Consider the following 115,343-nt stretch of genomic DNA (forward strand, 5'->3'; position numbering starts at 1 on the left):
ATGTTTGAGGACCATTACAGCATCATCACCAAGATGCTCGGATTATAACATTCATTACATAACAGCCCCCCAAAAGTAGTGCGTCCAACCTTTGGGGTGCTGTTGATTATTGCTGGTTTGAGGGCATCAATCAAATCGCCTTTGTACGCTCAATCAGCCACGCTTTTGCATCGCCATGCACACGATCAATGATCTCATCACAAACCTTTTTATGATAGTGATTAAGCCACTCTTTTTCTTGGGCGGTCAATAGCTCTGGTAAAATCAGACGAGTATCAAACGGACATAAAGTCAGGTCCTCAAACTTGGCAAATTCACCAAACTCAGTACGATGTGCTGGTACGGTTGCCACCAAATTTTCAAGACGAATACCCCACTTCCCTTCACGATATAGTCCCGGTTCGTTGCTGGTAATCATACCAATTTGCATGGTGCGTTCTGGTGTCGCAGGTGCATGATAAGAGATGACCTGAGGACCCTCATGAACATTTAAAAAATATCCCACACCATGGCCTGTACCGTGGCCATAATCAAGACCTTGTTGCCACAATTGATTGCGTGCCAGCACATCAAGATGAGCAGATGAAATGCCCACAGGATAAACAGCCATCGCAAGGGCGATGTGCGCCTTTAACACATAGGTTACATCTTGTTTTTGTTCATCACTGATCTTACCCACGCTTGTCATGCGAGTGATGTCGGTCGTGCCATTATAATACTGTGCACCTGAGTCAATCAGCAACAAGCCATCACCTTTTAGCGCCATGCAAGTTTCTGGCTCGGCTTTATAATGGACAATCGCCCCATTACTACAAAAACCCACAATTGAATCAAAACTGGCTGATACATGATTTGGCTGACGACTACGCGCATCATTTAGCATGGCATCAATATCCACTTCATTTAAAGACTCGCCTGACGCCACACGCTTTTCAAAGTCACTAAAAAATTCACAAAGTGCTGCACCATCTTGACGCATGGCTTCACGCACATGATCAAGCTCCCTGTCAGTTTTTATCGCTTTTAAAACAGTGCTAGGATTCATCGCACGCAATATCTTGACATCATTCGGCACTTCTTTGATGGTTTTGACTGCAACTTTGGCAGGGTCAATCAGTAGCGTCCCTGAAACATTCGCCAGACCATCTATGACATCAGCATACTCTGCCACAACAATATTGGCAGATTGCAAAGAAGCCTTTGCATCAGCATTTAGCTTGGCAGTACCTACAAACAAAGTTGCTTTGTCTGCACTGATGAGCAAATGCCCCAAAAACACAGGATTAAAAGGTACATCAGAGCCACGCAGATTGGTTAGCCATGCAATGTCATCAAGGCTAGACACTAAATGAAAATCCGCACCAAGCTCACGCATTTTGCTACGCACCTTGGTCAGTTTATCCACCGACAAACCATCAACAAACTCCTCAGCATGAGGATAAATTGGTGCAGTAGGCAAGCTAGGGCGGTCTTGCCATATCTCAGCAAGCAAATCAATGTCGGTAACAAGCTTGATATTTTTGTCTTTAAAAGCCTCTGTCAGGCTGTCGGATTCCGCTACTGACAACACCGCACCATCAATAGCAACTTTTGCATCATTCGGCAAATGTTCTGCCAAAAATTTAGCAAAAGTCGGACGACCTTGTTGCATTTTTTGTAGCTCAATACCCACACCTTCAAGCTGAATCGGTGCTTGCACCCAGTAACGGCTGTCCGTCCACAATCCTGCAAAATCCTGACTGATGACCAGCGTACCGACCGAACCTGTAAAACCAGAAACCCAGCTTCTTCCCTCCCAATGCACTGGCAAGTACTCCGACATATGTGGGTCAGCAGATGGAATGATAACAGCATCAACATCATGTGATTGCATGAGTGTGCGAATTTTGGCAACGCGTTCACGGCGGATTTGAACTGAATTTGACATACGATTCCTTTTTGACTTTGGTATTTAATTGGTGGATAAGGCGTTTGCATCACAAAACGCCATTTTATCACAATCATCACCTTTTCCCAACATCAGTTACACCCAGCAATCTAAAATTACTCATACTTACTATAATCATGGCAAAATATAATACTTTTATTTTTCCAATTTAGCTCTTTATCGCTCTTTTGTAAAGACAACAGCACATCGCAATAACGATAAAAATGACCAAATAAAAAAAGGGGCAAATCCTGCTAACCACAGCAATTTGACCCCATCAAAGTAAACCTAATTTTTAGGTTAATTTAGGTTTGTAATGCTGGTTGTTTTTTTCAACATCACTTTTCAACACCACTTAGCATCTTGGTGATTGGCTTTGATAACACCAACAAAAGTACACCAGATACCACCAAGAATATTGCCAATGTCAAAAACAGCTTTGGCAAATCAACGATGGTCTCGGCCGACACATAACCAGCAGAAATAGAACCAATCAGGCCGCCCAATGAGACCGAGGTATACCACAGACCCATCATTACCCCTTGCATTCCTTTGGGAGCAAGTTGAGTCATACTACTCATGCCCACAGGTGAAATGAACAACTCAGCCAATGTCAAAAAGAACATTGATGATATCAGCCACGCCATTGAGACACCTGCACTACCACTCACAATAAGCTGACTTGCACCAATCATAATCGCAAAAGCCACTGCGGCAATCAGCATACCGAGCGCAAACTTCGTCATGCTATTTGGATTTTTGTGATGCTTGCCAAGCTTAATCCAAACCATGCTCACCACAGGAGCAAACAGAATGATAAAAATCGGATTTAACGACTGAAACCATACCGTTGGAATGCTAAAATCACCCAAATGACGATCAGTATAACGCTCAGCAAACAGATTAAATGACGCAGGTTGTTGTTCAAAACTTGACCAAAATAAAGACGCACCGATGATTAAAAAAAAGCACACCAACAGGCGTATCTTATCCGCCTTATCAAAACGCGAGCTCAAAAAAGCCCACCCAAAAAATAAGAACAACGCCCCGATAATCAGATAGGTCAGCATATCACGAAGCATGACCACATTAATGCTGATGACATCTGTTATGATAAAAACCACCAAAGTGCACAATATCAAAAACAGTGTAAAAACCGCTTTGCCCACATGATTAACCTTGCGTACAGGTTTCTCCCAGCTTACCGTCATGCCTTTGCTATTGGCGTATTGAGCAAGCTGTTTTTTGGCAACAAAGCGATATATCAACAACGCAACAAGCATGCCCACACCACCGATGGTAAACCCTGTATGCCATTGCCCTTTTTCAGCAAAAAAGCCTGTCACCAAAGGGGCAATCATCGCACCAATGTTAATTGCCATATAAAATACAGTAAAACCAGAATCACGACGCTCATCATCTTGTGCATACAATGAGCCAACCATGACCGCAATACAAGTTTTAAATAAGCCTGTACCAAGCACCAGCAAAACCAAACCAATAAAAAACATCGTCATGCCAAGCATGGGAAAGGCAGACATACCAATGGCCAAATGCCCCAGTGCCATGATGATGCAACCCCACCACAATGAACGCTCCTGACCCAGCCAATTATCAGCCAACCAACCGCCAGCCAATGGCACAAGATAAAGCATACCACTAAACAGACCATAAATCGCCGCTGCCGTCTCATCATTAAAGCCAAAACCACCAGGGGCGATGGCAGTTGTCATGAAGAGCAATAATAGCGGACGAATGCCATAATAAGAAAAACGCTCCCACATTTCTACAAAGAATAATCCTTGTAGTGGTTTTGGGTGGCCCAAAAAATCTTTATCCAGTTGTTGAAAATCAGAATTTGACATCTTAACTCTTTTTTGTTTGTTTTAAGTATGATTTTTTGGTTAAAAACCAATTAATCGCATTATTTATTTTTGGTAGCAATTCATACAATAAAAACAACCTTGCCGTACAACAAGGTTGTTTTAGGTATTGATGAATGATAAAACATCATTAAAAACTTATTTTTTTTCGTCAATTTTAGCTTCGGTTTGTGCTTGTGCTTTTTGCTCAGCTGTTTCTGATACAGGTGCTGGATTTGTTGTTTCAGCAGGGGCAGTTTCAGCAGCTGGTTTATCTTCGGTAGCTGTTGCTTGTGTTGGTGCTTGGGTGTTTTCACCTGTTTGCTCAAGTTTTTCTTGAGCCTCCGCTACCGCAACACCGCTCGCCTGCGTATCCGCCGCTGGCATTGCTTCGGTTGTAGGGGCAGACTCCGCTACTGATGCTGCTGGCTGATGCTCTCCTGCTGGACGCAGCCATGCAAAAATAGCAATACCTGCAATCATCACAAGTAAAAGAACGATGCCAACTAGTGCCGATAGCGTTTCTTTGGTTGGGTTGTTATTTGATGCATCATGTGCCATAAATCACCTGTCGTAACGATGGTTGGTTGTTAAGTTAAAATAAATTTACTCTATTATATACCAAATTTTACTTTTTTGTACAATTCCTTTGACATATCAAGGAATTATTGTGCAAAAAAGCAATCAGCTTCATCAATGATTACTGATTATCTTTTGATGAAATTTTTGGTAGACATCAATCACGCACGCCTTTAGCTGTGTAGTATTTTTGGTTAAGACTGGTAGCAGATTGGCTATTTTTGGCCATAAAACTTAGGATAATAAGCAGTGCACTTAGCCCCAAAATAGGATAGCTACCAAACCGCACAAAAGGTGTTACACCAACCACCATTGGTACCTCGCCACGCAAAATGGTGCGTTTAAACTGTGGTGCCTGACTTTCGATTTGTCCTTTGTGATTGATGATGGCTGTAATGCCTGTGTTGGTCGCTCGAATGAAATAGCGTCCTGTTTCAAGACTACGCATTTGCACCATTTGTAGGTGCTGCCAAGGCCCTGCTGTCGTACCAAACCATGCATCGTTAGAAATTGTCAGCAGTACCTCGGCATTTTTGGCATTGAGGCGTGTCGTGTCTGGATAGGCCACTTCATAGCAGATGGCTGCACCCATGTTTTTATCCTTGACAGTCAGTGGCGATTGGGTGTTATCACCCGCACTGATGTTCACCGTCCCTTGCATATTGGCAAGGTCTGGCAAAATATTTAACAGCCCCGCAAAAGGCACATATTCCCCAAAGGGCACAAGGCGTTGTTTTTTATAAAGACCAACACCAGTATTGTCAATGGCAACAACACTATTATAGATCGATGGATAAGCATCTTTGGTCTCATCATATCCATCAAAATCACGATACATCAGCCCTGTTACCCAAGCTGAATCATGTTGTATGGCAGTGCTGGCGATATGATTGATAAAAGGTCTGGCCTCATTTTGAGACATTGGAATCGCTGCCTCTGGCCATATGACGACATCACGACCCCACTCGTTTTTGGATAAATTTTCATAAATTTCCAATGTATGTGTGCGATATTGGGTCAGCCATTTTAAGTCTTGAGGAATGTTGCCCTGCACAAGAGAAACGGACAATTTATCATTCTTAATTTTGACCCAGTCAGCTTGACCGACTAAAAAACTTGCCAATAACGCCAAAACTGACAGAACAAAAAAAGCCAATTTTTGGCGGAACAACTCCACTACCGATGCTGCAAAAAATACCGCCACAAAACTGATACCAAACACCCCAAAAATAGGTGCAAGCCCATTTATCCAAGACTGCTCAGTAAATACATAACCAACAAAAAGCCAAGGAAAGCCAGAAAATACCCAAGTTTTAAGCCACTCTTGAATCACCCAAAGCGATGCAAAAGCAAGAGGTTGTCGGCCGACAAAGCGTACAAAAACCCATGCAAACACCGCATGAAATAGCCCCATCACCATCGCCATCATGCCAATCATGATGACCGCCAACCAAGACGAAATGGCACCATATTCATGAATCGAATGATACAGCCAAAAGGCACCAACCGCCCAAGTACCAAAACCATAAGCCTGCCCAATCCAAAAAGCCCTGCACGCACCATCTTCATTGATGAGCAGTGCATATAAAGCCATGACAGAAAATATCGCCACAGGCCATAAATGATAGGGGGCAAGTGCCAAACTAAACACCCCACCAGCAAGCAATGCCAATAGCATTGCCACACCCACAGGCAAGCCAATGGCACGCTTTTGTCTGATGGTTGATTTGGCTTTGTTGGTTGGAATGACTGGGTGGTAAATGGACTTTGTTGTCATAAAAATTTTCTTATGGTGATTTAAAAGAGGCTTTAACAGTGCTTAAAATGATACGCAAAGAAACACAAAGCAAGGTTTGTGTTTTTTAAAGTTGAACAACTGGCTTTTGACAACCTTAAAAAAAACACCAAATCCATGCCTTGCAAACTTTTTTGGTTTTTTTTGGTGATTAATTTACATTCTTCCCAAAATATTGCCACCAATAATGGTGATGAACTCTTGTGCAAGTAATAATCCAAAAATCGCCGCAATCGGAGACAAGTCAAGCATACCAAGATTAGGTATGATACGGCGAAACGGTGCAATGATCGGCTCGGATAACTGCATGATGAGATATGCCACAGGGTGTGAGACATTCATCAACATCACAACCCAGCTTGCAATCACCGACCCAATGATGATGTAGCGTAGCATCGCTAAAAATTTAATGATGGCCTGAAGCGTCCCCACAAAAAACAGCGTTATTGCGTCTATTGATTCTTTTAAAATAAAAACATTTGCTGTCATATTGACCCAATACAACAATAACATCAACACAATCGCCGCTGTGCTGATATGACGCTCCGAGCCAACATTAGGAAAGATACCAGAGAACACATCAACCACGCCTGTCATACGCTTGGTAGCTTGCATATAAGGGCTTTTTGCATCCACTTGGGCAAATTCAAACATAAACCGTAAAAATAACACCACCAATGCAAAATTAATCACAGCATTAGCAAGAATAAAAAGAGGTGTATTCATAAATACCAAACCATTACTCAAATCCAAATTTTAATCAAACCGCCAACAAGTCAGCCTTGGCTTAATATGCCACCAAGCTCACGACTGCGATAAGCACAAGCGTCCATGCCATCTTGAATGGCTCCTGCCAAGCCTTTTTCATCAAAAGCCGCCAATGCTGCAGCGGTCGTACCGCCTTTTGAGGTTACCTGCGCACGCAAAGTTGCTGGCTCAGCGTTTTTTGCCAGCTCGCCTGCGCCGATAAGGCTTTGAATGGCCAGAGCCTTAGCACTGTCTTTATCCAGCCCCATTTGTATCGCTTTTTCAATCATATTTTCTAAAATATAGAAAAAATATGCAGGTGCAGAGCCTGCAACTGCTGTTACTGCGTGCATGAGATTTTCATCATCAAGCCATACAACAAGGCCAGAGGCACTCATGATGGCATTCACGATGACCTTGTCATCATCATTCAGATGATGGGCAAACAGCCCTGTCGCCCCAAGTCCTATGGCTGATGGTAAATTTGGCATACTACGGACAATTTTTGTGTAGCCATTGAGCATATTTTGTAAAGCCTCAACCGATAGCCCTGCTGCCACAGACAGCACAAGCTGAGTGGATAGATGCGGTGCAATCGTCTGACACACCTCTTTCATCACTTGTGGCTTGACCGACAGCACCACCACATCAGCATCAGCAACAACAGTCCATGCCTCATCTGGGCCAATCGCTTGCACACCCTTGGCTATGAAAGATTGACGCTTAGGCTCATTACGGTCGGATACGCAAATTTCAAAATCAAGCCCTGTGGCATGTTTAACTTTCAACAGCCCATCAATGATGGCATTAGCCATATTACCACCGCCAATAAAGACGATTTTTTTGTGATTCATGACATTATTCAAATTATTCATAGCATTCCTTAATGACCACCACTCATCAATATATCATATCGGTTAATACATCAGCGATTCACGCACCATTGTACACCATCTACACCCATCAAGCAAAGTAAGCACCCTTTATCATGACATCTTTATTGTCAAGTCGCCATGCACACCCGACTGTAAGCAACAAAACTGGCCTATCCTCACAACAAACAAGCCATAAATTATCCCTTAGCCATACAGGGATACCAAGTGTCTGCATAAGCTTTTTACCGTGTAGATGTTTATGAAAAAATGGCACAACCATTTGTCGTGTTACGCTTTTTATGGTGATAAATCGCCCTATCAAGTCATCAGGAATCTGCCAATGTATCATACAATTTTTGCAATTTTTTAGGGTAAAAATACCACCACAGCCCCCAAAATCAATCGCATCATCTCCTTGATTCTCCGCCAGTAGACAGTCCCAAGCATCATCACGATAACGGTAGATATACTTGCCATATCGACCAATGACATAACCGTTTTCCCCTTGCCAAAACAGCTGTGTCTGATGGTCATTGCTTGTGCGATGAACAAGATGCAACACATCTTGAACCAGCCTATGACTTGGCGGTAACGGCTCATCTTGTGTCAGCCACGCATGAATCAGGGCAGATTGCAACAAGTGTGGGACAGTTGTCAATTTATCAATATCCAACACCTCACAAAATGGAGGCTGTGAAAATGTAGCACTCACCACCCAAGCCATTTTTTCACCAACAACCCAATCCACAATCTGGGCAGACTGTGCTAAAAGCTCGCCAGTTCTTGCAATATTTTGTATCGCTTTTGGGTTAATTTGCTTTAAAGTCGGCATGACATGATTGCGAAGTCTGCCACGCACATACTTATCATCAAGATTGGTCAGATCGTCCACATAAGGCAAATGATGCTGTCTGGCAAATTGGCTAATCTCATCACGAGTGATGGTCAGCATGGGGCGAAAAAGCCGTATTGTCTTGTCTTTGCAACATTTTTGTTGCCAAACTTTGATTGCTGATAAACCCTGCACACCCGCCCCATTAATAAGACGCATCAGCATGGTTTCGGCTTGGTCGTTCGCATGGTGAGCAACCAACAGTACATCGCCATCATTCATCACATTCATGAAGGCATCATAACGAGCAATTCTAGCAGCGGTCTCGCTATTTTTTTGTAAACTGACAGGCAATATCTGGCAGATAAAACCTTGTTCGCCTGCCCAATTTTGCACCAACTTAGCCCAATCATCATTGACGCTTTGCCAACCATGATGCACATGAAGCAAGGTTGGTAACATTGGTAATTTGCCTTGTTCATAGAGCAATTTGCACGCCCACGCCAAGGCAAGCGAATCTCGCCCACCACTACACGCCAAAAACAGCTGACCGCCTGCCAAGTTTTTTTGATGAATTTTTAGAATTTGCGATAATTGATCAAGCATGAATCAAACTGACAATAAAATGAAAAGTGAAACAATAAATGGCAAGACTGACAATAAAAAAGCTAGAATATCATCATTCTAACTTTTTTAAGCATTTTTTTGTGAAGTTTTTTTTAAATCAAACCAACAACAATCACAGCGAAACCGTTGAGTTGAACGACATCAAACGCTGATAACGCTGTTCTAGCAGCTCGTCAGTTGGTAGTTGCTTAAGTTCATCAAGCTGACGAGCCAGTGTGGCTTTTAGCGTGTCCATGACCAATTTAGGTTCTTGGTGTGCACCCAAACCCTCTTGAATGACCTCATCAATCAACCCAAGCTGATACAAATTATTGGCGTTTAGTTTTAATGCCTCAGACGCATCAGGTGCTTTTTCAGCGGTTTTCCACAAAATAGATGCACAGCCCTCAGGGGAAATGACCGAATAAATACTGTTTTCAAGCATATTGACTCTGTCTGCCACACCAATAGCAAGTGCACCACCTGAACCGCCCTCGCCAATAACGGTGGCAATGACAGGTGTTTTAAGGCTACTAAATACCGCAATTGACTTAGCAATCGCTTCTGCCTGACCTCGCTCTTCAGCACCCACGCCAGGATACGCACCTTGTGTATCAATAAAAGTAAACACAGGCAGGCCAAAACGCTCAGCAAGCTGTACTAGGCGGATAATTTTGCGATAGCCTTCTGGGTGTGCCATACCAAAATTATGGGCGATACGCTCACGAGTTGAACGGCCACGATGCTGACCAACCACCAACACAGGCTCACCATCAAAACGAGCCAAACCACCGATAATCGCTCTGTCGTCTGCAAAGGCTCGATCACCATGTAGCTCATCGAACTCAGTAAACATCTCCGACACATAATCTAAAAATAATGGTCGCTTGGCATGGCGAGCAAGCTGAACACTTTCCCAAACTGTACTCATCTTTTTATCCTAAATGAACAAATGTAAACTTAGTTAGTGTAGCATATTTTTTGATATTTGCTAATTATTTTGTCATTTTTTTAAATGGCCAATGTCAAATTCACTGCTTTTTAGATGCCACCTAGGCCACTTCAAGCACCACACCCCATTTGGCAAACTGTACCACATCAGCATTTAGCTGCGTGCCGATCAGCTCTGCGTGCAAGCCCTCACCCACCGAAACTTGCCAATGGTCTTTTTTTACAATTTTAAGCGAAATTGGCGCTGCTTTGGTGGTACGGCTTTGATTAGCTTGCACCGCCAAACGCAAAATTAAGCAAAGATAGAGCAATTTGCGACCACCTAAATTCTCCACAGTCTCAAGTGCATCTGCCTTTAATTTGCGTCTATGGTGCAAGGCAATTTGTGCCATCATCGCCTGCCCCGCCTGAGAAAATCCTGCAATGTCAGAAAATTCTAGCAAATAAGCACTGTGCTTTTGATAATTACTGTGTCCAATCGCAAGCCCAATTTCATGCAGATTTGCCGCCCGTCTCAATAAATCACGGTCTTCATCATCAAAATCCAACTTGTCTTTACTGCTTTCAAACAGCCTTGCACAAGTTGTCATTACCCGATTTGCCTGCTTGATATTGACCGAATATCGCTCTGCCATCGCTGCAATGCTACGGTCTCGCACATCTTCATCACCAGACCGACCCAACATATCATACATCACCCCCTCACGCAATGCTCCATCAGAATAGCCAAGCTGTTTGATGCCAAGCGTCTGCATGATGGCATATAACTCTGCCACACCCGCAGGAAAAACCGCTTGTCGGTGTGCCTTTACACCTTCAAAGTTAATCTTATTGACTTTACCAATCTTGATGAGCTGGTGTTTTAATTTCATCATGCCTTCAATGGTGATAAACTCATCTGCCAAACCCAGCTCTTGTAGCACAAGCAGTGTTGCCTTGGCCGTACCACTTGATGCAATGACATTGTCCCAGCCAACTCTTTTATAGCGTTTTGCAATAGATAATAGCTCGGTTTCAGTGGTTTTCATGGCATTATCAAAAGCAGTTTCGGTAATCTTGCCATCGGCAAAAAATTTTTTGGTGAATGACACACAGCCCATCTGCAAACTTTCCATTTCAAGTGGCTCAAAACCCTGACCAATGATGAACTCGGTTGAACCACCACCGATATCAATCACCAAACGCTTATCAGTACTGGCGTTTGAGTGCGACACACCCAGATAAATCAAACGAGCTTCCTCACGCCCTGCAATGACCTCAATGGGGCGTGGCAACAACCGATTAGCACGCCTGATGAATTCTTGTGCATTCACCGCCTTACGCAAGGCATTGGTCGCCACAATGCGTAGTAGACTTGGATTGACCTCGGTTACATGCTGAGCAAAACGATGCAGACAATTAAGTCCTCGTTGCATTGCTTCACCAGACAGAACATTATTTTCATCAAGCCCTGCGGCCAACTGAACCTTCTCAGAAATCGATGCCACCTTACGCACTTCACCATGATCAAGGCGTGCGATGGCAAGATGAAAGCTATTTGAACCCAAATCAATCGAGCCGATCAGCTCTTCTCGACCAACCAAAGCCTCCGCCTCGGTGATGGATTTGGCGATTTGCTCATGACGCATGGTGGTATCAATTTGCACAGTTTTCATAAGTTTTCCTAAATTTTTATTTCAATACAAGTACATTTGGCAAGCAGTCAATAAAACAACAACATTGTGCTTTTTTGTGTTTTGTGCAACATACAATCAAACCATCAGTATTGACAATTTGACATTTTTTTGACGATCAAATTTTATCAAACCTTTTACCTTTTTCTCATCTCATTTAAGCAACAAAAAACCCACATTTTTCTGGAAATAAGTTTGCCATATCAGATGGCACATCGGCGATGAATTTAGTTGGCAGATTAGCATCGCCATGAGTAAACACCAATTGCCAAGCGTGCAAACACAGACGAGGTACAGCAGGAGCATCTTGGGTCAAGTATTTATCATCGCCCAATAGTGCATGACCGATACTTGCCATATGCACACGAATCTGATGAGTCCGTCCTGTCAGTGGCGACGCTTGCACCAAACTAACCGCCTGCCCATCAATCTCAAAGCGTGCCAAAATTTGAATGCGAGTCTGGCTGGGTTTGCCATCTTTATCCACTTTGACACGACGTTCTGAGCTTGGCAAAGTGTATTTTAACAACGGCTTATCAATGATTTGCGTATCTGCTTTAACATGGCCTGCCGCCAAACACAGATAACTTTTTTGAATACTTTTTTCACGAAAATTTTCTTGCAAGCTTTTTAAGGTGCTGCGTTTTTTAGCAATGAGCAACAGCCCTGAGGTGTCTTTATCAATGCGGTGAATGAGTTCAAGATATTTTTTGCCAGTTGCCACACGCATCGCTTCAATGACCCCAAAACTTTCGCCAGATCCACCATGCACCGCCATGCCACTTGGCTTATTAAGCACAATCAAACCCTCATCTTCAAAAATGATACGATTTAACAATGAGTTGGCAAAACCCTCGCTGATCACAGGCTCCTCACGCACCGACAGACGCACAGGCGCAACACGCACCACATCTCCTACTGCCAAACGATCGTGAGGCTTGCAGCGTTTTTTATTGATACGAATTTCATCATCTCGAATGAGTTTATAAAGGTGCGAACGAGGCAATCCTTTAAGCCTTGCCAGCAAAAAATTATCAATACGCTGACCATCTTGGTTAGATGTTACCGTGATAAAATTAACCCGACTAAAATCACTGATGACATCATCAGCACTTTGAATTTTTTGGACCAATTTTGATGGTGATTTGCGTACACTTTGCATTTTATTGGTCGTATTTTTGGTGAATTGGCGTTTTTTTTGCATAATTTTAGTAAAAATTGTTAAAAATAGAAAATTTTTGGTAGGAAAATGACTGAAATTTTGGTATAGTTTAGCATGTTGCACGCAAAAAGGCGAAATTCTCAATCAAAAACGCCTTTTTACCAAATCTTTAAATCAATTTTATGAAATATCGGTCACAGATGGCTTGATTTTATAACTGCACAGAGCAGCGTATCGGTCTGACACACCGCATTGATTTATATGGCAACCCAACAAATTTTTTGGCAGTAAATGCCACAACATCCGTTTGAGATACACAAAAAGATTATCAATATGAATGTAAGAATTTTGCCAAGTTTTAAGCTGATTTGCAAAGTTCTACACAATGAAATTTTTATTAATTTTTGTGGTTAATTTTGGCTCATTGGCACAAGACAAACTCTGCCTTTGAAAGAAGACAAGCCCAAAATACCACTTGCAACCTTGGTGCAGGCAATGGTTGTGGCTGTGTTGTGCAATCAACACAGCTAAGCATATTAAGAATTTTTTTATACCACCTGTTGCTATGTGAGGGTGGTTAAATTTGACAAATAAAATGAGTCAATGGTTGACCAGCTTATCTTGTGAGTCATTCATAAGATAGATACACCATCTTTATAATAATCTTTTAATCACCTAAGAAATGTCAAATCCAAAAAAACATTTCTTAGGCCATCATCAAACGGTGTTGCCAAACTTTACTTGGAAAATCCAAGTCAATTTTAGTTAAGGAACACCATGAAACGCATTCTTATCAACGCCACACACAACGAAGAAGTTCGTGTTGCACTGTGCAAAGACAATCACCTATACGACTTTGACCTAGAAAATCGCACTCGTGAACAAAAAAAAGCCAACATTTACAAAGGCCATATCACTCGTGTTGAGCCATCGCTAGAAGCGGCTTTTGTTGAATATGGCTCAGTACGACAAGGCTTTTTGCCCTTGCGTGAAATCGCTCCAGAATACTTGCATGGTAATGCACGAGAAGATAACATTAGACAGCTTTTAAAAGAAGGCGATGAAGTTATTGTACAAGTTGAAAAAGAAGAAAGAGGCAACAAGGGTGCGGCATTATCAACTTATATCTCACTGGCTGGTCGCTATCTTGTCTTAATGCCAAATAACGCCAAAGCTGGCGGTATTAGCCGTCAAATATCTGGCAAAGTCCGTGAAGAGATGAAGCAAATCATCGCAAGCCTATCCATTCCAAAAGGCATGAGCGTCATTGTACGCACAGCAGGTCTTGGTAAAGGCTTTGAGGATTTGCAAAACGATTTGAACCATCTGTTAGACATTTGGACATCTATCCTAGATCAAAACAAAAAGCGTCCCAGCCCATGTTTGGTACATCAAGAAGCTGGCGTGGTAACTCGTGCGGTGCGTGACTATCTGCGTGATGACATTAGCGAAGTGTGGATTGACAGCGAAAACGCCTATAACGAAGCGGCGAATTTTATCGCTGCGGTCATGCCAACTCAGCTTGATAAATTACGCAAATACACCGAATATGAGCCAATGTTTGCACGCTTTGGCATTGAACGCCAGATTGAAACAGCCTATCAAAGAGAGGTACGCTTACCGTCTGGTGGCTCTATTGTGATTGACCAAACTGAGGCAATGGTCGCCATTGACATCAACTCATCAAGATCTACCAAGGGCTCTGATGTCTCTGAAACTGCCTACCACACCAATCTAGAAGCGGCTGACGAAATTGCACGACAGCTACGCCTAAGAGACATGGGAGGGTTGATTGTCATTGATTTTATTGATATGGCAGATGCTCGCCATCAAAAAGATGTGGAGAAACGCCTCATTGAAGCAACTCGCCACGACCGTGCTCGTGTGCAGTTTGCCGAAATTTCTAAATTTGGTTTGATGGAGATGAGTCGTCAGCGTCTGCGTCCTTCATTAGAAGAATCCACAGGCTATATCTGCCCTCGTTGTCATGGCAATGGCATGATTCGTGATTTACGCTCGCTTTCTTTATCCATCATGCGTCAAATTGAACAAATTGCCCTAAAAGAACGCATGGGCGAGATCCAAGCTGAGGTACCAACTGAAATCGCTGCATTCTTACTGAATGAAAAACGCGAAAGTCTTGTGTATTTAGAGCAAGACAGTGGCACACGCATCACCGTCTTGCCACACGCCCACTTAGAGAGCCCAAATTTCAGCCTGCACTTCAACCCAGATGGCTTTGCACCATCAAGCTATGAACGCATCGCTCACGCCGAAGAAGAAGAAATGGGCGACCGTGGTTATGATACCAACTGGCACACCGAAAATGAGCAGGTTGAAAATACAAGCAAAGACACGCCAAATCGCTGGCAAAAAGCCAATACCGCCAACGAAAAGCGTGAAAAAGCCATTGAAAAACAAGCGGTCGCAGAAGTCAAAGCTGAGCCACAAGTTGCTGCTTGGTTATCCAATTTATTTGCACCAAAGCCACAGGCACAGCTTGCAGGCAGTCTGAACAACTCAAATGCAGCCGCCGCCATTGAATCCATCATCAATGCAGGCGGTGTCAGCCTTGGTGCAAGTGGCACAGCAAACCTTGTCCTACACACAAACAACACAAAAGACAGCAGTAACAATGAAGGCAGCGATCGTAGCGGCAATGACAATCGCCCAGCAAGAACAGCCAACACTAAGGCCGAGCGAAACGCTCGTGAAGACAACCAAGAACGACGCAATAAGAAAAAAGTAAAAAAAGAAGTTGTTATTGAAGAAGCAAAAGAAAAGGCAGACAAAAAACCAAAAAAAGAAGAATCAAGCCATCCTAAACGCGAATCAGGCTCTCGCCGTGATTCTCGTGGTGAGATTTTGCGTGGTGAGACACTGAGCATTGACAACATCAGACCCAACCATAAAGCTGATGAAAGAGCCAAGCAAGCCCATAAAGAATCATCGGTTACAAACACGCCAAACGAAGTTGTGGTGAATGTTACACCGATGATTAAGGAAGAAAAGACAGGCGAAACCATACACATTTCGCTAGATGGTAGCAAGCCTGATGTCGTCAAGGCAGACAAACCCAACAAAACAATCAACGCACAATCAGATCTGACTACACCTGATGCAAAAATCCAAACTACTGATGAAGTGATTAATGCTGCTGACACGCTTAGCATCACGCCAGCACATAATCAAGACAATACCACTCCTACTGTTGCGGAGGTCAGCGCATCCGTTATAGCCACTGACAATGCCCAGCAGGCAGAGATGGGCAAGATGGAGGAGCAATTTGCAGACCAAGCTAGCAACCAGACCATCGCACCCAATTCACGCCTGATTGAACTGGCTCGTCAAATGAATAAAGCAGTCAATGACCCTAGAGTCGTCATTGCCAATGAAAGTAAACCAAATGCTGTCTTTGGTACAGCTGGCGAATTCATTGAGCGTGTACTTGGCACGGATAAAGGTGATGATTTTGTGCAAAATTTCATCAATGCTTGCACCAAAAATCAGGTCTCTGTTGCTGAATTTAATTTTTCTAATTATGGGTATGCACCATTGGCCACTACATACCTAGCAGCATTTGACAAAAAAACCAGCGTCGCATCACGCATCAGTGCTCCGCAAGGCAAAACCAAAGCCCCAGCATTACGCATTACTCGCCGAGCCACCAACGACCCACGAGGTCAGCACCCAGACTTTGTTGAGGCAGGCAATGAGTCAGATGCAACAGTGAACACAACCAAACAAAACACAAATCAGGACGAAACATTGCCCAAAAAGACGGTGGGTTTATCGGTTGGTTTGGCAGTTGATGAATCAAAAGTTGATACCAGCGAATCTGCTTCTTCAACCAAGCAGATGGACGCCACATCTGATGAACAAGCACAGGTAGCAGACAACAGCAACGACGCCAAACAGAGCAAAGCTGATGAGGCAAACACGGCAAAATCCAAAGAAAAGCCAGAAGAAACCCTCATTGAGCAAATCAAAGATGGTTTGGAGTCTGCCATTGATGCTCTTGGCGACACCATTGGCGACTTATTCAATGAGACTAATGAGACCGACAAAGCAACCAAAGCAAATGAAACTGATGAAGTCTCTACCACCGACCAAAAGGCGTTAAGCAAGGCACCTGCTGATGTAGCCGACTCATCAGTAACGCCAGATGCCAGTAGCTCTGAAGACAACAAAAAGTCTAAAAAGCGTACCAACAGTTATAAGGACATGATTGAAAATGTCGCAGGTCAGCTACTGCCCCAAGTAGGCATTTTAAACCTAGCACAACCAAAACCTGCCAAGACACGCATCAAAAAGACTGCAAGCAAAAGCGGTAATAAGCCAAAGTCTGAAGTGCGTAAGGCGGGTGAAAAAATCTCAAAAAGCAAATTAAAAAAAGACCCCAATGAAAGCGACACCAACAAATAGTCTGGCTTAACAAATACAAAGCATTTGTTATTTTAATGCCTATTTTTCAAATGACTTTATAAAAAAATGTCTGATTTAATACAAAAAACCCAAGCCATATTGGTCTTGGGTTTTTTGTATTTTTTGGTAGATAATCACGCTTCGGTGACTGGAATTTTACCAATTTTAGCTTGCCAAATTTTTGGTGCAGTGGCATGTACCGACACACCATTACTGTCAACCGCCACGGTAACTGGCATATCCTTCACCTCAAATTCATAAATCGCCTCCATGCCAAGCTCAGCAAATGCGACCACTTTGGCCTCTTTGATTGCCTTAGAGACCAAATAAGCTGAACCACCCACTGCCATCAGATAGACCGCCTTATTATCAGCAATGGCTTCGCACGCCACTTTACCACGCTCAGACTTACCAATCATGCCAAGCAGACCTGTTTGTTCTAGCATTTGCCGAGTAAATTTGTCCATACGAGTGGCGGTAGTTGGGCCTGCTGGACCGACCACTTCATCACGCACAGGATCCACAGGGCCGACATAGTAGATCAGCTTATTGGTAAAGTCAACAGGCAACTTTTCACCATTATTTAACATATCTATCATTTTTTTGTGAGCGGCATCTCGTCCTGTATAGATTTTACCGTTTAAAAGCAATACATCGCCTGTTCTCCAAGTTGCCACCTCATCTTTGGTTAGGTTATTGACATCAACCCTCTTGCCATTTTCAGGATTATAAGTAATGTCAGGATATACCGATAAATCAGGTGGTGTTAAAACAGCTGCTCCACTGCCATCTAGTTCAAAATGAATGTGGCGAGTGGCTGCACAGTTGGGAATCATTGCCACAGGCTTAGAGGCCGCATGAGTTGGGTAGTCCAAGATTTTAACATCTAGCACAGTTGTTAATCCACCCAAACCCTGTGCACCAATACCCAATGCGTTCACTTTTTCAAAAATCTCTAAACGCAATTTTTCAGTGGTTGATAAATCCGCACCCTCTTCTGCTTTTTGTTTTAGCTTATGAATATCAATATGACTCATCAGGCTTTCTTTGGCCAAAAGTGTGGCTTTTTCTGGCGTACCTCCGATGCCAATACCAAGAATGCCTGGTGGACACCAGCCCGCACCCATTGTTGGCACAGTTTTAACCACCCAATCCACAATGTCATCAGATGGATTGAGCATGGAAAGTTTAGATTTATTCTCACTACCGCCCCCTTTAGCGGCACAGGTTACATCTACGGTATCGCCTGCAACCACTTCCATGTGAATCACCGCTGGGGTATTGTCCTTAGTATTTACTCGTCTACCAGCAGGGTCAGCAAGAACACTGGCACGCAAGGTGTTATCAGGGTGATTATAAGCACGGCGAACACCTTCATTGACCATCTCAGTGACACTCATGGTAGCATCCCATTTAACATTCATGCCAATTTTTAGGAACACGGTGGCAATGCCTGTATCTTGGCAAATAGGGCGATGTCCTTCGGCACACATACGACTATTAACCAAAATCTGGGTCATGGCATCTTTGGCAGCGGGATTTTCCTCACGCTCTAAGGCATCAACAAGTGCAGTGATGTAATCGGTAGGGTGATAATAGCTGATATATTGGAAGGCATCGGCAATAGAGGCAATAAAGTCTTCTTGTTTGATGACGGTCATGATTATTCCTTTTGGCTGGTTGTAAACAATCCAACCTATTCAAAACAATACCTTCAAACTTACTTGCCGCACTACCTGTACAATTTCGTTCGTTTGTCTTGTTTTAAATTGGCTAAATTGGCAACTGGCTGATAAATTAATACAAAAAAGCTCTGTCATTGTAGCATAAAATGACAGAGCTTTAAAACATTTAACCACGCTCAAATCAGCTCAAAACCTATAAAATCTGCCTAAGTGCATCAAGCAAACGCTGATTTTGTGCATTTGTGCCTACCGTAATTCGTAAATAATCCTGAATGCGTCGTGCGTCCCAATGCCTCACGATGATGCCCCGCTCACGCAATTTTTCAAAAACATCTTTAGCAGAAAGCATGGCATGATTTGGCTTGACAAATAAGAAATTTGCCGATGATGGCAACACATCAAAACCAAGATTTTGCAAAGACTTGGCTAATTTTTCACGCAGTTTAATCACCGCTTGGCGTTTTTCTTCAAAATACTCATCATCTAAAATACTGGCCATCGCCCCTGCCTGTGCCACTTTATCCAAAGGATAGCTATTAAAGCTATTTTTATAGGTTGATAATGCGGCAATCAAATTGGCATTGGCAAATGCCGCACCCACACGCAAACCTGCCAATGAACGAGATTTTGAAAAAGTCTGTGTTACCACAATGTTGTCAAACTCACCAATCAAGCTGACCGCCGAGGCACTGCCAACATCGTCAGCATAGTCAATATACGCCTCATCAATAACAATAACAGCATTAGGATGTTCATCAGCAAGCTTACGAATACCATCAATTGGCAATAACACACCCGTTGGGGCATTTGGATTTGGCAAAATCACACCGCCACACGGAATGCGATAATCATCAGGATCAATGCTAAAATCATCTTTTAGGGCGATGGTCTGCACATTCACATCAAAGGTCTGTGCGTAAACAGGATAAAATCCATAACTGACATCAGGCATCAGTAGCGGACGCTCTTTGACAAAAAAACAAGCAAAAATAAACGCCAATACTTCATCAGAGCCATTCCCCACAAAGACCTGTTCACGACTTAGCCCGTGATAATCTGCCAAAACCTGACAAAGCTCGTCTGACTCAGACTGAGGATACAGTCTGAGTGCATGGCCATCGTCAGCAAGCACCGATTGCATGGCCAAGATTGCCTTTGGGCTTGGCGGAAATGGGTTTTCGTTGGTGTTTAATTTACACAAGTTATCCATTTTTGGCTGTTCGCCTGCCACATAAGGGGTTAGCCTGCGGACCTTACCACTCCAAAGCCTTGTGTCAATACTCATATTTTATCCTAATTTGACTGTCTTATTTAATAAGTATTTGATTGATGTTATTGTAAATCCACCACATCATGACGATAGCGTGCCGACAAGGCATGTGCATTTAGGTCTTCTTGCACCGCCAATATGTCTGCAGTTTTTGCTAGTGGCTTTGAGCCATCTGCCGTACAATAAATGATCGATGTTTTTTTGGTGAAATCATACACGCCAAGTGGTGAGCTAAATCGTGCTGTGCCTGATGTTGGTAAAACATGATTTGACCCTGCACAGTAGTCGCCAATGGCTTCTGGTGTATGGCGACCTAAAAAAATCGCCCCTGCATGACGAATAAGCCTCTCAACTTCCTGTGGCTTATCCAATGACAACTCCAAATGCTCTGGGGCAACTTGGTTAATCACCGCCACCCCTTCATCTCGGTCTTTGACCAAGATTAACGCCCCACGAGCAGACAAAGCTTGCCGTGCAATGTCGGCTTTTGGCAATCTTTTCAACGCTTTATCCAACGCATTTTTGACATCATTGAGCTGTTTGGCACAAGTGGTAACAAAAATCGCCTGTGCCACCGTATCATGCTCGGCTTGACTCAATAAATCCATCGCCAGCCAATCAGCATCATCGTTTTTTTCCCCCTCAGCATAGACCAACACCTCTGATGGGCCTGCAATCATATCAATACCTACCTGACCAAAAACAGCTCGCTTAGCAGCGGCGACAAATTTATTGCCTGGGCCTGTAATTTTATCTACTTTGTCAATACGCTTTGTGCCGTACGCCAATGCTGCCACCGCCTGAGCACCACCAATTGTAATGACATTATCCACGCCCGCCAAGTATGCCGCCGCCAAGACAAGCGGATTTAGCCTGCCATTTGGTGCAGGAACGACCATCGTAATTACGCCCACGCCTGCAACTTTGGCTGGAATGGCATTCATCAATACACTAGAAGGATAGCTTGCCAAACCACCTGGTACATAAATGCCTACACGATCAAGAGGTGTCACTTTTTGCCCCAATGTATTCCCCAAAGCATCAGCGAATAAAAACCCTGCTTCTTTTTGATGTTCATGAAAATCAAAAATACGCTGGGCGGAAAATTCTAGGGCAGTTTTAATCTCATCTGTCAAACCATCAAAAGCCGATTTTAGCTCATCAAAGCTGATAAATAATTCATCAATACTGTCAGCTGGATGTGCATCAAAGCGTTTGGTCAATTCAAATACCGCCTCATCACCTTGGGTACGCACCTGAGCGATGATGTCATCAACTGTCTTAATCAATGCTTGATCAGTGATGGTTTCAAAAGCAAGCAACTTAGATAATTTTTCTTTAAAATCAATATCTTGACTATTTAATATGGCTAAATTTGGCATGATTTACCCCAAGATTAAGTATGGTTATTTTGGACAGCGTTTTGCAAAATATCCAAAATTGGTTGTAGCTGGCCAAACTTTCGCTTGTAGCTGACAGGGTTGGCAATCAGTCGTGATGAAACATGGCAAATCTCATCAAGTGGTTCAAGACCATTGGCACGCAAAGTATTGCCAGTATCCACCACATCAACAATCAAATCGCCCAAGCCCACCAGTGGTGCAAGCTCCATTGAGCCATACAGCTTGATGATATCCACCTGCTCACCTTTGCTGGCAAAGTATTCTCTGGCAACATTGGTGTATTTGGTGGCAATTCGCAAACGGCGAGACGGTAAGACAGCCCCTTTAATGCCTGCGGTCATCAAGCGACATTTGGCAATATTTAGATCAATAAGCTCATAGACATTGGCATCATATTCCATCAGCACATCTTTGCCAGATACGCCAATATCTGCCGCTCCATGCTCAACATAGGTTGGCACATCAGAAGCACGCAACAATAAAAATCGCACATTAGGATCATTACTTTCAAAGATCAGTTTGCGTGATTTATCCATATCATCTATCGGATGAATGCCAGCCTCCCGAAATAAAGGTAGGGTTTCGTCCAAAATCCGCCCTTTGGACAGGGCAATGGTTAAACCGTTAAAATCTGTCATCATCTCATCTTTTTCAAATTTTAAACTTATTAAATTTTATCTTATCAAAATAAGACGCACCGCCAACAGGCAGTGCGTTCAAATCAACCCTTGATGCGTTCAATATTCACACCAAGTGCTTTTAATTTATTTTCCACATCATCATAGCCCCTATCAATGTGATAGATGCGATCAATGATACTCTCACCCTCGGCACACGCTGCCGCCATGACAAGCGACATAGATGCACGCAGGTCTGTCGCCATCACAGGTGCAGGGGTAAATGTCTCTACACCTGTGATAATGGCGGTATGCCCATCAATACGAATATTTGCCCCCATGCGATTAAGCTCTGGCACATGCATGAAACGATTTTCAAAAATACTTTCAATCACTGTACTTGTGCCTTTTGCCAAACAACACACCGCCATCAATTGAGCTTGCATGTCGGTTGGAAATCCAGGGTGAACTTGTGTGCGAATATCCACCGCCTTTGGGCGACCTTTCATCACTGCACGAATCCAGTCATCGCCTGTGGTGATGCTCGCACCCATCGCCTCAAATTTTTTCAAGACAGGGTGTAAAAATTCTGCTGATGTATTTTTAGTTAATACATCACCCTCACTCATCAAAGCACCTGCCAAATATGAGCCAGTCTCAATACGATCAGCAATCACGCCATACTCACAACCATGCAGACTCGCCACACCTTCGATAATCATCGTAGGCGTACCGATGCCACTGATTTTTGCACCCATGGCGACCAGCATATTTGCCAAATCAACCACTTCAGGCTCACAAGCACAGTTTTCTAGGCGGGTCGTACCTTTGGCAAGTGATGCTGCCATGATGACATTTTCTGTACCGCCGACCGTTACCATATCAAAAGCAAAGTTACAGCCAATCAAGCGTCCACCAGCAGGTGCCCTGGCTTTGACATAACCATTTTCCACAACAATGCTTGCACCCAATGCCTCAAAAGCCTTTAAATGCTGGTCCACAGGGCGAGAGCCAATAGAGCACCCGCCAGGCAACGACACCTCTGCCTCACCAAAGCGAGCAAGTAGCGGTCCTAACACCAAAATAGAAGCACGCATGGTGCGTACCAACTCATAAGGGGCATAATAGCTGGTAACAGAGCGTGCATCTGCAATGACGGTATTGCCTTGTTTTTTGATACTAACGCCAGTGCCTGCAATGAGCTTGATAAGCGTTTCGGTGTCTTTTAGGGTTGGCACATTATGCAGGACGGTTTCATCATTTGGCAAAAGCATCGCAGCAAGCAATGGCAATGCTGCATTTTTTGAGCCAGAGATAGTAACCTCGCCAGCAATGCGACTTTTGCCAATGATTTTAAATTTATCCATGATAAATCCTATTTTATTTATCTGTCAGCTATTGATCTATCAGCCTTGTTTGGTTTGATATTCAGCAGGTGTCAAGGCATGAATGGTCAAAGCGTGCATTTCTCCACTTTGAATGCGTGGATTGACGATGGCATAAACGCTCTGCTGGCGTTGCACAAGGCGTTTGCCATGAAAGCATTCATCAACAATTAACACCTCAAATTTATTACCTTGATTTACCGCTTGAATTTCAGCATCTGGGAAATGTGGGCGTAGCAATTTAATCAAATCATCAGCATTCATGGTTTTTTCCAAGTATTTAAAAATTAAAAAAGCAGTTTATTATAGCAAAAGTTGTACTTTTTATACCCAGATTTATGGCATTTTTGTTAAAATTTTTCATGCCCAAGCAACTTTGAGCAATAGATCAAGCAATATTGGTCAAAAAGCTGGGGTGCTTGACGCATTTTTAAAAATAATTTGCGATTAGGTTTTAACAACTGCCATCAACGGATATGAGTTAAGGCGTGCTTGTGCCTTGATATAGTTGCACATAATCACTGGTCGCCTTGCCTTTGGGTGCATAGACAGGAGCACTGTTGGTTGGGGCATTAGTACTTGCATTTGGAATATAGATTTCTTGCAAGGCATACGAAGTCGTCTGCTTATTATCACCATGGGTTGCACCGTTTGGTGCATTTTTTACAGCATTTACAGTAACAGCACTGGCTGATGTATTGGCATTGGTCATACCGACATCAGCTGTACTAGGGCTTATCATGCCAGTGTTTGGCACATTGTCATTACCGACCAAAGTTGTCAAAGTAACCGCCGATGCCATGCCTGCGGTTTGTTGCACTGCTTGTAATATGTAATCTTGCTGCATGGCTGTCATATAGCCCATAATGTACGCTGTGCGATCACGAACAATAATTTTATATTGCGACGCCTTGATGCCATGATTGGTAATAAGGCGTGCGTTAATCTTAGATTTTAGATAGCTTTCATGCACCGTATGACTTTGGCTTTTTGGCGTATCAGTAACAGTTAAGTAGTTGTACACCACTGCCACATCTCTCATTGATTTTAGCATGGCTTCAATATCGGCCTTGACGGCTTGACTTGGCACTTCGCCTGTTACCAAAACTTCACGGCGAAAGCTATCTAATGCAATACGCACCGTACTTTCACTCACCCCATTGATGTGTAATAGATTCTTGCGAGCAGTAAATTCAATACTTTCATCAATAATACGCTCAGGCAAGCTACGACCCAACTCATAGGAACCAAAATTTTGATTGGCATCACCACTTATGGTCAGCGTACTACACCCTGTCAGTGCCATCATCGCACCAAACACAGTAATAGATATTAACTTTTTCATAACTTCCACCTTTTTTAAGCTTCTTTTTTTTAGGTTTTTAGTTCAAACTTTTTGGTTGTCAGTTTTTTGGTCCAAAATGACTGGCAAGCCACTTTATCATTCCACCAAAAACGCCGCTTTTAGCCAGTAACTCATGCTGTTTTGTCCATTTTTTCCATACTCATCAAAGGCAATGACATCAAAACGACAGTCATGCTTGATAAACTCTACATGGTTTTGTAAAAAATGATTCGCAGCTGCGATGATTTTGCTTTGCTTAGCAGGGGTGATACTCTCAATTGCACTGGCAAATTGATGATACTGACCATGCCTCCTAACACGCACCTCAATAAATACAAGCGTTTTTACCAACCTTCCAAGTCGGTTGGTCTTGCATTCCTCAGCAATGATATCAATCTCGCCCAATCTTGGCACATTGTAATTACGCATAATGATGGCCAGTCCGCCATCTTGCACCATTTGGCAAGCACGGTTCTCATAGGCATTGCCAACACGCTTTGCACTCTGGTGCATTTAGCGTTCACGCACAACAACGCTTTTGGCAAGTTTATCATGCCAGCTTTGTTTTTTCTTATCAAACGCCGCCCAAATATAGCCCAAGCCAAACACCAAAGACGATAAAATATAGCCAAAATATCGAACAAGTGATTGCCCAACAGTCAGATAATTACCCGTTTTATCATCTAACACTTTTAGACCAAAAAGCATTTTGCCAGGCGTTGCCCCTTTTTTTAACCAAAACCAAATGGTCATCACAATTGGTAAAACCCAAGTAACCAGCACATTAACAACACCAAAAGAATGCTCATCACTAGAAAAATAGGCATCACCATAAGTCAGATACAAAATTGGTAAAACAACAAGCAAAAACAGCACGCCGTCCACAAGATGTGCGGCAAAACGCACCCAAAAACCTGCGTATTCATACACAATATTATTGCGTGCAGGGTGGTCAACATGATAAAAATCGTTATTCATGACTCATACCTTACAAAAAAAATTTGGCCCTTAGCATAGCAAAGTTTTTAAATTTACGCCATTTTTTTGCATCAATAAACAAGATTTTTTTGTGATTTTTCTTTAAAATAGACAAAAAATTAACACGAGATTATCATGAAACTAAGAATTTTGAGCATCGGACATAAGATGCCTGCATGGGTGCAGTCTGGCATAGATGAGTATTTTAAACGCATTCAACCAATGATAAGTACCGAGATCATAGAACTTACACCTGCCAAACGCACCAAAAACCCATCGCCTGCCGACATTGAAAAATACAAACAGCAAGAAGGACAGGCCATCTTGAATGCTCGCCACCCAAAAGAACAACTCTGGGTGCTAGAAATCAAAGGAAAAATGCTGTGTACCGAGCACTTGGCAGACAAATTGAGCATGGCAATGACCGATGGTGCAGATATCGCTCTTGTCATTGGTGGTGCTGATGGGGTATCAACAGAAGTGTTGGCAGCTGCAAATTTTAAATGGTCGTTGTCCAATTTGACTTTGCCACATCCTCTTGTGCGTGTGATTTTGGTTGAACAGCTTTACCGAGCAATGAGTATCATCAACAACCACCCTTATCATCGTGGCGGTTGATTTGAACCAAAATAAAGGCTGTGTTGTGCTAACAGCACCCAAACACACCAAAAAATAATTCTCAATCAACTTTGGATAAATCCAGCTTGGCATCTAAACGATACACCAAAAATGTACCAGCGACTGTCAAAATAGTCGCCGTAATGCCAAGTTTTGACACAGGATTGACATCAAATATGCTTAGTATTAATCCACCAAAAATCCCCACCGAAAACTGCAATGCACCTTGCATTGCTGCTGCCATGCCTGCGCGCTTTTTTTGAAAAGCCAGTGCAATCGCTCCTGCATTCGGCTGTGTAAAGCCAAGCCCTGCAATACAGACAAAAATCGCCACAAAAACCAACACAAAATTTGCCCCGCCACCAAATATCAGCCCAAGCATTAACAGGCATATTGCTGAAATGACTTGCATCAGCGCCCCAAAACGAAGCAACTGCACCAAACGAAATTTTTTGGTCAAAAACTGATTAACCTGAGTCAGTGCAATGAAACCAAAGGCATTTGTCCCAAAAGCAATTGCAAATTCTCTCTCAGACAGCCCATAATTTTCCATAAAGAGTATACTAGCAATTGATAAATAAATAAAAAACGAACCTTGTAGCAGACCTGCTGCCACCGCAGGAATGGTAAAAGTGCTGTCTTTTAACAAATCCACATAGCCAATAAAAGTCTCGCTCACAGGACGAGTATTGCGATTTTCTGGCAGTAAAGTTTCTTTTAAAAACAACTTGGTTAAAATAACAATCAGCACGCCATAAGCTGCCAAAAACCAAAATAGCACATGCCAATCAAAAACCTGCAAAATCATCGCTCCAAGCGTTGGTGCCAAAATAGGTGCAACCCCCATAACCAGCACCATCAAGCTAAACGCACGAGCCGATTGAATGGGGTTGAGTGTATCACGAATGGTCGCACGCGTTACCACACCTGTTACGCACGCCCCTAGTGCCTGTATGGTACGAGCCACAAACAACACCCATTCATCATTAGTCATGGCACAAATCACAGATGCGGTAATAAAAATCGTCATACCAATGTACATTGGCTTGACACGCCCAACTCTGTCGGAAAATGGACCATAAAACAGCTGACCAAATACCAGTCCGATAAAATAAGCAGGCACAGAGCGAGCCACATTGGTGGTGCTCACACCAAATTCCTCTGCCATACTTGGCAAAGCAGGCAAATACATATCAATCGCCAGCGGACCTATGGCAATCATCACACCCATGATAAGCACCCACAGTGTTGGGAAGGGCTTTTCTTGCACAATTTGGTTTGGACTATTATTCATCATTTGCCTATGTCTATGGTTTATTCATTGTTAATTTTAGCTTTAACAGCTGGTATTTTTTGATTTGCGTTATTCTAGCATAACTGCCACACATCATGTGTTTTGATATGATATAAAATTAAACCCATGCAAAACATGGGTTTAATTCATTGATTAGCGATGGATTTAACGCAGCTTTAAGGTCATCAAACCCAAAACAACAAGTATGATACAAACGATATAAAATCTTGCCACAACTTTGGTTTCTTTTAGCCCCTTCTCTTCAAAATGATGATGCAAAGGTGCCATTAAGAAAATGCGTTTTTTGCGAAGCTTATAAGAGCCAACTTGTAAAATTACCGACACCGCTTCAGCAACAAAAATCCCCCCCATAATCACAAAAGCAAGCTCCTGACGAGTCATCACTGCCATCGTCCCCAACATACCGCCCAAGGACAACGCCCCCACATCACCCATGAATACATCTGCTGGGGCAGCGTTATACCACAAAAACCCAAGCCCTGCACCAATGATGGACGCACAAACGATGATGACCTCAGCATTATAAGCAATATATGGCACATGCATATAGGCTGCATAATTTGGCGAGCCAGAGATGTATGCAAACACCCCCAAGCCCGCTGCCACAAGAACCACAGGTAAAATCACCAGTCCATCAAGCCCATCGGTTAAGTTAACAGCATTTGACGAGCCATTGATTGTAAAATAAGTCAAAATGATAAAGCCCAGCCCAAATGGAATCACCGACAAGGGAATGACCCAGCTTTTAAATATTGGCACCAGCAAATCTTGCATGGCAGCAGCGGTCACCGCATTTTGTTGCATGGCAATATAATACAATGAAATACCTACAAATAACGACCCTACCGATAGCCAAAAATATTTCTTTCGGGCAATCAAACCTTGTGGGTTTTTATGCTTAATTTTGAGCCAGTCATCTGCCCAGCCAACCGCTCCAAAAATCACCATCACCACCATCAAAATCCATACATAAGGATTGGATAGGTCCGCCCATGACAAAGTGGCAATGCCAATCGCTGCCAGAATAAGCACACCGCCCATTGTTGGCGTACCTTGCTTAACCAGATGCGTTTTTGGGCCATCATCACGCACTGCTTGACCATATTTTAAAGTACGAAGATAATTGATGACAGGCTTGCCTGCCCCAATCACAATCAAAAGTGCGGTAATGACCGCAAGCAGTGCTCGCAATGTCAAAGAAGAAATAGCGATGTCGCTATGTTGAAACAACCAATAAAGCATTATCAAACCCTTGTGGCATTCTCACTCATGCCGTTTTACTAAATTTTATTTCAAAATCAACTATCTATGGCTCATCAAATGCTCAATGAGCGTCTCCATTTTCATGCCACGAGAACCTTTAAATAATACGGCAGTCTTCGCCTCTTGTAGGCGTGATTTTAGGGCATTAAGCAGGTCCGACTTATCATTAAAATGCGTAGCAATCGCACGAATCTCGTTGGCACCACGCACCATTTGAGCCATGTGCGTACCCAGACCAAAAATCTCATCAACTGCAAGCATGGCCAAATCTTGACCCAGACGATGATGCTCATCGTCTGCCACATCGCCCAATTCAAAAATATCTCCAAGCACCAAAATCTTGACCAAGTCCTCTTGCTCTAAGACTTTGGCAGCAGCTATCATGGAGGTTGGATTGGCATTATAGGTGTCGTCAATGAGCGTATGCTCGCCAAAAGCAATGCGTGTCAAACGACCTTTTGGTGGGGTTGCCTTTTCAAGACCCCTTACAATCAGATCAAGCGGTACGCCAAGTGCATAAGCACAAGTTGCAGCCGCCAAAGCATTGGCGACATTATGCTCACCGACGAATGGCAAAGATACAAGCAAGCTTTCAATTTCATCAATTTCAAGATTGGTATTTAGTGTAAATGTACTGCCAGTTGGCGTTATATCAATATCATCAGCAAACAAATCGCCCATCATTAGGACCGAAGTTACGCCCTGCTCAAAAAGTGTTTGTACATCTTCATCTGATAAGTCAGCTTGCTCAATCGGTATTTTTGTCTCACCAAAGGTTAGAATCTGATCAGTAAACCCGCTGGCACTTTCACCCAAAAACTCAAAAAATTCATCGCCAAATGGCACAACTGCCACGCCATCTGCCGTCAGCCCCGAATAGATTTCAGACTTAGCTTTGGCGATGTTTGTGCGTCCACCAAACTCGCCCAGATGTGCTGTACCAATATTTAGTACACATGCCACATCAGGACGCACAAGACCGCTGGTATAAGCAATTTCTCCCACATGATTTGCACCAAGCTCCATCACAGCAAAGCGATGCTCATCGGTGAGTTCTAAGAGCATCATTGGCACGCCCAAGTCATTATTTAGATTGCCACGAGTAATCAGTGTAGGGGCAATCAGACCCAAGATGCTACCAATCATCTCTTTGGTGGTGGTTTTGCCAGATGAACCTGTCAATGCCACCACCGTCAAATCATGGTGTTCATTGCGACGATACTGCCCCAAAAGCCCCAAGGCCTTTTTGGTATCACCCACAATAAGCTGTGGCAACTTGCTGTCCACTACTGTATCAACAATCACCGCCACCGCCCCTTTTTCTTGGGCGACATCAATAAAAGCATGTCCATCAAAATTATCACCTTTGATGGCAAGAAAAATATCGCCTTGCTTGATGATGCGTGTGTCGGTTGTAATTTTTACACTTTTTTTGTTAAATTCACCCTGCCAAGTGCCATTTGTGGCAGCTTGCAGATTGTCTTTGTGCCAAATATAAAGGCCATTTGTTGTCATGTCTTGCTCTTTTTTTAGTTTTATATTGCCTTAAAAATACATATAAAGGCAGATTGTTTTATCATCTTATCAGTGATTATTTATTAAACTTAAGAATGGCCTTGCCGAGTACCGCCACATCATCAAAGTCATGACGCACACCGTCAATCTCTTGATAGGTCTCATGCCCTTTACCCAAAAGCACCACAATATCGTCCCCACTTGCCATCTTAACCGCTTGTTCGATGGCGGTTTTACGATCAGGCTCAATAATGGCCTTGTAATGCTCTTGACAAGTCAAGTCTATTTGCATATCTTTTAAAATCTGATTTGGGTCTTCAGAGCGTGGATTGTCCGCAGTCAAAATGGCGACATCGGCGTGTGTTACGCCCATTTTTGCCATAATAGGACGCTTGGTTTTATCCCTGTCACCACCACAACCAAACACCGCAATCAATCTACCCATACAATGATTTCTAAGGTTTTTGAGCACTTGCTCGAGTGCGTCTGGTGTATGTGCATAATCCACGATGAACAAACCTGATTGCGATGGCACTCGCTGCATACGACCACGCGCACCTTGCAATCTGGCGACCAAATTTGGTAGGTTTTTACGCTGATTTGGATATAGTGCTAAAAAAGCCGCCACAGATGCCATGAGATTTTGTACATTAAACAAACCAAGCAATGGGCTGTTTAGCATGATTGATTCACCTTGTGAATCAAGGGTAATATTCACACCATTTAAGCTTGGGGTCATGGCACTGGCAAAATAATCCGCCTTATTGTCGGTTTGGCTGTATGTCAATAATTGATAATGACAAGAAAAATCATCGGTAAATAGCGAGTATTTAGCATCAGCATTGATGATACCGCACATCAGCGTACTAAAATATTCATCATCAAACAAGCGTGCCTTTACTTTGGCATAATCAGCCATATCAGCATGATAATCTAAGTGGTCATGCGACAAATTGGTATAAACCGCCACCTGTACAGGCACGCCTTGTAAACGATGCTGGTGCAACCCATGACTGCTCGCCTCAATCGCCACCAATTCCACCCCATCGATTGCCATCTGATACAAAAACTCATGCACGGCCAGTACATCGCCTGTTGTATTAGACGACTGCACCAGATTATTTAGCTTGCCATTGCCTGCTGTACCCATAACAGCAGATGGCACTCCTGATAATTCAGCAAGCTGTGCGACAAGCTGGCTGACAGTTGTTTTGCCATTTGTACCAGTTACCGCAACAACAGCAGGCAGTTTGGCGGGTTTTTGTAGCTGAAATCTAGCGGCAATTAAATCGCCCAAATAATGACGAATGGTTGGCAAATGAATGATTGGTTTTTTAAAATTCGTCCAGTCTAGATGTTTAGGGTCAATTTGAGATAATACAAAAGCCACTTTGGTTTCAATGGATTTTAGGTAGCCATTAACACGCTCAAAATCATCTTGTTGCCCAACACTTGACAACAGCACAAACACATCGCCATGCTCAATCTTGCGACTATCAAGACAAAATCGCACAAAAGGCAAATTTGCCACACTTTGGACAGCATCATCAAGCATGGTTAAATTTAATTGAGCAAACAGCTCAGACAGCGTAATGGGCCTCATGGCAAATCCTTTCTAATAAACTAAGCTAATACAACTAAGACAGCGGTAAATCTTTGGCATTGACCTGCAATGGCTTGTCAAATGGTACATTGTACAAACGCAATGCCTCTTTCATGACATTGTGAAAAACTGGTGCAGCAACCACCCCTCCATAGTGCTGACGGCGTGGATCCTCTACCAAAATAGCCACCACAAAGCGTGGATTTGACGCAGGGGCAATGCCTGCAAAGGTTGTGCGATACTGATCGGTATAATAACCCCCTTCAGGCTTAGCTCGGCGACTTGTACCTGTCTTGCCCGCCACACGATAACCATTAATCGCCGCCGCACGAGCCGTACCACCCTGCTCAGTAACCAACTCCATCATCTTAACAATCGCTTCAGCATGGCGAGCTTCAATCACTTTGGTGGGTTCAGCACTTTCTTCACTTTTGACCAGACGCAAAGGATGCATTTGACCATAATTAGCAAGACCGGCATAGGCTTGGGCGACCTGAGCCAGCGTAACACTTTGCCCATAACCGTAGCTTAAAGTTGCACGGCGTGTTGTGTCTTTTTCGCCATTTGGATTTTTGACACTGCCAGATGCTTCTGCTGGAAAATTAAGTGCTGTTTTTTTTCCAAAACCAAAACGACGCTGAATATCGGCAATATCATTAGCCCCAAGGCTCAGTGCAATCTTAGCAGATGCAACATTGCTTGATTTTTGAATGAGTTTGGCCAGTGTGATGGAGCCATAATTACTGCTATCACGAATGGTATAGCCACCAACATACATACTGCCTGGGGCGGTATCAATGAGTGAATTGACCGAATACTTACCAGATTCTAGTGCTGCTGCCACCGTAAATGGCTTCATGATAGAGCCTGGTTCAAATGTGTCTAATACAGGGCGATTGCGTTCGTTTGCCCCCGTCCGTTCAGCAAGATTATTTGAGTTAAAAGATGGCCAAGACCCAAGTGCTAACACATCACCAGTCAAAACATCCACCACAATACCTGAACTAGAACGAGCTGATTGTATCCGTCCCACCTGTTCAAGTTCTTTGTATAAAACATACTGCAAACGAGAATCAATGGTCAGCTGAATGTCTTGACCTGCAACTTGTGGCTTAATTTCTTTGAGTTCTTTAATCACGGATCGGTGTGCATCTTTTAGAATTAACACCTGCCCTTTTTCACCTGCCAATTTTTTTTCATATTTGGCCTCAATGCCTGCACGCCCCACATAACCGCCATTTTTTTCATCATTTGACTGTGCCATATAGCCCAAAATCTGTGCATTCGGCTCGGCTTGTAAATAGTATCTTTGAAAAAATTTCTCCTCACTCACACCAGCAAATTTAAGTTGCATTAACGGTTCAACCAACTCAGGTGGTGCTTTTGATAATAAAATTATCCGCCTTGAACCTGCACCTTTTGGCAAGACCGCATTAACCGCCGATTCGTCTGTGACATCAACCGCAGTATCAATCGCTACGGCTTTTTGTAGCTTATCCAAGGGAAAGTTTGCCATGCCAGACAGCTTCACCAAGTCCATTTCTTTGAGCTGCTTTAAGGCCTCGTCCCTTTTTTTTTGGTCTGGTGAGGTTTTGATGATTTTATCAAGATCATAATACTTTAACGCATAGTCATAGGGACTAAACACCACCGTTGATAACGGAGCATTTGCCGCCAATGGTGCACCTGCGGTATCGGTAATCATGCCACGATAGACAGGCATAGCACGCTTGGCAGTGATGAGCTGATCGCCTTTTTCAATCAAAAATGGTGAATTGATGACCTGCAAATAAAAGGCTCGAGCAAACAGTAATAAAAAACTCATCGCCATCACCACCCAAACCGCACGATATCGCCCAACATCATGCATGCCACCGAGCATCGTAACTTGGCGACGACGCTTTGCTAAGCCCATTTTGTCCAAAAGCCATGAACCAAAATTTCTTTTTTGCTCTTCTTGATGATGCTTGGCAGGATTGGCTTTATTTTGGGTGGGTTTTTTGCGAAGTGGCGGAGTAACTTTGGACGACGCACCTTGCTTTTGGTTTGTTTTTTTCATCATTCGCCTGCCTGCTTAGCTTGTGCTGACTGTATACTGGCACTTGAGCTGATAATACGGCGACTGTCTCCTACAGGAAAAAACATACCCAATTCGCTGACTGCACGGCGGGCAATCTGCGGTGTGGCACTAAAAGTTTGTTGCTCAATAAGTAGGCGTTGTTTTTCAACTTGCATGGCTGTCAATTCTTCTTTAAGTTGTTGCAGTTGCCGATAGGCTTCATGATGTGCTTGTGTTTGCTTGGCAATACCAACCCCTGTCCACATAATCGCCACAAAAAGCACCATCAAAATCAAACGGTACAGCCCCACCATGCTGACCGAATCATCAGCGTGGGCGTCAGACGAAATTAAATGAGCGTGCTTATCAATCATGGTGTCTATGTCTTTATGTCTTAGGTTATGAGTAAAAAACTGCTAAAAATACAAAATTCATCAAAAATGACGACATGCCACATCTGTGCGTACTGCCCCTCGCAACCACGCACTTCTAGCACGAGGGTTAGCGTCAACTTCCGCATCAGATGGTGCAACTCGCCATGGCTTACAAAAATATTTGGCACGCTGGGGTGGTATGGGGAGCTTATCATCATCTTCCCAACGGCCACGGCTGTGATTATTTAAAAACCGCTTAATGCGTCTGTCCTCTAATGAATGAAAGCTGATCACTGCCAAACGCCCACCCACCTTTAACGCTGTCAAACTTTGATTCAAAAAATCATCCACATCGCCAAGCTCATTATTAATAAAAATCCTCATAGCCTGAAAGCTTTGTGTGGCTGGGTGCTTGCCTTTTTGCCAAGCTGGGTGTGCCTGCTTGATGACCTCTGCCAAAGCAAGAGTGGAATCATAATTTTCCATCGCTTTAATCGCACGAGCAATTTTACGGCTATGACGCTCTTCACCATACTCATAAAGCACATCTGCCAAAGTATCTACATCTACATAAGACAGCCATGCTGAGACAGGCTCTCCACGGGTGGTATCCATACGCATATCCACCCTGCCATCTCGCATGAAGCTAAAACCACGACTGCCATCATCAAGCTGCGGACTTGATACCCCCAAATCCGCCATCAAACCATCAACCTCTGCGATGTTCAATTGATGCAGTTGCTCGTTTAAGCTGGCAAAACTATCATGAATGACAGTAACACGCTTGTCTGTTCTTGCCAACTCATTCGCTACTTGTATGGCTTGTATGTCCTTGTCAAAGACAATCAGCCGTGCATCCTTGCTAAGATACTCAAGCAACAGACGACTATGACCACCACGCCCAAAAGTTGCATCTACATACACACCATCAAACACCCCTTTTTGCGTCTTTGACAATACTTTAACACCAAGTATCATCGCTACCGTTTCATTTAATAAAACCGTCTGGTGCGTAAATTCAAAACTGCTCATGCTTGGTACTCGTGATGACTTGATGAAGTGATAAAACGGCGAACTGGTGGGATTTTAATTTTTATACGATTGGTAAATTTTAAAGCAAAAAATTTTTAGTGTGTATTATCGCAAGCTCTGCCATATAGTCAAGCCATTTGTAACATTTCTAATGAGTTTTTTACAAAAAAACAGAAAAGTGCTTGCCAAAACTTCAAAAGATGTGCCAAATCTGGCTTAATCATCTATTTTATCAAGGATATTTTGTGCAATCCAATTTGTTTTTGTTGTAAATTGTTGCCAAATTCTATGTGTATTTTTTGCTATAAAAATAAAGCTAATTTTGCTATCATATACGGCAAATCTGCACTCTTGTATTTGATTAAATGACTCATACAATGATTTGAATTTACATTTTACTTATCATCGGATTATCAGAGAAAATTATGACCACCAAGCCAGTTCGTACTCGTATTGCTCCAAGCCCCACAGGCTTCCCTCATGTGGGCACAGCTTACATCGCTTTATTCAATATGGTTTTTGCCAAGTCTCAAGGTGGCGAATTTATTCTACGCATTGAAGATACCGACCAAGTTCGTAGTACCGCCCAATCTGAAAAAATGATTTTAGACGCTCTTAAATGGGCAGGGCTGTCGTGGTCAGAAGGTCCTGATGTGGGCGGTCCATTTGCCCCTTACCGCCAAAGTGAACGAAAAGAAATTTACCAAAAATACGCCCAAGAGCTCTTAGATAAAGGACACGCTTTTCGCTGTTTTTGCACCACCGAAGAATTAGATGCCATGCGTAAAGAGCAAGAGGCACAAGGCTTATCTGTTCGCTATGACGGTCGCTATGCTAATCTTTCGCAAGCAGAAAGCGATGAGTTGGCAAAAAGTGGTAAGCCCTTTGTCATTCGTATGCGTGTGCCAACCGAGGGTGATTGCGTGATTCACGACCTTTTGCGTGGCGACATCACAATCCCTTGGGAAACTGTGGATATGCAGGTATTATTAAAGGCAGACGGTCTACCGACTTATCATCTTGCCAATGTTGTAGATGACCACTTGATGCAAATTAGCCATGTGATTCGTGGTGAAGAATGGATTAATTCTGCTCCCAAGCACAAGCTTTTGTATGAATATTTTGGCTGGGAAATGCCTGTATTATGCCACATGCCACTACTTCGCAACCCCGATAAATCCAAGCTCTCAAAACGCAAAAACCCAACAAGCATCACTTATTATAAAGACGCAGGCATATTACCAGAAGTGTTGCTTAATTACTTAGGTCGCATGGGGTACAGTCTGCCATCAGAAGCAGAAATCTTCACTCTAAATGAAATGATTGAAACATTTGATATCCAAAGAGTGTCTCTTGGTGGACCTGTATTTGATATTGAAAAGTTGTATTGGTTAAATGGCGAATATTTGCGAGCGATGAGTGCTAATGAATTAAAAAACCGCCTCTTATCTTGGGCATTTGATGATGACAAATTAACCAATATCGCCAAGGCCATTCAGCCACGCATTAATGCCTTAACCGATGCCGTAAACTGGGCAGGGTTTTACTTTCAAAACCTCCCAAATGTAACAGCCGATGACTTTGCTCATAAAACTTTGAATAACGAACAAATCTTGGAAATCCTATATCTGGCTACTTGGCAACTAGAACGCCTACCCGTATGGAGTGAAGAGAATATTTATCAGACCTTAAAAGGCCTAGCCTCTCATTTTGAGATTAAACTCAAAGATTTCATGCAGCCATTTTTTGTTGCCATTGCAGGCTCAACCAGCTCCACACCCGTGATGAATTCAATGTATATCATCGGTGCAGACATGACTTTAGCAAGACTACGCCATGCTTGTGAGGTCTTAGGCGGGCTTGGAAAAAAGAAACTCAAAAAATTAGAAGAGGTAAACAAATCTTTGCCTGATTTTTTAAATTCATAAAAACCTAACAAACAAAGCCAATGATTGACAAAAAAAATTATTGGCTTTTTATTTGATGGTCAATTTAAAAAAATAATAAAATCAATAATCTATAAAATTTTTATAAGTTTTTAAAATATTTTATTGACATTTTGTCAGTCTCCTTATATAATACGCCCACCTTAACAAAGGGGCTATAGCTCAGTTGGTAGAGCACTTGCATGGCATGCAAGGGGTCAGCGGTTCGACTCCGCTTAGCTCCACCAAATTTGATAAGGACGAATGTAAGCACCTAGGCAATCATCTTACATTCTTATAACAAAGTTGCAAAACTTTATTTTGTGCTCCATTCGTCTAGAGGCCTAGGACACCGCCCTTTCACGGCGGTAACAGGGGTTCGAATCCCCTATGGAGTGCCAATATTCCAAAAAGCCAATCATTGAGATTGGCTTTTTATTTTTTAAATACATCAATTACGATAATACACCAATCATTAACCCATGCTCATAAAACATACTTAATGGTCTAAACTTAGTCAGACCATACCAAATCACAGTTAAATTTTGGATAAAAATTTTAAATAAAAAAACCGCTCCAAGCTTAGAGCGGTTTTTTTAAATAGTAATAATTTATTGCTCAATGCCTTTCATGGTCAATTTAATGCGTCCACGATTATCAATGTCTTGCACCTGAACTTTAACGGTTTGGCCTTCTTTGAGGTAATCAGTGACATTTTCTACACGCTCATCAGCAATTTGGCTGATATGCACCAGACCATCTGTACCTGGCAGAATATTAACAAACGCCCCAAATTCTACGATACGAGCAACACTACCTTCATAAATCGTCCCCACTTCCACCTCAGCGGTAATGGCTTCAATCTTGGCAATAGCAGCACGAGTAGAGGTTTTTGACTCACCAAAGATGCGAATCACACCATTATCATCAATGTCTACAGTCGCCCCAGTCTCTTCGGTTAGTGCACGAATGGTTGCTCCACCCTTACCAATGACATCACGGATTTTCTCTGGATTAATTTCAATGGTTGCATAGTTTGGTGCATGGGCATTAATCTCAGTACGAGAAGTTGAGATCACTTCATTCATCGCATTTAAAATGTGAATACGACCTGCGTGAGCTTGCTTTAATGCCTGCTCCATGATATCGGCAGTGATACCTTCAATCTTAATATCCATTTGCAAAGCGGTGATGCCGTTTACCGAGCCTGCCACTTTAAAATCCATATCACCCAAATGATCTTCATCGCCCAAAATATCGGACAATACTGCAAAACGATCACCTTCTTTAACCAACCCCATTGCAATGCCAGCTACAGGTGCTTTTAGTGGTACACCTGCATCCATCAGCGATAATGACGCACCACAAACAGATGCCATTGAGCTTGATCCATTAGATTCGGTAATGTCAGACACCACACGAATGGTGTATGGGAAACGGTCAGCCGCTGGCAACATGGCTTGTACGCCACGACGAGCCAGTCGGCCATGGCCGATTTCACGGCGTTTTGGACCACCTTCACGACCAGTCTCACCCACTGAGTAGTGTGGGAAATTATAATGCAGCATAAAATGGTCTTGCTTAGTACCAGCCAAAGTATCCACCAAGTTCACATCACGGCTGGTGCCTAGCGTAGTGGTTACAAGAGCTTGGGTTTCACCACGAGTAAACAACGCCGAACCATGTGTATAAGGCAGTACCCCTACTTGAATGTCAAGTGCACGCACGGTTTCCAAATCACGGCCATCAATACGAGGCTTGCCAGACAAAATATTATCACGCACGGTGCGATATTTTAGGGTTTCAAACAATTCTTTGATTTGACCAACTTTATCAGCATAATCTTCTGCCGTTTCATCACCTGCCAAAGTCAATGCCTCAGCTGCCAATTCATCAAGGCGTGCATAACGATCTTGCTTTACTGTAATGGTATAAGCCTCACTGACTTTCTGAGTAAATTTTTCTTTTAAAGCATTGTTCAGCTCTTCATTAATCGCAGGAGCGATAAATTCGGCTTTGGCGTTGCCAACCGCTTGTGCAAAAGCATTAATATTATCAATCACCACCTGTTGTTGGCCGTGGCCATACAATACAGCACCGAGCATTTGATCTTCTGACAGCTCTTTAGCTTCTGATTCTACCATCAGCACCGCAGCTTTTGTACCAGCCACCACCAAATCAAGCTGACTTTCTTGCATCTGTGCATGATTTGGATTGAGTACATATTCACCATTAATAAAACCAACACGAGCCGCACCAATTGGGCCATTAAATGGTGCCGCAGAGATGGCAAGTGCCGCCGATGTACCAATCATCGCAGCAATGTCAGCATCTTGAGTCTTACCAGATGAAATTACAGTTGCGGTAACTTGAATTTCATTATAGTAGCCTTCTGGAAATAGCGGACGAATAGGGCGATCGATCAAACGAGATGTTAGGGTTTCAAACTCTGATGCACGACCTTCACGCTTACCATAACCACCAGGAATCTTACCTGATGCGTACATTTTTTCTTGATAATTTACAGTCAATGGGAAAAAGTCTTGACCTGCCACAGCTTCTGGACGCACAACCACAGCAACCAACACGGATACATCGCCCATGTGGACAACCACCGAATTGGCCTGACGAGCGACACGGCCTGTTTCTAAGACAACTTGTTGATTGCCATACTGAAATTCTTGGCGAATGATATTAAACATATTTTGTTCCTTGTGATTTTAATTACAAGCCATAAAAGGCTAATGAGTAGAATTGTTCTTAGGGTATGCATAAGACACAACCCAACAAAACTTGATGCTAAAACCCACTCATTAGCATTCTAAGGCAATGTAATCAAACATGATAAAAAAAATTAAAAAGCAAAAAACGGCGTTCACACAAAACACCGTTTTTTCATTTAGGGCTTCATAAACATAAACCCAAACACCAAATTAACGGCGTAGTCCTAGTTCACCAATCAATGCGGTATAACGATCTAGGTTTTTACCTTTTAGGTAGTCTAGTAGTTTACGGCGTTGGTTAACCATACGAATCAAACCACGACGACTATGATGGTCAGCCTTGTGAGCTTTAAAGTGGTCTTGTAGGTCGTTGATACGAGCGGTAAGAAGTGCTACTTGTACTTCTGGGCTGCCGGTGTCGTTCTCAGCGCGTTTAAATTTGGCGATGATGTCTTCACGGTCTTTATTGGTTAGCATGACTAAATTCCTATATGAGCAATGCAAAATAATTCGGGCAAGCTGTGCATTGCCAAAGCCTGCCTAAGCCTATTGGCACGGACTTATGATTATAACACAAAAACCGCAAAAAGTCATTGAAAGATGACAAAAAAAATCAACATCCGACCATCAGAATGCACAAATTCGCCAATCCAATAACCAACCAAGGGCTAAAGATTGAAATTGGCGGCCGTAATCTACTTAACAAATGAATAAATCTAACAAAACAGGATAAATAGACAAACACCAAAGTCGGTTATCTTTGCACCACTTTGATGGGCTGTAATCGTCCGCTGGCCTCAATGACACCCAACCCAACGAAGTCCCCATCGCAATACAGACGCACTTGACAAGTGTCATCACCAAATTCAGACGCCGTCATACGGTCTTTGACATTTAGCCTTTGCCCCATTTTGATACGCAGAGTTTCTTGATGATTTAAAACCACAATTGACAAATGTGTCAATAGTGCGTCGATTGGCAGCAGCTTAGCAAATCGCTCATTAAATGACAAATGACCAAGCTCATCAAGCGTAACAGCATCTGCCACCTCAAATCCGCCAGTACTGATGCGATGCAAGGCGGTCAAATGCCCAACCGTTCCAAGCCCTTCAGCCACACTCTCACCCAGCACTCGTACATAAGTACCTTTTGAACAAATGACACTTAAATGAATTTCATCATCACTCAATTTGGTCAAATTGAGATTATGTATGACAATGGGGCGTGCCTCTCGCTCTATTTGTATGCCATCTCTGGCATATTCATAGAGTTTTTTACCGTCTTTTTTTAGGGCAGAATACATCGGCGGAGTCTGATACTGCTCACCTGTCAGTTGCTTGGCAAGCTCATCTAACCCATGCTGGTCAAATGGCATTACGGGCAAGATGTTAAGACTCTGCCCTTCTTGATCACCTGTATCGGTTTGCTCGCCCAGCTTAATGACAGCAGAATAACCCTTATCAGCATTCAACCCAAAACTACTAAATTTGGTTGCCTCACCCAGACAAATCGGCAAAAGCCCTGTCGCCATCGGATCAAGCGTGCCTGTATGCCCTGCTTTTTTACTGTCAAAATCAGCCGACATGAACAAGCGTTTGGCTTGATTTAGGGCGGTATGTGAGCTGATGCCTTGCGGTTTGTTTAGTAATAGTACGCCTGATACAGTCTGCTTTGCCATTACTCACCAACTGCCTCGTCGTTGGCCGTTTCGCCTGTTTTTTTCATCGCCTCAGACACCAAACTCATCATGTGATTGCCATGTGCGGTCACCTCATCATAATGAAAACGCAAGCGTGGCGTGGTGCGGGTCTTCATGGTATGAGACAACTCAGTACGCAAAAATCCTGAGGCATTTTTTAGCACTTGCAAACTTTCTTGGTGAGCATTAGCATTCATGCCACCATCTTCAGATGGTTCCAAAACAGTTACATAAATATCGGCATAGCCCAAATCTGGACTGACCTTGACAGATGAAATGGTAACAAAACCTGTCAAACGAGGGTCGTTAATTTCATCACGAATCAGCACACTCAGTGTACGCTGAATCTGGTCTGCCAGGCGTTGCAATCTTTGATTCATAAATATTCTCTCTTGTTAGCTTGTTAGCTTGTTAGCTTGTTAGCTTGTTAGCTTGTTAGCTTGTTAGCTTGTTAGCTTGTTAGCTTGTTAGCTTGTTAGCTTGTTAACAGCTTAATAAACCGCTTTACTTTAAAAGTTATCGTTGATTAGTATAGCCTATTTTTACAAATTAAACCAATCACTTGATTTGAATTTTATTTCTTAGTTCCCAAACAATCGCAAATAATAAAAAACACCTCAATAAATTAAGGTGTTTTTTATTACGACAAACGACTATAGCTGACGCTTAACCTCGTGAATCTCGAAGACTTCAATTTTATCGCCTGCTGCCACTTCATAACCTTTGACCGCAAGACCACACTCTATGCCAGCTTTAACTTCATTGACATCGTCTTTATAACGGCGAAGTGATTGTAATTGACCTGTAAAAATAACTTTGTCATCACGCAGAACACGGATCGGCTTATTGCGATAAATGACGCCTTCTTGAACCATACAGCCTGCCGCTGCGCCAAATTTGCTTGAACGGAATACTTCACGCACCTCAGCAATGCCCAAAATCTGCTCACGATGCTCAGGAGCCAGCATACCACTCATCGCTGCCTTAACATCATCAATCAGACCATAGATCACGCTATAATAACGAATATCAATGCCAGCTTCATCAGCCTTACGCTTACCTGCATTATCAGCACGCACATTAAAACCAAGCAGTACTGCCTCGCTGGATTCTGCTAAAATCACATCCGATTCAGTAATTGCACCCACGCCAGAGCTGATAACACGAACCTTCACCTCATCGGTTGACAATTCATCAAGTGCGTTTAGCAAGGCTTCTAATGAACCACGCACATCAGTTTTTAGAATGATGTTTAATGTTGCAATATCATTGCCCATACTTTCAAACAGCGTATCTAGACGCATCTTGTTTTGACGCTCTAAGATACGATCTCGTTCACGAGCTGCACGAAAATCTGCCACTTCACGCGCTTTTTTCTCATCAGAAACAACAAGGAATTCAGACCCTGCCATCGGTGCATCTGGCAAACCCAAAATTTCAACAGGAATTGAAGGGCCTGCGGTCTTGATACGCTGAGCATTTTCATCTGTCATCGCACGCACCCTACCATAGAACTCACCTGCCAAAACAAGATCGCCTTGATTTAGTGTGCCTTTTTTGACAAGCAGACTGGCCACTGCACCACGCCCTTTGTCAATACGAGATTCTATCACCACACCTTGTGCCGCACCATCAACAGGTGCTTCAAGCTCCATGATTTCCGCCTGAATACTGATGGTTTCTAGCAGCTCATCAATACCCATGCCAGTTTTGGCAGAAACTTTTACCATCGGTACATCACCACCCCAAGCCTCTGGCACGACTTCTTTAACCGCAAGCTCATTGATAACACGGTCTGGGTCAGCAGCATCTTTATCCATCTTGTTGATGGCAACAATCAGCGGCGTGCCTGCTGCACGAGCATGATCAATGGCCTCTTCAGTCTGTGGCATCATACCATCATCAGCGGCCACAACCAATACAACAATATCAGTCGCTTGTGCACCACGAGAACGCATTGCAGTAAAGGCAGCATGGCCAGGGGTGTCTAGAAAAGTAATCACACCACGCTCAGTCGTTACATGATACGCACCAATGTGCTGCGTGATACCGCCAGCTTCGCCACTGGCAACTTTGGCTTCACGAATTTTATCAAGTAATGATGTTTTGCCATGGTCAACATGACCCATGATGGTAACCACTGGTGGGCGTGCTTGAACATTCCCTGATTTCTCATCAACTGCCTCTTGCAAATCATCTTCAAGTTTGGTATCAGAGACCAACACCACATGATGGCCAAATTCTTCAACCACCAAAGAAGCTGTGTCTTGGTCAATGGAATCAGACTCACGCACCATCTCACCCATTTTCATGAGTGATTTGATGACCTCACGCACCTTGACCGCCATCTTTTGGGCAAGGTCAGACACGACAATAGACTCGCCCACCTCAACATGATAAACAATTTTCTCAACGGGCATTTCAAACTTGTGTTTGCCTGCTTGTGATGATTTTAGACCACGCTGTTTTGGTCTAATCTCAAGCTCTTCTTTGCCTTTTTTCTTACCGCTCTTACCACGGCTTAAATTGGCACCTGAGCCACGCTTGATTTCTCGGCGTTCTTTTTCAAAAGACTCTTCTAATGCCGCACCCACCAAACCTTTGGCAAGCGGTTCATCTTTACGCACTATGGTGGTGGCAGTGTCGTCTTTTTCGCTATAACGACTCGCCATCTGCTTCATTTGTTCAAGGGTGCGTTTTTGTGCTTCTTCGGCTGCCTTACGACGATTTTCCGCTTCTAGCTGACGCAATTTTTCTTCTTCAGCCTCACGAGCCAACCGAGCTTTTTTAGCCGCAGCAGTTTCAGCTTTATTTGGTTTTGGAGATGATTTTTTTGCTTTATCTGCTTTTGTATCGGCCTTGCCTTGAGTTGATACATCATCTTTTTTGGCTTTTTTAACAACCACCGATACATTGCTTGTTTCAGATTTGGCATCGGCCGTATTATTGGCACGCATGGCAGCCAATGTTGCCGCCTGACGCTCTGCAGCTTCTTTTTTTGTGCGTTCGGTGGCTTGCTTTTCTTCAGCAGCTTTTAGGCGTGCTTCTTCGGCAGCTTTGACCTGTGCAGCGACCTCTTCTGCAATCTTATTGGCATCTGGTTTTTCAAAGACTTTTCTTTTGGTTTTGACGACATTGACCGCTTTGGCTTTGCCTGATGTGCCAGTTACTTTGGCAGTGGAAGTAGTTGTTGATTTAATACTGATTCGTTGATTTTTATCTTGGGTAGAATCTACCATAATTTTCACCTAATTTTGGTCAGAGTAAGTCCACTCTTTGTTCGATTGCTTGCCAAATCCCAAAAATAGGTTTGGCAAGCGTTAATTAAATGCACCCATCACAAGGTACCCATACCATCAGCACGCATGGTTATTCAAACCACGACTGACGAGCACTCATGATAAGCTTGCCTGCAAGTTCACCATCTAAGCCTTCAATGTCTTCAATATCAAAGATGGCTTGTTCTGCCAAATCATCTAATGTGATGACATCTCGCTCAGCAAGTTTGTAGGCAATTTCAGTCGTCATGCCATCTAAGGCCAACAGCTCGGCACTTGGCTCTTTGATATTTTTTTGTTTTTCAAGTTCATCGGCAATAACTATGGCCTTAGCACGCTCTTGGATAGTAGCAATCGCTTCATCGTCCAAACCTTCAATGTCATAGAAAGCTTCCACAGGCACATAGGCAACCTCTTCAATAGTAGTAAAGCCAACCTCCACCAAAGCCTCTGCCAAGTCTCTATCAACTTCTAAGCGTTCATAAAACAGACTGATGATGGTCTCCGATTCTGATGCTTGGCGTTCTAGATATTCAGATTCTAGCATCATATTGAGCTTATAACCTGTCAAATCAGATGCCAGACGCACATTTTGACCCTGTGAGCCAATCGCACGGGCAAGCTGGTCATTGGTGGCAAAAATAATGTCCGCAGTCTTTGAGTCTTCATCTAAAACAAGGCTTGACACATCAGCAGGCTCAAGAGCACTGATGATGTACTGTGCTGGCTCATCATTCCACACCACCACATCAACACGCTCTCCATCCAGCTCTTGTTGCACAGCTTGTATGCGAGTGCCTCGCATACCAATGCAAGCACCCACAGGGTCAATGCGATGGTCATTAGTCTTCACAGAAATCTTAGCACGCAAACCAGGTAGGCGTGCCACATCACGAATTTCAATAATACCTTCACTAATCTCTGGCACTTCTTTGGTCATGAGTGCAACAAGCATATCATTATGCGCACGAGACAATAAAAGCTGTGAGCCACGACCATCACGATTGACTTGATGTAGCAATGCTGTTACTCGTGATTTTGGGCGTAACATTTCTCTTGGCAATGCTTGGTCTTTGGCAAGATATCCTTCGGCATTATCCCCCAAATCAATCACATACCCATCACGGCTTTGCTTTTTGACCTCACCAGTGATAAGCTCACCCACTCGTGCCTCAAAAGCATCTGCCACAAGAGCACGCTCCGCTTCACGAATTTTTTGAATAATGACCTGTTTGGCCTGAGTGGCGGCAATACGACCAAATTCAATAGATTCAATTTGCTCTTCTTTGATATCACCGATTTTCCATTCATTCTCATCAAGGTCGCTGATGGCAAGCTGACACGCTGGCATTTCATGGTCTTCATCTGCCACTACCGTCCAGTAGCGATAAGTATCATAATCGCCTGTTTTACGGTCAATCGCCACACGAATCGCCACCTCTGGCTGTTCGGTGTAGACTTTTTTCTTGGTAGAAACAACCAAGGCCTGCTCAATTGCTTCAAAAATATCTTCAGGATTTAGCCCTTTTTCGTTACTTACCGTCTCAACAACGGTCAAAATCTCACGGCTCATCGTATATCCTTTGGGTTAATTTTGGGTTAAAATCAAATCAAAACATCAATCTTCATAAATCAGATGTGCTTTGTCCACATTATTAAATTCAATGTCAAACTCTAGTTTGTCTTCGGTAATAACTTTCATGCTCACCTCTCCTACTTCAACAAGACGACCAACTACTTTACGACGCTTGATATCACCTTGCCCAATGGCATGAATCAAACGCAAATTGACGATTTCACCCACAAACAATGCGACTTGTTCTGGTGTAAACAGTGGACGGTCAAAGCCAGGACTAGACACCTCTAAAATGTACTCACCTGCAATCGGATCATGCACATCCAGCACACCTGATACCTGATGATTCACCGCAGAACAGTCATCAATGGTGATGTGCTCACCATTTGTGCGTTGTTGGGCAGTCACTTCGATGTAGATTCTTAATAAAGACTTACGCCCTTGTGGCATAAATTCAATACCCCACAAATCTACACCACACGCCTGTACAGCAGGGGCAATAAGTTCGGTTAATTCAGCGATTTTACTCGATGGTTTCATGTGTTTTATAATGTCCTTTTCAATAGAAAATCGGCAAATGACAAATACAAAAAAACCCACAAAGCATCTTGGTGGGCTATAACTATCAATCAGCCTAGTCTTCTTTTTAAGAAAGAAAACACCTTAAATAATTAAAAGAAATATTAAGGATTTGAAAAAGTGGTAGCGGGGGCTGGATTTGAACCAACGACCTTCGGGTTATGAGCCCGACGAGCTACCAGACTGCTCCACCCCGCATCAATTTAGGAGGCCATTATAGCATGATTTTAGTAACTGTCAAGAATTAATTTACTTTTTTTATTTTTAATTTCAATCTTTATTTTAAGTCATCGCCTCATCAATTCCTCATCAATTAAGGAAGTCTTTTTTTTGCTTAGGCTGGGCTTTAAAACCCAATAAAAAGACCAAGCAACCAGTCTTTTTCCGATTGCTTGGTCTAACTTCATATTTGGTGCGATCGGAGGGACTTGAACCCTCACGCCGTGAAGCACCACCCCCTCAAGATGGCGTGTCTACCAATTCCACCACGATCGCAAATTATGCACCTATTATAATGATAAATCCTAAAATATCAAGAAAATTTTATCATACTAAGCCATTCTAAGTTATTGGTTGTTCGATGTCGCTGGTTCTGCAGTCTCAACGGCTGGCACAGCATCAGCTGTACTTGGTGGTACAGATGGCGGCTGTGTTGTATGTATGACTGGTATGTCAAGGCGACGCTGTTCATCTGCTTGTTTTTGAGCATACCATGCCAAGCCCAAGCTTGTTACAAAGAATATTGTCGCCAAAATTGCCGTCGCACGAGTCATAAAATTTGCCGAGCCTGCCGCACCAAATACTGTGCCTGCCGCACCTGCACCAAATGATGCACCCGCATCTGCACCCTTGCCATGTTGAAGCAGAATAAAGCCAACCATCGCAATGGCAATGATGATATGAAGTGCTAATAATACTGTAAACATAATCTAAAATCACTATTTAAGGCAGATAATCCACCAAGATTGTTAAAATTGGGCAAATGCCTCTACGATTGTCGCAAAGCTCTGAACTTTTAATGATGCACCACCAACCAGCGCCCCATTCACGGCATCACAACCAGCAAACTCAGCAGCATTTTTGTCATTGACACTACCGCCATACAGCACACAGACATCATCAACACCTAAATGCTGAAGATTTGCCTTGATGTGGCGATGTACAGCCACTACTTCATCAATCGTCGGTGTAAGACCTGTACCAATCGCCCATACAGGCTCATAGGCAATAAGCAACTTGTCTTGTACAAATTTGTCTTGTAAAACAGTCAAGCCATTTAATACAGACAGCTGATTATCTAGCACCCCTAGAGTCTCACCTTGCTCATATTCGCTCTTGGTTTCGCCCACACACAAAACAACCGCAAGGCCCGCACTGATGGCTTGTGTGATTTTTTTGACAAGCAAGCTGTTGTCTTCTTTGTGATAAGCACGGCGTTCAGAATGTCCGATGATGGCAAATTTTGCCCCCAAATCCACTGCCTGCACTGCAGAAACATCACCAGTAAATGCACCTGTCGCCCCAAATGCACCAATATCCTGTACACCCACCCACACCGATGAGTGCTTTAAAATTTCACGCACCGCCGCTAAATGTACAAAGCTGGGTGTACAACCAATATGGCAATTTGCATCATTTGCCATTGCTCCAATAGCATGAGCAAGTGCAGCCGCCTCAGTCAAAGTTGCAGGGTTCAACTTCCAATTACCAATGACATACTTTACCATATTTTACTCTCTGTCTGTCAAAGCTGGCATCACGAATTTGTTAATTTCGTTCTTAAATTCGCCAAAACCATTCACCAACTCAAAACTCGTTTAAACAAATTATTATAACGCATTTTTGCTAAAATTTTCAAAATATCATGATTTTTTTATCAATCATAACACCAAAAATCAAACTAAATACCAATAAATGCTCATGGCTTTTTTAAATATTTTTAAAATAAAAGTATTTTTTGAACTTTGAACTTTGAACTTTGAACTTTGAACAAAGGCATTTTAAAAAAAATTTTAAAAAATAAGAAAAGCCATGAATTTACATTCATCTACTTATCATATTTATCGCAAATTTCATGATGAATATGACATTGATATCCGTCGTAAAAATGATTATAATTGAATGTCTTTGTATTTTTAGGATAAGAATAATGTCGTCTAAATTTTTTAACAAAACTAGTGTACTGGCGGTCTGCTTGTGCTTACCTACGCTCAGTCATGCCATGTGGGACACAAGCGACCCACACCGCTTTGCAGGCGATGTGTTACAGCTGGCTTTGCCTGCCACAGGGTTGGTTGTAGCTTATCATAAAGATGATATGCAAGGTGCCAAACAGCTTGGCAAAACAATGGCTGCCACTGTCATTACCACCGAAGCACTAAAAACAGGATTTAACAATACCGCACTTGGCAAACGCCCCAATGGTGGCAGTCGCTCTTTTCCGTCTGGACATACCAGCAGTGCTTGTGCTGGGGCGACCTTTATTGGACAGCGTTATGGCTGGAAAGCAGGTCTGCCTGCAATGGGTGTGGCAGGTTATGTGGGCTGGACACGGGTACACGCCAAAGCACATCACCCACGAGATGTGGTAGCGGGGTGTGCGGTGGGTGTGGCAGCAGGGCTGTTATTGACCGACCCAATGAGCGACACCCAAGTGTTGCCGTGGTACGAAAACAAAACTTTGGGCGTGTCGGTAAGCTCGGTTTGGTAGTGCGACAAAACTGACGGCATTCTACTTATAATATGGTAAGATTTTGTGCCATACTCGTGTTTGGTGTCAATTTTAACAGTTTTAAAATATGAAAGGCCAACTTTCTTGCTTTTTGTCAAAGCATGCATTTTTTAATAAACATACCAGTGCCAGTTAAAGTTGGTGCTGGTATATTCATTCAGCAATCCATCTTTTTGATAAAACTTAATCAAAACTTAATAAAACAAGTCTAAAACACAAGTCCAAACTTGGGTGTTTTTAATCATGTATTCTTGATTTGGCATATTCTATTATAGTATGATGGCTCATCTATCTCATTAAAACCTTGATTATGAATGCGTCGTTCTCTACCAATCTTGGGCGATTTTTAGTTGATAAAAACCTACTTACCCAAGATGAAATGAGTCGGGCCCAAGAGCAGGCCATACACTCTCAGGTAAGTCTTGCTCGCTTTTTAGTGCAAAATAACCAACTGTCATCACAAGTGATCGCCCAAACTTTGGCGGACATTTTGGGTGAAAAGCTGGTGGATTTAAATAAAATAAACCTTGCGGATTTGCCAACTCATTTAATTGACCCTGCCTTACTTATCCACCATGAAGTGCTGATTTTGGCACAAAAAGATGGGCAGATTTTCATTGCAACAAGCGACCCAACGCGTGCACAAATGCTTGGTGAGATTGCTTTTGCCACAGGGCTACACGCCACGCCCGTTTTGGTTGATGAGCTTAAACTGTCCAATGCCATGCAAAGTCTTAATTTAAGCACAGCACACGGTTTTGACGATGGTTTTGACGACGATTTGGATACAATGGCTGAGGAGGCAGATCTTAAGCTGGATGCACCAACAGTCAAATTTGTACAACAGATTCTGTCAGATGCAATTAAACAAAACGCATCTGATATTCATTTTGAACCATTTGAGCAATATTATCGTGTGCGATTTCGTATTGATGGTGTCATGCGAACCATCGCAACACCACCTAAGGCTTCTGGCAACAAAATCAGCACACGCTTAAAAGTCATGGCACGCCTTGACATTGCCGAACGGCGAAAGCCACAAGATGGGCGAATGAAGTTCGTGCCTTATAAGAATAATCCAAAATCAGTAGATTTTCGTGTCAGCACCACCCCCACGCTCTTTGGCGAGAAAATTGTACTAAGGCTATTAGACTCTACCCAAGCTCTGATTGGTATTGACACACTTGGCATGAATGATGAACAAAAACAGCTATTTTTAACCGCCCTTACCAAACCGCAAGGCATGATACTCATCACAGGTCCGACTGGTTCTGGCAAGACAGTCTCGCTCTATACTGGGCTTAATATTTTAAATCAGCCCAACATCAATATTCAAACGGTAGAAGACCCTGTTGAAATCCAGCTTGATGGCATCAACCAAGTCAATACCCACCCAAAAATTGGGTTAGATTTTGCCGATGTGCTTCGTGCTTTTTTGCGTCAGGACCCTGACGTCATCATGGTTGGTGAGATTCGAGATATTGAGACAGCAGAAATTGCCATTAAAGCCGCCCAGACAGGACACTTGGTGCTGTCCACTTTGCATACCAATTCTGCGATTGATACACTCATTCGCCTAAAAAATATGGGCGTTGCAACTTTTAATATTGCAAGCTCAATCAACCTAATCATCGCCCAAAGGCTGGCTCGCCGCTTATGCGATAACTGCAAAAAACCAATCCAAATCCCCCCTCAAAGCCTTGTTCAGCTTGGTTTTGGTGCCGATCATATCGCTCGGGCCACACTCTTTGAGCCTGTGGGTTGCCACGCCTGCAAAGACGGCTACAAGGGGCGAGTTGGCATTTATGAAGTACTGCCCATCACACCAGAATTTGCCACACTCATCATGGCAGATACAACCACACACGACTTATTAAATTACGCCAGACAACATGGCTTTTGTACACTACGAGAATCCGCCATAGACAAGGTAATCCAAGGCATCACAAGCCTACAAGAGATGGAGCGCCTGACCCATGGTTAAGCCAATTAAGCCCCACTCTACTCGTACAAATGCCAAACTTGCCAAACCCAACAACAAAACCTTTGTCTACAAAGGTCTGACCTTGCGTGGCAAAAAAATTGTGGGTGAGATTGATGCAATCACCGCCCAAATGGCTCGCATTAAACTGCAACAACAAGGCATCACCACAAGCTCAATCCGCCAAAAGCGTGCAGGTTTATCATGGAAAAAGCCGATCAAATCCATTGACATCACACTATTTTTTCGTCAGCTTGCCACCATGCTATCAGCAGGCGTTCCACTCACACAAGCTCTTACCATTACCGAACAAAACAGCAAGAACATCGCTTTTAAAAGTATCATTTCAACCATCAAAACCGACATTGAATCAGGCTCAAATTTTGCCTCTGCTGCTGCCAAGCACACCTCTTTTAATCGTTTATCCATCTCTTTGATAGATGCAGGAGAACGCTCAGGCTCACTTGATGTCATGCTAGATAGAATCGCCACTCACCAAGAAAACCTAGAAATTCTCAAAAACAAACTCAAAAAATCTTTTCAATACCCCATTGCTGTACTGACCGTTGCAACCATTGTAACAGCGATTTTATTGGTTAAAGTCGTGCCAATCTTTGCCAAAACTTTTGCCGACCTAGGTGGTGAGTTGCCCTTAGCTACTCGCTTGATTATGGCATTCTCCGATGGCTTGGTGGCATACATTTGGATGATATTACTGGCAATTTTTATTGTCATTATCAGCATATTATATTTGCACATCAAAACCAATAAAATCAAAAATTTCATTGACAACATCAGTCTAAAACTACCCATCATTAAGACTTTAACCAAAAAAAGTGCAGCTGCTCGTTTTAGTCGGACGCTTGCCACCACTTTTGGTGCAGGCATTCCGCTTCTAACGGCATTAGAACTATCTGCACAATCAACCAATCATCTTAATTTTATTCAGGCATTGCAAGGCATTAGCAACAAGGTACAAGGCGGCCAAAAATTAAGCCAAGCCATGTCTCAAAGCACGCTATTTTTACCCATGATAATACAAATGATTGATGTGGGTGAAGAGTCTGGCAAGCTCACACAAATGCTTGAAAAGGTCGCTGATTATTACGACAACGAGGTTAGCGAACAAATAGATGGCATGACAAGCCTTATTGAACCCACCATCATTGTCATATTAGGGGTGCTTGTTGGTGGAATTGTACTGGCAATGTATTTGCCAATTTTTCAAATTGGGGTAGGTACGCCATGACAGATGTGATGACATTTTTACAAAATATGGAACAATTATCCGCACAACATCAAATCATTTTTTTTGCTCTCATCGGTATCATCGGATTGATTGTCGGTAGCTTTATCAATGTGGTTGCTTATCGCACACCTCTTATTATGATGAATGAATGGCAAACACAAATCAGCGAATTCATCTGCCAAGATGCCAACATCAGCCCCGCCATCAAAACTCAAATCAGCAAAAGCTATCAATGCAACCAAAATAATCAACATCTTAGCCTGTCATTGCCACGCTCGCATTGCCCACATTGCCAACACCAGCTCATCTGGTGGCATAACATTCCTGTGGTGAGCTTTTTAATGTTGTCGGGTCGTTGCAAAAGTTGTTGTACTGCAATACCCCCCACCTATCTTATTGTTGAGATTTTAACCGCCTTGTTATCACTGTTGGTCGCATTAAATTTTGGGCCAAGCATTCAGATGGCTTTTGCCCTTATTTTGACATGGTTTTTATTAGCATTGTCTTTGATTGACCTAAAAGTGCAATTGTTGCCAGACCGCCTGCTTGCACCACTTGGTATGATTGGTCTACTTGCCAATATTCACGGCATATTTACCACGCCAATTCTTGCCATGTGGGGACTGGTTGCAGGCTTTGTATCGTTTTGGCTCATTAATATTCTGTTCAGATTGATTGTCAAAAAAGACGGCATGGGGCTTGGAGACGCTAAGCTCATTGCTGTGCTAGGTGCATGGCTTGGCGTAGAATTTTTACCAATGATTGTGTTTATTGGAGCATTGCTGGGCGTAATATTTGGCGTATTTTTTCAGAAATACAAGCAACCTTTTGCTTTTGGACCATACTTAGCCCTTGGCGGATTGGTGGCTTTATTGTGGGGTGAAGCACTACTGGCATGGTATTTGGGCGGATTGTTATGATTCATCAAATGGAGATGATATGGCAAAATTAACCATCGGGCTGACAGGCGGTATTGGCAGCGGAAAAAGTGCTGTGAGCGACTGGTTCGTCAGTCAAGGCATTGATGTCATTGATGCTGATGTCATCGCTCATGCCATCACCGCCAAGAATAGCCCTGTTTTAGATGAGTTGGTACATGCCTTTGGTGAATGGATCGTGATTGACGGCAAATACAATCGTGCTGCCATGCGTGATTATATTTTAAAAGACCGCAACGCCATCAACACATTAAACAATATCACACACCCACATATCCAAGCACGCATTAAAGACGAATTGGCTTGTAGCACCAGCCTATATCGCATCTTGTCGGTGCCACTGCTCGTTGAAGGCATGAATAAATCACCAAGTCTGGCCAAATTATGCGACCGTATTTTGTTGGTTGATGTGCCAGAATCGATACAGATGCAGCGTGCCTTAGGGCGAGACGCTACCAAACTAGCCACGCACAGCGACCCTACCGCCTACATCAAAACCATCATCGCCAAACAAGCCACCAGAAACGAAAGGCTGGTGGTGAGCGATGATGTGGTGGACAATAGTGGCACGCTTGATGAGCTGTATAAACAGCTACAAAAATTGCATGAATTTTATCTGTCGCTAAGCAACAGATAAAATTTTTGCTCTAAACTTCTTTATTTTCGGGCAAAAAGAGGTATGATTAAGCAAAACAACTTAGATAAGACATGACACTCTTTAGCCACTTAAAAATAAAGATAAAACATTATCGCTGTATGCTCCAATATTTTAAGACGCTAAAACCTGCCTTTTACCCACACGCTCAAATCATCCATCAAGGCATACACCACAGGAATGACTACCAAACTGAGCAAAGTAGAAGTGATCAGTCCGCCCAATACCGCTGAGGCCATCGGACGGGTAAAGGTCATATCAGCATGACTAAAATTGATGATCAATGGCAACATTCCCACCCCCATCGCAATCGTGGTCATGATGATAGGCTGGGCCCGTTTTTTACAAGCGTCCATCAAGGCATCAAATCGACTCATGCCCTGTTTGTCTTGAGCGATGATGGCATAATCGACAAGTAAGATGGAATTTTTGGTGGCAATGCCCATCAAAAGTATGAGCCCAATCATTGCAGACATAGACATACTACTGCCCGTAGCAATCAAGCCCAAAAACGCACCGCCAATAGATAAGGGTAAAGCCATCAAGATGGTAAAGGGTTGTAGGATACGATGGAACAAAAGCACCAACACCGCAAAAATACAAAAAATCCCAACCACCATCGCCACAATAAAACCTGTGAACAACTCGGCCATATTCTGTGCCTGCCCTTCATCAATCACATTAACGCCACTTGGCAGGTTACTGATGGTTTTGGTATTTTTTACCGCTGCTATCAGTTCTCCCACTGCACTATCTTTGGGATAAACAGTAATCTTGATAGAACGCTCTCTTTGAAAACGCGTAATGCTGGACTCGTCCGCTCCAAAATTTAGGGTTGCCACTTCTTTGACCTGCACTGGCACGCCTTTGGTTGATGGCACATACAGGCTCATCAAGTCAGTCAGCTGTCGTTTATCATCATTGTCAAGACGAATGACGATGGGCAACTGACGAGTGTCTAGATTAAGCTTGGGAAGTGCTTGGTCATAATCGCCCACTGTCGCTATTCTTAGGGTCTTGGCAAGTGCCAAGGTGCTCACCCCTTTATCTGCCATCGCCAGATTATTTGGCGTAACAGTAAGCTCAGGCTGAGGCAATGCCTGACCGCTGACCACATTGGCGACTTGTGGCAAAGATCTAAGCTCACCTAAAATTGCCCGCACTGTCTGTTCTAGCAGTACCTTCTCACTGCCAGTTACTGAAAATACATAACCTGTTTCTGATGCACCCTTAGCAACACCCACCTTAAAGCGAGCTGATGGTACTGATTTTAAGGTTTCATTAATCGAGGCCTCTATTTGAGATTTGCTTGGGCGGCTGCCCCGCTCGCTCAACTTAACTTCAAGCGTAGCAATATTGACAGAGCCACTACGATGACCACTAGGCTCGCCTGCTTTTTGTCCTTGGCCCACCATCAATAATACCTCATCCACCCCATCTATCGCCCTAATTTTATTCACAACAAGCTCACTAATGCGAATTGTATCCTCTATGTTGGCATCAGGGGTGAGCTCAACCGATACTTGGGTTTGGTTTGCTTCATCAGGTGGAAGAAAGGTACTGGGTATCTTAGATGAAAGCATCAGCGAACCCACAAAAAACCCCAAGGCCAAAAGCATCGTGATCAATCTGTGCGACAGCGTCCATTTAACCACCGACAGATAACCTTGCATCATCTTGCCCGTCGGTTTGTCAGTGTATTTACTTGGCTTTAAAATATAAGCCGCCATCATCGGTGTGATGAGTCTTGCCACCAAAAGAGAGATAAAAATAGAAATGGCTGCCGTCCAACCAAACTGGCGAAAAAACTGTCCCACCACCCCATTCATAAAGGCGGTTGGCAAAAACACAGCAATCAAGGTAAAGGTGGTTGCTACCACCGCAAGCCCAATCTCATCGGCCGCTTCCATCGCAGCTGCCATCGGCGATTTACCCATATTTAAGTGGCGTACAATGTTTTCAATCTCAACAATGGCATCGTCCACCAGCACCCCAATCACAAGAGTTAAGGCCAAAAGAGAAATGATATTAAGACTAAACCCAAACGCATACATCACAAAAAAGGTGGGAATGATAGACAAGGGCAATGCCATCGCTGCCACAAAGGTGGCTCGCCAATCCCTCAAAAACACAAAGACCACCAAAGTTGCCAATACACACCCTTCTACAAGCATTTTTAGGGTAGAATGATAAGTCTCCTCAATGGGTTTTGCCCAGTCTACGATTTTTTCAATCTGTACACCACTTAATTCTTGATTGATTTTGGCGATTTCATCATCAATCGCCCTAACAACCGCTACCTCGCCCGCCCCCTTTGAACGAGTAATGCTAAATGCCACCACAGATTGGTCATTCATTTTTGCCAGTGAACTGATATCAGCGCGGGTGTCTTTAATGTCTGCAATACCATCAAGCCTAACCACCCCTCCTTGCGGAGTGGTAATTTGCATTTGACGCAAGCTCTGTAGATCATCACCCATACCCAGCACTCGTATGGTCTGAGTTTGCTGACCAATCTTAGATTCGCCGCCTGTGCTGTCTTGCCATCTGCCATAAATCTGCTCAGAAAGCTGACTGATTGGCATCGTCAGACTGGCAAGTAAATGAGGCTTTGGATTGACTTGTATTTGTCTTTCCACACCGCCAATACGAGTCATGCTACCCACCCCCTGAACATTGGATAGGCGTTTGGTCAAGGCATCATCAACAAACCAAGACAGCTCACTGTCATTCATATGCTCAGCACGAACCGAATAAGTAACCACAGGAAAACCTGATGTGGAGACTTTTGAGACGATGGGTGGGTCGGCAGCGGCAGGCAGGCTACCTTGCACCTCGCTCATCGCAGAACGCACATCATCTACCGCCTCGTCGGTGTCTTTTTCTAGCACAAATTCAGCAAAGACCGTTACCACACCTGTCTGCAAGGTGGTGCGAATATTTTTAACACCCTCGATATTGACCAGCTTATTTTCTACTTTTTTGGCAATATCGTTTTCCAGTTGGTCAGCGGTTGCCCCTGACATTGTGATGGTTGTAACCACCCCAGGAAAATCAATGTCAGGAAACTGCTGAACTTTCATATGGTAAAAGCCAAATACCCCAAGTAAAGTCATCAGGGTAAAAAACAAAATGGCAACCAAAGGATTTTTAATAGAATATGCAGAAAAATTCATCATCACTGCCCTTGTGCCTGATTTTGGATTGGACTTTGCGACAGCGTGACCACATCGCCCTCATTTAAAAATGCACCACTTCTTGCCACGACCAACATCTGTGGCGATAAATCAGTTGCCACCCGATCACCTTCATAAGACAAAATCGTTATCTTGGTGCGTACCACTTGGTACAATCCTTTTTCATTCACCTTGGGAGTCAGCGTCCATACATAGTCATAGCCATCTATCGTCATGATGGCAGATTTTGGTACAGTAGGAGCAATGCTTTGACCAAAAATAAGCCTACCTGTTTGATACATACCTTCGCTTAGCGGCGCATCAGGTGGTAAGGATACATACACTGTCATTTCACGCCCTTGATTGGCAGTGGGTGAAATCCTCGTAACCTTACCCATGACGGCTGTGCCTGCTGTGTCAATCATGGCAGTCTGTCCGATGCTAATTTTGGTAGCGTCCTCTGGTGAGAGTGTCGCCTGCCATTGTAGTGCCCCATCTTTAATGATGGTAAATAGCGGATTGCCACTGACTAATACGCCCACCTGTGCTTGGCGTTCGCTCACAATGCCTGAAACAGGAGCAACAATCTTAGCATTGTTTAGACTGGTGGTGGTGCTATTTACCCTAGCCTTTGCCGCTACGACAGCTGCATTTGCTTGCTTAAGAGCGGTGCGGTAGGCATCAACCTGTTGCTTGCTGATGGCATCGATTTCAAGTAATGGTTCGGTGCGTGCAAGATCAGCACGGGCTTTTTCGGCACTAGCAATGGCTTTATCAAGTTCAGCAACCGCTTGGGTGTGGTTGTCTTTTAAAGATGATGCATCAAGCACAGCCAGCACTTGCCCTGCTCGCACCACATCACCTACCTCGACCAATATCCGTTCAACGGTCGCCCCTGTGATGCGTCCGCTGACTTGTGCGATGTGCTTGGCAGCGATGTTGCCATTTGCTGTGATACTTTGTACCACTTCTGTCATGGCTGGATGCACCGCCTCAACCATCATGGCAACAGATGCGGTGCTGTTATCAGATTTGCTCACCTGATTTTCTGCTGTCGTATTATCCACACCATCGCTATCGGCCCGTGAGATACTAAATCCAATGGCAACGCCTGCCAACAACACAGCGAGCAACACCATCGCCAAAACTGCCATCATCACCGCTGACATACGCCCAGATTGTAAAAGTTTGACAGCTTTTTCATCGCTGTGTGTGTCTTGATTGATATGATTGTCTTGATTCATCTTATTTACCCTAATATCTTTATATTGGCAGTTGGTAGGTGGTTTGGCAGGCATTAGGTCATCAATCATCAAAGCGATAGACATATACCGCATGATTAAATATCTTACCATTCACGCATACATTATTAGCAAGAATGCCACAAAAATCAAAGCCCAATCGTTCAGCCACTCGGCGACTGGGCAAATTATGCTCGGCGGCACGAATTTCCAACACCTGCACGCCATAATAATTTTTGGCCATCTCCATCAGTCCACGCACCGCACGGGTCATGATACCACGACCTTGATGCTCTTGGTCAAGCCAATAGCCGATGTCTGCCTTTTTGAGTGATGGATAGATGTTGTTTAAACTTACCGCCCCAATAATCTTGCCCTGATGAACGATAGAAGTATCCACCCCCTTGCCCTCAGCGTATTTATTTAGAGCAAATTTTACAAAAGCTTCATAGCTTTGCTCATCACAGGCATTCACCCAAGGCAAATACTGACCCAAATAGTCCTTTTGGCGACCAACCAGCTGTACCACCTCTTTGGCATCATGTCCATGCACCAACGCCAGACTGATGTCGTCATCAACAGGGTAACAAAACATACCTTTCTCCTTTGATTGTATTTTGGTTTGAGTTTATTCATTAACCAAAAAGCGTACCTGTTCTTTTTTTAATCTTAATATTTCTACGACGCTTAGATTATTGCCAACCTTACTAAGCATTTACATATTCTTTAACATCAGGCAGCCAAGTATTGACAATATGGTGAGAAAGTGTCCGCCTACTGACATCACCAATCAACCGATGAGCAATGCTTTGTGCAGCGATGAACAGACTTTCATCACGCACGATGTCCGCCAAATAATAGCCCATATCGCCTGTTTGTCGCTTACCAAGTAACTCACCTGCTCCACGAAGTTCAAGGTCTTTTTGAGCAATGACAAAACCATCGTTGCTGTCTCGTAGCACATTTAACCGTTCAATGCCTGTGGGTGATAGCGGCATTTGATACAGCAATACACAAAAAGACTTGGCACAACCACGCCCCACTCGCCCACGCAACTGATGCAATTGGGACAATCCCAAGCGTTCAGCATTTTCAATGACCATCAAAGACGCATTGGGCACATCCACACCCACCTCAATGACGGTAGTCGCAACCAATAGGTCAATTTTTCCCAACTTAAAGTCATTCATGACCGCCTGTTTATCGGCAGATTTCATCTTGCCATGTACCAGCCCAATGTTAATATCCAGTCGTTCACACAAATCCTCATACAGCAGTTCCGCCGATTGCACATCTAGTACGCTAGACTCCTCAACCAGTGGACACACCCAGTACGCCTGCTTTTTATCTTTACAATTCACTCGTATTCGCTCAATCACTTCATCACGACGGTCTCGACTGATGGTTACGGTCGCAATTGGAGTGCGATTGGGTGGTAATTCATCAATCACCGACACATCCATGTCGCCATACATACTCATCGCAAGTGTTCTTGGAATGGGCGTTGCTGTCATGGCAAGCTGATGTGGCGTGGAATTCGCCACACCCTTATTAGCAAGGCGAAGTCTTTGTTCTACACCAAAACGGTGCTGCTCATCAATGATGACCAAGCCCAATTTAGCAAAAGCCACCCCATCTTGAAAAAGTGCGTGCGTCCCTACGACAATCTGTACATCATTATTGATGATTTGATCAAGCATGACATTCCGCTCTTTTGCGGTCTGTTTGCCTGCCAAAAAACCCACACCCACACCCACACCCAAAGGCTCAAACCATTTTTGAAAATTAATAAAATGCTGTTCTGCTAAAATCTCCGTCGGTGCCATCACTGCCACCTGCCAACCACTATCAAGTGCATAGCAAGCAGTGATTGCTGCCACCAATGTTTTACCCGCACCGACATCGCCTTGAATCAGTCGCAACATGGGTTTGCTTGTCGCCATGTCCGCCACAGCCTCGCCAATGACACGACTTTGGGCATCTGTCAGCTCAAATGGCAGATTTTCCATGAGCTTGTCCACCAAAAGGCTGACCGACTCGCAGCGTGGGGCTTTGTGCTGATAAACATTATTACGACGATAAAGAAATGCCAACTGATGTGCCACCAGCTCCTCGATGATGATTCGCCTACAAGCTGGGTGCGTACGGTCTTTTAATCCTTCAAGCAAAGTCGTCTGAGCAAAAATATCCGCATCTTTATCAGGCAGATGAATCTGCTTTAAAGCAGTCAATAAATCTGCCTGCACATCAAACACACCAACGCTTTGCAATTCATCAATTGACAAACAATGCAAAGTTTCATGTGAAACGGCATTGATTGCCAGTCGCACAAGCTGTCGAATCTTATTTTGATGAAGCCCTTTGACTGCAGGGTAAATGGGTAACAATCCACCATCAAGGGTTTTTGTGCCTGTAATATGATACTCTGGGTGTGCCATTTGCACACCATAACGGCTGATTTTTATCTCGCCAAAAGCTGTGATGTTTGCCCCAAGTGTCATCGTATTTTTAAGTCCAGCATAAATCTTAAAAAATCTTAAGATCAGCACGCCAGTATCATCTTCTATTGCCACGCTCATGCCTGTACGATTGGTCTCAATATGCGTAACCACACCACTGACAAGCACGCTCATGCCATGTTGTACATCGCCAATAGGCACAAGGCGACTGCGGTCCTCATAATCTCGTGGCAAGTGCATAAGCATATCAAAAATACGATAAATCCCAAGCTCTGTCAGTCGCTCCGCCAGTGAATTACCCACCCCAGACAGGGCCGTCATGGGCAGATTAATGATTGGAATGGCTGATGATTTTGACATGGCATACCTTATTTTATGCACCTTTATAATACAGTTGCATATAATACTACTGTTCATTTAATTAAAACAAGTCAGACAACTGTTCATTTTCAATATTTTGGCTTCAACTAAAAATTTAAACCAAAAAACGCAACCGTCTGATGTTGCGTTTTTTGGTTTGATGTTTTTAAGATTTTATGTAACAAATTTTTACTTCACCAAATGACTGATCACCTTAAAATCAGGGTGCTTGCTAGAACGCAACAACTCAAACAAAATTGCCTCAGTGGTTGTTACTACCGCACCTGCTCGACGCATACGACGCAGGGCAATCTTTCGGTCATAAGGGTCTCGTGAACTGGTCGCATCACTAATGATGACAGGTTGCATGCCGTTATCAAGCAAATCAAGTGCAGTTTGTTGCACACAAACATGGGTTTCTATGCCAAATAGCAAGACATGATGGCGATTTTGCATGGCAAGATGTCGCCAAGTTGATTCATCATCTACCGAACTAAATGCCGACTTTTCAAAAACATTCACATCGCCAAATACAGCTGATAGCTCAGCAATCGTATGCCCCAAGCCCTTTGGATACTGCTCATTAACTGTCAGTGGTACATCTAGCGCATTAAGCCCTGCAATCAAAATGCGTGCCTTGTTTGTGATTTTTTCCATTTCATGAATGTGTGGCACAAATTTATCCTGCATATCAATCAGCAATGCTTGTGTGTCTTCTGTATGGATACGATAAGTGCGTGTAATGGTAGTGGTAGGCACGGCCTTCTCCTTGATGGACCAATATTTTTTTAACTCTACTAGAATTTACCGACTTGGTCAAGGTATTTTTAATGCTCACATCATCTGCCACCAAATTACCATTTTACCATCTGGTAAACACAACCAACACCAGAACCTGTGGTTTTGTCAAAAAAATGCTTGCATTCGCCAAAAAGCTGACTATCATAATAGGATTTAATCAACAGCTCATGCCATGAACAACCACAGCCAAGACAAACAAAACCCAATCCAATGGTTTCGCCATTCTGCCCCCTACATCAATACCCATCGTGGCAAGACCTTTGTCATCATGTTTGGTGGTGATGCGGTCGCTCACGCAAACTTTGAGCATCTGATTCATGATTTTGCATTGCTACATAGTTTGGGCATTCATCTGGTGTTGGTGCATGGGGCACGCCCACAGATTGAAAATTCCCTAAATCTTGCTGGTCTATCTAGCAACATAACAGGGCATTTGCGTATCACACCTCCTAATGCCATGCCACACATATTATCAGCCGTAGGGGCAATTCGCCTACATATTGAAGCTCAGCTGTCCATGGGGCTTGCCAATTCACCCATGTTTGGTGCACGCATCGATGCAGTATCAGGCAACTTCATCACCGCTCGCCCTTATGGCGTGCGTGAAGGCATAGATCATCAAATGACAGGTGAGGTACGCAGTGTAGACAGCACCGCCATTCATCACAACTTACAACACAACCACATCGTCATTTTAAGTCCGATTGGCTTTTCGGTAACAGGTGAGATATTCAACTTGTCTGCTGAAGAGGTTGCTATGCACGCTGCCATTGCTTTACGAGCAGATAAGCTCATTTTTCTTGGTGAAGATGCTGTCCGACTAAACGGTAAAATCATTCGAGAGCTGACCACCAAACAAGCACAAATGCTACTAGATAGCAACAATCTACCCAGCGATGAAATGGCACGATTTTTACAATGCGCCATCAATGTGGGCGATGCGGTTGAACGCACTCAGATTTTACCTTTTGATAAAGATGGTGCACTCATTGAAGAGCTGTTTACACACGATGGGCTTGGCACGATGATAACGCACACGCCTTATGACAACATTCGCCCTGCCACACTAAGCGATGTAGTGGGCCTACTGGCGTTATTAAAACCCCTAGAAGGGGCTGGCATTCTTATCAAACGACCACAAGAACGCTTAGAATCAGACATTGAATGCTACACCATCATTGAGCGAGACGGCATGGTGATTGGTTGTGCTGCACTTTATCCATTAAATGAGGTCAGTGCAGAGATTGCCAGCATCGCCATTCACCCCAATTATCGTGGAGGCAGTCGTGGCAATGATTTGTTAAAATTTGTTGAAACTCGGGCCAAATCAGCAGGATTTAGTCAGCTGTTCGCCTTAACCACACACACCAGCCATTGGTTTATTGAACACGGCTTTGTTGAAACTGATGTTAAAAATCTGCCAGCAGAACGACAAGCCCGTTATCATAATGGCAGAAATTCAAAGATTTTTATCAAAAATATTTAAACCAAAAAGTCATACAAACACAAAAAACCCTTGCAAATCAAGGGTTTTTTGTGAAAATAAAAAAGCAATATCTAGCTTGTGATTACTTCTTAGCCTCGGTGGCTGATTGTGCTTTTTTTAGTGCATCTTTAACGGCAGCTTCATTTAAGAGCTCTACTGTGAAGATAAGTACGCTGTTTGGCTCAATCACAGGATTGCCCGCATCACCATAGGCAAGCTCACTTGGTACATACAGTTCATACTTGCCACCTTCTTTCATCAATTGCAAGCCCTCAGTCCAACCTTTAATCACCTCATTTAGCTTAAACTGGGCAGGAATCCCACGCTCATACGATGAATCAAATACCTTGCCATCAATGAGTTTTCCCTCATAATGCACGGTTACAACATCTGTTACTTTTGGTTGTTTGCCAGTACCTTCTTTAATAACTTTATATTGCAAACCAGATGCGGTGGTCTGTACACCTGCTTTTTTGGCATTTTCAGCCAAAAATTGTTCGCCATCTGTTTTGTTTTTGGTGGCTTTTTCTTCAGCTTCTTTAATTTTTCGCTCTTCAAAGGCCTTACCAACCGCCTCAATCTGCTCATCAGTCAAAGCACTTTCTTTACCAGCATAAGCGTCTTTTACAGCCTTAGTGAAGATGTCCATATCAAGCTCTTCACTCATCTGCATGGCAGTGTTCTTTAAGTTTTCGCCTTGCTGATAACCGATGATATAGCTGATTTTCTGAGTTTCGGCGCTTTGTTCGGTAACTACGGTAGATTTTTTAGCAACTTTGGTTGTGGTTGCATCAGCATCTTTGTTACAGCCTGCCAATGCTAACATTGCCATGATACTAGCAGCAAGTAAAGTTTGTTTTTTCATAATATTCTCAATATTGTATGATAAAAATTGGTTGAAAATTTTTAAGCCAATGAGCAAATACCCATAACGGTACATCATACCAAAAAATACGCCCCAAAACCACGAATTTTAGCTCACAATGTATAGTAATTGTTAATATTGTTATGAAAGCTTATCCACAGCAAAATTTTGGCTGTTTGAGGTGTTACAATTTGCACGATTGTAACTATTGTAACTGATTTGATTGATGAATTCGACCTTATCACAACAAATCATACCAAAAAAAAATCTTAGCTTCGGAGTATATTTATGGAACACCATATGAATATGAACTTCGCCATCTTTAACCAATACCTACAAGGTCCTATCGGTTCTGTCATTGGTGCAACTTTAATCTTTATTTTAGGTTGGATAATCGCCCTAAGCTTGGCATCATTAACCAAAAAAGGCTTGGCCACGCTCAGCCTGAACGAACGCATCAGTCAATCAACAGGCCATCATTACGACCTGAACAACATGATTGGCAAAATCGTCTTTTGGTTTGTGCTCATCATTAGCATTTCTGCGGCACTCAACCAACTCAACCTAAACTCAATCTCCGCTCCATTTGCCAATATGGTTAACCAAGTCTTGTTATTCTTACCCAATCTACTTGCTGTTGTTGCTATTGGCGTGATTGACTGGATTGTTGCGAACATCACTCGCAATGCACCAAATACCGCCCTAGCCAAAACCACGCTTGATGAAAAACTTTGCCAAAACGCTGGCATAAAACCAATGAGCGGTACAATTGCCGACATCATATATTGGTTCATTCTTCTTATGGTATTGACCATTGTGCTGGGTCGATTGGGACTAGATGGTCTATTTGCACCACTGACTCATATGATTGATAAAGCTTTTAATTTTATTCCAAACGCTTTGATGGCAGGTTTGGTATTCTTTGTTGGTTATATCGTTGCCAAAGTGGTGCGTGGTATTGTAACAAATCTGGTTTTAAGTTTTAATATCCAAGCACTGGCCAGCAAAGCTGGTATTAGCAAACAAAACAGCTTGCCATCTATTGCAGGTTCTTTGTCATTCATGCTGGTCATCGTGCCATTCACCATTGCCGCATTAGATGCCCTAAAAGTTTATGCCATATCTCGCCCAGCAACAAATATGTTAAATAAAGTCCTAGAACAGTTGCCAAATATATTGACAGCAGTAGCAATCTTAGTGATTACTTATTATGTGGTGCGTATGCTTGCCAACATCATCAAGGGGTATTTTGGCAAACACCCAAATTGACACACTGCCCACCAAACTTGGTCTTCAAAGCGTTCTTGGTGAGAAAAAATTCTCTGATTTGGTTGGGTGTGCCATTGTATTTTTTGCCATGCTATTTGCAAGCATTGCAGCCGCAGATTTGTTGGGCTTTAATCACATCAGCAACATCATTGCCTTGTTTGTCGCCTTTGGCGGCCAAATTATCTTAGGTGCAATCATCTTGACCATCGGTTTTTGGTTGGCAAACATCATCGCAGGGGCAGTGGCACGCTCTGAACAAGGCAGTCAATTTTTAGCCAATATCGTGCGTGTGCTGATCATGGGCTTGGTGCTGGCAATGGGTCTAAAAGCAATGGGCATCGCAGATAGTATCGTAAACCTTGCCTTTGGTCTAACCCTAGGCTCAGTCGCTGTGGCATTCGCCCTATCCTTTGGTTTGGGTGGTCGTGAAGCAGCTGCTCGCCTTTTAAGGCGTATCCAAGACAAGGCAGAAAGCGAAGCTAGCCATAAAGTCATTTTGCCAAAAAACGCACAAGATAAAGATGCGCCTCTTTAATTCAAAATGACAAAGCAAAAACGACATCGAAGAATGTCGTTTTTTTATTGCTTTATGGTTTTTGCCCCACTGAGTTTGATAACAAGATTTTGGGAAAAATTAACATCTTGATCGTCCTTTAAGCCTTTTGGATATAATAAAATGCATCATTTTGACGATAATTTTATAAAATCTTTATTGATTAAAATTAAAATATTGTGTACAAATTATCGTCGCTAGAGTTTTGAGCTGGTTAAAGATATCGTTTATCGCTCCGTTGGTTAATTTAAATAATGTTCGCTGATAAGCTGCAAATACTTGCTGTCAATGACAAGGCATTTTTGAGATTTTTCTTTATCATCACTTTTTTCGTCATTATCACTCTTATCATCAAAGAAATCCACCGACACAGGGCAAAATACTTTGGTGTTTCCTAAGTTCCAAGCCATATAGCCGTATAGGGCGGTTTCTCGCTGTCTAAAAATTTCTTGATTATCAGCAGTGCATTTTTCTTTGTATGTTTCGCCCAAATACTTTTGGCATTCATCAGCATTTAATAATTCTTTTTGTTTCTTTATGTCTTTTGTGGTCATTCCATTGATGGCATTGGAAACTGTATTTCCGTTATGGATAAGATACCAAGATGCGTCTTTGGGTTTTTCTATAAATCTTGGAACATATAAAGATAAGTCTGAAAATTTGGTTGTGAAAGTTAGGATAAAAGAAAATAACAACAAAAACAATAAAGATACAATACCCATAAAAATATCGTTTCTTCTTTTGTTTACTGACAATTTCTTCTGTGATGTTAGTACAAAAAATGAAAAAATATTTATTAAAATAGGTATTGCAATAAATGCTAAAATTATGCACCACTGCCGATTTTCTCTATTTTCAAATAAGGCAATTATTTGTAAATAAGCTATGGGATAAAAGCAAGAATAAAGCCATATAAAAAAGAGGGCAGAAAAAATTAAAATACCTTCAGAAAAACTTTTGCATTTAAAGGAAAAACATATAGATATTGCGGTACAGTATATAAAAATAAAGCCTAATATATCTTCTAAAAAGTTCCAATTAAAATAAGTATTCAAAAACCAAAGAATAGTGAGTATTGATGCTATTGAATATAAGGTTAGATTTTTGAATAAAAATCTAGGAATTTCATTATTAATTTCTTCACTTTTAAAAAATTTATTGCTATGATTTAATATCATAAAATTGAGAAATGGTAAAGCAAAATAAACCAATAATAAAAACACCATAAGTGAATAAGCAACGACAATTGCAACCAGTGCAGAAGGATTGGTCATTGTTTCGGAAAAAATACTGATATAGCCAATACTATTTAAATAAGAATGCGTTTTCAAAGCACCAATCAGAATAGCAAAAAATGCCAATAATGAAAAATACAAAGGAGCAGTTGTTAATATAAATTTCCAATTTATTTGGTTTTCTTTGTAATTACTTTCTCTGATTTGCTCAATATTATTCTTAATATCTATTAAATTCTCTTTAATGTCAAAGATGGTATGATTGCAATCAAGATTTGGTGCAGATGGGTTATTGTTGGTTTTATTACAAAATAGTTTAAACATAAAAATTTATTCCGTTACCAAAACAGCGACCCATTTAAGTCGCTGTTTTTATTATTTAAAGTTAAATCAACCCCCAATCTTCTTATACTTCACTCTTTTGGGGGTGGCGTCTGCACCCAGTCTGTCTTTACGCCATTTTTCATATTCTGAATAATTGCCGTCAAAAAATTCAGGCTCTTCATTTTCAAATGACAAAATATGCGTACAAATTCTATCCAAAAACCAGCGGTCGTGGCTCACCACCATCACTGTTCCTGGGAAAACTTGCACCGCATCTTCCAACGCTCGCAAGGTTTCCACATCAAGGTCATTGGACGGTTCGTCAAGCAAGATGACATTGGCACCTTGTTTTAGGGTTTTGGCCAATTGCAAGCGATTTCTTTCACCACCTGACAAATTGCCCACCAGTTTTTGTTGGTCTTGCCCTTTAAAGTTAAAGCGTCCGATATACGCACGGCTTGGCGTGGTGTACTCGCCCACCGTAATCATATCCAAACCGTCTGACACCTCCTCCCATACGGTTTTTTTGTCGTCCAGATTATCACGCACCTGCCCCACATAGGCGACTTTGACGCTCTCGCCCACTTCTACCGTGCCTGTGTCGGGCGTGTCTTTGCCTGTTATCATATTAAACAAGGTCGTTTTGCCCGCCCCATTTGGCCCAACAATGCCCACAATCGCCATTGGCGGTACGGTAAAGGATAGGTTCTCGTACAATACACGACCGTCAAAGGATTTGGAGATATTTTTAACTTCAATGACTTTGTTGCCAAGTCTTGATCCTGGTGGGATATAAATCTCTGCCGTTTCGTTACGCTGTTGAAACTCACGAGAGTTCATTTCTTCAAAGCGTTCTAGGCGAGATTTAGATTTGGCTTGTTGCCCTTTTTGGTTCTTGCGTACCCATTCTAGTTCTTGCTTTAAGGCTTTGGCAAAGGCTTCTTCTTGCTTTTGCTCTTGTTCTAGGCGTTTGTTTTTTTGTTCTAGCCATTCGGTATAATTGCCCTCATACGGATAGCCATAGCCACGGTCCAGCTCCAAAATCCACTCTGCCACATTGTCCAAAAAGTAGCGGTCGTGGGTAATCGCCACAATCGTGCCTGAATAATCTTTTAAAAATCTTTCAAGCCACGCCACACTTTCTGCGTCCAAATGGTTGGTCGGTTCGTCAAGTAAGAGCATATCAGGCTTAGACAAAAGCAGTCGGCACAATGCCACACGGCGTTTTTCACCGCCAGACAATTTGGCGACATCGGCGTCCCACGGTGGCAGGCGTAGGGCGTCCGCCGCTTTTTCTAATTGGGTGTTCAGATTGTGGGCGTCCCACGCCTGAATAATGTCCTCCATTTTGCCTTGCTCTGTCGCCAATTTGTCAAAATCGGCATCGGGCTCGGCATATTCGGCATAGATTTGGTTTAGGCGGTCAAGGGCGTCCAATGCTTCACGCACGCCGTCCTCCACATTGCCACGCACATCTTTATTGGGGTCAAGCTGGGGTTCTTGGGGCAAATAGCCAATTTTGATGCCAGCTTGGGGGCGTGCCTCGCCATTGTATTCGGTATCCACGCCTGCCATAATGCGTAGCAAGGTGGATTTGCCTGCACCGTTTAGCCCCAAAACGCCAATTTTGGCACCAGGGAAAAATGACAATGAAATGTCCTTTAAAATCTCACGCTTGGGCGGTATGATTTTGGAGACTTTGTTCATCGTGTAGATGTATTGAGCCATAGCTATCCTTTTGATTTAAAAAGAAAAATTGGAAAATGAAAATGGGGAATTTAACTTGCTATTATCGCATTATTTGGTCTTTAGGGCAAGGTTTTTAAATTTTATTAAAACTTTGGGTCTAAACCAAGTTAAGCTCAAAACCCAAACCATTTTCTCACAATTTTCAGTTTTTGTGATGGCATATTACCTAATCAGTTTAAAGTGCTTAGGAGATATAGTGTGGGGTTTAAGGATTGTTTATGTCAGCTTACTTTCAATATTTTAAAATTTCTCACAACAAGCCTTGACATTGTGGGAGGGAGTGATACTATAAAGAACCATAGTCTCTAATTTTTAGTTCAAACTGTTAAGGATTTTATCATGAAAAAAGTGATATTTATTAGTTCGCTCACCATAGCTACTATGTTTGCCACCCAAGTCGCTTCTGCTAGAGCTACTTACCATTGTAAGATTGATGCTAAATATAGTAGTGTTACAATAGAAAATTTAGCAACAGCAAAGATTACAGCAGATTCTAGTTCAGGAGCAAAGAGTATTTTTTGGGAAATGCTTCAAGATCAAATGTCAAAGCAGGTAAAAGATTATAATCTTAAAAAAGATGATGTAGTTTGTCGCTAGTATTTAGATTTTGACAGAACCTTTACATAAAAAAATCCTACTGATAAGTAGGATTTTTTTATGTAAATTCTTTTTGAATTTCAAGACATAACAAGCAAAAAATATGGCTGTACTAGATAAGTCATAGACATCACACTATTTTCTCAAAATTCTTTAAGTTTTTCTAGTGCATGGTAAACACCTACGACTACGATATGATAACTTGCCATTTTTCATTTTATAAAATTTGTATTAGCATAATCCAAATTTCCCCATTTTGCAAGCCATTTTAAGGACTTTACAATGCACATCACCCATAACCCCACCACCCAAAGATTTGAAACCGTGATTGACAGACATACCGCCTTTTTAAGTTATGAAAATATTGATGATAATACCTTAGATTATAACCACGCCATTGTTCCGCCTGAGCTTGGGTGGGCGGGGCGTGGGACGGATCTGGTCAAATTTGCCCTTGATTATGCGCGTGATAATGGTAAGACGGTTGTACCAAGTTGCAGTTTTGTGGCACGGTATTTAGCAAAAAATCCGCAATAAAAAACCCCAAAGCCAGCACAATGCCAACTTTTGGGGCGTGGGAAAAATAACAATGAAATGTCCTTTAAAACCTCGCGCTTGAGCGGTATGATTTTGGAGACTTTGTTCATCGTGTAGATGTATTGAGTCATAAGTTACCTTTATTTTTTAAAATTTAACCAAATGTTATCGCACGCTTTGGGCTTTGTAGCAAATCATTTTGTGTGATTACAAAAAAATCTTGTGTCTACTAATTGACTTTTTGTTAAGTTGTTGTATAGTTGAATAATTGATATGTTATTATTTTAACTTATCAATATGTATACAAATCCAAAATCAAGGAAACTCTTATGAAAATCAAATTTGCTGCCATTATTGCGACCGCTGCGATACTGTCTGCTTGTGCGACGCCACACATTGTTGAAGCCAACAAGCTCAATGACCATCAGCTGACCTGCGAACAAATCAAATCAGAAATTGCCGAAGCCAAAAAATTTGAGCAAGACGCTCGTGCAGAACGCAAGGTTACTGGCAAAAATGTCGCTGCGGCACTGTTCTTCATTCCTGCATTATTTGCTACTTATGCCAACACTGAAGAGGCGATTGAGGCTGCCAAAGAACGCCAAAACAAACTTACTGATATTTATCAAAAGAAACAATGCCGTTAATTATATCAAACAAAAATAGCCATTATGTCGTAATGGCTATTTTTTATAAGTTTAGGTGGTTTAGATTTTTAGCCAACATCGCCCAAGTATCTACTTTGGGTGAAAACACCATTGCCAAAATCACTGCTGACAGTCCGACCACTGGAATAATTATCGCCAATAGTTCTACTACCTCGCCAATTCAGGGCATAAAAAATAAACTTGCCACACTACCTACCAAAAATACTTGTGGGTAATTAAAATTTTGCCCAGTGACCACTTGTTTATGCACCAAAAAATAGCCTTCAAAAAAGACGGCAACCAGCCCAAAATAATAGGAGCATCTTAGCCCCCATGATAAAAATGCCAAAATACTCAGACAAACACTTCCCCCACCCAAAACTTTGTCCAAAACAAATGATGATCATCCATCATTATTGGTAGGCTCTAATTGAGAAATCGTAATCCCAGTAAACCCAAAAATCAATGTTAAGACAAAGCACAAATAACAGAAAAACGCATATGGCACATAATGAATGACAGGCATACCAAATACGCCCGTCAAAAATCCCCCATATACCCCCCAAGGCACAAGCGGATTAATCACCGTACCTGCATCTTCAATGGTACGAGACAGATTGCGTGGGTGCAGACCCAATCGCTTATATTCAGGTAAAAAAGCATTCCCTGATAACAATAAACTCAAATACTGCTCACCGACCAACACATTAATCCCAAACGAAGTAAATGCCGCCGCAGCCACGCCACGACTTGCTTTGGTTAAAAGATGACGCATACCGTCAAGCAAAGCAGGTAAAATGCCCAAGCCTTGTAATAACCCACCCAATGAAAGTGCTAAAATCACCAAAACTTGGGTAAAAAACATACTTTGCAAACCGCCACGAGCCACCAGTTTACCAACCGAACCCAAATCCACACCGTCAGGTAACGAATAACCTGTAAAAAACCAACCGCCAACCTGTGCCAAATCAGGACTAGAATGCGTATAAGTCAACCCTAATGCCACAACAATGGTCGCTGTAATGGTATAAATCGCATTGACTTTCATTAAGGCTAAAACAACCAGCACCGCAAAAGGCAACAGCGTGTAGCCATGTACCAGCCCACTTTTTATCAAATTACCCTGCAATTCTGCCACTGCTGAAAAATCACCACTGGCAGACGGCATAAATACAAAAATAATAGCCGTAATCACCCACGCAGGCAGGGTGGTATACATCATATTTTTGATATGGTCAAACAAATCCACCCCCACAATAGATGCCGAAATGGTTGTCGTATCTGACAAAGGCGACATTTTATCGCCAAAAAGTGCCCCAGACACCACCGCCCCTGCCACGATTGCAGGATTTGCCCCAAAAGCCGTTGCCATACCCAAAAAAGCCACGCCCACCGTTGCACACGTGGTAAAGCCACTACCCAATGCCAACCCAATCACGCTGGATAAAATAAATGCCGACAAATAAAACCACTCTGCCGACAATACATCAAACCCATAATAAATCAAAGTCGGAATCGCCCCACTCATCATCAGAGCCGATACCAATAAACCAATAAACGAAAATAAATAAATCGCCCCCATACCTGTGGTAACGCCATTTATCATTTTGTTTTGCATAGCGTCAAAGGTTACACCCTTTGCCATGCCATACATCATCAAGCCAAAAATCACAATCAGCAACGACAATAAAGGCACAAACCCCCATTTAATCATCGTTATACCAAGTACAAAAACAATCATCACCGCAATCGGAATGGCTTGTTTTGGGGTTAAAGTAAGAAGTGAAGAGCCTGTCTTTGACATAGTTTTAACCTAAAAAGTAATAAATTGATGCTATTTTGCTAATGTAAGTGATTAATTGATATCATAAAATTTCAAAAAGTTCACCAACCCCCTGATTTTGCTTTTAAATATGCTTTGTTTATCACGGCCCTTTTATCACCATGACAAACAATCCTAAGGTCTTTAATCATTTAATAAACCGCCATTCTAACAAAAAACAACCGCACAATTCAAAGAAAAACGCACGGTTATTGACAAGATGAAAAAATCATCTATGAATTAAAAAATACACTCTCTCATTGGATTGTCAAATAGATAAATCACAAGTGCTTGATTAACACAATCAACCAACAAAAAACACTTATAACCCCCAAAAAATACAGCATCAATGTCGCATCAATGGACTGTTGCAAGTCATTCATCTTTATCATAAAATAGCCACCCACATGCACAACTGATTTTTTTTGTTTTTATTTATTGGATAACACCATGAATGTAACACTACGCCAGCTCAATGCCTTTATTGCGGTGGCTCGCCACAAAAGCTTTACCAAGGCAGCAGACGAGCTGTATTTAACCCAGTCGTCTTTGAGCGGATTAATCAAGGAAATGGAAAATCAGCTTGGCATTGTATTGTTTGACCGCACCACAAGGCAAATTCATTTGTCAGATGCAGGTGAACGGCTGATGCCATATGCCCTAAAGGTACTTGATGACATGCGTTTATTTAATGGGGAGATTTATGACATCAAAGACTACCACCAAGGCAAGGTACGCATCGCTGCCAGCCAGCAACTTGCCGCCACCATCATGCCCAAACTCATTCAAGAATTCAAGCAAACACACCCCGACATTCAGGTCAGTCTGATTGACTGTGGTATCGGCGAGGTGATGGAAAAAGTGCAGATTTTAGATGCTGATATTGGCATTGGTCCTGAATATCCATTTAGCAACAATATCGTGGCAAGCGAGCTGTTCTCATCACCTTTTTATCTTGTTGTAAAGCTTGGTCATGCACTTGCAGGCCTAAAAGAAGTGGCATGGCAAGACATTCCCAAAGGAGAGATCATCACACTACAATCCGCCTTTGCCGAGCAAATCCGCAACACCCTACCGACAGAGTTATCCAAGCGATTGTTTCGTGCAGATTATGAAGTAAATTTTTTATCCACAGCACTGGGTGTAACCCAAATGGGACTTGGCATTACTTTGGCATTAACTTATGCCAAAACTTGGGTAAAACAGCACAATCTTGTGATGATACCCATCACCACCCCAATGATTGAACGCAAATTTCTACTTTATGCTCACAAGCACCGCTCACCTACGCCTGCGGTGTTAGTGTTTCAACAATTCTTACAAGACCATGCAAAGAATTGGGGCGTACATAAAACATGATTGACCCACCACTTTTTTGACAAAAAATAAATTTGGTCAAAATCATCATTTGGTCAAAATATATAGTATGCCCCACCAGCCAACCACATCACATCAAAACCCAAAACAAACAAAACGCCAAGCCTGCCCACCATCAATACCACAATAGGCAAGCAATGATGGTTTTGTGGTATCAGCATGATTAAAATCATGCAGTATCAAGGCTTTTTTTATTTCAAAATTTTTTACCATCAGCGTTTTTTGTTTTAAAAACAAGATTTTGATTAAAAGCATTTACAACACCAAAAAAATTCTTTATGCTAAGTCAATCCACCTTACTTTTAAGGAATTATCCATGCCCATCATCACCCATAACACCGACCTCCATCGTTTTGAAACCACCATTGATGGCATCACCGCTTATCTTAGCTATACTGATGATGGCAAGATATTGACTTATCATCACACCATCGTACCCAGTCAGCTGGGTGGTCAAGGACTTGGCAAGGCATTGACCAAATATGCCTTAGACCATGCACATCATCATGGCAAAAAAGTTGTGCCAGCTTGTGGCTTTATTGCAGCTTATATTGACAAAAATCCAGAATACCAAGCCCTGCTGGCGTGATTTGACCCAATAATACAAGGAAGTCAATAATACAAGGAAGTATAATGAATCACGCATTAAATCACCTGTTTACACCGCCCTTTGATGTCTTAACTGACAACGAACGAAAAATGCTGGCCAATGCCAGTCAAATCATCTACCTGCCACAAAACACCGCCATTTGTCATGATTGGCGTGATGACTTATTCATTGTAATCAAAGGAAAATTAACCCAGCATCAAGATGGTGAGCTGGTCGCAGGATTGGCTGTGGGAGATTGGTTTGCTTTGACGGACAAGGACGGTCATGCCTTTGATGTCATCACCCAAGAACAAAGCCTACTCTACCATCTAAATGGCAAAATGATAAACGCCATCAGCCAAACAAATGAGCATTTACAAACACTATTATTTGCCGATCTTACCGCACGCAAATCCAAACAAGACGCACGCACCGCCCATAGTCAAAATCAACAAATGCTCTATCGCCCTGTATCTAGCATTGGTGAGCATATCCGTACGCCTCATTTTATCGCTGATACCGCCACACTATATGAAGCAACCTGTTGCATGGTAGCGGTTGATGCCAAGCACATTTTGGTCAATTCTCCAAATGGCGTAGGCATACTTACCCAAACCGATGTCTGCCGTGCCATCACAGATAAAGCAGATTTTATGACAACAGCAGTGCGTCATTACAGCAGGTTTGATTTGTACACCATTCACGAAAACCATGATTTAAGCGAAGCACTCATCATGATGATCGGTAAAAAAGTGCATCGCCTACCGATTGTTAATGACCAAGGAAATATTACAGGTGTGATTGGTCAAACCGAGCTTTTAAACTATCTGACCAATCAGTCCCAGCTCATCACACAACGCATCGATCAAGCCCAAAGCCTTGCTGATGTCGCAATAGGCGTTGAGATGATTGGCAAGTTTATCCGTCATCAGACACAAAGTGGCATGAAAATTCATGTCATTGGTCGTATCGTCCAAAGTCTTAACATCCATGTTTTTACCAAAGTATGGCAACTTATCGTCCCGCACAGCGTCATCGCCAACACCTGCATGATCGTCATGGGGTCAGAAGGTCGTGGTGAGCAGGTCATGCGTACCGACCAAGATAACGCACTCATCATTCGTGATGGGTTCATTGATGACAATTTACCACAATATGCCCAAAACTTTAACGATGCATTATTTGAGCTGGGCTATCCGTATTGTGATGGCAATATCATGATGACCAATCCTACTTGGCGAAAATCAATCAGCGACTTTAAAACCCAAGTTACCTCATGGGTCGGAGCAACAGGTGGCGAGCCGATGGTGCACCTTGCCACACTCATAGACGCACACCCTGTATGTGGTGATGTGGCATTATTTCATGAACTAAAATCACACTGGCAGTATGTCGCCAAGCACACTCACGCTAATTTCATCAACCGCTTTGCTGCACCAACCTTACAAATGGCAAGCCGTGCAAATTTTTGGCAAAAATTCACAGGCGGTGCGGACAATGATATTGATCTAAAAAAGGCAGGCATATTTCCTATTGTACATGGCGTGCGTGCCTTGACACTTGAATATGGCATTGATGAGACCGGTACTCGCCAGCGTCTGCATCAACTGGCGACACTAAAAGTTATCGATGAAAAGACTGCTCAAAACATCACAGAAGCACTTGAATTTTTTCTAAGTAAACGCCTAGCAGTCGCTTTAATCACCGACAACAAGTCCGCCCGCAAGGTTAACCCAGATACACTCTCCTCACTGGAACGGGACCTACTCAAAGAAAGTCTTGCGGTGGTTAAATATTTCAAGGGCTTCATCACACGCCATTATCGTCTTGATGTGTTTGTAGGATAAATGAGTGCACCATGTTTGATTTTTTAAAAAAGATATTTAGTAATCATCAAAGACTTAAATCAAAAAGTAAATTAACCGATCTGGCATACGACTATTTATTTAATGAGCCACCTGCTGATGAGTGGGTAAGCCTAGATTTGGAACTGACTGGCCTAAATGCCAAAACTCACCATATCCTAAGTGTGGGGGCGGTCAAAATCAAACAAACAAATAAAAGCTTTGTCATTGATACCTCAGATATGCTCAGCATCATCTGCCACCCTCCTATCATGCCAGATACCAACAGCATCGTCATACATGGCCTGCGTCCTATTGATGTAGAAAGCGGCATGAACTATGACGAGATGCTAGATAAGCTATTACCATTCATCGGCAGTCGTCCCATTGTGGGCTTTTGCACAAGTATGGACATGGCTTTTATCAATACCCTCGCCAAATCAAAATTGGGCACCAAATTGCCCAATGCCTTGATTGATGTTGCCAATCTTGATCAAAAGCTCCGCCAAAAAATCAACAAAAACAGCGACATACCTATTGATAAACGCCATTTAAACGAGCTTTTAATTGCACACAAAATCCCCATATTGCCTGCACACGACTCAATGAATGATGCACTCATGACCGCCATGTTATTTTGTCATTTAAAAAGTCAATTGGACTGATTTTACCAGCAGGCTACGCACCCAAATCAACCTAAAAATTCAAAAAAGATTACAACACAAAGATGCTGGTTTTTGGTTGCAAATGTGCTAAACTAGCGAATATTTTTAGTCAATTTTAAGGATAATTATGAGCAGTCTGACCTCCGATCAAGTCGCCCTACAATTAGACAATTTGCCTGCATGGCAGCTAGATGGTAACAGCCTTGTGCGTTCCTATGAGTTCAACGATTTTGCTTCTGTGGTAGCATTCATCGTCAAAGCATCATTTCACGCTCAGGCTCTTGAACATTATCCAGAATGGGAAAACTGCTACACCACACTTAAAGTACGCATCGGCAACATTGCAGGTGGCACACTACAAAGTCGAGATATTCAGCTTGCCAAGCGATTAGAAGCATCTTTTACCAACTAAACTCATAAAGCCAAGATAGCCACAACAAAGCTTTTTTGGCTTTTTATAGCATCACAAACTTTAAATGGTCATTGAAAGACAATCACAAGGACAACCGTGCAAACATTTAGTCAAATTCTTTGGCAAGAAAATTTACCACTTTACAAGGCAACGCTTAACCTGCCTTTTAATCAGGAGCTGGCAGCAGGAACATTATCCAAGGAAGCTTTTAGCCATTATGTCATTCAAGATGCCCATTATCTGCTTGCCTATGGACGAGCACTTTCAGTTTGTGCTGCCAAGGCCTACCAAGCAGATGAGGTGATTTTGTTTAGTGAGGCGGCAAAAGAGGCGATTGTAGTAGAGCGTTCGCTACATGATGGTTTTATGCAAGACTTTGGCATCAGCCGTGAAGACTTTTTGAACACTCCCTTAACACTAGCTTGCCATCATTACACTTCTTACTTGATTGCTTGTGCCTATGCCGACAGCTATCCTGTTGTGCTGGCAAGTTTATTACCATGCTTTTGGATTTATGCTAAGGTCGGTCAAGATATTTATGAAAAATCTGTGCCAAATAATCCTTATCAAGCATGGATTGATACCTATGCTGGTGCAGAGTTTCACACAGCAGTGCAAAAAGTCATTGATGTGATAGATAAGGTTGCAAAGCGTACCGATCAAGACACCTTGAACAAAATGCGTCAAGCATATACCGATGCCGCCAAATTAGAATGGCTGTTTTGGGAAAGTGCCTATCATCAGACAAAATGGCGTGGGCTTGATGAGTTAAGCTGATTAATCTTGACAGTGAATACAATTTATTTGATTTAGCAAAAAAAATAAAAATTTGCTAAAATGGCGGTTAATTTTTATATCAATTGACCGCCATTTATCATGATGAACCATCAACAGCCCACTTTTGATAGTCGCTCCATCGCTGAGTTTACCGAGTCAGCCTACCTAAATTACGCCATGTATGTCATCATGGACCGTGCCTTACCGCACATTGCAGACGGACTCAAACCTGTCCAGCGTCGTATCGTTTATGCCATGAGTGAGCTTGGGCTAAAACACACTGCCAAACCCAAAAAGTCTGCCCGCACCGTAGGTGATGTCTTGGGCAAATACCACCCACATGGCGACTCAGCCTGTTATGAAGCAATGGTACTGATGGCACAACCATTTAGTTATCGCTATCCACTCATTGCAGGGCAGGGCAACTGGGGCTCTGCTGATGACCCAAAATCATTCGCCGCCATGCGGTACACAGAAGCCAAAATGTCCAACTACGCCAATACACTATTGTCCGAACTAGAACAAGGCACAGTAGATTGGGTGGATAATTTTGACGGTTCATTAAAAGAGCCTGCCACTTTGCCCGCTCGCCTACCAAACATCTTATTAAATGGCACAACAGGCATTGCCGTTGGTATGGCCACCGACATTCCACCACACAATTTAACCGAAGTAGTCAAAACCTGCATTAAGCTACTTAAAAACCCAAATTTATCTGTGCGTGAGCTGTGCAACACTCTCATCGCCCCTGATTTACCAACTCACGCTGAAATCATCACCCCCCAAGATGAGCTGATCGCCATGTATGAGCAAGGGCGTGGCAGCTATAAAATGCGAGCAACTTATCGCATTGACCCAAAAGAAAAAAATATCGTCATCATTGATGCACTGCCCTACCAAGTCTCTGGCAATAAGGTCATCGAGCAAATTGCCAAGCTAATGACAGACAAAAAATTACCTTGGCTAAATGACATCAATGACGAGTCTGATCATGAAAATGCCTGCCGAATCCTTCTTGAATTCAAAAAAGGTAGGACCGACATTGACAAAATCATGAGCCATTTATTTGCTCTCACCGACCTTGAAACCAGTTTTCGGGTCAATATGAATATGATTGGTGTCAATGGCAAACCACAAGTTAAAAATTTAAAAACCATATTATCTGAATGGCTAGACTGTCGCCGTCAAGTGGTTATTCGCAGACTTGAGCATCACCTAAGCAAGATTGATCAGCGTCTGCATATCTTGGCAGGTCTGCTCGTGGCTTATTTGCACATTGATGAGGTGATTGCCATCATTCGCCATGAAGATGACCCAAAACTTGAACTGATGAGTCGCTTTGGGCTGACTGACACTCAAGCGGACGCCATTCTTGACATCAAACTTCGTCAACTTGCCAAACTAGAAGAAATAGAACTCAATGCCCAAAAGGACGCACTTGAACTTGAAAGAGCCACCATCATAGAACAGCTTGCCAGTCCAGAGCGTTTAACCACCCTACTCATTGATGAGCTGACCGCCGATATGAAAGCCCATGGCGATGAGCGAATGTCGCCTGTGGTAGTACGCCATGAGGCTGCCGCTATTAAGGCTACCGATTTGATCCCAAGTGAAGCGGTAACGGTCGTATTATCAAAGGCTGGTTGGATTCGTATGGCAAAAGGTCATGACATTGATGTGTCTGCCATGAATTTTCGCTCAGGCGATGAATATCAAGCATCTGCACAAGGCAAGTCTAATGAAAAACTGATTTTGCTTGACAATACAGGGCGTAGCTACGCCTTAGATGCCATCAACCTACCCTCTGCTCGTGGTCAAGGCGAACCCATCACCAGTATGCTAAACCCACCCACAGGGGCAAAAATTGAACAAATCTTATTTGGTGATAAATCAGACAGCGTACTGCTGGCAAGTACATCAGGCTACGGCTTTGTTGGTAAATTAAGTAACTTTGAAACCAACCAAAAAGCAGGCAAAGCCATCATCAACCTAAATGACTCTCAATTGGTGCCTATAAGCAACATCAAAGCTGACGATACCCTAGTCGCCGCTCTTACCAATTCAGGCTATTTACTGGTTTTTGAGCTGTCCGACCTACCAAGTTTGGTCAAAGGCAAAGGCAATAAAATCATCAACCTAAAAGATAAAGATAACGAAATGCTCATCAGCCTAGTTAGCCTAAACAGTACAGACAATCTTGTCATCACCGCAGGCAAACGCACGCTCACCATTAAGCCTGCTGATTTAACGGACTATATGGGCAAACGAGCTGGGCGTGGTGCAAGACTGCCAAAAGGCTACTGGAATGTGGCAGGCATGGAACGCATGGCAACACAGCGCTAAGAAAAGCAAAGAGTGAATAAGGACGATGATTTTCGTCCTTATTTTTTGGCCATCATGTTCTAAAAAAACCCAAGACATCGCTTGGGTTTTTTATTATTCTTAGCCTTCTAATGGCACACCAATACGCAAAGCGACCTCTTCATAGCCCTCTACGACATCGCCTAAGCCTTGACGGAAACGATCTTTATCCAGTTTTTTCTTGGTTTCTTTATCCCACAGACGACAACCATCTGGAGAGAACTCATCACCAAGCACAATGCGACCATGGAACAGACCAAATTCCAATTTAAAATCAACAAGCATCAATCCTGCATCGTCAAAGATTTTACTCAATACTTCATTGACCTTATAGGTCAAAGCTTTCATCTGCTCAAGCTCATCAGCAGTAGCATAGCCTAATGCAACAGCGGTTGATTCTGACAGCATCGGATCGCCCAACGCATCGTCCTTGTAGAATAATTCAAAAGTTGGTGGCAAAAGTGGCAAGCCTTCTGCAAGACCCAATCGCTTCATCAGACCACCAGCGACATAGTTACGCACCACGCACTCTACTGGAATCATTTTTAAGCGTTTTACCAACACTTCATCTTCTGACAACTGACGCTCAAAATGCGTCTCAATGCCTGCCTCGCTCAGCTTTTGCATGATGAACGCATTAAAACGGTTATTTACCTTGCCCTTACGGTCAAGTTGAGCGATTTTCTCACCGTTGAATGCTGATGCGTCATTGCGAAAATGCAGTACGAGATAATCTTCATGCTCAGTCTCATAAACAGATTTGGCTTTACCAGTATACAATAGGGCTTGCTTTTGCATTTCAACTCTCTTGTTTTAATTAAAAAGGTATAAAAAAATTAAAATATGGTCGTTTAGTTTACCGTTGGCGGTTTTGGTAGGGCAAATTGTTTGCCAAATTTATTTGTCAAACTGGTGTCCACCTGCCCCACATTTGGTGTAGGGTATAATGGGGTAAACTCAGCGGTAGGCTGATCAGCTGGTAGCTTGATGGGGTCAAGTTTTTTACTAGATTGATAATCCAAACTGCCATCATCTCGCTTGCCCAACCAGTCTTTGGTCGCACTACAACCAGTCAATGCCACAGTAGCGGCAAATACCAATGCACTAATTTTTAATGTTGTATTCATAGTTATCCTTTGTTTAACCTTGCCAACCCAAGTTTGGACAAAAATTAGACCAAATTCGCCTTAGCGAGTGCTGCATCAATGACAAGCTGGTTTTCTGCCGATAGCCAAACCAGTGGCAAACGAATGCCTTTATCAATCTTGCCCATCTTGTGCAAGGCGTACTTGATTGGCTGTGGACTAGATTCACAAAATAGGTCTTTATGTAGGTGTTTAATGGGGTCATGAATGGCGTTTGCCTGATCAAAATCACCAGCCAATGCCAGTTCAAACACTTGGCTCATCACCTTTGGAGCGACATTAGATGTCACAGAAATATTGCCTTGTGCACCATGCTTGATCAGCTCTAGTGCTGTTGGGTCATCACCTGATAACACAATCATATGCTCGCCCACCGCTTTGATGAGTGCCACACCACGCTCAATATTGCCTGTTGCATCTTTGATGGCAACGATATTTGGCAAAGTCATCAAACGCTCAACAGTCTGCTGGCTGATGTCCACCACGGTGCGACCTGGCACATTATACAGCATCTGAGGCATATCAACCGCCTCAGAGATGGCTTTATAGTGCTGATAAATGCCCTCTTGGGTTGGCTTGTTATAATAAGGTGCGACCAATAATGCACAGTCAGCACCAGCATCTTTGGCGGCAGTGGTCAGCTCTATGGCTTCAAGTGTGTTGTTCGCCCCTGTCCCTGCAATGACTGGCACACGCCCCGCAACATATTTTACAAAAAATTGCATGACCTCAATGTGTTCTTCCATCGATAATGTCGCCGATTCGCCTGTTGTTCCCACCGCCACAAGTGCATGCGTACCCTCGGCAATTTGCCAGTCAATAAGCCTAGCAAGTGCATCGTAATCCACTGACCCATCTGTCTTCATCGGCGTAACCAAGGCGGTGATAGAGCCTTGTAATTTTGACTTAATATTTTGATATGTATCTGTCATGAGATTGCCAATTTTTTCAAAAATTTAAAAGAAAGTAAAACCATCAAAAATAAGTCTAGTTTATCATAATTAATTTGGCTTTTGACGGATTTTTCGGAATTTATTTTACAAATTTATGTTACTCAATACGCATACCGATGATGGCAGGCGTGCCTTGGCGAATCAGCTGTACTGGCACAACACCTTTTTTGGGCAAACTTTGTACCGCCAGTGCCATCTCTTCGACATGGGAAGTTGGGCGACCATTTAAGCCCAAAATCACATCACCTACTTGTATGCCTGTGCGTGCCGCCAATCCCATGGGGCTAACCGCAGTAATGATGACACCCCCTTGCACACCAAAATTGGCGAGTGCCTCCTGCTCGGCTGGCGAAAGCTCTTTTAGACGCAAGCCCAATTTTAGGCCGTTATTATTTGGACGCTCTCCACCTGCAAAGACATCGGTTGGTGCTTCATCAAACCGCCCTTGTGCCACATAGGTTTGTTTGCCTCTTTGATAAGTTAAATGAAAAACATCATTCGGCTTAGTACGGTTTAGTAGGTTTAGAAGTTCTGCAGCCTGACTGATGGGCACGCCATTAAAACTTAGCACCAAATCCCCCACCGCCAACCCTGCCATATCTGCTGGCGAACCTGCCCCCACTCTGGTTAAAAGTGCACCTTGGGGACGAGCCAGCCCATACACTTCGGCAAGGTTTCTATCAACATCTTGCACGACAATGCCCAATGCTGAACGACGCACCCGACCCGTCGTTTTGATTTGCTCATAAATATGCAAGACGGTATCAATTGGTATGGAAAATGACAATCCCATATAACCGCCTGTGTCGCTAAAAATATGTGAGTTGACACCCACAACTTCGCCCTGCTGATTGAACAAAGGGCCGCCAGAATTGCCAGGGTTTAGTGCAACATCTGTCTGAATGAATGGCACGGCAGCATCAGGGGTGATATTGCGAGATTTGGCAGAGACAATCCCTGCTGACGCTGAATAATCAAAGCCAAATGGCGAGCCAATCGCCAATACAGGCTCACCCACCCTCAACACTCGGTCGGACATGGTCAGTGCAGGAAACCGATCACCCTCCACCTTTAAGACCGCAATGTCTGACGCTTCGTCCGAACCAACCAACACTGCGTCCATCTCCGTGCGATCATTGAGCGTTACCGTAATCGTCTGCACCCCTTCAACAACATGACGATTGGTTATGACATAGCCATCTTTACTGATGAAAAATCCTGTTCCAAAGCCTTGTTCAATCGTCGGTACATTCACCTGCTCGCCCAAATACTGCCCCAGCATCTGTGCCTGCGTACGCATCATCTCACCGTCAGTGATGGGCTTGGTGGTAGAAATGCGTACCACACCAGAAGACACCCGCTCAACCAAATCGGCAAAATCCACTTGTGTTACTGCCTGTGCTGACGATAACAAAGGATTGTTTGGCAAAATGGTCGCTAATGACAAAGTACACGCCAATAAGGCTGGTTTAATGATTGTACGCATTTTATTGTCCTTTAATGATGATTTTTGGCATAATACATGAATCATGATATTTTAATAAAAATAACCAGAAGTTTCTTTGATGATAAAATCCACACAATAGCTTAACATTTGCCACACACCATATTTGCCAAGTCTGACTCACGCTTAAAAACACGCCCACAAGACACAAAGCTGATCAAATTTTCTAAAAACTGCACAGGTCTTGACCTACAAACCCACTGCCTCACGAATGCGACTTGCCACCTCATCAATGCTACCACTTGCATCAATGCGACAAATGCGTTCACTGTTTTTATTAAATCCGTATTCTAGGCCTTGATATACTTTATCAAAAAAACTGGTGTCCAATGACTCAAAACGGTCTGCCTGACTACGATTTTTCGCCCTTGCCATGCCTATGGCAACATCTAGGTCTAGCCACAGCGTAATATCTGGCAAGCGTGGTACGAAGTTTTTTATCAGCAAATCAATCTTATCAAGTGCTGATTGCTCTCCATGAAAACGCCCAAAACCCTGATAGGCCACCGTGCTATCAATAAATCTATCACAAACAACCCACTTGCCAGCATCTAAAGCAGGCAAAATCGTCTTGTATGAGTGGTCAGCACGAGCAGCAAACATAAGAAGCAGCTCGGTATCATCGTGTAGGATACTGTTTTTATTCAACAAAATACCACGAATCAGCTCTGCCATATCCGCCCCACCTGGCTCACGAGTGCGTACATATGCCACACCAAGCTCGTCCAAATGCCGACAAAACCCATCAATGGCTGTGGTTTTGCCCACACCTTCTGTTCCTTCAAAACTGATAAATTTTGGTGCGATATTCATGACTGTCCTTTTTAAAACCATAATTATTTATTGCCACTAAAATCTATTCACTCATTGATTTATGACTATTTGTTGCTATTGTTTGTTTGCCATGACCACACGGTACTGAGCAACGGCACGGTTATGCCCATCTAAGGTTTGGCTAAATTTATGTCCACCCTTACCTGTCGCCACAAAATACAACGCCTTAGTGTCAGCAGGGTGCATGGCAGCATCGATAGATGCTTTTGATGGCAAGGAAATTGGCGTAGGTGGCAACCCATTGATTTGATAGGTATTATAAGCGGTTTTCTCGTTAATATTGGAGCGGTAAATTTTGCCATCATAGCGGTCAAACAGTCCATAAATGATGGTTGGGTCGGTTTGTAGCCGCATATTTTTGCCCAAGCGATTGACAAAAACTGCCGATACCTGCCATCTTTCATCAGCAATGCCTGTTTCTTTTTCAATGATGCTTGCCATGATGAGTGCCTCATATTTATCCTTATAAGGCAAGCTTTTTTTGCGATTACTCCAAGCAGCATCTAAAATTTGTTGCTGGGCATCATAAAGTTTTTGTAAGATTTTTTTATCACTTGTGCCTTGCTCAAAAAAATAAGTATTAGGTGCAAACTGACCTTCCAAATTGCCATTCACCGCAGAAACGCCTAATGCTGCCGCTACCTTCTTGTTGTCTTTCATGGCATCTACCCACGAATAATTGTCCGTTCGTGGTGTCAGCACCTCAAGCACCACGCCATCAGTATTTTTAATGGCATGATACAAGTCCTTGATATTTTTACCTTCAATGATTTGCACCCTAATCATTTGCATATCAGAACCCTTTGACAAGATGTCCACGACCTGTTTTAGGCTGGCATTGGCAGGGATTTGATACATGCCTTCTTTCAAGGACGCATGGGTATACACTTTTAAATACAATTTGATTACAAAGCTTGATGAAAACAGCGAGGTTTGCCACGGGTTATTAACCAGTAGCCCATGATAAGTATCACCCTTTTTGACGGTTAATGTTTGTGCTTTTTGGTCGGTTTTAGCAAACAAACTCATATAAACAATGCTCACCAACAGCGTCAAAAGTGCAAGCATCATCAACTTTATCAGCCATAGCGACTTAGGTTTTTTTGATACACGCTGTTTTTTATTTGATTTTTTTGGTTTTTTAACTTTAAGTTTTTGAGCAGCTTTTGTCATAGATGTTTAAATGTCAGTTCAAATTGCCGTTATTGTACCATGTTTGTGATGGTTTCAATGTCGCTAAATGTTTCTAAAATTATCTAGATGCGATTTCACAACATCACAAAAATCATGCGGCAATCTTTGTACCACCTCACCAATCATCAACGCATGGATGGGCATTACGCCACGCACTGCATTACAAAAAGCAAGCCCATCAATTTTGAACAAATCATCATTGGTCAATCTGCGTTCATTAAGACCAAATTTTGTCATGATTACCTGACGCATCACACCATTGACCCCACATCTGCTCACAGGCGGGGTATGCCAAGCATCATCAAGCCGATAAAACACATTACTCATAGCACCGCTCACCCACTCATCAGACATACTTGCCACCAAACCCTCGACAACATTGTGATGATTTTTTTGTAGGCTTTGTAGTTCTTGATGAATAAAAACTTGCTCATGACTGCTGATCAGTTTTAGCCCAGCAAAGCGTGGTGTGCGTAGAGATAGTTTTTCGCTCAAACACACTGCCATGCCAGACGATTGGCAAGGAATGTCGTCATAAAAACACACCCCCTGATAGATGTCTGATGACACAGCCTTAATCAATACGCACGACTCATCGCTCTCATAACCATAGCCACGCACACTTTGAACACCACGAGTGATGATGATTTTTATCATGCCTTGGTGTATTTGTTTTGCCAAATCAGCAAGTGCCACCATCAAAGCATCAGTATCCACCAAAAACTCAAAGCATTTTGATGACTGTATCAACCTATCTTGATGACCTTTGGCAAATAAAATCTGACCACGACATACACCCATCGTGCTAAAAAAACCATCGCCATACGCCAAACCACGATTATCCATGATTTGATGATGATTCATCAACTTGCCATCGTGAAAAATAAAATATGCCATCAATGTCGCCCGCTACCTAATGATTCTTAGGGTGGTTGTCAATCATTTTTGAAAAACAATCCGACATTGATAATTCATACAATCTGCCATGATAACACCAGCCATCTTATCACCAAAAGGTTTGTTTGGGTGATGCAAAATTGTCTGCACCAACTGTTCGCCATCAACGCCAGCATAAGCACCCATCATGGCATACACTTTTTGGGCATAATTGAGACTGGCTTGTTTTTGACGCTCATCATCTTTTGGGGCAGCATAGTACCATGCCACCTCTAATACATTCTCAGACTCAATGACATAAAAAGGCGGTTCAGCCCTGCCAGAAAATCGGTACTTTTTGGCATGATTGCCATAAAAATCAAGTGTATTTTCTTGTGTTGCGGTTGTACCAAGTTTGGTTTTTAGCTGTTCAAAATCGACTGATTGCTTAGGGCTTTTTGTCCAATGACTTGTGTCATAGTTGACAGGGGCGTAGATTTTGCTTTCGCCATCGTCTTGTACAACTTTTTCGGCAGAAGAGATGGGGCGAAACATCAAAAACGCCACAACAGCAAACACGATGAACAAGGCGACAATAAACAAAGCAAATCTGGATTTTTTGGTAGTGTTGGTCATGATGGTTGATTAAAAATAAGATTGACCTTATTGTACCTAAAATTTAAAAAACTTGCTATTTTTTGATAAATACTGAAAAATAAACACATCTTTTCTTACAATTTTTCTTACAAAACCTAGCTTTACATAAGATTCAAAAACACGACATTTAAAAAATTGGAAAAATCATGCAGCATTTTATCGTCATTGGCAATCCCATCAATCATTCAAAAAGCCCACAAATCCATCATGCCTTTGCTGATAGTATCGGAGCAAATATTCGCTATTGTAGACAATTTTGCCCTGATGATGTCGCAAGTTTTCGTGCGGTGGTTGAGGCGTTTTTTCATGGGGGTGGCACAGGGGCAAACATCACTTTGCCTTTTAAAGAAATTGCTTTTCAATTGTGCCAAAGTTTGAGCGAGTACGCCTACACCGCTAAAGCTGTGAACACGCTCATTATGCAAGATGGCAAACTGCACGGCGATAACACAGATGGGCAAGGATTGGTGGCGGACTTAAATACGCAAGGCATTGATTTAAAAGACAAAAATATTGCCATCATTGGGGCAGGTGGGGCAACTCGTGGCATCATCTTACCCCTTATTGAACAGGGTGCAAAATTAACCATCTTTAACCGTACGCTCACCAAGGCAGAAACTTTGCAAAATGACTTTAAAAGTTTGGGCAAAATCACAGTGCATACCTTAGACACTTTGGCAACTGGTAATCTTAGCTTTGATGTCATCATCAATGCCACAAGTGCCACCACCACAGGACAAACGCTCAGTCTATCGCCAAATCTTTGCACTCAATTTGCCTATGACATGATGTACGGCAAGCCATCAGCATTTTTAAATCACTTTGCCAAGCAAGGCGTACGCACATCAGACGGCTATGGCATGCTCATCAATCAGGCCAAAATCGCCTTTGAACTGTGGACAGGGGCAAAAATCAACCTAGATGCCGTAGATTTACCCATTAACTCATAATTAATATTTATAATTAAATTATTTTATTATGAAAATAATTTATATAATATAAAAAGTTGCATAATTTTGGTGTGTTTTCATGTATATTGAAAGCAGATGTGCATGATGCACATCTTGACATTTGACAATTTCACAACTTATTACCAACTAGGATAGGATATGCTGACTTACAAAGCCCCTTTAAGAGACATCAAATTTTTGATGAATGAAGTGTTTGATTTTCAGGCACATTACAAGACCTTGGATAATGGCGATGGTGCAGATGCCGAATCGGTTGAGATGATTTTGGCAGGATTTGCCGATTTTGCCCAAAATATGCTCGCCCCCATCTATCAAGACGCAGATGCCGAAGGGTGCCACTTTAAAGACAACGAGGTAACCACGCCCAAAGGCTTTAAAGAAGCATACCAAGCATTTGTTGAGGGTGGCTGGCAAGGCATTTCTTACCCAGAAAAATTTGGTGGCATGAATCTACCAATGTCTTTAAATCTCATCAAATCTGAGATGATGGGTACAGCCAACTGGCCATGGGCAATGTATCCTGGTTTGTCCATTGGTGCGGTAAATACCATTTTACAATATGGAGATGACGCACAAAAAGATACCTATCTGCCCAAGCTCGTCTCTGGCGAATGGTCTGGGACGATGTGCTTGACCGAAGCACAAGCAGGCACCGACTTAAATCAAATGAAAACCCGTGCCACGCCAAATGATGATGGTACTTATAGCATTACAGGCACAAAAATCTTCATCAGTGCAGGTGAGCACGATTTGACCGAAAACATCATTCACATCGTATTAGCTCGCCTACCTGATGCACCAGAAGGGACAAAAGGCATCTCATTGTTCATCGTGCCAAAATTTTTGGTAGATGGTCATGGGGAAATGGGTAAACGCAATGCCGTAACTTGTGGTTCAATTGAGCACAAAATGGGCATTTCATCATCAGCAACTTGCGTACTAAACTTTGATGGAGCAACAGGCTATCTGATTGGCGAGCCAAACAAAGGTCTAAAAGCCATGTTTACCTACATGAATACTGCGCGTATTGGCACAGGCATTCAGGGCTTGGCTCATATGGAGTTGTCATTCCAAAACTCTCTACCCTATGCCAAAGAGCGTCGCTCCATGCGTGCCTTATCAGGCACCAAAGAGCCCAACCAAGCAGGTGATGCCATCATTCATCATGCTGATGTACGCCGTATGCTACTGACCCAAAAAGCATTTAGCGAGGGTGCTCGTTCTATGATTTATCATTCAGCACGCTATGCCGACCATCTATCCAATGCGGTGGTTCGTGGCGATGAAGATGAGATTAGAAAATGGGACAATAAGCTTGGTTTTTATACACCGATTTTAAAGGGATTTTTGACAGAGCTTGGTATTGAATGTGCCAAACATGGACAACAAATCTATGGCGGACACGGCTACATCAAAGAAACAGGCATGGAGCTTATTGCTCGTGATGCTCGCATTTCAACACTGTATGAAGGAACAACAGGCGTACAGGCACTTGACCTATTAGGTCGCAAAGTGTTACTGCATGGTGGTGGCAAACTGGTACGAGACTACACCGCAGGCATTATGAAGTGGTGTGGTGAATACGCCCTAGACAAAGACATGCGTCAGTATGTTTGGGCATTGACCAAATTGTGTGCCGAATGGAATATGCTGACCACACGCCTACTATTGGCTGCCAGAAAGGACCGTGATATCGTCTCGGCAGCATCTGATGATTATCTGATGTATGCAGGCTATGTCATGATGGCATACCACTGGGCAAGAATGGCGGCGGTTGCTTTTGATAAAATGAAAAATGGCGGCGAACAGCCTCGTGAATTTTATCTTGCCAAGACACAAACCGCCAAATTCTACTTTGAAAAAATTCTACCACGCAGTGATGCTCACGCCAGTGCCATGACCACACCAAGCAGTGTCATGATGGATATGGATATTGAACATTTTGCATTTTTAGACTGATGATTAACCAGCAAATAACAAATATTTAATAAACATTCAAGAGGTTAAAGAGGGTGGCATGATCCACCCTCTTTAATGTTTTATACAATCTTCCCATCACAGCTAAAAAACATTTTTCCATACCCAAGCTTGGCTCAATTTTTAAAAGACCACCCCAACCTAAGGTAAGGGCAAGACACACATTTTTTGCCAAAATATGCCAAAAGTGGCAAATCATCATGGCATTGGCAATCAAATCAGCCCAATCAGCAACACCGACAGTTTGATGTCTTGATGCCAATTTTTTGCTCAAAATGATAACCAGTTTGTCAAATTTATCAACATTTATCAATTTTTTACAAAAAATATCATCAAAACCGATAAAAACAATTTGCCTTTTTACGCAGTTTTGGCGAAAATAGCTCAATTAATCTTTTGTATTTATTAACGAATGGCAAACCTTTCGTTATTTGAGACATTTTTATTATTTTTTTAAGCAACCCAATATGACCGACATTCGCCCCATCGCCCTAGATTTACATGACATTCACAAAAGTTACGGCTCATTACAAGTGCTAAAAGGCGTATCTTTGACCGCCCATGATGGCGATGTCATCAGCATTCTTGGTTCATCAGGTTCAGGCAAATCCACCCTGCTTCGCTGTATCAACCTGCTAGAAAACCCCACGCAAGGCAAAATCATCGTTGGTGGTAAAGAGCTGATTTTAACCAACAAAAAAGGGGAGTTGGTTGCCAAAAATCCAAAACAGCTTGAAGATTTACGCTCAAAAATCGGTTTTGTTTTTCAAAACTTCAACCTGTGGCCACACAAAACCATCTTAGACAACATCATTGAAGGCCCAACCCAAGTACTCAAACAACCCAAATCGCAAGCAATCGCTGAAGCTGAACAACTGCTGGACAAAGTCGGCCTGCTGGACAAGAAAAATGCTTATCCAGACAACCTTTCTGGCGGTCAGCGTCAGCGTGTGGCGATTGCTCGTGCCTTGGCAATGAAGCCACAAGTCTTGCTGTTTGATGAACCAACCTCAGCACTTGACCCAGAGCTTGTCAATGAAGTACTTGCTGTCATGCGAGAGCTTGCTGGCGAAGGTCGCACCATGCTCATCGTTACTCACGAGATGCGTTTTGCTCGTGAGGTTTCTGATAAAATCGTCTTTTTGCATCAAGGACGCATTGAGGAAATGGGCACGCCTGCTGAAGTTTTTGACAATCCAAAATCCGAACGAGTGCGTGAATTTATGGCCTCGCACCGCTCCTAAATTCATTCAGTTTTTAGCTTTTATTTGGTTTTTTCGTTTTATTTTTATCAAGGATTTTTTATGAAAATTTCCCAACTGGGCAGTATCGCAGCCATCGCTCTTGCCCTAGTCGCCTGTGGCAACAAACCAGAGACTCAAACCACCACTGAGGCAAGCAAAGCTGACACAAACTCAGCTGGCGAACAGCGTCATCTGAAAATCGCCACCGAGGCAGCTTATCCTCCATTTAATGACACCGCCCCAGATGGTAAAATTATCGGTTTTGATATTGATGTGATGAATGCCATCTGTGCTGAAATCAACGCCAAATGCGAAATTGTCGCCCAAGATTGGGACGGTCTGATTCCAGGTCTTAATGCCAAAAAATATGACGCCATCATCGCAGGTATGTCCATCACGCCAGAGCGTCTAGAACAAGTAGATTTTAGCGAACCTTATTTTTCAAATACCATCATCTGGCTATCAAAAACAGACGGCAGTTTTGACCCAAATAACATAAAAAACACCATCTTGGGCGGTCAACGCTCAACCACAGGTGCTGCTTATATTGCCCAAAAATATGACGGCAAAGACGGCAATACCGTTCAGCTATACGACACCTATCTTAATGCTTATCTTGACCTACAAGCAGGTCGTAACGCTGCTGTCATGGCAGAAAAAGTCTCTGCTGCTGAATGGCTAAAACAAGGGCGAGAAGGCTTTGGTCTGGTGGGTGAAGAGATTGACAATAACGACAATATCGGGATTGCTGTGCGTAAAGGCGACGAGCTGAAAAACGAGTTCAACACTGCCCTTGCCAAGCTCAAAGAGTCTGGCAAACTGGCAGAAATTGAAGCAGCAAATTTTAAATAATTGACTCACATCATCAAATGATTAACCAATAGGAATGCAGCAATGAAATTAAAACTAATTAGTGCCTTGACCCTAACCGCTTTTATCAGTGCCTGTGGTGGAGATAAAGCCCCTGCTGAACAATCAGCCAAAACAGCCTCTGACACTGCCACAAAACAAATCCGTATTGCCACCGAGTCTAGCTTTAAACCATTTAGCTACTTAGATGCCAGCGGTAATTTGGTTGGTTTTGAAATTGACCTTGCCAACGCACTTTGCCAAGAGATGCAAGCCACCTGCGATATCCAAAGCCAAGATTGGGAAGGGCTAATCCCAGGGCTTCAAGCCAAAAAATATGATGCGGTGATGGCTGGTATGTCTGCCACCGAAGAACGCGCCAAAGTCGTAGATTTTAGCGACTCTTATTTTAACAACACTTTGGTATTGCTTGGCAAAAAAGGTGTTGAGCTGTCTGCTACTGCTCTTGACGGTAAGAACATCGCCGTACAGCAAGCCACAGTATCAGCAGACTATCTAGCCAACCAACAACCCAACGCCATCGTTAAGGCTTATGACAAACAAGACAACGCCTATCTTGACCTATCAGCTGGGCGTGTTGATGGCATGATGTCTGACATTGTCCCTGCACTAGACTGGCTAAAAACCGATACAGGTGCAGACTTTGAGGTTAAAGGCGAGCCAGTTGACATCAACGATACCGTTGCCATTGCCTTGCGTAAAAATGACCCGCTAAAAGATGAGTTTAATAACGCACTTGCCAAATTAAAAGAGTCTGGCAAATACGATGAACTGGTCAGCAAGTATTTTTAATGCCTGTCATGTGAATATTTTTTTGATGTTCATGTCATAAAATCATCTATCATTTAGGGCGTATCTTTGGATACGCCCTAAATTACCCTACCGTACTGCTTGGCAAATAGGCAAACCATTCATGATGAGAGCTTAGCCATCATCTTGATCATTGCCTTGCCCATCAACAACGCAAATCTAAAAAAATAAATGTTTTAAGGCGTGTAAAATTTTGTTAGAATAATCGGTTTGGGTCGGTTAATTTGATGACTGATGCCCAAATTGCTTATTTTTATCTTGTCGTATATCTTGTTGATATAGGTATATATTGTGATATCCGTCTTTTTATAGGGCATTTTTGTGTTTGACCTACAAGGCTACGGCCCAATTTTACTACAAGGCACATGGCTCACCATTGAGCTTGGTTTCATCAGTCTCATCATCGGCTTGGTGCTGGGTCTGCTTGGTGCTGCCGCTAAGCTGTCTGGCATTTGGCTACTGCAACGCATCGCTGATGCTTATACAACAGTGGTGCGTGGTGTGCCTGAACTTCTCATGGTGTTTTTTGTTTATTTTGGTAGTGATGCACTGATACAAATCATCGCCACCCAAATCGGTCATACAGATCGCATTGATATGAGTAGATTTTGGGCAGGTGTGGCGGCATTGTCCATCATGTTTGGTGCATACGCAACCGAAGTGTTTCGCATGGCGATACAAGAAATACCAAAAGGTCAGTGGGAGGCTGCACACAGTCTTGGTATGCGTCCAATCCAAACGGTCAGACGCATTATCCTACCACAAATGTGGATTGTCGCTTTGCCTGGTCTGGGCAATCTGACTCTTGTACTACTAAAAGACACCGCCCTTGTATCACTGATTGGCTTGCAAGATTTGATGTACTATGCAGGCCGAGCCTCCCAAAGCACCCAACAGCCATTTACTTTTTATATCGTGGCAGCGTTCATCTATTTGGCACTGACGACCATCGTTACTTTATTGATGACGCATTTTGAGTGGCGAGCCAATCCTGCGGCACGCTATGCCAAGGCACTTGCCAAGGGCAAAGGGGGACAAGCATGAGTCTAAATTGGACAGCCGTTGTAGAACATCTACCCACCATGCTAAAAGCATCTGTCATCACCATTGAACTGGTGGCGATATCCTGCGTATTTGGCTTGATTTTTGGGGTGGTGTTGGGACTGCTGCGTTCATCTAAGCATATTTGGATTAAAGCACTGCCCTTTGTGTATATTTTCTTTTTTCGTGGGACACCACTACTCATTCAGATTTTTTTGATTTATCAAGGGCTTGGGCAGTTTGACTTTGTCAAAGACAGCTTTTTGTGGGAGCCAATCTTTCAAAAGGCCTACTGGTGTGCCATCATCGCCTTTACGCTCAACACCGCCGCCTACATCGCCGAAATCGTGCGTGGAGCGATTGTTGCCATTCCCAAAGGCGAGCTAGAAGCAGCCGACGCCATCGGTATGTCAAAATGGCAAAAAATACACCGCATCATGTTGCCACGAGCCTTTGGCATCATGCTCCCTGCATATAGCAATGAGGTCATCTTTATCCTAAAAGGCAGTGCCTTGGCAGCATCAATCACACTGGCAGAGCTGACCTACGCCGCCAAAAATCTTTCTGCCAAAAACTATATGCACATTGAGATGTACACCGCCGCTGGTGTGATTTATCTGATTTTGGCATGGGTCATCATGATTGGTTTTAGACTCTTTGAAAACCGCATCAACAAGCACAAACGCCATGCACCGCCAACAGCATCATAAATAAACAACACGCCCCATTGCCAAAGACAATAAAATTTTATATGATGAGGTGGCTATTTTTTTAGGAGAGCCAATCATGAAAACTCAAATATGCCCTATCCACTGCCCTGCTGGCAATAAGCCTAAGCATCACCGCCCCTGCGATGGCCGATGACTGGGATACAGCCATGTCCCATTATGACAATCAAAACTACAACCAAGCTTTTTCCATCTTTAAAAGACTGGCAGAGCAAGGGAATGCGTCAGCTCAATATAATTTGGGCGTGATGTATGAGAAAGGACGAGGTGTTAAGCAAGACGACGCTCAGGCGGTGTGGTGGTATCAAAAGTCAGCAGAGCAAGGATATGCAGATGCTCAATTTAATTTGGGCAATATGTATTACAATGGGCAAGGCATACGCCAAAGCCATGCCAATGCGATGACATGGTGGAAAAAAGCCTATGCCCAAGGCCATGCAAAGGCCACCTATAACATCGGGATTTTGTATGATAACGGAGATGGCGTACACCAAAATAAATCAACTGCCAAAAAAATGGTATGGCAAAGCCTGTGATCTGGGCCATCAAGGTGGCTGTAATGAATACAGAAAGCTTAATCAGGCAGGCGACTGATCTACCGCTACATCAAATAGCAACAGCAAGTAGGGGCGAAAAACATTTCGCCCCTACGATTTGCCCGAATGATTTATCCACATGATTTGATGATAAAAATAAAAACAATCATTGACATGAATGCGTATGGCAAATCTACGCACAGCCACAGCACATCACACAAACAAGGCATTCACCGCCTTTTCATCAAATTCATAAGACTGCCCACAAAACCCACAATCGAGTGCAAGCACGCCACCGTGTGCGTCTAAGGCGTGCAGTGCCTCTTGATGCCCCAGCTGAAAGATTGCCCCTTCGCTTTTTTGTGCCGAGCAAGTACAGCCAAATTCTAGCGGACTAGCCTCTGGTATTGCCACCTGCTCTTCGTGATACAGACGATACAAGATCTCATCAGCATCAAGCTCGGTCAGCTCATCTGCCCGAATCGTGCTGGTCAAGGCACTCATACGCTCCCATAGGTCTGGGTCGTTTTCACGGTCTGCGTCTGTCTGTGGCAAAAGCTGTACCAAAATACCGCCAGCCGCCTCATCACTGGTGGCAAGTTTTAGTAGCGTTGGAATCTGTGCCGACTGCTTTTGATAATGTGCCAAACACTCGGCCAAGTCATCGCTCACACGCTCTACGATGCCTTGATATGCCTCGCCTCGCTCTGGGTGAATGCTGATAAACAACACGCCCTGACCAAGCTGTGCAAATGCCTGACGGCTTGTGGTTGCATTCTGCCATTCATCGGAATTTTTAAACCCTGCCAACGCTCGCACCTGTCCTGTGTGGTCGCATTCTGCCATCGCCCATGACAAAGGGGCATTTTCATCTGATGATTGTAATTGTACAGACAGCCTGCCATTGATTTTGAGTGTACCTATCAGCAAACTGGCCGAAACCAACATTTCACCAAGCAAGGCCTTGATGGCGGTGGGGTAGTTTTTCTTGGTGATGACAGTCCGATAAGCATCAGATAAGCGTACCACATCACCACGCACAGGCGAATGCTCAATAAAAAAACGCTGGCGGTATTGCAAAAGGGGTTGAATATCGGTCATGACAGCTCTTCTTAATAAGAATATAAAACAAAAATATAAAATAAAACGCCATCACTACATGGGGGCAAGCTGATAAATTGCAAATCATCAACAAACCCATAAAATTCCAACCAAGCCTAGTGCACATTTGTGCTATACTTATACACCCTATTCTGCCCAAGTCAATACAATTAATCAAACAAACACAATCAAACAAACAAAGGATAAACAACGATGACAACCAACGGTCATGATGCTTGGCAAAAATTCACCTGCCTAGCGTGCGGTTATGTTTATGATGAAAAATTAGGCGACCCAAAAAATGGTCTGGCTACTGGTACACGCTTTGTAGACATATCAAATGACTGGCAATGCCCACTCTGTGGCACAACAAAGAGCGGATTTAAAGCCGATGATGCCCACCTAAATGACCATTCATTGACTGCATTTGCTTATCACAATAATCAACGAGGCATTGTCATCATTGGTGGTGGTTTGGCTGGTTGGAGCGTGGTTGATGCGGTGCGTGCGTTGGACAAGCAAATCCCCATAACGCTCATTTGTGGCGACCGTGGCGACCGCTATCACAAACCTATGCTGTCTGTCGCCCTCTCACAGGGCAAAACTGCCAGCGATTTGGTACGCACCACCGCTGCGCAGTCAGCAACAGACAATCAAGTCAGACTGCTTGCCAACACCTTTGTAACACACATTGATACCAATACACAGACTCTGCAAACCACTTGTGGCAATATCGGCTACGATGATTTGGTGCTGGCCATCGGTGCAATCCCTGCCTATCCACCCACCATCGCCCAAGACATGGCATGGCACATCAACAACCTTGAAAAATTCCTTGCCCTACAAACACATCTAAGCACAGGCAAACAACCAAAAAATCTGGCCATCATCGGTGCAGGCATGGTTGGCATAGAATTGGCAGAAGACCTGATTCATGCAGGGCATCAGGTAAGTCTTATTGATGTCGGTGCTTACCCATTATCCACACTGTTGCCAGCAATCGCAGGCGAACGCATTTTATCCGCCATCAAAAATAAGGGCATTGGTTGGCTGGGCAAAAGCATGGTCAATGGCATGGTACCAAGCCATGCAGGTCATGACATCACCCTGATTGACTTAACCAACAACAACGAACAAACACTGCACTTTGACGAGGTCATTGTGGCAACTGGGCTGATGGTAGATGCAGAACTGCCCACCCATGCAGGTGTGGACTTTAACAAACGCACAGGCATCGCTGTGCATCGTAGCACCTTACAAACGAGCGTGCCACACATTTATGCACTGGGTGATTGTATCAGCATTGATGGTATGCCATGTCGCTATGTTGCCCCACACCGCACACAAGCAGCTGCCATCGCCCACGAAATCTTGGGGCTGACCCATTGTGGCTATGAACACAAAACGCCCATGATTCGCCTAAAAAATAAAAGCATCACTGTTACCGCCAATGGCAACCCAACAGCTGATGGTGATTGGCGAGTGATTAAAAATGAAACAGACGAATTATCGCTTGAATTGCACGATGGTGGCAACATCATCGCCAAAGTCTTACTAAAATCACCCCAATAATCATTCAAACCTGCTGGCAGTCGGCAAGATTTAAGCATGACCATTAACAAAAACACCGCCCAAATTAGGTGGTGTTTTTTGGTTTATTTTTGTAATCTGATGATCATAAAATTTCATCTTATCCTAAAATTCCACTATAATAAACCACCACAAAATGTTCGCACAACGATTTGGGCGACTTATTTTTTGTTAATTGGTCTATTAATTTTTTTGATACTAAGGAACTTTTATGTGCGGTATCGTCGGTGGCATTCGTCGTGATGCTAATATTGTTGATTTTTTGACAGATGGCCTAAAACGCCTTGAATATCGTGGCTATGATTCCTCAGGCATCGCCATTTATAGCAAAGAAGAAAACAAAATCAAGCGTGTACGCCGTGTCGGTCGTGTGGCACTGATGGAAGAGGCAGCTCGTGCTAAGGGCTTGTTTGGCAATATTGGCATCGGACACACTCGCTGGGCAACACACGGTGGCGTTACAGAACCAAATGCTCACCCACACATCTCAGGTGGCACCATTGCTGTGGTGCATAACGGCATTATTGAGAATTTTGAGTCTGAGCGGACACGCCTAGAAGCTTTGGGTTTTGACTTTGAATCGCAGACTGACACCGAGGTCATCGCCCACAGCATTCATCATGAATACACCCAAAACGGTGGCCATCTTTATCGTGCAGTACAGACTGCTTGTTCTCGCTTTCATGGTGCATACGCCATCGCTGTCATCACGCCAGATGACCCCACACAGATGGTGGTGGCTCGCATGGGTTGTCCGCTCTTAATTGGCTTTGGTGAGGGCGAGGTGTTCATCGCCTCTGATGTCTCAGCGGTGGTTTCGTTTACTCGTCAGGTTACCTACCTAGAAGATGGAGATATTGCCATCTTGACCGCAGATGGTATTGAAACTTTGATTGACAAAGATGGCAACACGCCAGAACGCCAAATCAAAACCTCTCAGCTATCGCTTGCCAGCCTTGAATTAGGCTCACACAACCATTTCATGCAAAAAGAAATCAATGAACAACCAAAAGCCGTTGCAGATACAGCAGAGATATTCTTGGACGGTGGCTTTGTCGCTGAGAACTTTGGAGAAAATGCAGGTGAAATTTTTAATCAAATTAACAGCATCAAAATCTTAGCCTGTGGTACCTCTTATTATGCCGCCCTAACAGGAAAATATTGGCTAGAATCCATCGCCAAGATTCGCTGTGATGTTGAAATCGCCAGCGAATACCGCTATCGTGATGTCATCACCGATCAAAACGAGCTCATCATCACCATCAGCCAGTCTGGTGAGACGCTTGATACAATGGAGGCACTAAAATACGCAAAAAATCAAGGGCATATGCACAGCCTATCTATTTGCAATGTCATGGAATCTGCTCTGCCACGCAACAGCACACTTGCCATCTATACGCGTGCAGGTGCAGAAATTGGTGTCGCAAGCACCAAGGCATTCACAACCCAACTGGTCATTTTGTTTGGTTTGGCAGTAACCTTGGGTAAAATTCGTGGTCATATTGATGAGGGACAAACAAGCCAATATGGCGAAGAATTACGCCTTTTGCCCGGCAGTATTCAGCACGCCCTAAATTTAGAACCGCAACTGGCCATTTGGGCACAAAAATTTGCCACCAAACCATCGGCTTTATTCCTAGGTCGTGGCATTCATTACCCAATTGCCCTAGAAGGTGCTTTAAAACTAAAAGAGCTGACCTATATACACGCCGAAGCCTATCCAGCAGGTGAATTAAAACATGGACCTTTGGCACTCATTGATGAGAATATGCCTGTGGTGGTCATCGCACCAAATGATAAGCTACTAGACAAGGTCAAAGCCAATATGCAAGAAGTTGGTGCTAGAGGTGGTGAGTTGTTTGTCCTGACCGACCTTGATAGCGACTTTGCCAAAACCGAAGGCATTCATGTGATTCGTACGCCACGCCATGTTGGTGTATTATCACCCATCGTACACACCATCGCCGTACAGCTACTTTCCTACCATGTTGCCTTGGTGCGTGGCACCGATGTAGACAAGCCAAGAAATTTAGCAAAATCGGTTACGGTGGAGTAATCGCCATTCATCAACCGATCAACAAATATAAAAAGGGCAAACGGTTTTTGCCCTTTTTATATTTAAATTTGTATTTAAATATAGATTTAAAGCCGTGGCAATGACAATCTGCAACCAACCGCCCTACTCATCAATGACACATTTTTCAGAGCCTTACCACACACTTTAAGCACTTTGTTGGCACAGCTTTGTATCCAAAATAACACAATAATCTGTGTGTATCATTGCAAAATCACGCACTCGCCCTTATAATTTTCACAAAGCCATAAAAATTTGTTTAGATTTTAGGAAAAAATATGAGTATTGATTTTAATAGCCCAAGTTTTGATGATCGCCTACACTTGGTAGATTTTACAAAAACCACACCAGCCATATTAAGCCAAGAGACAAACCAGGCCCTTGACGATGCTCATGCTTTTTTGGACAATATTGAAAATGGCAATACAGCCGACACACCCATCGCCACCATTGATCAATTTGATGAGCTGGTTCGTGCCATTCATCGGCCGTTTGGTGTACTATCACACCTAAACAGCGTGATGAGCGATGAAGACATTCGCCACACACACCATGAACTTTTACCAAAGCTTAGTGAATTTGGCGTGCGAGTTGGACAATCAAAACCCTTGTATGACCTATACAAAGCGGTAGAAAGCACCTTGCAAGACAGCACTGACATTGCTCGCATTCGTGCGGTATATCTTGCCTTGCAAAGTTTTGATTTATCAGGGGTCGGCCTACCTGATGACAAAAAAAATGAGTTTGCCAAAATTCAAAGCGAGCTGTCGGTTCTATCTGCTCAATTTTCAGACAATGTGCTTGATGCAACAGCGGCATTTGCCCTACCCTTGACCAATGAACAGTTAGATGGCATCACACCAAATGGCTTGGCACTGCTAAAATCTGCAGGCGAGCATTACAAAGCCAAACACCCCAACAAATCCCTGCCCACCGACTATGTGGCAACGCTAGATGTACCAATGTATTTGGCGGTCATGCAATATGCAACCGACCGCAAACTGCGTGAAACTCTCTACCATGCTTACCATACTCGTGCGTCCGACCAAGCAACCTTTACAGGCGAAAAAGACGGGCAAGAGAGTAAGTTTGACAACAGTGATATCATGGCTCGCATTCTAAAACTGCGTACAGACAAAGCAAGACTGCTTGGTTACAAGGACTACACTGGGGTATCACTTGCCACAAAAATGGCAGAAAATCACGAACAGATTGAAGAGTTTTTATTGAACCTAGCACAAAAAGCCCTGCCTTTTGCCAAACAAGATTTGAGAGAAATTCAAGAATTTGCCAAAACACTAGGGCTGGACGATGTACAACCATGGGACATTGCTTTTATCAGTGAAAAATTGCAAAACGCCAAATATAGCCTAGACAGCGAGGCAATTCGTCCATACTTTCCTGCACCTGTGGTTTTAGATGGTATGTTTGACATCATTAAGACATTATTTGGTGTACGATTTGTCGCCAAAGACGCACCCGTCTGGCATAAAGATGTACAGTTTTATGAAGTGCATGACAAAGATGGCTTGATAGGTGGGGCATACATTGATCTATATGCTCGCTCGGGCAAATCTAGCGGTGCATGGCTGTCTGATTTTCAATCCAAAAATATCAGCCTAAGTGGCTCACAGACCCTGCCTGTATGCTTTGTTGTGGGTAATTTTTCGCCAGCGGTGGGCGACAAACCAAGTCTACTTACTCATGATGAGGTTTTGACTTTATTCCATGAATTTGGGCACGCTTTACATCATCTATTGACCAAAGTTAGCATCGCTGATGTCTCTGGCATTAGTGGTGTGGAGTGGGACGCTGTTGAGTTGCCCAGTCAATTTATGGAAAACTTTGCTTGGGACAAATCAGGCATTGCTAAAATCAGTCGTCATGTTCAGACAGACGAGCCACTGCCCGATGACAAGCTGACCGCCATGCTCAATGCCAAAAACTTCCAATCTGGATTGCAGACACTACGCCAGATTGAATTTGCTTTATTTGATTTACGCATTCATGCAGGCAATTTTGATGAATATGAACAAATCTTGACCGCCATCAATCAAGTCCGCAAACAAGTCGCTGTCATCATGCCACCAGCAAACAACCGCTTTGCCAACAGCTTTGCACACATTTTTGCTGGCGGTTATGCTGCTGGTTATTATTCTTATAAATGGGCTGAGCTTTTATCGGCAGATGCCTTTGGTGTCTTTGAAGATAATGCAGGCGAGGTTGGTGTCATCAACCCCAGCATTGGTCAGGCATTTTACGAAAATATCCTAGCGATGGGAGGTTCACGCACCGCCAAAGAAAATTTCATCGCCTTTGCTGGGCGTGAAGCCAAAATTGACGCCCTACTTCGCCACAGTGGCTTTGGAGATGATTGATGCGTTATCAATCCACTCGCCCAAAACGCCAATTTCTGGCAGGGGTTGCCTGCCCAAACTGTCGCACGGTGGATACGGTGGTACAAATTCAGGTATTTGAGCCTGTTTTTGATGAATGGATTGAATGCACCACCTGCAACCACAACGAACGCCGTCCCACCCCCAATGAAGCGACCGCCATGCGTCAGGCAGACGGCTACGATGATACTGGCGTGGGTGTGGTAAAGTTTAAATAAGCGAGTAAAATCATGAACCTACACGACATACGAGAAGATTATAGCAAACAAGAATTGTCAAAATCACATTGCCACACTAACCCTGTTGAGCAGTTTAAAATTTGGCTAAATGAGGCCATGACCGCCAAAGTCAATGAGCCAACTGCAATGAATATTGCGACAGTAGATGCCGATAATCGCCCCAGCAGTCGCATGGTACTACTTAAAGAGGTCAATGATAATGGCTTTGTGTTTTTTAGCAATTATGACAGTAGAAAGGGGCGGGCACTAGCAACCAACCCACATATTAGCATTGTCTTTTTTTGGCCAGAATTAGAGCGACAAGTGCGTATTGAAGGCGTGGTAGAAAAATTGGACGAAGCATCGTCTGATGAGTATTTTGCCAGCCGTCCCTACACCAGCCGTATCGGTGCATGGGCAAGCGAACAAAGCCAAGTCATCACCGACAAATCCGTCATCGTCAAGCGAGCCGCACTCTTTGGTGTCAAGCACCCCATCAGCGTGCCACGCCCACCACACTGGGGTGGCTATCTGGTGCGAGCCGATGCGGTGGAGTTTTGGCAAGGTCGCCCATCTCGCCTGCACGACCGCATTCGCTATCGCCTAGATGGTGATCAATGGCTCATTGAACGCCTTGCCCCTTGATAATATTTGATGGGCAAAACAATGGGGCAAAAGATTTTTTTACCCCACCAAGCCAACACATCTGCAAGAACAAAACCACTATCTTAGGACAGGCTTTTGTCCGATTGCTACAATCCTTTATCGTTTTGATTTACCAAATTTACGCTTAGTGCTCATCTCTTTGATGACAGTTTCAATATCGCTGTCGCTCAAACTTGCCGTGTGATGCAACAATTTCATCATATCAGGCGTCAGCACAAACTTGGCGTTTTGGGCAATGTTGTCAATGCGTTCATCAAACATCAGCACGCCCGACTCACTTTCAGCCTGAATATAGCCCAAGCGTTTTAGGGTGTCAATAAAACTGGTAAACAATGCTTTATCAAACATATCAGGCAAATCATCTGCATACAGCACCGAGATCCGCTGACCAAGTGCATAACACAAATTCACCACCTGCTCAGCAGTTAGGCGACGGCTACCTTGCTCCGACAATAATGCAAGTGCCATAAAGTAGCGTTCAAGACTCTGCTGGGCAGCACTTGCCAATACGATCAGCTGTTGATAGCTGTCAGAGTTCATTTCAGGTGCACCAAGTGTATCATTACCCAAATCAACAACCACACCCTCATCAATGAGCACGCTTAATATTCTATCGGTCAGCCCATCAACATTTCTAAGAGCGGTATTTAAGAACAGTTCGGCTTGCAAAAACGGATACATAAGCTTAGTGATGGCATCGAGATTGGTGCGGTTAATACGACCATTACGCTGAACCAGCGATGCCAAGAAACTGATCATAATGAACACATGCAAGATGTTATTTCTAAAATAACTAAGCATCGGCGCTTGCTTGTCTGCCACACGAATCATATCACCCAGCACATGCGGCGTACGCTCAATAAGTTTTAGTTGCTCGCCATACGCCAAGATATCTTTTGGTGCCAGCGTGGTAATGTGCGTCTCTGTATCGTATGGCAAAGCATGAGCCAGACGCTGGTATAAAGCAATTTGCTCCAAGCACTGCTTTTCACCAAGTGCTGCCTTTGGCGTAGATAACAGCACCAACGCCAATAAAGATACGGGATTGACGACAGCAGACTTATTGATATTTTGCAAAATCTTCACGCCTAGGTTTTGAACCATTGCGTATGTATTATTGACATTGGTGGCACTATTACTCCCAGATTTGACAGAAAATTTTTCCATAAAATTGTCCAAATACAAAGGCTCACCAAAAGACAAATGTACCGTGCCAAATATTCGTTCTATTTTACGGGCGGTTTTTAAAATACCAAACCAGTTTTCAAGCTCTTTAGGCTTACCCTTTAATTCACCCACATAAGTTGCCCCCTCCATGATACGCTCATAACTGATGTAAGTTGGAATAAATACCACAGGTTTGGCAGGCTCACGCAAGTGGCTATTAACCGTCATCGCCAGCATGCCCAGCTTTGGTGGCAGCAGGCGACCTGAACGAGAACGACCACCTTCAATAAAATATTCTATTGGTGCAGCACGCTGCATCAGATTGTGTACATATTCTTTAAATACTGTAGCGTACAGTGCATTGCCCTTAAAGCTACGGCGCATAAAAAATGCACCACCGTTACGCAGCAACTCTCCAAGCACTGGAATATTCAAATTATCACCAGCTGCAATGTGCGGAATACGCAGGCCACGCTTATAAATGACACAAGACAACAGTAAATAATCCATATGACTGCGATGACATGGTACATACACAACCTGATGGTCAAGAGCCAATCTACGCACACGCTCAAAATTGCGTACTTCCACGCCATCATATAGGCGTGTCCACAACCGAGTCAAAAAATGATCAAAAACCCTGAGTACCGAATATGAATAATCACTGACAATCTCAGCCACATAGCCCGCTGCCTCTTTCTTGACAGTAGCGATGGTTTTGCCCTTTTCTCGAGCTTCTTTTTCTATGGCAGCTTGCACCACAGACGATGAAAGGATTTTGCCAGTTTCGTTGCGTTTGTCAGATAAATCTGGTCCCACAATGCTTGTACGCTGATTATCCAAAAAGCCTTTTAAACGCAGATGAATCGCACGAGACAGATTCTCATCAACACCCAACTGGGCATCTTTGATGAGCGACTGCAAGGATTTGATGTCAGAAAATCTTAAAAAAGTATTACGACCCATCACACCAATGTTGAATAACTGCTTAGGAATGCTTGGCGAACGCCATTCATCTGCCATGAGCAAACGAAACAGCGACTCTTCTTTATCAGGTGCACGACCCCACAAAATCGTTACAGGGACAAGATTGACATCAAGATTGGGATTATCAAGACACGCCTGCACAAGGCGTTCAAGGCGTGGTGAAACACCAACATCACGCTCTTTATTGCGTCCTTGCAAAAATATCATCGCTGACGACTCATCAACCCCTTGCTCATCAATCTTGGCCAATGCTGATGGCAGGTTGAGCTCGTCTGTCGTCATGCCCACAAGCAAGCTGTTTGAACGAGAATAATCACGAATCACATAAAAAGTCAAATGATCATTATCAATGACAGGTACCTCGCCGATGATGGTCGGTTTGACCGCAAGCGACAGACTTTTGGCCGATACACGGCGATAAGTGCTGGGCTCTGCAATCTGCCGAGTATTGGGAGTTTTTGTTGTATTCGATACAACTTTGTTGTCGTCATCACTTGATAGTATGGCGTCTGATTTATTTGGCTTTTTGCCAAACCCAAGCAAGTTGGTCAGTTTTGATGTGGAAATTTTTAACATGGCATGGCGATACGATAATCCAAATTGACTCATTTTATCATATTTTTGCCTTTTGACTAAAAAAAACTATGGCTGGTTATGATTTTGTGGATTTTATATCAATCGCATTCAACCCAAGCTTTAAGCTGATTAGTCTGCACCATCAGTACACACAATTAGATTGGTAAATATTGACAATCTAATGATGCGATTGGATAATAGACAAAATTTAGTTGATTTATATTTATTATGACCCATATTTTTGCCAAAAGTGATGACCCAAAAGACTTGGTTGCCGACTTACTACAAACTCTAAATTTACAAGAAATCGCCGACAATGAATTTGTTGCACCCAGCTTTGATTATGTTGGGCCACGAGTTTTTGGTGGACAAGTGTTGGCACAAGCATTAATGGCAGGTGCCCTGACTTTAACAACCGATAAGCCCTGCCACTCATTACATGGTTATTTTTTGCGTGGTGGCGACATTCGCTATCCTGTACATTATCAAGTACGCTGTCTGCGTGATGGGCGTAGCTTATCAGCACGAGAAGTTACCGCCATACAGCACATACCCAATGACGCAGGTGAAATTGACAAACAGGTGATTTTTTCAATGATTGCATCATTTTCACCCATGGAAGGTGGCTTGGATTATCAAGAGACAATGCCCACTTATCCCACGCCAGAGATGCTACTCAACGAACAAGAGCTTAAATCTGCCTATGTAGATGGCATACCAGAGCCACTAAAGGCACGCTACCTTAGAAAACGCCACATTGAAATCAAGCCCACACACCCAAGAGACCCCATCTCCCCCAGACCCATGCCACCCAGACAAGGAAACTGGCTACGCATCGAAGCATTAGGCAGTCAGCCTGTCGCCATTCATCAGGCATTGCTCGCCTTTGCGTCCGACTTTTATTTGGTGGGCACAGGGCTGATGAGTCATGGGCTAAGCTACCTAAGTCGTGGCTTGCAAGTGGCCAGCATTGACCATTCCATGCACTTTCATCGCCCCTTTGACATCAATGAATGGCTACTATATGACATGTGGAGCGACACAACAAGCCACGCCAAAGGCCTTAATCATGGGCAATTTTGGCAAAATGGCAAACTCATCGCCACCACCCAACAAGAAGGTCTGATGCGACTGACCAAAAAAGCCTAGTCCAACTTAATACCTTGATTTGAGGCATTAAAAATATCATGTTTAAGCACATTTTTCTGATTGCACTTACCGCTTTGCTTGTTGCTTGTGGCAACGCCGACACCAACCAAGCAGATGCCCTTACCAGCAAGCAAATCACCAAGCTACTACCAAGACATGTGTCAAACAAAGCATCTTGGGCATCTGACATGGTTCAGGTTTTTGATGAGCTTAAATTGCCCAAAACCACTCAAAATATCTGCACTGCCATCGCCGTGATTGACCAAGAGTCTAATTTTCAAGCCGACCCCATTGTACCAAACCTAAGCAGAGCATCATTAAAGGCAATTGATGAAAAACTAGAAGAAAAATTTGGCAAAACACTTGCCAAAACTTTTCGCAATATGCTAGAAACCAAGCCCAGCATTGATGATAACTTTATCAAACAAATCAAACAAATCAAAACTGAGCGAGAGCTTGATGAATTGTACCAAAAAATCTTTGATTACTTCACAACAACTTACAAGATTTCAGGGCTTGCCCACATTACCAAATTATCTGGTGAAGGCATTGATGAGCGTATCAACCCCATCACCACGCTAGGATCGATGCAAGTCCATATTGACTACGCACGCACGCACCGCCGAAGCAACATGAGCGACCGCAGTCTCCGTGCTGACCTATACAGCCAGTACGGTGGGTTGTACTACGGCATTCATCGGCTGATGCTTTACCAAGCAGACTACGACAAGCCCCTATATCGTTTTGCCGACTACAATTCAGGCATCTATTCTAGTAGGAATGCCGCCTTTCAACAACGAGTGAGTAGCCTAACAGGCGATAAACTGGACCTTGATGGTGACCTACTACTTTATGACAATGGCAGCCCCATCAGCAAAAAAAGCCAAAGCGAGACCGCACTCATCAAGCTATTTGCTAGCGAGCTTACACCCATCAGCGAACGACAAATTCGTGCTGACTTGAAAAAGGAAAAATTAAAAGACTTTGAATCAACACAGACTTATCGCACGGTCAGCGAGCTATTTGAGAAAAAATACGGCAAAAATCCATCTTATGCCATCATACCGCAAGTCATCATATCGGGCCCCAAGCTCAGTCGTGATTATAACACCAACTGGTTTGCCAACCGAGTTGATAAACGCTATCAAAGCTGTATGGCGACCGCTAAAAGACACAAAATCAAGCTCGGTTGATTTTGCCTAAAACCACAAAAAATATGAGCCAAGTGCTAACCTATTCACTATTTAAGCATTTTTTTAAAGTATATTTAATTACCAAAGAAAAAAGACGCAAAATATGCGTCTTTTTTAGTTTTAATTATGCACCGCCCCAAAAGACAATGTCAAATCCATTCTCTATCGGTAGCATCATCAAGCAGGCGAGTAACCAGCACTTGGTCAATTTTATAATGGTCAATATCTACCACTTCAAATTTTAGATTTTCGTGTATCACAAAATCAGCAGGGCGTGGAATCTTACGCAAGCGATACATAATAAAACCTGCCAGTGTCTCGTAATGATCCCAATCTTCAAATTCATCAATATCAAGGGCGTACTTAACATCATCAATCGGCGTGCCACCATCAATCAACCATGAATTTTCATCTCGTTTGATGATCTGTTGCTCTTCTTCAATCGGCACCACCCAGTCGCCCATCACAGTCATCATGATATCCGACAGTGTAATCACACCCACCACCAACGCATACTCATTAATGACAACAGCAAATTTTTCTTTACTGGCTCTAAATTTATCCAAAAGTTCAGACAAAGTGAGCGTATCAGGAATGATCAGCACATTTCTGATGGTTGATTCATTAAGTTGAAGCAGTGATTGATTATTCAAAATCCGCACCAAGATGTCCTTAGTATCAACATAGCCGATCACCTGATCAATATTAGCATTGCACACCAAAAATTTGGAATATGGATAATCAGCAATCTTTTGACGAATAGAATCTTCGGATTCTCCTAGTGTAAAATACACCACATCTTCACGCGTGGTCATAGATGATGGCACAGTGCGTTCTTCTAGTTCAAACACATTTTCAATAAAATGTTGTTCTTGTTGTAAGACCACACCCGCCTGTGCACCTGCATCCACAATGGCAGAAACATCATCAAAAGTGATGTTGTCTTCACGAGTGGTATTGACATTAAATAGCTTAAAAGTCAAATTAGCAATGACATTAATGATCCACGCCAAAGGGCTGACCAGCTTAATGACCAGCAACATCGGATTGATGACCATCAAAGCAATCTTTTCTGGATTGATCATTGCAATACGCTTGGGAATCAAGTCAGCATACAAAATAAAGACAAGCGTCACCAAAATAAAAGACGAGAAAAAGGCGATGCTGTCCGCCCAAGGGCCTTGATAAAACTGTACAATGAACGATGCAAAATAAGGACGCAATGCGGCCTCACCAACCGAACCGCCCAAAATGGCAACAGCATTTAAGCCAATTTGGCTTGTGGCGAAAAACTCTGCCGAATTTTCTTGCAAATGTAAAATCTTATCTGCACGCTCGTCACCATGCTCAGAAAGCAATCTTAGCTTTAACTTTCGTGCACCAGCCAAAGCAATTTCAGAAATCGAGAAAAAACTCGATATCAAAATCAGAATAAAAATCAAAAAAATGTGTTGTAATAATTCCACGATAAGTCCAGTATTTTGGTAAAAAAACCTTTAATAAACAGCTCAATTTACCAAATTTTATCAAGTTATGCCTGTACAATTCAAGTACAGTTCAATGATTTTGTTATAAATTTTTTAAAGTCAAAAAAAGCGACCTAATGCCGCTTTTTTTTGATTATCTGGGTTGGCAATGAACCACCTGCCCTTTAATACCGCTTGCCAAATCAGTCATCAAATACACATAGGCACTCATGATATCCGCAGGTGTTTTTAGTGTATAAGGGTCTTCGCCAGGAAAAGCGTGTGCACGCATATTAGTACGGGTCGCACCAGGGTTGATGCAATTAAAACGCAAAGTGGTGTGATTTTTGGTTTCTTGGGTAAAAATCTCACTCATGCCCTCAATCGCTTGCTTAGAAAGTGCATAAGCCCCCCAAAATGCACGCACTTTTGCCACGCCAGAGCTGGTAAAAATCACCGAACCACTTTGGGCGGATTGTAATAACGGAAATAATGCTTGGGTCAGCATGAATACCGCTGTCGCATTGACATGAATCACCTGCTCAAAAGTAATAGGATCGTACATTTCAAGCGGTGTCAATGCACCCAAAATACCTGCATTATGAAGCACACCATCTAGATGGCCAAATTCACCTTGAATCAAATTGGCAAGCTCGTTCATCTGTGCAAAACTTGCATTTGCCAAATCCATCGGTAAAATAGCAGGTGTTGGCAGGCCCAGCTCTTCTATCTCATCATATACCGCTTCTAATTTAGACTGTGTTTTGCCCAAAAGTAGCACAGTAGCCCCAAATTTAGCATAGGTCAATGCGGCCACTTTGCCTATGCCATCACCTGCACCTGTTACTAGGATGATTTTGTCTTTAAGGCAGTTGGCTGTAGGCGTATAGTTAATGATGTCGTGGTGTGTGGTCATGGTTTAATCTTAGTAGTTCAAAATATTAACAGCTCAAAAGATATTCATCGTGCCATGTATGAAAAATTAAATGACAGCAAAGCTTACAACAAACCTTTGATAAACTGCACCAAATCATAAGGGGTTGCCATCACTTTATCTGCCTGCCAAGTCGCAAGTTTTTCTTTGTCATCAGCAGATAGATAACCAAATCCAGCAATCACGGTCATCATGCCTGCTGCATTGCCCGCTTGAATATCACGGATATGGTCGCCCACATAGATACAATTATTTGGCTGAGTAGCTTTACTCAATTTTTCATTCAGGCGTTTTACCGCCAAAAACATCGGCTCTGGGTCAGGCTTGGTATTCCTCACATCGTCAGGACAAACAAGCACAGCACAACGCTCAGCCAAGTTTAACTTATCAAGCAAATTTTCAGCCAAGTATTTGGGTTTATTGGTAACAATACCCCACGCTATGCCATGGTGCTCAAGCGTTCTTAATAACTCATCAAGATCATCAAAAAGCCGACTGTCTACACAGATATTCTGCTCATATAAATCAAGAAATTCTTGGCGATAAGCAAGTAATTTTTCATCACCCAAGCTGTCTACCAATACATCTCCAAGCACCAAACGCACCATCGCTCTTGAGCCTGCCGAGACCTGCTCACGAATAGCGGTATCGCTTGGCACAAGATGGCCGTATTTATCGCACATGAGCTTAATGACACGGATAAAGTCAGAGGCTGTATCAATTAATGTACCATCTAGGTCAAATAAAACTGCATCAAGCTGGTTGAGTTTTGTCATGATTTTTGGTTTTCCTATCATTCAAATTTTAAGATTTTTTGACAAATGACATCATATAATTGACATCAACATTACGATTTGACAACCAAAAATGCTTGATGATCGGGTTGTAATGCAAGCCAGTCATGTCTTGACGGTCAAACCCTGCACGAATTGCCATTTGGTCAAGTTCGGCTGGGGTGATGAATTTGTGATAATCGTGCGTTCCTTTGTCCACCAATCGCAAGACATATTCTGCACCGATGATGGCAAACAAATACGACTTTAAGTTGCGGTTTATTGTTGAGGTAACAAACACACCATTTGGCTTTAACAAATCAAAACACGCCTGCACGATGGCAGATGGATCAGGGACATGTTCGAGCATTTCCATGCAAGTTACCACATCATACAAGCCAGCCTGCTCAATGGCCAAATCTTCTATTGCGATACAGCGAAAAGCAAGGCTGTCTGTCATGCCTGTACGCTCAGCGTGGATTTGACCTGCATTTAAGTTTGCCTCTCCTAAATCCACACCCAAAACATTCGCCCCACGCACTGCCATTGAATGCGACAAAATACCACCGCCACAACCAACATCAAGCACTTTTTTGCCAAGTAAAGCAGAGCCGTATTGCTCATTAACCTTATCTTCAATCCAGTTTAGACGCAAAGGATTAATATCATGCAGGGATTGAAATGCCCCATTTCTATCCCACCATTCATCAGCCAAAGTAGTAAACTTACCAATCTCATCATAGTCGGCGTTGGTTGCTGTCGTTTGCATAATTTTTCCAATGTTATTAGCGATAATTTTGAAGAGGTCTTTTGTGCATCTTGTTTCATATCTTATCATTTTACACAAGAATTTACCACTTGCACTTGCACTTGTAATTTGTATTTGTCATTGTGATTGGGTGTGCTGACAGAACTCTCGTACCACACCCTTCAAAGCGTTTTATTTTAAAAACAAGAAAGTCGTAATGATGCAAAATTAACCAATTTGCAAAGTAAGGTTAATAAATCTGTTACCACTTTTTGCTAAAAATGCGTTAAACTATACCATATTTTTATGTTTAAATTGTCACAAATTTAAAAAAAGCACGCCAAACTGCTTGCTTTTTATCAATAAAAGCAAATTTTTGTTAAAAAATTTATAAGGATTTTCGTCATGAAACTTGCCCTAAAACTTGCCTCCCTAACCGCAGCCATTATTTTTGCAAACCATGCTTTTGCTGTCGACTTCGTAGAAGGCAAAGATTATCAAAAAATTGCCAATCCTGAGAACATTGCAGCTGATGTGATTGTTGTGCGTGAGTTTTTTTGGTATGGCTGTCCACATTGCTATAAGTTAG

General features: G+C 43.0%; 96 protein-coding genes, 4 tRNA genes and 1 pseudogene (2 of these 101 running past the window's edge). 41 read left to right on the plus strand and 60 right to left on the minus strand.

Features of this window, described 5'->3' with window-relative positions; all coding sequences use genetic code 11:
* Nucleotides 1–48, plus strand: the 3' portion of a protein-coding gene (locus R0123_RS05200; protein ID WP_323843330.1) for a bifunctional nicotinamide-nucleotide adenylyltransferase/Nudix hydroxylase. 945 nt of this gene lie to the left of the window's left edge; the window shows 48 of its 993 coding nt (coding positions 946–993); its start codon lies beyond the left edge, outside the window; the stop codon is at nucleotides 46–48.
* An 82-nt stretch (nucleotides 49–130) separates the two neighbouring features.
* On the opposite strand, the gene R0123_RS05205 is transcribed toward R0123_RS05200, so the two are convergent.
* The 10 genes from R0123_RS05205 to R0123_RS05250 form a co-directional block, all read right to left on the minus strand.
* Nucleotides 131–1,927, minus strand: coding sequence for an aminopeptidase P family protein (locus R0123_RS05205; protein ID WP_323843331.1), 1,797 nt, complete (start codon nucleotides 1,925–1,927; stop codon nucleotides 131–133).
* A 338-nt stretch (nucleotides 1,928–2,265) separates the two neighbouring features.
* Nucleotides 2,266–3,792, minus strand: a complete 1,527-nt coding sequence (locus tag R0123_RS05210; protein ID WP_323843332.1) for a peptide MFS transporter — start codon at nucleotides 3,790–3,792, stop codon at nucleotides 2,266–2,268.
* Nucleotides 3,793–3,948: 156 nt separating this feature from the next.
* A complete protein-coding gene (locus R0123_RS05215; protein ID WP_323843333.1) occupies nucleotides 3,949–4,350 on the minus strand; it encodes a hypothetical protein in 402 nt (133 codons plus the stop codon).
* Between the two features lie 175 nt (nucleotides 4,351–4,525).
* Nucleotides 4,526–6,145: an apolipoprotein N-acyltransferase gene (gene lnt / locus R0123_RS05220; RefSeq protein WP_323843334.1), complete on the minus strand. Its 1,620-nt coding sequence runs from the start codon at nucleotides 6,143–6,145 to the stop codon at nucleotides 4,526–4,528.
* 174 nt (nucleotides 6,146–6,319) lie between these two features.
* Nucleotides 6,320–6,889: a YggT family protein gene (locus R0123_RS05225; protein WP_323841131.1), complete on the minus strand. Its 570-nt coding sequence runs from the start codon at nucleotides 6,887–6,889 to the stop codon at nucleotides 6,320–6,322.
* 50 nt (nucleotides 6,890–6,939) lie between these two features.
* Nucleotides 6,940–7,785 (minus strand): pyrroline-5-carboxylate reductase, encoded by an 846-nt coding sequence (proC, locus tag R0123_RS05230; RefSeq protein ID WP_323843335.1) that lies wholly within the window; start codon nucleotides 7,783–7,785, stop codon nucleotides 6,940–6,942.
* An 88-nt stretch (nucleotides 7,786–7,873) separates the two neighbouring features.
* Nucleotides 7,874–9,223, minus strand: coding sequence for a tRNA lysidine(34) synthetase TilS (gene tilS, locus R0123_RS05235; RefSeq protein ID WP_323843336.1), 1,350 nt, complete (start codon nucleotides 9,221–9,223; stop codon nucleotides 7,874–7,876).
* Nucleotides 9,224–9,356: 133 nt separating this feature from the next.
* The gene (locus R0123_RS05240; RefSeq protein ID WP_323843337.1) at nucleotides 9,357–10,154 is read right to left on the minus strand and encodes an acetyl-CoA carboxylase carboxyltransferase subunit alpha; all 798 of its coding nucleotides are present in this window, start codon (nucleotides 10,152–10,154) and stop codon (nucleotides 9,357–9,359) included.
* Between the two features lie 121 nt (nucleotides 10,155–10,275).
* Nucleotides 10,276–11,802 (minus strand): exopolyphosphatase, encoded by a 1,527-nt coding sequence (ppx, locus tag R0123_RS05245; RefSeq protein WP_416381698.1) that lies wholly within the window; start codon nucleotides 11,800–11,802, stop codon nucleotides 10,276–10,278.
* Nucleotides 11,803–12,004: 202 nt separating this feature from the next.
* A complete protein-coding gene (locus tag R0123_RS05250; protein WP_323843339.1) occupies nucleotides 12,005–13,009 on the minus strand; it encodes an RluA family pseudouridine synthase in 1,005 nt (334 codons plus the stop codon).
* 777 nt (nucleotides 13,010–13,786) lie between these two features.
* Here R0123_RS05250 and R0123_RS05255 point away from each other — a divergent pair.
* Nucleotides 13,787–17,434, plus strand: a complete 3,648-nt coding sequence (locus R0123_RS05255; RefSeq protein WP_323843340.1) for an Rne/Rng family ribonuclease — start codon at nucleotides 13,787–13,789, stop codon at nucleotides 17,432–17,434.
* A gap of 134 nt (nucleotides 17,435–17,568) precedes the next feature.
* Here R0123_RS05255 and R0123_RS05260 read toward each other — a convergent pair whose 3' ends face one another.
* From R0123_RS05260 to R0123_RS05300, 9 genes are all read right to left on the minus strand, one after another.
* Nucleotides 17,569–19,095, minus strand: coding sequence for a fumarate hydratase (locus R0123_RS05260; RefSeq protein ID WP_323841124.1), 1,527 nt, complete (start codon nucleotides 19,093–19,095; stop codon nucleotides 17,569–17,571).
* 217 nt (nucleotides 19,096–19,312) lie between these two features.
* Complete coding sequence (hisC, locus tag R0123_RS05265; RefSeq protein ID WP_323841123.1) at nucleotides 19,313–20,404, minus strand: histidinol-phosphate transaminase; 1,092 nt, start codon at nucleotides 20,402–20,404, stop codon at nucleotides 19,313–19,315.
* 47 nt (nucleotides 20,405–20,451) lie between these two features.
* Nucleotides 20,452–21,771, minus strand: coding sequence for a histidinol dehydrogenase (gene hisD / locus R0123_RS05270; RefSeq protein WP_323843341.1), 1,320 nt, complete (start codon nucleotides 21,769–21,771; stop codon nucleotides 20,452–20,454).
* A 14-nt stretch (nucleotides 21,772–21,785) separates the two neighbouring features.
* Complete coding sequence (gene hisG / locus R0123_RS05275) at nucleotides 21,786–22,433, minus strand: ATP phosphoribosyltransferase (protein ID WP_416381487.1); 648 nt, start codon at nucleotides 22,431–22,433, stop codon at nucleotides 21,786–21,788.
* Nucleotides 22,434–22,513: 80 nt separating this feature from the next.
* Nucleotides 22,514–23,776 carry a UDP-N-acetylglucosamine 1-carboxyvinyltransferase gene (gene murA / locus R0123_RS05280; RefSeq protein WP_323841120.1) on the minus strand — a complete coding sequence of 421 codons (1,263 nt, stop codon included), beginning with the start codon at nucleotides 23,774–23,776 and terminating at the stop codon, nucleotides 22,514–22,516.
* 39 nt (nucleotides 23,777–23,815) lie between these two features.
* Nucleotides 23,816–24,058 carry a BolA family protein gene (locus R0123_RS05285; protein ID WP_323841119.1) on the minus strand — a complete coding sequence of 81 codons (243 nt, stop codon included), beginning with the start codon at nucleotides 24,056–24,058 and terminating at the stop codon, nucleotides 23,816–23,818.
* A gap of 217 nt (nucleotides 24,059–24,275) precedes the next feature.
* Nucleotides 24,276–25,139 (minus strand): BON domain-containing protein, encoded by an 864-nt coding sequence (locus R0123_RS05290; protein WP_323843342.1) that lies wholly within the window; start codon nucleotides 25,137–25,139, stop codon nucleotides 24,276–24,278.
* Nucleotides 25,140–25,235: 96 nt separating this feature from the next.
* Nucleotides 25,236–25,652 carry a YraN family protein gene (locus R0123_RS05295; RefSeq protein WP_323841117.1) on the minus strand — a complete coding sequence of 139 codons (417 nt, stop codon included), beginning with the start codon at nucleotides 25,650–25,652 and terminating at the stop codon, nucleotides 25,236–25,238.
* Nucleotides 25,653–26,117, minus strand: a complete 465-nt coding sequence (locus R0123_RS05300; protein ID WP_323841116.1) for an RDD family protein — start codon at nucleotides 26,115–26,117, stop codon at nucleotides 25,653–25,655.
* 135 nt (nucleotides 26,118–26,252) lie between these two features.
* Between R0123_RS05300 and rlmH the strand changes: the two genes are divergently transcribed.
* The gene (gene rlmH / locus R0123_RS05305) at nucleotides 26,253–26,735 is read left to right on the plus strand and encodes a 23S rRNA (pseudouridine(1915)-N(3))-methyltransferase RlmH (RefSeq protein ID WP_323841115.1); all 483 of its coding nucleotides are present in this window, start codon (nucleotides 26,253–26,255) and stop codon (nucleotides 26,733–26,735) included.
* A gap of 61 nt (nucleotides 26,736–26,796) precedes the next feature.
* Here the strand turns inward: rlmH and R0123_RS05310 are convergent, their stop codons facing one another.
* From R0123_RS05310 to rsmH, 7 genes are all read right to left on the minus strand, one after another.
* A complete protein-coding gene (locus R0123_RS05310; protein ID WP_323841114.1) occupies nucleotides 26,797–28,029 on the minus strand; it encodes a multidrug effflux MFS transporter in 1,233 nt (410 codons plus the stop codon).
* Between the two features lie 165 nt (nucleotides 28,030–28,194).
* The gene (gene mraY / locus R0123_RS05315) at nucleotides 28,195–29,292 is read right to left on the minus strand and encodes a phospho-N-acetylmuramoyl-pentapeptide-transferase (RefSeq protein WP_323841113.1); all 1,098 of its coding nucleotides are present in this window, start codon (nucleotides 29,290–29,292) and stop codon (nucleotides 28,195–28,197) included.
* A 60-nt stretch (nucleotides 29,293–29,352) separates the two neighbouring features.
* On the minus strand, nucleotides 29,353–30,828 hold the full coding sequence (locus R0123_RS05320) for a UDP-N-acetylmuramoyl-tripeptide--D-alanyl-D-alanine ligase (RefSeq protein WP_323843343.1): 1,476 nt from the start codon (nucleotides 30,826–30,828) through the stop codon (nucleotides 29,353–29,355).
* A 76-nt stretch (nucleotides 30,829–30,904) separates the two neighbouring features.
* Complete coding sequence (locus R0123_RS05325) at nucleotides 30,905–32,431, minus strand: UDP-N-acetylmuramoyl-L-alanyl-D-glutamate--2,6-diaminopimelate ligase (protein WP_323843344.1); 1,527 nt, start codon at nucleotides 32,429–32,431, stop codon at nucleotides 30,905–30,907.
* 34 nt (nucleotides 32,432–32,465) lie between these two features.
* Complete coding sequence (locus R0123_RS05330) at nucleotides 32,466–34,493, minus strand: peptidoglycan D,D-transpeptidase FtsI family protein (protein WP_416381695.1); 2,028 nt, start codon at nucleotides 34,491–34,493, stop codon at nucleotides 32,466–32,468.
* A complete protein-coding gene (locus R0123_RS05335) occupies nucleotides 34,490–34,864 on the minus strand; it encodes a cell division protein FtsL (protein WP_323843346.1) in 375 nt (124 codons plus the stop codon). The genes R0123_RS05330 and R0123_RS05335 overlap by 4 nt, the downstream gene beginning before the upstream one ends.
* Before the next feature lie 60 nt (nucleotides 34,865–34,924).
* The gene (gene rsmH / locus R0123_RS05340) at nucleotides 34,925–35,896 is read right to left on the minus strand and encodes a 16S rRNA (cytosine(1402)-N(4))-methyltransferase RsmH (RefSeq protein ID WP_323843347.1); all 972 of its coding nucleotides are present in this window, start codon (nucleotides 35,894–35,896) and stop codon (nucleotides 34,925–34,927) included.
* A gap of 401 nt (nucleotides 35,897–36,297) precedes the next feature.
* Here rsmH and gltX point away from each other — a divergent pair, with 401 nt between their 5' ends.
* The 3 genes from gltX (at nucleotide 36,298) to R0123_RS05355 (ending at nucleotide 38,222) form a co-directional block, all read left to right on the plus strand.
* Nucleotides 36,298–37,824 (plus strand): glutamate--tRNA ligase, encoded by a 1,527-nt coding sequence (gene gltX, locus R0123_RS05345; RefSeq protein ID WP_416381699.1) that lies wholly within the window; start codon nucleotides 36,298–36,300, stop codon nucleotides 37,822–37,824.
* A 169-nt stretch (nucleotides 37,825–37,993) separates the two neighbouring features.
* A tRNA-Ala gene (locus R0123_RS05350) sits at nucleotides 37,994–38,069 on the plus strand.
* Nucleotides 38,070–38,146: 77 nt separating this feature from the next.
* A tRNA-Glu gene (locus R0123_RS05355) sits at nucleotides 38,147–38,222 on the plus strand.
* Nucleotides 38,223–38,432: 210 nt separating this feature from the next.
* Here R0123_RS05355 and pnp read toward each other — a convergent pair.
* The 11 genes and pseudogenes from pnp to tpiA all read right to left on the minus strand — a co-directional run bounded on the left by pnp (nucleotide 38,433) and on the right by tpiA (nucleotide 49,403).
* Nucleotides 38,433–40,523 (minus strand): polyribonucleotide nucleotidyltransferase, encoded by a 2,091-nt coding sequence (gene pnp / locus R0123_RS05360; RefSeq protein ID WP_323843349.1) that lies wholly within the window; start codon nucleotides 40,521–40,523, stop codon nucleotides 38,433–38,435.
* A gap of 231 nt (nucleotides 40,524–40,754) precedes the next feature.
* Nucleotides 40,755–41,021, minus strand: coding sequence for a 30S ribosomal protein S15 (gene rpsO / locus R0123_RS05365; RefSeq protein WP_323841105.1), 267 nt, complete (start codon nucleotides 41,019–41,021; stop codon nucleotides 40,755–40,757).
* A gap of 277 nt (nucleotides 41,022–41,298) precedes the next feature.
* Entirely contained in the window at nucleotides 41,299–42,222 is a 924-nt protein-coding gene (gene truB / locus R0123_RS05370) for a tRNA pseudouridine(55) synthase TruB (RefSeq protein WP_323843350.1), read from the minus strand.
* Nucleotides 42,222–42,623 carry a ribosome-binding factor A gene (locus tag R0123_RS05375; protein WP_323841103.1) on the minus strand — a complete coding sequence of 134 codons (402 nt, stop codon included), beginning with the start codon at nucleotides 42,621–42,623 and terminating at the stop codon, nucleotides 42,222–42,224. The genes truB and R0123_RS05375 overlap by 1 nt, the downstream gene beginning before the upstream one ends.
* Nucleotides 42,624–42,896: 273 nt before the next feature.
* A pseudogene (gene infB, locus R0123_RS05380) lies at nucleotides 42,897–45,452 on the minus strand (translation initiation factor IF-2); the annotation flags it as partial.
* Nucleotides 45,453–45,612: 160 nt separating this feature from the next.
* A complete protein-coding gene (gene nusA / locus R0123_RS05385; RefSeq protein ID WP_323841102.1) occupies nucleotides 45,613–47,094 on the minus strand; it encodes a transcription termination factor NusA in 1,482 nt (493 codons plus the stop codon).
* 45 nt (nucleotides 47,095–47,139) lie between these two features.
* Nucleotides 47,140–47,637, minus strand: coding sequence for a ribosome maturation factor RimP (gene rimP / locus R0123_RS05390; RefSeq protein ID WP_323841101.1), 498 nt, complete (start codon nucleotides 47,635–47,637; stop codon nucleotides 47,140–47,142).
* A gap of 160 nt (nucleotides 47,638–47,797) precedes the next feature.
* Nucleotides 47,798–47,874 (minus strand) — tRNA-Met (locus tag R0123_RS05395).
* A 212-nt stretch (nucleotides 47,875–48,086) separates the two neighbouring features.
* Nucleotides 48,087–48,171, minus strand: a tRNA-Leu gene (locus R0123_RS05400).
* A gap of 71 nt (nucleotides 48,172–48,242) precedes the next feature.
* Complete coding sequence (secG, locus tag R0123_RS05405) at nucleotides 48,243–48,602, minus strand: preprotein translocase subunit SecG (protein ID WP_323843351.1); 360 nt, start codon at nucleotides 48,600–48,602, stop codon at nucleotides 48,243–48,245.
* A 42-nt stretch (nucleotides 48,603–48,644) separates the two neighbouring features.
* Nucleotides 48,645–49,403 (minus strand): triose-phosphate isomerase, encoded by a 759-nt coding sequence (gene tpiA, locus R0123_RS05410; protein ID WP_323843352.1) that lies wholly within the window; start codon nucleotides 49,401–49,403, stop codon nucleotides 48,645–48,647.
* A gap of 422 nt (nucleotides 49,404–49,825) precedes the next feature.
* On the opposite strand from tpiA, the gene R0123_RS05415 reads away from it, so the two are divergent.
* The 5 genes from R0123_RS05415 (at nucleotide 49,826) to coaE (ending at nucleotide 55,212) form a co-directional block, all read left to right on the plus strand.
* Nucleotides 49,826–50,386, plus strand: a complete 561-nt coding sequence (locus R0123_RS05415; protein WP_323843353.1) for a phosphatase PAP2 family protein — start codon at nucleotides 49,826–49,828, stop codon at nucleotides 50,384–50,386.
* Between the two features lie 331 nt (nucleotides 50,387–50,717).
* Nucleotides 50,718–52,391, plus strand: coding sequence for a type IV-A pilus assembly ATPase PilB (gene pilB / locus R0123_RS05420; RefSeq protein ID WP_323843354.1), 1,674 nt, complete (start codon nucleotides 50,718–50,720; stop codon nucleotides 52,389–52,391).
* A complete protein-coding gene (locus R0123_RS05425; RefSeq protein ID WP_323843355.1) occupies nucleotides 52,384–53,637 on the plus strand; it encodes a type II secretion system F family protein in 1,254 nt (417 codons plus the stop codon). Before pilB ends, R0123_RS05425 begins: the two co-directional genes overlap by 8 nt.
* A complete protein-coding gene (locus R0123_RS05430) occupies nucleotides 53,634–54,557 on the plus strand; it encodes a prepilin peptidase (protein WP_323843356.1) in 924 nt (307 codons plus the stop codon). Before R0123_RS05425 ends, R0123_RS05430 begins: the two co-directional genes overlap by 4 nt.
* Nucleotides 54,558–54,576: 19 nt before the next feature.
* Nucleotides 54,577–55,212 (plus strand): dephospho-CoA kinase, encoded by a 636-nt coding sequence (coaE, locus tag R0123_RS05435; protein ID WP_323843357.1) that lies wholly within the window; start codon nucleotides 54,577–54,579, stop codon nucleotides 55,210–55,212.
* A 140-nt stretch (nucleotides 55,213–55,352) separates the two neighbouring features.
* Here coaE and R0123_RS05440 read toward each other — a convergent pair whose 3' ends face one another.
* From R0123_RS05440 to R0123_RS05460, 5 genes are all read right to left on the minus strand, one after another.
* Entirely contained in the window at nucleotides 55,353–58,409 is a 3,057-nt protein-coding gene (locus R0123_RS05440) for an efflux RND transporter permease subunit (RefSeq protein ID WP_323843358.1), read from the minus strand.
* Complete coding sequence (locus R0123_RS05445) at nucleotides 58,409–59,743, minus strand: efflux RND transporter periplasmic adaptor subunit (protein ID WP_323843359.1); 1,335 nt, start codon at nucleotides 59,741–59,743, stop codon at nucleotides 58,409–58,411. The genes R0123_RS05440 and R0123_RS05445 overlap by 1 nt, the downstream gene beginning before the upstream one ends.
* On the minus strand, nucleotides 59,712–60,242 hold the full coding sequence (locus R0123_RS05450) for a GNAT family N-acetyltransferase (protein WP_323841091.1): 531 nt from the start codon (nucleotides 60,240–60,242) through the stop codon (nucleotides 59,712–59,714). Before R0123_RS05450 ends, R0123_RS05445 begins: the two co-directional genes overlap by 32 nt.
* Nucleotides 60,243–60,354: 112 nt before the next feature.
* A complete protein-coding gene (gene recG / locus R0123_RS05455; protein ID WP_323843360.1) occupies nucleotides 60,355–62,466 on the minus strand; it encodes an ATP-dependent DNA helicase RecG in 2,112 nt (703 codons plus the stop codon).
* Nucleotides 62,467–62,655: 189 nt separating this feature from the next.
* A complete protein-coding gene (locus R0123_RS05460; RefSeq protein WP_323843361.1) occupies nucleotides 62,656–63,225 on the minus strand; it encodes a hydrolase in 570 nt (189 codons plus the stop codon).
* A 214-nt stretch (nucleotides 63,226–63,439) separates the two neighbouring features.
* On the opposite strand from R0123_RS05460, the gene argA reads away from it, so the two are divergent.
* Nucleotides 63,440–64,753 carry an amino-acid N-acetyltransferase gene (argA, locus tag R0123_RS05465; RefSeq protein WP_323843362.1) on the plus strand — a complete coding sequence of 438 codons (1,314 nt, stop codon included), beginning with the start codon at nucleotides 63,440–63,442 and terminating at the stop codon, nucleotides 64,751–64,753.
* 82 nt (nucleotides 64,754–64,835) lie between these two features.
* Here the strand turns inward: argA and R0123_RS05470 are convergent, their stop codons facing one another.
* Nucleotides 64,836–65,618 carry an FKBP-type peptidyl-prolyl cis-trans isomerase gene (locus tag R0123_RS05470; protein ID WP_323843363.1) on the minus strand — a complete coding sequence of 261 codons (783 nt, stop codon included), beginning with the start codon at nucleotides 65,616–65,618 and terminating at the stop codon, nucleotides 64,836–64,838.
* A 300-nt stretch (nucleotides 65,619–65,918) separates the two neighbouring features.
* Between R0123_RS05470 and R0123_RS05475 the strand changes: the two genes are divergently transcribed.
* Both R0123_RS05475 and R0123_RS05480 read left to right on the plus strand, forming a co-directional pair.
* Entirely contained in the window at nucleotides 65,919–66,887 is a 969-nt protein-coding gene (locus R0123_RS05475) for a mechanosensitive ion channel (protein WP_323843364.1), read from the plus strand.
* Nucleotides 66,868–67,422, plus strand: coding sequence for a mechanosensitive ion channel (locus R0123_RS05480; RefSeq protein ID WP_323843365.1), 555 nt, complete (start codon nucleotides 66,868–66,870; stop codon nucleotides 67,420–67,422). The genes R0123_RS05475 and R0123_RS05480 overlap by 20 nt, the downstream gene beginning before the upstream one ends.
* 260 nt (nucleotides 67,423–67,682) lie before the next feature.
* Here R0123_RS05480 and R0123_RS05485 read toward each other — a convergent pair whose 3' ends face one another.
* Both R0123_RS05485 and ettA read right to left on the minus strand, forming a co-directional pair.
* Nucleotides 67,683–68,999, minus strand: coding sequence for a hypothetical protein (locus R0123_RS05485; protein WP_323843366.1), 1,317 nt, complete (start codon nucleotides 68,997–68,999; stop codon nucleotides 67,683–67,685).
* Between the two features lie 66 nt (nucleotides 69,000–69,065).
* Nucleotides 69,066–70,727 carry an energy-dependent translational throttle protein EttA gene (gene ettA, locus R0123_RS05490; RefSeq protein ID WP_323843367.1) on the minus strand — a complete coding sequence of 554 codons (1,662 nt, stop codon included), beginning with the start codon at nucleotides 70,725–70,727 and terminating at the stop codon, nucleotides 69,066–69,068.
* 360 nt (nucleotides 70,728–71,087) lie between these two features.
* Here ettA and R0123_RS05495 point away from each other — a divergent pair, with 360 nt between their 5' ends.
* The 4 genes from R0123_RS05495 (at nucleotide 71,088) to R0123_RS05510 (ending at nucleotide 72,765) form a co-directional block, all read left to right on the plus strand.
* Nucleotides 71,088–71,345, plus strand: a complete 258-nt coding sequence (locus R0123_RS05495; protein ID WP_323841081.1) for a hypothetical protein — start codon at nucleotides 71,088–71,090, stop codon at nucleotides 71,343–71,345.
* Nucleotides 71,346–71,627: 282 nt separating this feature from the next.
* Nucleotides 71,628–71,882 carry a GNAT family N-acetyltransferase gene (locus tag R0123_RS05500; RefSeq protein WP_323841080.1) on the plus strand — a complete coding sequence of 85 codons (255 nt, stop codon included), beginning with the start codon at nucleotides 71,628–71,630 and terminating at the stop codon, nucleotides 71,880–71,882.
* Nucleotides 71,883–72,211: 329 nt separating this feature from the next.
* Nucleotides 72,212–72,529: a hypothetical protein gene (locus R0123_RS05505; protein ID WP_323841079.1), complete on the plus strand. Its 318-nt coding sequence runs from the start codon at nucleotides 72,212–72,214 to the stop codon at nucleotides 72,527–72,529.
* A 32-nt stretch (nucleotides 72,530–72,561) separates the two neighbouring features.
* Nucleotides 72,562–72,765: a hypothetical protein gene (locus R0123_RS05510; protein WP_323843368.1), complete on the plus strand. Its 204-nt coding sequence runs from the start codon at nucleotides 72,562–72,564 to the stop codon at nucleotides 72,763–72,765.
* Between the two features lie 167 nt (nucleotides 72,766–72,932).
* On the opposite strand, the gene R0123_RS05515 is transcribed toward R0123_RS05510, so the two are convergent.
* The gene (locus tag R0123_RS05515) at nucleotides 72,933–74,333 is read right to left on the minus strand and encodes a Na+/H+ antiporter NhaC family protein (protein WP_323843369.1); all 1,401 of its coding nucleotides are present in this window, start codon (nucleotides 74,331–74,333) and stop codon (nucleotides 72,933–72,935) included.
* Between the two features lie 468 nt (nucleotides 74,334–74,801).
* Here R0123_RS05515 and R0123_RS05520 point away from each other — a divergent pair, with 468 nt between their 5' ends.
* From R0123_RS05520 to parC, 7 genes are all read left to right on the plus strand, one after another.
* The gene (locus R0123_RS05520) at nucleotides 74,802–75,710 is read left to right on the plus strand and encodes a LysR family transcriptional regulator (RefSeq protein WP_323841077.1); all 909 of its coding nucleotides are present in this window, start codon (nucleotides 74,802–74,804) and stop codon (nucleotides 75,708–75,710) included.
* 334 nt (nucleotides 75,711–76,044) lie between these two features.
* Complete coding sequence (locus R0123_RS05525; protein WP_323843370.1) at nucleotides 76,045–76,317, plus strand: GNAT family N-acetyltransferase; 273 nt, start codon at nucleotides 76,045–76,047, stop codon at nucleotides 76,315–76,317.
* Between the two features lie 44 nt (nucleotides 76,318–76,361).
* Nucleotides 76,362–78,164 (plus strand): DUF294 nucleotidyltransferase-like domain-containing protein, encoded by a 1,803-nt coding sequence (locus tag R0123_RS05530; protein ID WP_323843371.1) that lies wholly within the window; start codon nucleotides 76,362–76,364, stop codon nucleotides 78,162–78,164.
* 11 nt (nucleotides 78,165–78,175) lie between these two features.
* Nucleotides 78,176–78,826 (plus strand): 3'-5' exonuclease, encoded by a 651-nt coding sequence (locus tag R0123_RS05535; RefSeq protein ID WP_323843372.1) that lies wholly within the window; start codon nucleotides 78,176–78,178, stop codon nucleotides 78,824–78,826.
* Between the two features lie 127 nt (nucleotides 78,827–78,953).
* Entirely contained in the window at nucleotides 78,954–79,238 is a 285-nt protein-coding gene (locus R0123_RS05540) for a 4a-hydroxytetrahydrobiopterin dehydratase (RefSeq protein ID WP_323841073.1), read from the plus strand.
* A gap of 96 nt (nucleotides 79,239–79,334) precedes the next feature.
* Complete coding sequence (tenA, locus tag R0123_RS05545) at nucleotides 79,335–80,015, plus strand: thiaminase II (RefSeq protein ID WP_323843373.1); 681 nt, start codon at nucleotides 79,335–79,337, stop codon at nucleotides 80,013–80,015.
* 99 nt (nucleotides 80,016–80,114) lie between these two features.
* The gene (gene parC / locus R0123_RS05550; RefSeq protein WP_323843374.1) at nucleotides 80,115–82,358 is read left to right on the plus strand and encodes a DNA topoisomerase IV subunit A; all 2,244 of its coding nucleotides are present in this window, start codon (nucleotides 80,115–80,117) and stop codon (nucleotides 82,356–82,358) included.
* Between the two features lie 99 nt (nucleotides 82,359–82,457).
* Here parC and purC read toward each other — a convergent pair whose 3' ends face one another.
* The 8 genes from purC to R0123_RS05590 form a co-directional block, all read right to left on the minus strand.
* Nucleotides 82,458–83,174, minus strand: a complete 717-nt coding sequence (purC, locus tag R0123_RS05555) for a phosphoribosylaminoimidazolesuccinocarboxamide synthase (RefSeq protein WP_323841070.1) — start codon at nucleotides 83,172–83,174, stop codon at nucleotides 82,458–82,460.
* A gap of 53 nt (nucleotides 83,175–83,227) precedes the next feature.
* Nucleotides 83,228–83,503: a hypothetical protein gene (locus R0123_RS05560; RefSeq protein WP_323841069.1), complete on the minus strand. Its 276-nt coding sequence runs from the start codon at nucleotides 83,501–83,503 to the stop codon at nucleotides 83,228–83,230.
* A gap of 44 nt (nucleotides 83,504–83,547) precedes the next feature.
* Nucleotides 83,548–84,453, minus strand: a complete 906-nt coding sequence (gene dapA / locus R0123_RS05565; RefSeq protein ID WP_323843375.1) for a 4-hydroxy-tetrahydrodipicolinate synthase — start codon at nucleotides 84,451–84,453, stop codon at nucleotides 83,548–83,550.
* A gap of 118 nt (nucleotides 84,454–84,571) precedes the next feature.
* The gene (locus tag R0123_RS05570; protein WP_323841067.1) at nucleotides 84,572–85,960 is read right to left on the minus strand and encodes a trypsin-like peptidase domain-containing protein; all 1,389 of its coding nucleotides are present in this window, start codon (nucleotides 85,958–85,960) and stop codon (nucleotides 84,572–84,574) included.
* A gap of 207 nt (nucleotides 85,961–86,167) precedes the next feature.
* Nucleotides 86,168–86,785 (minus strand): dTMP kinase, encoded by a 618-nt coding sequence (tmk, locus tag R0123_RS05575; protein ID WP_416381700.1) that lies wholly within the window; start codon nucleotides 86,783–86,785, stop codon nucleotides 86,168–86,170.
* Between the two features lie 81 nt (nucleotides 86,786–86,866).
* Nucleotides 86,867–87,985: an endolytic transglycosylase MltG gene (mltG, locus tag R0123_RS05580; protein ID WP_323843377.1), complete on the minus strand. Its 1,119-nt coding sequence runs from the start codon at nucleotides 87,983–87,985 to the stop codon at nucleotides 86,867–86,869.
* Nucleotides 87,986–88,048: 63 nt separating this feature from the next.
* Nucleotides 88,049–88,903: an aminotransferase class IV gene (locus R0123_RS05585; protein WP_323843378.1), complete on the minus strand. Its 855-nt coding sequence runs from the start codon at nucleotides 88,901–88,903 to the stop codon at nucleotides 88,049–88,051.
* Nucleotides 88,904–88,945: 42 nt separating this feature from the next.
* On the minus strand, nucleotides 88,946–89,518 hold the full coding sequence (locus tag R0123_RS05590) for a hypothetical protein (RefSeq protein WP_323843379.1): 573 nt from the start codon (nucleotides 89,516–89,518) through the stop codon (nucleotides 88,946–88,948).
* 164 nt (nucleotides 89,519–89,682) lie between these two features.
* On the opposite strand from R0123_RS05590, the gene aroE reads away from it, so the two are divergent.
* The 8 genes from aroE to R0123_RS05630 all read left to right on the plus strand — a co-directional run bounded on the left by aroE (nucleotide 89,683) and on the right by R0123_RS05630 (nucleotide 97,716).
* The gene (gene aroE, locus R0123_RS05595) at nucleotides 89,683–90,489 is read left to right on the plus strand and encodes a shikimate dehydrogenase (protein ID WP_323843447.1); all 807 of its coding nucleotides are present in this window, start codon (nucleotides 89,683–89,685) and stop codon (nucleotides 90,487–90,489) included.
* Between the two features lie 159 nt (nucleotides 90,490–90,648).
* A complete protein-coding gene (locus R0123_RS05600) occupies nucleotides 90,649–92,469 on the plus strand; it encodes an acyl-CoA dehydrogenase C-terminal domain-containing protein (protein ID WP_323843380.1) in 1,821 nt (606 codons plus the stop codon).
* Between the two features lie 485 nt (nucleotides 92,470–92,954).
* A complete protein-coding gene (locus R0123_RS05605; RefSeq protein WP_323843381.1) occupies nucleotides 92,955–93,731 on the plus strand; it encodes an ABC transporter ATP-binding protein in 777 nt (258 codons plus the stop codon).
* A 60-nt stretch (nucleotides 93,732–93,791) separates the two neighbouring features.
* The gene (locus R0123_RS05610; protein WP_323841060.1) at nucleotides 93,792–94,583 is read left to right on the plus strand and encodes a transporter substrate-binding domain-containing protein; all 792 of its coding nucleotides are present in this window, start codon (nucleotides 93,792–93,794) and stop codon (nucleotides 94,581–94,583) included.
* A gap of 42 nt (nucleotides 94,584–94,625) precedes the next feature.
* Nucleotides 94,626–95,393: a transporter substrate-binding domain-containing protein gene (locus R0123_RS05615; protein WP_323841059.1), complete on the plus strand. Its 768-nt coding sequence runs from the start codon at nucleotides 94,626–94,628 to the stop codon at nucleotides 95,391–95,393.
* A 339-nt stretch (nucleotides 95,394–95,732) separates the two neighbouring features.
* A complete protein-coding gene (locus tag R0123_RS05620) occupies nucleotides 95,733–96,455 on the plus strand; it encodes an ABC transporter permease (RefSeq protein ID WP_323841058.1) in 723 nt (240 codons plus the stop codon).
* Complete coding sequence (locus tag R0123_RS05625; RefSeq protein ID WP_323843382.1) at nucleotides 96,452–97,162, plus strand: ABC transporter permease subunit; 711 nt, start codon at nucleotides 96,452–96,454, stop codon at nucleotides 97,160–97,162. Before R0123_RS05620 ends, R0123_RS05625 begins: the two co-directional genes overlap by 4 nt.
* Before the next feature lie 167 nt (nucleotides 97,163–97,329).
* Complete coding sequence (locus tag R0123_RS05630; RefSeq protein ID WP_323843383.1) at nucleotides 97,330–97,716, plus strand: tetratricopeptide repeat protein; 387 nt, start codon at nucleotides 97,330–97,332, stop codon at nucleotides 97,714–97,716.
* A 213-nt stretch (nucleotides 97,717–97,929) separates the two neighbouring features.
* Here R0123_RS05630 and R0123_RS05635 read toward each other — a convergent pair whose 3' ends face one another.
* A complete protein-coding gene (locus tag R0123_RS05635; RefSeq protein ID WP_323843384.1) occupies nucleotides 97,930–98,817 on the minus strand; it encodes an Hsp33 family molecular chaperone HslO in 888 nt (295 codons plus the stop codon).
* Nucleotides 98,818–99,030: 213 nt separating this feature from the next.
* Between R0123_RS05635 and R0123_RS05640 the strand changes: the two genes are divergently transcribed.
* From R0123_RS05640 to pdxH, 5 genes are all read left to right on the plus strand, one after another.
* Nucleotides 99,031–100,389 carry an FAD-dependent oxidoreductase gene (locus tag R0123_RS05640; protein WP_323843385.1) on the plus strand — a complete coding sequence of 453 codons (1,359 nt, stop codon included), beginning with the start codon at nucleotides 99,031–99,033 and terminating at the stop codon, nucleotides 100,387–100,389.
* Nucleotides 100,390–100,618: 229 nt separating this feature from the next.
* The gene (glmS, locus tag R0123_RS05645; protein ID WP_323841053.1) at nucleotides 100,619–102,463 is read left to right on the plus strand and encodes a glutamine--fructose-6-phosphate transaminase (isomerizing); all 1,845 of its coding nucleotides are present in this window, start codon (nucleotides 100,619–100,621) and stop codon (nucleotides 102,461–102,463) included.
* A 296-nt stretch (nucleotides 102,464–102,759) separates the two neighbouring features.
* The gene (locus R0123_RS05650; RefSeq protein ID WP_323843386.1) at nucleotides 102,760–104,859 is read left to right on the plus strand and encodes a M3 family metallopeptidase; all 2,100 of its coding nucleotides are present in this window, start codon (nucleotides 102,760–102,762) and stop codon (nucleotides 104,857–104,859) included.
* Nucleotides 104,859–105,095: a hypothetical protein gene (locus R0123_RS05655; protein WP_323841051.1), complete on the plus strand. Its 237-nt coding sequence runs from the start codon at nucleotides 104,859–104,861 to the stop codon at nucleotides 105,093–105,095. The genes R0123_RS05650 and R0123_RS05655 overlap by 1 nt, the downstream gene beginning before the upstream one ends.
* 12 nt (nucleotides 105,096–105,107) lie before the next feature.
* Nucleotides 105,108–105,740, plus strand: a complete 633-nt coding sequence (pdxH, locus tag R0123_RS05660; RefSeq protein ID WP_323843387.1) for a pyridoxamine 5'-phosphate oxidase — start codon at nucleotides 105,108–105,110, stop codon at nucleotides 105,738–105,740.
* A gap of 117 nt (nucleotides 105,741–105,857) precedes the next feature.
* Here the strand turns inward: pdxH and plsB are convergent, their stop codons facing one another.
* Nucleotides 105,858–108,524 carry a glycerol-3-phosphate 1-O-acyltransferase PlsB gene (plsB, locus tag R0123_RS05665; protein WP_323843388.1) on the minus strand — a complete coding sequence of 889 codons (2,667 nt, stop codon included), beginning with the start codon at nucleotides 108,522–108,524 and terminating at the stop codon, nucleotides 105,858–105,860.
* A 195-nt stretch (nucleotides 108,525–108,719) separates the two neighbouring features.
* Here plsB and R0123_RS05670 point away from each other — a divergent pair, with 195 nt between their 5' ends.
* Together R0123_RS05670 and R0123_RS05675 are read left to right on the plus strand one after the other, a co-directional pair.
* Nucleotides 108,720–109,640, plus strand: coding sequence for an acyl-CoA thioesterase II (locus tag R0123_RS05670; protein WP_323841048.1), 921 nt, complete (start codon nucleotides 108,720–108,722; stop codon nucleotides 109,638–109,640).
* Between the two features lie 38 nt (nucleotides 109,641–109,678).
* On the plus strand, nucleotides 109,679–110,833 hold the full coding sequence (locus R0123_RS05675; RefSeq protein WP_323843389.1) for a DUF1615 family protein: 1,155 nt from the start codon (nucleotides 109,679–109,681) through the stop codon (nucleotides 110,831–110,833).
* A gap of 149 nt (nucleotides 110,834–110,982) precedes the next feature.
* On the opposite strand, the gene R0123_RS05680 is transcribed toward R0123_RS05675, so the two are convergent.
* The 4 genes from R0123_RS05680 to ubiG all read right to left on the minus strand — a co-directional run bounded on the left by R0123_RS05680 (nucleotide 110,983) and on the right by ubiG (nucleotide 114,775).
* Nucleotides 110,983–112,299, minus strand: a complete 1,317-nt coding sequence (locus tag R0123_RS05680) for a hemolysin family protein (protein ID WP_323841046.1) — start codon at nucleotides 112,297–112,299, stop codon at nucleotides 110,983–110,985.
* Nucleotides 112,300–112,453: 154 nt separating this feature from the next.
* A complete protein-coding gene (locus R0123_RS05685; protein WP_323841045.1) occupies nucleotides 112,454–113,215 on the minus strand; it encodes a YciK family oxidoreductase in 762 nt (253 codons plus the stop codon).
* An 83-nt stretch (nucleotides 113,216–113,298) separates the two neighbouring features.
* Nucleotides 113,299–114,009 carry an HAD-IA family hydrolase gene (locus R0123_RS05690; RefSeq protein WP_323843390.1) on the minus strand — a complete coding sequence of 237 codons (711 nt, stop codon included), beginning with the start codon at nucleotides 114,007–114,009 and terminating at the stop codon, nucleotides 113,299–113,301.
* Between the two features lie 28 nt (nucleotides 114,010–114,037).
* The gene (gene ubiG / locus R0123_RS05695) at nucleotides 114,038–114,775 is read right to left on the minus strand and encodes a bifunctional 2-polyprenyl-6-hydroxyphenol methylase/3-demethylubiquinol 3-O-methyltransferase UbiG (RefSeq protein ID WP_323841043.1); all 738 of its coding nucleotides are present in this window, start codon (nucleotides 114,773–114,775) and stop codon (nucleotides 114,038–114,040) included.
* Nucleotides 114,776–115,159: 384 nt separating this feature from the next.
* On the opposite strand from ubiG, the gene R0123_RS05700 reads away from it, so the two are divergent.
* Nucleotides 115,160–115,343 carry the beginning of a thiol:disulfide interchange protein DsbA/DsbL gene (locus R0123_RS05700; RefSeq protein ID WP_323841042.1) on the plus strand. Its footprint extends 440 nt past the window's final position, so the window shows 184 of its 624 coding nt (coding positions 1–184); it begins with the start codon at nucleotides 115,160–115,162; its stop codon lies off the right edge, out of view.

Source organism: Moraxella sp. Pampa (assembly GCF_035181385.1).
Taxonomy (GTDB): Bacteria; Pseudomonadota; Gammaproteobacteria; order Pseudomonadales; family Moraxellaceae; genus Moraxella.

Excerpts from the sequence above, each read along its gene's own strand:
- R0123_RS05205 (WP_323843331.1), bottom strand. The coding sequence starts at position 1,927 with ATGTCAAATTCAGTTCAAATCCGCCGTGAACGCGTTGCCAAAATTCGC.
- R0123_RS05210 (WP_323843332.1), bottom strand. The coding sequence starts at position 3,792 with ATGTCAAATTCTGATTTTCAACAACTGGATAAAGATTTTTTGGGCCAC.
- R0123_RS05215 (WP_323843333.1), bottom strand. The coding sequence starts at position 4,350 with ATGGCACATGATGCATCAAATAACAACCCAACCAAAGAAACGCTATCG.
- lnt (WP_323843334.1), bottom strand. The coding sequence starts at position 6,145 with ATGACAACAAAGTCCATTTACCACCCAGTCATTCCAACCAACAAAGCC.
- R0123_RS05225 (WP_323841131.1), bottom strand. The coding sequence starts at position 6,889 with ATGAATACACCTCTTTTTATTCTTGCTAATGCTGTGATTAATTTTGCA.
- proC (WP_323843335.1), bottom strand. The coding sequence starts at position 7,785 with ATGAATAATTTGAATAATGTCATGAATCACAAAAAAATCGTCTTTATT.
- tilS (WP_323843336.1), bottom strand. The coding sequence starts at position 9,223 with ATGCTTGATCAATTATCGCAAATTCTAAAAATTCATCAAAAAAACTTG.
- R0123_RS05240 (WP_323843337.1), bottom strand. The coding sequence starts at position 10,154 with ATGAGTACAGTTTGGGAAAGTGTTCAGCTTGCTCGCCATGCCAAGCGA.
- ppx (WP_416381698.1), bottom strand. The coding sequence starts at position 11,802 with ATGCGTCATGAGCAAATCGCCAAATCCATCACCGAGGCGGAGGCTTTG.
- R0123_RS05250 (WP_323843339.1), bottom strand. The coding sequence starts at position 13,009 with ATGCAAAGTGTACGCAAATCACCATCAAAATTGGTCCAAAAAATTCAA.
- R0123_RS05255 (WP_323843340.1), top strand. The coding sequence starts at position 13,787 with ATGAAACGCATTCTTATCAACGCCACACACAACGAAGAAGTTCGTGTT.
- R0123_RS05260 (WP_323841124.1), bottom strand. The coding sequence starts at position 19,095 with ATGACCGTCATCAAACAAGAAGACTTTATTGCCTCTATTGCCGATGCC.
- hisC (WP_323841123.1), bottom strand. The coding sequence starts at position 20,404 with ATGAGTATTGACACAAGGCTTTGGAGTGGTAAGGTCCGCAGGCTAACC.
- hisD (WP_323843341.1), bottom strand. The coding sequence starts at position 21,771 with ATGCCAAATTTAGCCATATTAAATAGTCAAGATATTGATTTTAAAGAA.
- hisG (WP_416381487.1), bottom strand. The coding sequence starts at position 22,433 with ATGATGACAGATTTTAACGGTTTAACCATTGCCCTGTCCAAAGGGCGG.
- murA (WP_323841120.1), bottom strand. The coding sequence starts at position 23,776 with ATGGATAAATTTAAAATCATTGGCAAAAGTCGCATTGCTGGCGAGGTT.
- R0123_RS05285 (WP_323841119.1), bottom strand. The coding sequence starts at position 24,058 with ATGAATGCTGATGATTTGATTAAATTGCTACGCCCACATTTCCCAGAT.
- R0123_RS05290 (WP_323843342.1), bottom strand. The coding sequence starts at position 25,139 with ATGAAAAAGTTAATATCTATTACTGTGTTTGGTGCGATGATGGCACTG.
- R0123_RS05295 (WP_323841117.1), bottom strand. The coding sequence starts at position 25,652 with ATGCACCAGAGTGCAAAGCGTGTTGGCAATGCCTATGAGAACCGTGCT.
- R0123_RS05300 (WP_323841116.1), bottom strand. The coding sequence starts at position 26,117 with ATGAATAACGATTTTTATCATGTTGACCACCCTGCACGCAATAATATT.
- rlmH (WP_323841115.1), top strand. The coding sequence starts at position 26,253 with ATGAAACTAAGAATTTTGAGCATCGGACATAAGATGCCTGCATGGGTG.
- R0123_RS05310 (WP_323841114.1), bottom strand. The coding sequence starts at position 28,029 with ATGAATAATAGTCCAAACCAAATTGTGCAAGAAAAGCCCTTCCCAACA.
- mraY (WP_323841113.1), bottom strand. The coding sequence starts at position 29,292 with ATGCTTTATTGGTTGTTTCAACATAGCGACATCGCTATTTCTTCTTTG.
- R0123_RS05320 (WP_323843343.1), bottom strand. The coding sequence starts at position 30,828 with ATGACAACAAATGGCCTTTATATTTGGCACAAAGACAATCTGCAAGCT.
- R0123_RS05325 (WP_323843344.1), bottom strand. The coding sequence starts at position 32,431 with ATGAGGCCCATTACGCTGTCTGAGCTGTTTGCTCAATTAAATTTAACC.
- R0123_RS05330 (WP_416381695.1), bottom strand. The coding sequence starts at position 34,493 with ATGATGAAAAAAACAAACCAAAAGCAAGGTGCGTCGTCCAAAGTTACT.
- R0123_RS05335 (WP_323843346.1), bottom strand. The coding sequence starts at position 34,864 with ATGATTGATAAGCACGCTCATTTAATTTCGTCTGACGCCCACGCTGAT.
- rsmH (WP_323843347.1), bottom strand. The coding sequence starts at position 35,896 with ATGAGCAGTTTTGAATTTACGCACCAGACGGTTTTATTAAATGAAACG.
- pnp (WP_323843349.1), bottom strand. The coding sequence starts at position 40,523 with ATGTTTAATATCATTCGCCAAGAATTTCAGTATGGCAATCAACAAGTT.
- rpsO (WP_323841105.1), bottom strand. The coding sequence starts at position 41,021 with ATGCTAACCAATAAAGACCGTGAAGACATCATCGCCAAATTTAAACGC.
- truB (WP_323843350.1), bottom strand. The coding sequence starts at position 42,222 with ATGGCAAAGCAGACTGTATCAGGCGTACTATTACTAAACAAACCGCAA.
- R0123_RS05375 (WP_323841103.1), bottom strand. The coding sequence starts at position 42,623 with ATGAATCAAAGATTGCAACGCCTGGCAGACCAGATTCAGCGTACACTG.
- nusA (WP_323841102.1), bottom strand. The coding sequence starts at position 47,094 with ATGAGCCGTGAGATTTTGACCGTTGTTGAGACGGTAAGTAACGAAAAA.
- rimP (WP_323841101.1), bottom strand. The coding sequence starts at position 47,637 with ATGAAACCATCGAGTAAAATCGCTGAATTAACCGAACTTATTGCCCCT.
- secG (WP_323843351.1), bottom strand. The coding sequence starts at position 48,602 with ATGTTTACAGTATTATTAGCACTTCATATCATCATTGCCATTGCGATG.
- tpiA (WP_323843352.1), bottom strand. The coding sequence starts at position 49,403 with ATGGTAAAGTATGTCATTGGTAATTGGAAGTTGAACCCTGCAACTTTG.
- R0123_RS05415 (WP_323843353.1), top strand. The coding sequence starts at position 49,826 with ATGTCGTCTAAATTTTTTAACAAAACTAGTGTACTGGCGGTCTGCTTG.
- pilB (WP_323843354.1), top strand. The coding sequence starts at position 50,718 with ATGAATGCGTCGTTCTCTACCAATCTTGGGCGATTTTTAGTTGATAAA.
- R0123_RS05425 (WP_323843355.1), top strand. The coding sequence starts at position 52,384 with ATGGTTAAGCCAATTAAGCCCCACTCTACTCGTACAAATGCCAAACTT.
- R0123_RS05430 (WP_323843356.1), top strand. The coding sequence starts at position 53,634 with ATGACAGATGTGATGACATTTTTACAAAATATGGAACAATTATCCGCA.
- coaE (WP_323843357.1), top strand. The coding sequence starts at position 54,577 with ATGGCAAAATTAACCATCGGGCTGACAGGCGGTATTGGCAGCGGAAAA.
- R0123_RS05440 (WP_323843358.1), bottom strand. The coding sequence starts at position 58,409 with ATGATGAATTTTTCTGCATATTCTATTAAAAATCCTTTGGTTGCCATT.
- R0123_RS05445 (WP_323843359.1), bottom strand. The coding sequence starts at position 59,743 with ATGCGGTATATGTCTATCGCTTTGATGATTGATGACCTAATGCCTGCC.
- R0123_RS05450 (WP_323841091.1), bottom strand. The coding sequence starts at position 60,242 with ATGTTTTGTTACCCTGTTGATGACGACATCAGTCTGGCGTTGGTGCAT.
- recG (WP_323843360.1), bottom strand. The coding sequence starts at position 62,466 with ATGTCAAAATCATCAGCCATTCCAATCATTAATCTGCCCATGACGGCC.
- argA (WP_323843362.1), top strand. The coding sequence starts at position 63,440 with ATGAACAACCACAGCCAAGACAAACAAAACCCAATCCAATGGTTTCGC.
- R0123_RS05470 (WP_323843363.1), bottom strand. The coding sequence starts at position 65,618 with ATGAAAAAACAAACTTTACTTGCTGCTAGTATCATGGCAATGTTAGCA.
- R0123_RS05475 (WP_323843364.1), top strand. The coding sequence starts at position 65,919 with ATGAATATGAACTTCGCCATCTTTAACCAATACCTACAAGGTCCTATC.
- R0123_RS05485 (WP_323843366.1), bottom strand. The coding sequence starts at position 68,999 with ATGTTTAAACTATTTTGTAATAAAACCAACAATAACCCATCTGCACCA.
- ettA (WP_323843367.1), bottom strand. The coding sequence starts at position 70,727 with ATGGCTCAATACATCTACACGATGAACAAAGTCTCCAAAATCATACCG.
- R0123_RS05495 (WP_323841081.1), top strand. The coding sequence starts at position 71,088 with ATGAAAAAAGTGATATTTATTAGTTCGCTCACCATAGCTACTATGTTT.
- R0123_RS05500 (WP_323841080.1), top strand. The coding sequence starts at position 71,628 with ATGCACATCACCCATAACCCCACCACCCAAAGATTTGAAACCGTGATT.
- R0123_RS05505 (WP_323841079.1), top strand. The coding sequence starts at position 72,212 with ATGAAAATCAAATTTGCTGCCATTATTGCGACCGCTGCGATACTGTCT.
- R0123_RS05510 (WP_323843368.1), top strand. The coding sequence starts at position 72,562 with ATGGCTATTTTTTATAAGTTTAGGTGGTTTAGATTTTTAGCCAACATC.
- R0123_RS05515 (WP_323843369.1), bottom strand. The coding sequence starts at position 74,333 with ATGTCAAAGACAGGCTCTTCACTTCTTACTTTAACCCCAAAACAAGCC.
- R0123_RS05520 (WP_323841077.1), top strand. The coding sequence starts at position 74,802 with ATGAATGTAACACTACGCCAGCTCAATGCCTTTATTGCGGTGGCTCGC.
- R0123_RS05525 (WP_323843370.1), top strand. The coding sequence starts at position 76,045 with ATGCCCATCATCACCCATAACACCGACCTCCATCGTTTTGAAACCACC.
- R0123_RS05530 (WP_323843371.1), top strand. The coding sequence starts at position 76,362 with ATGAATCACGCATTAAATCACCTGTTTACACCGCCCTTTGATGTCTTA.
- R0123_RS05535 (WP_323843372.1), top strand. The coding sequence starts at position 78,176 with ATGTTTGATTTTTTAAAAAAGATATTTAGTAATCATCAAAGACTTAAA.
- R0123_RS05540 (WP_323841073.1), top strand. The coding sequence starts at position 78,954 with ATGAGCAGTCTGACCTCCGATCAAGTCGCCCTACAATTAGACAATTTG.
- parC (WP_323843374.1), top strand. The coding sequence starts at position 80,115 with ATGATGAACCATCAACAGCCCACTTTTGATAGTCGCTCCATCGCTGAG.
- purC (WP_323841070.1), bottom strand. The coding sequence starts at position 83,174 with ATGCAAAAGCAAGCCCTATTGTATACTGGTAAAGCCAAATCTGTTTAT.
- R0123_RS05560 (WP_323841069.1), bottom strand. The coding sequence starts at position 83,503 with ATGAATACAACATTAAAAATTAGTGCATTGGTATTTGCCGCTACTGTG.
- dapA (WP_323843375.1), bottom strand. The coding sequence starts at position 84,453 with ATGACAGATACATATCAAAATATTAAGTCAAAATTACAAGGCTCTATC.
- R0123_RS05570 (WP_323841067.1), bottom strand. The coding sequence starts at position 85,960 with ATGCGTACAATCATTAAACCAGCCTTATTGGCGTGTACTTTGTCATTA.
- mltG (WP_323843377.1), bottom strand. The coding sequence starts at position 87,985 with ATGACAAAAGCTGCTCAAAAACTTAAAGTTAAAAAACCAAAAAAATCA.
- R0123_RS05585 (WP_323843378.1), bottom strand. The coding sequence starts at position 88,903 with ATGGCATATTTTATTTTTCACGATGGCAAGTTGATGAATCATCATCAA.
- R0123_RS05590 (WP_323843379.1), bottom strand. The coding sequence starts at position 89,518 with ATGACCAACACTACCAAAAAATCCAGATTTGCTTTGTTTATTGTCGCC.
- R0123_RS05600 (WP_323843380.1), top strand. The coding sequence starts at position 90,649 with ATGCTGACTTACAAAGCCCCTTTAAGAGACATCAAATTTTTGATGAAT.
- R0123_RS05605 (WP_323843381.1), top strand. The coding sequence starts at position 92,955 with ATGACCGACATTCGCCCCATCGCCCTAGATTTACATGACATTCACAAA.
- R0123_RS05610 (WP_323841060.1), top strand. The coding sequence starts at position 93,792 with ATGAAAATTTCCCAACTGGGCAGTATCGCAGCCATCGCTCTTGCCCTA.
- R0123_RS05615 (WP_323841059.1), top strand. The coding sequence starts at position 94,626 with ATGAAATTAAAACTAATTAGTGCCTTGACCCTAACCGCTTTTATCAGT.
- R0123_RS05625 (WP_323843382.1), top strand. The coding sequence starts at position 96,452 with ATGAGTCTAAATTGGACAGCCGTTGTAGAACATCTACCCACCATGCTA.
- R0123_RS05630 (WP_323843383.1), top strand. The coding sequence starts at position 97,330 with ATGTCCCATTATGACAATCAAAACTACAACCAAGCTTTTTCCATCTTT.
- R0123_RS05635 (WP_323843384.1), bottom strand. The coding sequence starts at position 98,817 with ATGACCGATATTCAACCCCTTTTGCAATACCGCCAGCGTTTTTTTATT.
- R0123_RS05640 (WP_323843385.1), top strand. The coding sequence starts at position 99,031 with ATGACAACCAACGGTCATGATGCTTGGCAAAAATTCACCTGCCTAGCG.
- glmS (WP_323841053.1), top strand. The coding sequence starts at position 100,619 with ATGTGCGGTATCGTCGGTGGCATTCGTCGTGATGCTAATATTGTTGAT.
- R0123_RS05650 (WP_323843386.1), top strand. The coding sequence starts at position 102,760 with ATGAGTATTGATTTTAATAGCCCAAGTTTTGATGATCGCCTACACTTG.
- R0123_RS05655 (WP_323841051.1), top strand. The coding sequence starts at position 104,859 with ATGCGTTATCAATCCACTCGCCCAAAACGCCAATTTCTGGCAGGGGTT.
- pdxH (WP_323843387.1), top strand. The coding sequence starts at position 105,108 with ATGAACCTACACGACATACGAGAAGATTATAGCAAACAAGAATTGTCA.
- plsB (WP_323843388.1), bottom strand. The coding sequence starts at position 108,524 with ATGAGTCAATTTGGATTATCGTATCGCCATGCCATGTTAAAAATTTCC.
- R0123_RS05670 (WP_323841048.1), top strand. The coding sequence starts at position 108,720 with ATGACCCATATTTTTGCCAAAAGTGATGACCCAAAAGACTTGGTTGCC.
- R0123_RS05675 (WP_323843389.1), top strand. The coding sequence starts at position 109,679 with ATGTTTAAGCACATTTTTCTGATTGCACTTACCGCTTTGCTTGTTGCT.
- R0123_RS05685 (WP_323841045.1), bottom strand. The coding sequence starts at position 113,215 with ATGACCACACACCACGACATCATTAACTATACGCCTACAGCCAACTGC.
- R0123_RS05690 (WP_323843390.1), bottom strand. The coding sequence starts at position 114,009 with ATGACAAAACTCAACCAGCTTGATGCAGTTTTATTTGACCTAGATGGT.
- ubiG (WP_323841043.1), bottom strand. The coding sequence starts at position 114,775 with ATGCAAACGACAGCAACCAACGCCGACTATGATGAGATTGGTAAGTTT.